Below are 115343 nucleotides of genomic sequence, written 5' to 3'. Positions count from 1 at the left end.
ATAATCGGACATCCTGACTGCTTCTTCCTCAATGACACAATCGTTGAATTCGGGATCGCTGTACCCCCAAGGGGAAACGTCTGTAAGATTGATATAAATCCTTCGCTGCTTGGTCACCCCCATGCTCACCTGACCTAAGACACCAATACCGGAATCATCCACAGCTCTGATATTCCCAGAAATCTGTGAAGGTAAAGGACTGAAAATGGAACCTATATCCTCTGTATTTCGCTTCAAAGTTTCCCAAAATTGAACCGCCGCCGGGTCCAGTGCTTTCTGGGAAATCAGAATACTATATCGCTCCTGAATCCGCTCATCCCCTGTGGGTATTTCGGTGATCGTCTGTCTGAATACCACCTGATTCTGAAATCTCGAACTTGTTTCCAGTAAAATATCAGGATTTTGCTCGCTTTTGAAACAACGCGCAATCTGCTCAGATGCTGTCCTGGTTCTCACATCTTTGATCGAAGCATCATAGATGTAGGTTGTTCTGATTCGGGGACGATAAATCCAAGTTTCCTCAAATGTCCATAAGAAATCATCGGCTATCTCATTGCCTTGGGTATTGACAAAAACCTCCACGCCATCTTCATCCCGGACAAAACCTGCGTCAAGGATTTCCGGAGTCCTGATCGGTCTCATTGGAGTAGATTCAAAACGTTCTCCATCATGAAGTTGAATTTCGAGGGTATAGTTGGCGTCTTCCTGAAGATTCTGAGAAATAAGATAGATTCCGGGTTCAGTTTCTGCAAGTGAATAGGCAGCGCCATTTTCAGAAATTAAGGTAACAAGCGCACCGATCTCCGGACTTGAACTTGTAGCCGAATTGATGGGAACGGTCCGGCTTATTCTTAGTTGACTCTCCAAACCTTCCGTATCAATATAGCCCTCAACTACCAGCACTGAGGTGGCGGACTGCGGATTTTCCGGCTCAAAAGGTTCTCTGCACGCAAACATAACCATGACGCAGGCAGTCAATACGGCAAATCGTAAAAGTGTTGTTTTTAGTCTTGTGCCCTTCATGGTGTAATGTCGAATTTTCGCTTTGAAACCTGAAATTTTCCTGAGTCATCCAAAAATCTAACCCACAGCATATACGTCCCGCTCATACTTGAAGCTTGAATAGTTTCGGTCTCAGAATTTCCCCAAAACAACACAGTCCGATAATCAGGAAATTTACCAAGTACCATTGGCTTGCTAAATTGAGCTTTGTCAAGTTCTATTTTTGGCTGGAGACCGAAGTAGTCAAAAAACCGGGCTGATGGAGCCAAAGGATAAAGACCGAAATTATTTTCGTAACTGGTAAAACTCAGTACCCCGGGATATGTCCTATCGTTGAGGTAAAATTCCCGATTGAGCACCTCAAGTTTGGAAAGGAATTTAGGATTGAAGCCGGAAAGCAGATCCGAATCAAACACGGGCATCGCATCGATCAGAATCAGTGGGTTGGTTTCAAAAACAGACTTGACCGCTTCATTGACCAGTCTAAAGACTTTCTTTTTGTTCTGAGTCCGGACAAATACACTGGGAATATATTCCCGAACTACAGTCTCCACCGTTTCAAACCGGGTATAATCATCCAATAGAAAGGTGTGATCCGCTACAAATCCCGTGACTACTTCCAACGAATCCTGCTCATAGTTTTCGAGGTAATACGCCTCAATGGCTGAGGCCTTTTGCAGGAGATTCAGAAACTCAAGATCGGTCGGTTCGATGGATAAGGTTGGGAATTGAAAGCTTGGGGAAAATTTGGTGTTGATGACCGGTGACACGATTTCGAGGCCTTCCATTTCGGCACCGTCTTCCAGCTGAATGATCAATCGATCCCAATGTGAAAGTCCTCCAGCGTCAAAGAGTATTTGTCCTTTTTCATCCGCCCGATCCGTGAATAGCGCACTTTGGGAACCATGCAGTGAAAGGAAATAGGTCAAAGTGGTATCCGCATTGGGTACTTTGGATTCGACTATATGACCAAAAAGCTCCGGCAAAAGTGACTTTTGAGCCAGCGAAGCATAAACCTCCGAAGACTTGTACTGCTGCTGTTCATCAGGCAAATAAGGATTGAAAATCGAGATTCCCGAAGCTACAAGCTGCTTTTCCTGCTCAAAAGCCAAGGCAAAAGTTTCACCTGCTTTGGGCTTAGGTTTGCTGAGTTTTCCAAAATCAGCGGTGGTAGAAATCTCTCCAGCCCGAGAAGTTGAAGCACCTTCGACTAGTTTTGGGGGAATTTTGGGATTGATCACTGTCACAAACTGCTGGGCGATGCCCAAATCCAGATCCAAATAGGGGCTGATTCGGGTATAGATCCGAAGTAGATAGTGATCGGAGGGTATGGCATCAGACAGTAAAAGGTAATTCAAAGCCATTCCGCTTTCCAATGGCACTTTAGTGTAAGCTACGGAGTTGGAATACCGATCAACTAATTCAGCGTAAAGGACTTTTGAAGGACTGGAATTGGTGCCGGATTTTACCTCCGCCTCAAACCAGATCTTCTCGCCTGCCAGATATAGTGTCTTTGGGATGCTAAATTGGACCGATTCCTTTGGTAAATCCGACTGACGCGCATGGAGTTGTGCTGTCGGGAAATAGGGAAGCAGGAAAAATGATAAAATCGAAAAAAAGCTCATCCCCATTCGTCTTAGCGGATAGCTATCCAAGCTTTGCTTCAGCTGTCTGATATGTTGAAACGTATCCATCAGAATCTGAAATTATAAGTGATAAACGGGATAGGCTCTGCGAAGATCGACAGCTTATAGCCCTGCAATTTTCCCCCCTCGGGAATATAGTACACCGAATAGGGATTATCCCTGCCAAGGATATTGTAGACACCAAATGACCAGGATGCATGAGCGAGCTTTTTGACTTTATGATTACCCTCCAGATTGACCGAAAAATCCAACCGGAAATAGTCCGGAATCCGCACGGAGTTCCGATCTCCAAAGTAGACTCGCTCCGAACCTCCATATTCAAATTTGGCTACAGGCAAGGTTACCGGACGACCGGTACTGTATTTTCCCGCCAGGGTCGTATTCAGTCTCCTACTCAGTTCATAATTCAGGACGATGTTGGCATTATGGGGCTGATCAAAATTACTTGGATACCACTCTGAGCGATTGATTTGCTCTTTGCCTTCGCTTGGATCAGTCTGCAGCAGGGAGCGGCTATAGGTGTAGGCGATCGAGCCGTTCAATTTTCCGGTGGATTTTAAGAGAAAAAGCTCCAATCCATAGGCTCTTCCCTTGGTCACGAGGACATCCTGCTCGATACGGTCATTTAGGACAATGGATGCCCCGGATCGGTAGTCCAGTAAGTTTTGCATCGATCGGTAATAAACCTCAGCCGAAAACTCAATCGTATTGTTTTTTAGGTTTTGAAAATAGCCCAAAGCATATTGTATTCCCCGCTGCGGAGCGATAAATGCATCACTCAGCTTCCAGGTATCGGTCGGGGTGATGACCGAAGAATTGCTCAGCAAATGGATGTTCTGACGCATGGTATTCACTCCGGCTTTGATCGAAGACCAATTGGTCAGCGCATAGCGACCCGAGAGTCGAAACTCCGGACCATGGTACGTCTTGACCAGTTCGCCGGAATTGAAATTTTGCTCACCGGTAATATTTTGAGGCAAATTAGGCTCACCACTCGCATAGACCGGCAAGGTCTGAGGTCCAAAGTATCCGTAAAGATTATAGCGTAATCCTCCCGATACAGTCAATTGATCATTGACCTCAAACTCATCTCCGAAAAAGAGGGAGGTTTCAAGCGCCCTTTCGGAAGCCACTTTGTCAGGTATCACAATACTTTCCGCTCCAAAAGGAGCAATCTCCCCGGGATTCAAATCATACCAAATGGAATGAACTCCGTAGGAGAAAATGTGCTTGTCCCCTTTTTCCTGACGGAATTGCGCTTTGATAAATCGCTGTCGGATATCAAAGTTGTAGCGGTAAGAATTCAGCGGATTATCCTCTCCCTGCACCTGAAAATCGTAGGCATCCTGCCCCACAGAAAATGTAGCTTCCACCTGATCATTGAAATAATGCGTCCAGGACAGCGCATAATTCTGATTGGAGTAGCTGTAAACGGTGTCCGGATCAAACTGAAACTCATCCTGGCTGTAGTATCCTGTCAGTCTGAGGATGTTCTTTTCGTTTAGCTGATGTTCAATCGTCCCATTGAAATCAGCAAAAAATGCCCGGCTGGCTCCCAAGTCCGCACGGTCCTCCAGGTAGTCTAAAAGCCAATCCGAATACGTCATCCTACCCCCGACGATGAAGGTGGTCTTTTCTCCAAGCGGCCCATCGAGACTTAGCCGACTCGTCAATGGCCCGATTCCCCCGGAACCACCTATTTTATCTGTCCTTCCCAATTTCGGCGTGACCTGCAGCACGGAGGATAATCTTCCACCCAAACTGGCTGGAATGCCGGCCTTGTATAACTCCACTCCCTGCACCATATCTGAATTCACAGAAGAGAAAAACCCAAACAAATGAGAAGGATTAAAGAGCGTATTTTGATCGTAAAGAATCAGGTTTTGATCGGCTGCTCCTCCCCGTACATTGAACCCAACACTCGCTTCCCCGGCCGTATTGACCCCCGGCATGGTCAGAATTCCTTTCAAAATGTCCACTTCGCCCATCACTGCCGGCAGTTTGCGTAGTTGCTGCACAGTCAGTGACTGTACTCCCATTTCAGGTCGGGACACATTGGTCAGCGCTCCGGATCTCACCACCACCTCACTGAGCGAAAAGACTCCCTCCCCGATACTCATATTCAGCTCCCCGTCTCCCTGAAGGTCAATCAATCGCTGCTCCGTATAGCCCCCGATATTTTGAACCAAAATGGTCTGATTTCCCTTCGGGATACTCAATTCAAATCGGCCTTCTTTGTCGGTAATAGTCTGAGCTTGACTGAGTTTTTCGTAAACTATCGCCCCCTGGATTGGCTCTCCTTTCTCGAGGCTGATCACCTGACCCCGAATCTTGGCAGTAGTACCCGCCCCACTGGGCACACCGATGACATAGCGTCTGTTTCGTACAAATTCATCCTCATTTCCCAGAGACGCAGTAGATTGATTGCCGGTGGATTGGGAGAAAAATGAATCAGGAAAATCAACGGTCAGTTTTTGACCCTTACTGATGTACACTTCATTGGTTTTGGAAATGGAAAATTTCAAATCGGTATTGAGAAAAATCGAACCCAACACATCTTCCAGTCGATCATTTGTTGCCTGTAGATTGACCGAAATTCCCTCCACATCCGACTCCTTGAAATAAAACCGAAAGGAGGTCTCCTTTTCAGTCAACTCCATAAACCGCACCAAGGATACTCCGGGGAAAAATCCCGTGATCCGGTCGCTCGTCTGCTGCGCAAAAACTACGGATGAAAAAAGGAAAAGCAGAAGAAATAAACACTTGGTAAAAAGCTTCATAGGCAATTTATTTCTCCACGGATTTGGTGACCAGAAATTGAAGGAATCGCTCCGGATTTTGTCTGAAATTCACCCCCGCTGCCCGAAGTTGCTTTTTGGTTTCTTTCGGATTCAAGCCAAGGATGGCAATGGCCTGATTTGCTTTGCTGACGGGATAGAATGTCTCATTTTTCCACAGAAAAAAAGCTACCTTCTCTAAAAAGACCGCATCGTATTGTGACATTTCGCGCAGGGATTTGGTGGATTTATACCGCTTGGCAAGTGCCGTAAATTCCCCGGAACCCAATACTTCATAGATGCCGTTTTGATTGTGGATAAAATCGGAATTTCCGGGTATAAATCGAAAGCTTGATCCATTGGACAGCACAAACCCATCGATCTTCTCGGGCTTGATCAGGATCTTTTGATTGAAAATGGGATGAAAAGTAACCACCTGATCCAGGTAGCTGTCATACAACAGGGGCACCTCCGGGTACACGATTCCGTTGATGGTGAGGGTGCCGTTTTCAAACTGCCTGGAACCAAAATAAGGATTGCCTTGGATGAGACGGGAGGCTTCCGCATATTGCCCACCGGTGATCAATTCCTGAAAATAGGGCAACTGGGCTTGGTACTCTGGAAGGTAAGCTAAATTATCTCCTGCCACCTGTGAATATCCATTGCTCACAAAACTGCATGCGGTGAATAGAAAAAATATTATTTTTTGCATGCCGTAAATTACGATTGAAAACGGTATCCGTTTAGATTTATCCAAAATATCTATGAATGGCATCCTGTTCTTATGAAAGGAAACTTTAACTCATTTCAACACCCATGACTACCCGAAGAAACCTATTAAAAACGTTAGCCCTTGCACCGCTGGCCGCCACCACTGCCCCGGTTTTTGGACAAACTCCTCAGAAAAAAGAAAGCTCCTTTAAGTTTTCCCTGAATACCAGTACGATTCGGGGACAAAAGCTCAGCCTTCCTCAGATCATTGAGCTCTGTGCCAAAACGGGCTACGACGGATTCGAGCCCTGGATGATGGAGATTCAGGCCTATTTGGAAACAGGAAAGTCCGTGGCTTCGCTTAAGAAGCTGGCATCTGATGCCGGAGTGGAGTTTTTTGACTGCATTGGTTTTCCGACATGGATGGCGCAGGATGAGGCCAAAAGCAAGACAGGCTTTGCCCAGATGGAGACCGAAATGGGCATCTTGGCGGACTTGGGCTGCCCACGGGTAGCGGCACCAGCCATTGGGACGGAGGCACCGATTGATCTGCTCCAAGCAGGGGAGAAATACAAAAGACTGCTGGACCTGGGCCGCAAGACCGGTGTGATGCCCCAACTGGAGTTTTGGGGAGCCTTCCCATCCTTCTACCACTTGGGGCAAGCCATGGCAGTAGCTGCGGCGGCGAATGACCAAGACGCCAAGATCCTGGCCGACGTCTATCACCTCTTCCGGGGAGGATCAGGCTTCGAGGGAATGAAGATGCTCGATGGCCATGCGATTGATATCTTTCACATGAATGATTTCCCAACCGAAATCCCGAGAACTGAGCAGCAGGACAAGGACCGGGTATTCCCGGGAGACGGTGGTGCGCCCATGCAGGAACTAGCCGATACCTTAAAATCAAAGGGCAAACCCATCATCCTCTCCCTCGAACTCTTCAATCCAACTTACTATACGATGGATGCGGAGTATGTGGTGAAGACCGGCTTGGAGAAAATGAAAAGGTTTTTTTGATTTTGGTAAGAAAAATTATGAGGGCTTTAAAAAAAGTCCCCTTCTCGGCGTAGTCTAATGTCTTTCGGAGTTGAGGTTCCGTGGACGCTGGGTGTAATTTGTAATTACACCCTAATATCTTTTGGAATTTGTAATTCCCTTTCTCACAAGTTCAACCCCTCACGGGGTTGCCCATTACCAACTTAATTTCCTTTTTCCCTAGGTTGCACCTAGGGCTATTCAGAGGTTCGACCACTCCGTGGTCATTGGTTTCGATTCATGACCATTTAGACCTATTGATGGTTCAAATTCCCGACCCCTGACAAGGGGTCAAACCTCTCAATAGCCGCGGGTGAAACCCGTGGACAAGGCGATTCCCACATGATCTCCCACGACCCCGAAGGGTGTCGAACCTATTTTTTCGGAATCCCGTACAGTTGTCGGGAGTAATTCCATTTTCCTATAAGTTCAACCCTTTCAGGGTTGTCGTCCTCGTTATCGTTTACATTTTTCCCTAGGTTTCACCTAGGGCTATTGAGAAGTTCGATCCTTTCAGGATCGTCATTTTTTTCTCCAATCTTTTCTGATTCCAAATTTCAATTATTTCCAAATCGCCAGAATCACGACCCCTGACAAGGGGTCAAACCTCTCAATAGCCGCGGGTGAAACCCGTGGAAAACGAATGAGCGTGACCATCCCCACGACCCCGAAGGGTGTCGAACCTATCTCCGGATTTAAGATCGTCCCTGCCTACGGAATTTTTCTCCCAACTGCCAATGGAAGGATTGGGCTAAAGCCCGGAAATGTCCTGCCTGATTTTTATCCCTCCGCTAAAGCGGGGGGCAATTCATGGGTTCGAATTCAATCCTTTGAATTGGAATGGTGCCTTCGCCCGGTATTTTTTCTGTCAACTGCCAATGGAAGAATTGGGCTAAAGCCCGGAAATGTCTTGCCTGATTTTTATCCCTCCCGCTAAAGCGGGGGGCAATTCATGGGTTCGAATTCAATCCTATGAATTGGAATGGTGCTTTAGCCCATTCCTGAAAAAGTGAATGATTATTAAGGGGGCTTTAGCCCAAGCCATTTTAACCAGATTATCCGAACAAATCTGAACTCAAATACCGATCTCCCCGGTCACAGGTGATGCAGACGATCAGCCCATCTTCCAGTTCTTTGGAAAGCTCTATTGCGGCATGAAGCGCCCCACCACTGCTCATTCCGGCCAGGATTCCTTCCTCTTTGGCCATGCGGCGGGTCATCTCGGTAGCCTGCTGCTGACTCACATCAATGACGCGATCTACTCTTTCCTTTTCAAAAATAGCGGGCAAAAACTCCGGAGACCATCTTCGGATCCCCGGAATACTCGAACCATCCGTAGGTTGGGTTCCGACAATTTGGATGGCTGGATTTTTCTCTTTCAAATACCTCGACACACCCATGATGGTCCCTGTGGTCCCCATAGCGGAGACAAAATGGGTGACTTTCCCGGCGGTATCCTTCCAGATTTCCGGACCTGTCGTCTTATAATGTGCCAAATAATTGTCCGGATTGCCAAACTGATTGAGCATAAAGTAGCCTTCCTCATCCCGCATCTTTTCTGCCAAAACCCGGGAATATTCGATGGTTTGCGCAGCGGGTGTGAGAATTACTTTCGCTCCGTAAGCCTCCATAGAAAGTACGCGTTCTTTGGTGGAATTGTCAGGCATGATCAGAGTCATGTCCAGTCCAAGGACCTTGGCCACCATCGCCAGAGCGATTCCGGTATTGCCGCTGGTCGCTTCGACCAGCTTGTCTCCGGTCTTGATATCACCCCGATCCAAAGCCGAGCGGATCATTTGGTAAGCTGCCCGATCTTTGACACTGCCACCCGGATTTTGCCCTTCCATTTTGCAAAAAATCCGGACATTAGGATTGGTCGGGATCGCTCCCAATTCTACCAAGGGGGTATTGCCGATCAGTTCAAAGAGTTTCATGATTTTGTATTTGAGGGGTTTTTGACACTTTCTTTACAGGAGGAAGTGCACGATGGGTAAGCCTCATCCGGTGGGGAGAATCCTTATTGGCTCAGGTCGATATCATTTTTGAATACGTAGACTTCCGTCACGGTGCCTTCCTCGTGGTGCATTTGGGTTTGGTAATAAACCTTGGAACCCGGAAGAACCGATTTGGTCAGCCAGACATTTCCACCGATGACGCTGTTTTTACCAATGACAGTTTTTCCGCCAAGAATCGTCGCACCCGCATAGATGATGACATTATCTTCGATGGTGGGATGACGCTTGGTGTCTGCATCGGCTTTGTCCACGCTGAGTGCGCCCAGGGTGACTCCCTGGTAGATTTTGACCTGATTTCCTATCACCGTGGTTTCGCCGATCACGACTCCCGTGCCGTGGTCTATGCAGAAAAACTGTCCTATTTGTGCACCGGGGTGGATGTCGATGCCAGTGCGGCTATGGGCAAATTCGGTGATCATCCGAGGAATCAACTTTATCCCCAATTGCAGCAAAAGATGCGCGATCCGATAGGCCGCAATCGCATAAAATCCCGGATAACTTCGGAGGATCTCTGTACGGGACTTGGCGGCCGGATCTCCTGCAAACATGGCATCCACATCCTGATTGATCCAGTCGAAGACTTGCTCAAGATCGTTGAAGAAACGCTTGGCCAGTTTTTCACCATCGCCGGAATGCAGGTGGATATTGCGGGTCAGTATGCTCGCTAGCTGGGCTTGAAGGTTTTCCAATCTGGATTTGACCTCTTCTTCTTCGCGGATATTCTGGACAGAGTATTCCGGGAAAAGTAATCCCAACAAGTCCTCAAAATAGGTTTGGATTAGCTTAGGCGAAGGGCAGTCGGAGCACTCTTGATGCGCCAGGTGAATTTTTCTGATGAAAGAATCCATGTAGGTTTGAAGATGCAATAATTACAAGACAAAACCCACTCGAATTGCATAAGGTTCAGCATAGTAAGAATTTCTATTGTCGTGAAGTAGATTGTACAAAAAAGTGAAATTAGCTCCTCCTCGTGATCCAAAAGGAGCAAAATACCCTACTCCGACAAAGAGGGCATTGGTCCAAGTCCGCCTGAAGTCCTCCAAAAAGTAATTGTAGGCATTCCAGTTGATTGATTCATATTCTATGTGGGTGAATATATTGGGCAGAATGTTATACCTCCCAAAAACCCTGCCCCCGTAGGAGGTACCTTGTCCACCTTGAAATCGATTGTCATCGTAATACTGAAAAGTACCGCCTAGACCGCCGGATAATTTTGGAGTGATCATCACACCCACAAGTGGTGAGACATCAATCAGGGTGAGTACCCCAAACTCAAAGCCGAAATTTCCACCATAATATAATCGATCTTTGAAAGAAGTCGAGTCTCCATAAATTTCCCGTTGGGCAAAACTCTGATTTGAGACAAAAAAAAGCCCAAAAAGGGCCATAATCATCCACTTACTTTTCCACAATGACATACAGATCCTCGGTTTGTTTTTTCATCAGGTATCGTTCACGGGCAAACTTCTCCAAGAGTTCGGGATTGCTCAAAAGTTCTTCGCGTTCAGCCATGATTTTCACTTTTTTCTCCTGATAAAACTCCTTCTGATCTTCGAGCTGATAGAGTTTTTGACTGAGCCGGAAATGATTTACCAGATTGTTGGAATCAATGAAGGTGATCCAAAAAAGAAAAAGCAGGGTTGCCAATACATAAAAGTTGCTGCTGTATTTGAGAAGTTTTTTCATGATAAAATAGATATCCTGAAAATGTACAAAAATAATGCAAAAAAAAGACAGCCTACCGTAGTAAGCTGTCCAATTGATAGTAGCATCAACTTATTTCAGTCTGCCTTTGAATACCGCAGACTCTCCCAATTGCTCCTCGATGCGTAGCAGCTGATTGTACTTGGCCATACGATCAGATCTGGAAGCGGAACCGGTTTTGATCTGTCCGCAGTTTACAGCCACGGCTAAGTCAGCGATGAAAGAATCCTCGGTTTCTCCGGATCTATGAGACATTACCGCAGTGAACCCTGCCTTATGTGCCAAGCTGATGGCGTTAAGAGTTTCTGTCAAGGTTCCGATCTGATTTACTTTGACTAGAATTGAGTTTGCAGATTTCTCCTCGATTCCTCTTTTGAGGAATTTCACGTTGGTCACAAAAAGATCGTCACCTACGAGCTGAACTTTATCGCCGATTTTGGCATTGAGCATTGCCCATCCGGCCCAGTCTTCTTCTGCGAAGCCATCCTCGATGGAGTCGATTGGGTATTTCTCAGTCAATTCAGTCAAGTATGCCACTTGCTCTTCTCTGGATCTGATTTTACCGGTTGGCCCTTCGAATTTGGTGTAGTCGTATTTTCCGTCTTTGTAAAATTCGGAAGAGGCACAATCCAAAGCGATGGTAACTTCGTCTCCTGCTTTGTATCCTGCTTTTGCAATTGCATCCAGGATGCAGCCCAAGGCTTCTTCTGTACCACCTGAGAAATTTGGAGCGAATCCTCCCTCGTCCCCTACTGCTGTGCTGAGTCCTTTGTCATGAAGGATTTTCTTCAGATTATGAAAAATCTCCGCACCCATTCGGATGGCCTCGGAGAAGCTGGAAGCTCCAATGGGACGAACCATAAACTCCTGAAATGCAATGGGTGCATCGGAGTGTGAGCCACCATTGATGATATTCAACATTGGGACAGGAAGCGTATTGGCATTGACCCCACCAATGTATCTGTAGAGGGGCTGACCCGCCTCCATGGCTGCTGCTTTGGCGACGGCAAGGGAAACTCCCAAAATCGCATTGGCACCTAGCTTGCTTTTGGTAGGAGTACCGTCGAGCCCGATCATGATCTGGTCAATGGTATTTTGCTCAAAAACATCCATCCCGACCAACTCAGGTGCGATGATATCATTGACATTGGCGACGGCTTTGAGGACGCCTTTGCCCAAGTATTTGCTATTGTCTCCGTCTCGGAGTTCTACTGCTTCATTTACTCCGGTGGAAGCGCCACTGGGTACAGCCGCACGGCCAAATGCACCGTTTTCGGTGAAAACATCTACTTCTACGGTTGGATTACCTCTTGAGTCGAGGATTTGTCTTGCATGAATTGATTGAATCAACGTCATAGTTTTAAAAGGTTTATTAGAATTAGTTTTGGTTAATTAGTGCGATAAATTCATCGAAAAGATATCGTGAATCGTGCGGCCCCGGGGAAGATTCGGGGTGATATTGGACAGAAAATGCATGCTTATTTTTCAGCCGAATCCCGGCCACGGTATTGTCATTGAGGTGAACGTGAGTGATTTCGACCTCGGAATTTCTCTCTGTATCCTCACGCACCACATTAAAGCCATGATTTTGGGACGTGATTTCACTATTCCCTGTTATCAGATTCTTGATCGGGTGGTTTAATCCCCGGTGTCCGTGGTGCATTTTGTAGGTTTTGATACCTACAGCTTCTGCCAGTAGTTGGTGTCCCAGGCAAATGCCAAATACAGGCTTACCTGTTTCTAAGATTTCTTTGACGGTATCTACAGCGTACTCCATAACTGCCGGATCTCCAGGCCCATTGGAAAGAAAGAAAGCATCAGGATTCCAGGATTGGATTTCTTGAATCTTGGTTTTAGCAGGGAATACTTTACAATAGACTCCTCGTGAAGCAAGGTTGCGAAGAATGTTTTTCTTTATGCCAAAGTCCAGACAGGCCACTTTGATGGGAGCACTTTCATCGCCAAAGAAATAAGGCTCCTGAGTACATACAGTGGATGAAAGCTCCAAGCCATTCATGTCGGGAACTTTTGCCAGCTCATGCTTGAGGCCTTCCAGATTTCCTTCAAATTCGGAGCTGATAATGGCATTCATCGCTCCTTTTGATCGCAGGTGTCTGACGAGCATTCGGGTATCAATATCAGCAATGCCTGTAATGCCATATTTCACCAAATAATCCTGAAGTGAACCGGACGCGTCCAATCTGGAAAAAATATCAGAGAAACTGTTGACGACTATCCCTGCAACACAAGGATGGTCTGATTCGATTTCTTCAGCATGGACCCCATAATTTCCAATATGGGAAGTGGTGGTCACTACAATCTGTCCGGTATAAGAAGGATCTGTGTAGATTTCCTGATATCCGGTCATACCGGTGTTAAAACAAATTTCGCCGCCATTGGTGCCGGGGTTGCCGATAAGGGAGCCATGGAAAACAGTCCCATCAGCCAGTAGAAGTGTTGCTTTCTGTTTTATCATTTTTTTTAATATTGCCCAAAGTTAACCAAATCTTGGGAAGGAGGATAAGAGGTATGGGTATAAAAAAAGGATTGAACCAGAGTCCAATCCTTTTGATAGTTGAAGATACTTTTCAATTTATTTTTCTTCATTGTCACTTTTAGCTTCCGGAGCACTGGGTGCTTCAGTTTTAGCCTCAACAGCAGGGGCAGCAGTAGCCGCAGCGGTTTCTTTCGCTGCTGAAGTTCCTCTACGGGATCTTCTGGTGGTCTTCTTAGCAGGCTTAGCATCTTTCAGCATCAGCTCATTGTAATCTACCAGCTCAATGATACACATTTCAGCGTTGTCACCCAAACGGAAACCAGTCTTTATAATTCTGGTATATCCACCGGGACGAGTGCCTACTTTTTCGATTACCTCACCGAAAAGCGCCTTGATGGCATCTTTGCTTTTCAGGTAAGAAAATGCAATACGTCTGTTATGTGTAGAATCTTCTTTTGCTCTGGTCACCAGAGGCTCAACAAACTTCTTCAATTCTTTTGCCTTGGCAAGCGTAGTTGAAATACGCTTGTGAAGAATCAGGGAAGTTGCCATGTTGGAAAGCATTGCCTTTCTGTGAGAGGCAGTTCGTCCAAGGTGGTTAAATTTCTTACCGTGTCTCATTTTATATTATTCTTCGTCAAGTTTGTACTTAGAAATATCCATCCCAAAGGTCAGCCCTTTTTCCTGGATCAATTGTTCCAGCTCAGCAAGAGACTTCTTACCGAAGTTTCTGAATTTCATCATATCTGAAATTTCAAGTCTTGCAAGATCGCCGAGTGTTCTTACATCAGCTGCTTTGAGGCAGTTGAATGCACGAACTGAAAGATCTAGATCGCTCAAAGAGGTCTTCAAAAGCTTACGCATGTGAAGGAATTCCTCATCGATAGGCTCAGGTTCTGCAACACCGGTAGAATCAAGGACCATAGTTTGGTCAGAGAAAAGCATAAAGTGCTGGATCAAAATCTTAGCTGATTCCTGAAGTGCTTTCTCAGGATGGATAGAACCATCAGTAGAGACTTCAAGGATCAATTTTTCAAAGTCAGTCTTCTGCTCCACTCGGGTGTTTTCGACACTATACTTCACATTTTTAATTGGAGTGAAGATGGCATCGATAGCAATGTGTCCGAATATCTGCTCTTTTGGTTTGGATTCTTCAGCCGGAAGGTATCCTCTTCCCTTTTCGACAGTGATTTCAATTTCGAAGTTTTTGGTATCGTCAATGTGACAAATAACCAACTCCGGATTGAGTATTTCGAAGGAAGAAGTGAACTTAGCAATGTCCCCTGCAGTGAATACTGACTGATTTTTGATTTCGACAGTGATTTTTCCGTCAAATGCATCGTGCACTTTCTTGAATCTCACCTGCTTCATGTTTAAAATAATATCAGTCACGTCTTCTACCACGCCCTCAATGGATGAGAATTCGTGAACCACTCCCGGGATTTTGATAGAAGTGATGGCGTATCCCTCCAATGAAGAAAGCAAGATTCTTCTCAGGGCGTTACCGATGGTAACTCCATAGCCTTTTTCAAGTGGTTTGAAGGTGAACAAGCCATGAAAGTCATCGGCTTTTTCCATCACCACTTTCTCTGGCATTTGAAATGCTAGTATGGACATATATCTCGTTCTGTTTTTAGCTGAAAATTGTAAAATTACTTAGAGTAAAGTTCGACAATGAGCTGCTCCTTGATATTCTCAGGAATATCATCTCTGCCTGGTACACTGACGAATTTGCCTGTCAAGGAAGCACTATCCCACTCTAACCAAGGATATCTGTTTGTACTTTTTCCTGCTAGGCTGCTGGTGATTGCTTCCAAAGACTTGGAGCGCTCCCGTACGGATACAAGATCACCAGGCTTTAAAGTGTAAGATGGAATGTTAACCACTTCACCGTTTACAAGGATATGCTTGTGTGATACAAGCTGTCTTGCTCCCCGTCGAGTCGGGGCAATTCCCAATCTGAAGACGGTGTTGTCTAAACGAGCTTCAAGGAGCTGTAGGAGGTTTTCACCGGTAATACCTGTTTTTCTGGAAGCGATGTCAAACATCTTTGCAAATTGTCTTTCCAATATGCCGTAGGTGTATTTAGCTTTCTGCTTCTCAGCCAGCTGGACAGCATATTCGGATTGCTTCTTTCTTCTTCCACGACCATGCATTCCTGGAGGGTAGTTTTTCTTTTGAAGCACCTTACTGTGCCCCTCTATTGGTTCTCCAAATTTTCTGGAGATTTTTGCCTTTGGACCTGTATATCTTGCCATTTCGTTAGCTTTTTAAAATTAAACTCTTCTACGCTTAGGAGGACGACAGCCATTGTGTGGCATTGGCGTAACGTCGATAATCGTAGTCACGTCCAATCCTACATTTTGCAATGTTCTGATCGCAGATTCACGACCAGACCCTGGTCCTTTTACGAAAACTTCGATTTTTCTCAAACCTAAGTCGTATGCTACTTGTCCGCAATTTTGAGCGGCCATTTGAGCAGCGTAAGGAGTATTTTTCTTTGAACCTCTGAAACCCATTTTACCGGCAGAAGCCCAAGAGATCACTTGACCTGCATTATTGGTAATTGAGATAATGATATTGTTGAAGGAGGCTCTGATGTGTGCCTGACCAACCGCTTCTACCTTTACAACTCTTTTTTTACCTTTTGCTTTATCGTTTCTTTTCTGAGCCATAATCTAAATCAGGTTTTATTTAGTTGCCTTCTTTTTGTTAGCAACAGTTTTTCGCTTACCCTTCCTTGTTCTGGCGTTGTTTTTAGTGCCTTGACCACGGACAGGAAGTCCTTTTCTGTGTCTCAAACCTCGGTAGCATCCGATGTCCATCAGACGCTTGATGTTAAGTTGGACTTCTGACTTCAGTACACCTTCGGTTCTGAATTCTTCAGCAATAATGTTACGAATAGCGGTAGATTCATCATCATTCCACTCTCCGGCTTTTTTGTCAAAGGAGATACCAGCTTTGGTAAGGATCGCTTTGGCAGCACTTCTACCTATACCAAAGATGTAGGTAAGTCCGATCTCGCCGCGCTTATTGTCCGGTATGTCTACACCTGCAATTCTAGCCATGATTAACCTTGTCTTTGTTTAAACTTAGGATTCTTCTTGTTGATGACAAACAACACTCCTTTTCTTCGGATTAGCTTGCAGTCAACACTTCTCTTTTTGATAGATGCTTTTACTTTCATCTTTTCTGTTTGTTTAAAGTGGTCAGATGGAACCTTGCATACTTAATTGTCCTATTAATCTAAGACCCTTGAGTGATGCTCAATTTCATTTCAGTCTATTTATATCGATATACTATTCTGCCTTTTGTTAAATCATAGGGAGATAATTCCAGCTTGACCTTATCTCCAGGGAGAATTTTGATGTAATTCATCCTCATTTTCCCCGAAATGTGAGCTACCAACTGATGTCCGTTTTCAAGTTCCACTTTAAACATTGCATTGGACAATGCTTCGATAATGGTACCGTCTTGCTCTATTGATGTCTGTTTGGCCATATTAGAATTTAAAGACCTCTTCTATGTATTTATGCGTTGTCAAAACTTCAGTTTTATCTTCCAATATTGCAACCGTATGCTCATAGTGAGCTGAAGGTTTCCGATCTGCAGTTCGGATAGTCCACCCGTCTCTTTCCTGTACAATGTTTCGTGTACCCAGATTGATCATTGGCTCAATTGCAATCACCATCCCTGCCTTAAGCAGGATACCACTTCCTTTTTTTCCATAATTGGGAACTTCAGGTGCTTCATGGAGCTTTTTTCCCAAACCATGCCCGACTAGCTCTCTGACTACGGTGTAGCCCTTTGCTTCGACAAATTTTTGGATTGCAAACCCAATATCACCAATTCGATTTCCAACTACAGCTTGCTCGATTCCTAAATAGAGTGAATCTCGAGTGGCTTTTAATAATGATCTGACAGAAGGGGAAACCTCACCGATAGGATATGTATAAGCGGAATCGCTATGAAAACCTTGGTGAAAGACTCCACAATCTACTGAGATTATATCGCCATCTTTCAATTCATAATCACTTGGAAAACCGTGAACAATTACTTCATTCACCGAAATACAAAGTGAAGCGGGAAAACCATTGTAGCCCTTAAACGAAGGTACTCCATTGTGATCCCTAATAAACTCTTCAGCAACTTTGTCAAGAAAAGAGGTCTTTACCCCTTCTCTGATATGCTTGGCTACTTCACCATGAGCTCTGCCAAGAATATCTGCACTCTTTTTTATCAACTGAACTTCTTCCGAAGTCTTGTATTGAATCATATTAAGCTACTTGGTAATTTGAAGGGTTATTCTTCAGATTACCACTTTTCATCATTCCCTCGTAATGTCTCATCAGCAAGTAACTCTCAATTTGCCTCAACGTATCCATGATCACACCTACCATAATAAGAAGGGAGGTACCACCATAGAACTGAGCAAATTCCCCACCTACACCGGCAATGATAGCCAAAGCAGGAAGAATTGCAACTGCTGCCAAGAGTATTGAGCCGGGCAATGTAATTTTGGAAATTATACCATCGATAAATTCGGAAGTTGGGGCACCAGGCTTAATTCCCGGCACAAACCCACCATTTCGCTTCATGTCTTCCGCAATCTGCTCTGGATTTACAGTAATAGCAGTGTAGAAGAAAGTAAAGATGATAATCAAGGCCGCAAACAATAAATTGTATTGCCAAGAAGTAAAGTCAGAAAATGTAGTTCCGATATAGTTGGCTATATCGCTTTCGCCAGCCCAAATTTGAGCGATCAAAGCGGGAACAAACATCAGTGACTGAGCAAAGATGATCGGCATAACACCGGAAGCATTCACTTTAATAGGAATGTATTGACGCTGACCGCCGTACACTTTACCACCTACTACTTGCTTTGCATATTGAACAGGAATCCTTCTGGTAGCTTCTGTCAAAGCAATAACTCCGACAACCACAAAGAACAGTACCAAAGCTTCAATAATCAAAAGCAACATACCTGAAGTACCTTTTTCAACTCCCTCAGCGATAATGGCTCCCGGGAACCTGGAAATGATACCGATCATGATCAGCATGGATATACCATTTCCGATGCCTTTTTCAGTGATTTTCTCACCTAACCACATACAGAACATTGTTCCTGCGGAGAGCAATACCAAAGAACTGAACATGAAAAGAGAGGTACTGACCATTACTGCCCCTGTAGGGAGAATGGTAGCAGATACGTAACCTATACCTTGTGCGATGGTAATCAAAATGGTAAGGACTCGGGTGATCTGGTTGATTCTTTTTCTTCCAGACTCACCCTCCTTTTGCATTTTCTGAAAATAGGGTACCCCGACAGTCAACAGCTGCAGCACGATGGATGCAGAAATGTAAGGCATGATTCCCAAACCAAAGATGGATGCATTACTGAATGCGCCTCCTAGAAAGGTGTCAATCAATCCAAAAATTCCTTCTGGAGTACCACCTAGCTTGGAAGGATCCACTCCGGGGAGTACGATGAATGAACCTAATCGGAAGATGATCAAGAATCCAATTGTATTGACAATTCTGACTCTCAGATCTTCAATTGAGAAAATGTTCTTAACTGTCGAAATAAACTTTTTCATTTATGAAATCTTGTTTACAGCACCACCTAGCTTTTCGATAGCTTCAACTGCGGAAGCGGAAAACTTGTGGGCAGTCACATCAATTTTGGCTGTAAGTTCTCCACCACCTAAGATCTTGATCTTATCATTCTTAGAAGCAATTCCATGAGAAACCAAAGCATCCATGTTGATTGTAGCCAGATTGAATTGTTCAGCCAAGGTCTGCAAGGTATCCAAATTTACCGGCTTGAATTCAACCCTGTTGAAGGATTTAAAGCCGAATTTTGGAACCCGTCTTTGAAGTGGCATTTGACCCCCTTCAAATCCGATTTTGGACTTATACCCTGAACGGGATTTAGCACCTTTATGACCTCTTGTTGAAGTTCCGCCGCGACCTGAACCGGTACCACGACCAATTCTCTTACGGTTTTTGGTAGAGCCTTCTGACGGAGTTAATGTATTTAGTTTCATAGTTAAGCTTCCTCCACTTTTACAAGGTGGTTAACTTTATTTACCATTCCAGCAATCTGTGGTGTATTTTCAACAACTACAGATTTACTGATCCGACCCAAACCCAGAGCAGTGATTGTTGCTTTCTGATCTTTTGGTCTGTCGATCGTACTTTTCGTTTGTGTGATCTTGATCTTTGCCATGATGATTATCCGTTAAAGACTTTTGCCATTTTCACACTACGCTGCTGTGATACAGCGATTGCATCTCTCAATTGAGTCAAAGCATCAATAGTTGCTTTAACCACGTTGTGTGGGTTTGAGGAACCTTTAGACTTAGCCAATACGTCTGTGACACCGGCACTTTCTAAAACAGCACGCATCGCACCACCGGCAATGACACCGGTACCTGCTGCAGCTGGCTTGATCAATACAAGTCCACCTCCGAATTTACCAATCTGCTCGTGTGGAATCGTGCCTTTCAATACCGGTACCTTGACCAGGTTTTTCTTTGCATCCTCGATGCCTTTAGTGATCGCATCTGTTACTTCATTGGCTTTACCCAAACCGTAACCTACTACACCTTGGCCATCACCTACAACTACGATTGCGGAAAATGAGAATCTTCTACCACCTTTTACCACTTTGGCTACTCGGTTAATAGCTACTACTTTCTCTTTTAATTCTGTATCTGTAGCCCTTATGGGTTTTCTTCTTACTTGAGACATAATGATTAAAATTTAAGGCCTCCTTCTCTGGCGCCTTCAGCCAAAGCTTTCACATTACCATGATACAAGTAGCCGTTTCTATCAAAGACCACTACAGATACACCATTAGCTACTGCTCTTTCGGCTAGTTTTTTACCTACTTCTTTGGATACTCCAAGATTAGTGTTGGCCTTAGCGCCAAGTTCTTTTGAAGAAGCCTGGGCCAAAGTAAGACCTTTAAGGTCATCTATCAATTGCGCGTAAATACCTGTATTACTCTTGAATACAGACAGACGAGGTCTGGAATCAGTACCAGAAATCTTTCTTCTGATACCCTGTTTGATTCTAAGTCTTCTGGAAGTCTTATTAAATGCCATAGCCTATTATTTTTTACCGGCAGTTTTACCAGCCTTACGTCTAACTTGTTCACCAACGAAACGCACACCTTTACCTTTGTATGGTTCCACCTTACGTAGAGATTTGATCTTGGCAGCAACCTGACCGATCAATTCTTTGTCAATACCTTCTAAAGAGATAAATGGGTTTTTACCTTTTGGAGTCTCTGTCTTAATCGAGATTTCATTGGGCATCGCCATGAAAATACTGTGAGAAAAACCTAAGCTAAGCTCGAGTATTTGACCTTGGTTGGAAGCCTTATAACCCACTCCCACTAATTCCAAATCTTTCTTGTAACCTTCAGAGACTCCGATCACCATGTTGTTGATCAAAGATCTGTAAAGGCCGTGCAAAGATTTATGTCTCTTAGACTCGGTAGGTCTAGCAACGATGACTTCGCCACCTTCGACTTTCACTTGAATATCAGGATTAACCTCCTGAGTCAGTGTACCCTTTGGACCTTTAACAGTGACAGTTCCATGAGCTGACACGTCTACAGTAACACCGCTGGGTATATTTATTGGTTTTTTACCTATTCTAGACATGATAGTATATTAATAAACGTAGCAAAGTACTTCGCCTCCGATACCTTCGGTACGTGCTTCTTTGTCAGTCATCACACCTTTGGAGGTGGATACGATTGCGATTCCCAAGCCATTAATGACTCTTGGGAGCTCATCGTGCTTCACATATTTTCTTAAACCTGGGGTACTTACTCTTTCAAGGCTTACGATAGCATTTTGCTTGCTGGTAGGATTGTACTTCAAAGCGATCTTAATGGAGCCCTGAGGACCATTTTGCTCAAACTTATAGTTTTGAATATATCCTTTGTCGTGCAATACTTTCGTAATCTCCTTCTTGATGTTAGATGCAGGTATCTCAACGATTCGGTGAGAAGCCTTGATGGCATTTCTCAACCTGGTCAGATAATCAGCTATTGGATCAGTCATGGTATTTTATAGTCTAGCTACACCCGTTTTGGGCGTGCAAAGTTACGAATTGATTTTTATAATAAAAACTACTGTCGTTATTTTACCAGCTGGACTTTGTAATTCCAGGGATTTTGCCTGCTGAGGCCATTTCTCTGAACGTTACCCTGTTGATACCAAACTTTCTCATGTAGCCTTTTGGACGACCGGTTAGTTTGCAACGATTATGTAATCTTACCGGTGAGGCGTTTTTTGGCAATTTATCAAGCGCTTCGTAATTGCCTGCTGCTTTCAGCTCGGCTCTTTTCTTAGCGTACTTGGCTACCAGATGCTCTCTTTTTCTCTCCCGAGCTTTGATGGATTCTTTTGCCATGATTATTATTCTTTGTTTTTGTTAGAGAACGGCATTCCGAAAGCTTTCAGTAAAGCAAGGCTTTCTTCGTCAGTTTTAGCTGAGGTCACGAATGTGATATCCATACCCGAGATTCTGTTTACCTTATCGATGGAAATCTCAGGGAAGATAATTTGCTCCGTTACACCCAAAGTATAGTTTCCCCTTCCGTCAAATCCCTTGTCAGAAATTCCTTTGAAGTCACGTACACGTGGTAGGGCGACAGTAATCAAGCGATCAAGAAATTCATACATCTTCTCGCCTCTCAACGTAACCTTTGCACCGATTGGCATCCCTTCTCTCAACTTAAAGTTAGACACCGCAATTTTTGACTTGGTAGCCACAGCTCTCTGTCCGGTAATAAGCGTAAGTTCCTCAACACCTTGATCCACTAGCTTCTTATCAGCAACCGCAGCACCGATTCCCTTGTTAAGGACAATCTTGGTCAACTGAGGAACTTGCATGATGGAAGAATATTGGAATTTCTCTTTCAAAGCCGGAACAATATCGCTCAGGTACTTTGATTTCATTCTTGAATTAGCCATTGATCACCTCCCCGGTTTTCTTTGAATACCTAACTAGTTTTCCGTTATCTCCTACTTTACGTCCAGTTCTGGTAGCTTCGCCAGTTTTTGGATCTACGAGCATAAGATTGCTGATATGAAGTGCTGCCTCCTTCTTTTCAATACCTCCTTGAGGCTTTGATGCGGTAGGCTTGACGTGTTTGGTAATCATATTAATTCCTTCCACGAATGCTCTTTTCTTTTCAGTATTTACAGAAAGCACTTTTCCTGTTTTTCCTTTGTCATCACCTGAGATTACTTTTACAGTATCACCGGTTTTGATATGCAGTTTTGTCTGCTTGTTGAATTTTCTTTCCATGATTAAAGTACTTCAGGGGCCAAGGAAATGATTTTCATGAACTGCTTTTCTCTAAGCTCTCTGGCCACGGGTCCGAAGATACGTGTACCTCTTGGCTCGTCGTTGTTGTTAAGCAACACAGCAGCATTATCTTCAAATCGGATGTATGACCCGTCTTTTCTACGGATTTCCTTTTTGGTTCGCACGATAACCGCTTTAGAAACGGTACCTTTTTTCATGTTGCTGGAAGATAGGGCTGACTTTACGGTCACGACTACTTTATCACCGATGGAAGCATAACGCTTGCCAGTTCCTCCCAATACGCGGATAACCAGTACTTCTTTAGCACCTGAATTATCTGCAACGCCTAATCTGGATTCTTGCTGTATCATGATTACTTAGCCCTTTCAATAATTTCAACTAATCTCCAACGCTTGTTTTTGCTCAGCGGACGAGTCTCACTGATTTTCACCAAGTCGCCTGGGTGACACTCATTGTTCTCGTCATGAACCATAAATTTGGTAGTCTTAGCAACAAATTTACCATAGATAGGGTGCTTCACTTTACGTTCCACAGCCACTGTTATGGATTTATCCATTTTGTCGCTTACGACTTTACCAACTCTTTCTTTGCGAAGATTTCTCTCAATCGTAGCCATTTTGTTTTCTGTTAGCTAGTTATTTGGAAGCTAATGCAGTCTTCAATCTTGCGACAAGACGCTTGGCTTCTCTGATTCTGTTAGGATTCTCTATTGGAGAAATCGAATGGGCAAACTTTAGTTTGCTTAGATTCTCCTGCTCAGCGACTACTCGCTCTGCGATCTCACTTGCGGAAAGCGATCTGATTTCTGTGTTCTTCATTGCTTATGATTATTCTGCGTAGTCTCTACGAATAACAAAACTTGTACTTACGGGTAGCTTCTGCTGCGCAAGTCTCAATGCATCTTTAGCAACCTCCAGACTCACGCCTGTAGCTTCGAAAAGTATTGTACCCGGTTTGATAACGGCTACCCAGTATTCCGGAGCACCTTTACCTTTACCCATACGTACCTCTGCGGGCTTTTTAGTGATCGGCTTGTCAGGAAAAATCCTGATCCAAACCTGACCTTCTCTCTTCATGGCTCTTGTCATGGCAATTCTAGCTGCCTCGATCTGGCGAGAAGTAATCCATCCTGGCTCAAGGGATTTGACACCAAAGTTACCAAAAGAGAGTTCTGCCCCTCTTGTAGCAAGACCTTTGACGCGGCCCTTGTGCATTTTTCTAAATTTAGTTCTTTTCGGCTGTAACATGATTTCTCACTTATTCGGTGAAAATAGTTATTTCTTATTTCGGCGTCTTGGACCGTTTTCTCTATCTCCGCGACCACCCTTTGGGTTTGGACCACGATGTGCGCCTTTTGGCTCATTCGCAGCACCTTGGTTTGGAGAAAGGTCTCTCTTTCCGTACACTTCACCTTTGAAGATCCAAACTTTGATTCCGATAATTCCATACACAGTAAGTGCTTCGGAAAGTGCGTAATCAATGTCAGCTCTAAGCGTATGGAGGGGAATTCTGCCTTCTTTGTACATTTCAGATCGAGCCATCTCAGCTCCACCTAATCGACCGGAAAGCTTAACTTTAATTCCTTCTGCTCCCACTCGCATGGATGCTGCAATGGCTTGTTTCATTGCTCTTCTGAAGGAAATTCTAGCCTGAAGCTGCTGTGCAATAGACTCACCAACCAACTTGGCATCCAGTTCAGGACGTTTAATTTCGAAGATATTGATTTGAATATCCTTGTTGGTGATCTTCTTAAGCTCTTCTTTCAGCTTATCTACTTCGGCTCCGCCTTTACCAATCACTACACCCGGTCTGGCGGTATGTATTGTCAAAGTGATTCTTTTAAGCGTACGCTCAATAATTACTTTAGAAATACCTCCTTTGGGGATTCTGGCAAGGACATATTTTCGGATTTGCTGATCTTCGTATAGTTTTTCAGCAAAGTCTTTCCCACCGTACCAGTTGGAATCCCAGCCTTTGACTACACCAAGTCTAAATCCTATTGGGTTAATCTTTTGTCCCATAGTCTTTGTTAATTTGCCTTTTCGTTTGTTTCAACTAAATCAGCGGTAACATCACCTGCAATGAATGCATCAACTACAAGGGTTACATGATTGGATCTTTTGCGGATTCTATGACCGCGTCCCTGAGGAGCTGGTCTTAGCCTCTTGAGTGATCTGCCTTCGTCCACCATAATGGTTTTGATATACAGATCAGCTTCTTCGAGCTTCTCTTCAGGATTTTTTGCCTGCCAGTTGGCCACTGCCGAAAGGAGAAGTTTCTCCAATTTCATCGCTCCATGATTAGGAGTGAATTTCAAAATGCTAAGTGCCATTCCTACTCGCTTACCTCTCACAAGGTCGGCCACAAGACGCATTTTGCGCGGGGATGTAGGGACATTTTTTAATCTTGCTACTGCTTCCATGATTATCTCTTTCCTTTATCTTTTTTAGCTACGTGGCCACGGAAGTTTCTAGTAGGAGCAAATTCACCCAGCTTGTGACCTACCATGTTGTCAGTGACAAACACCGGGATAAATTTATTTCCGTTATGCACTGCGAAGGTATGGCCTACGAAATCCGGGGAAATCATAGATCTTCTTGACCAAGTCTTGATGACAGATTTCTTGCCTGACTCGTTCATGACATCTACTTTCTTCACCAGATGGTGCTCGATATAAGGACCTTTTTTTAATGAACGTGCCATAATTATTTAGATCTTTTGCTGATGATGAACTTGTTTGAATACTTCTTAGGTGATCTGGTTTTCTTTCCTTTGGAAAGAAGTCCTTTTCTTGATCTTGGATGTCCACCAGAAGAACGGCCTTCACCACCACCCATTGGGTGATCGACAGGGTTCATAGCTACACCTCTAGTACGAGGTCTTACACCAAGCCATCTCTTACGACCAGCTTTCCCTAACACCACGTTCATATGATCACCGTTGGAGACAGTACCAACTGTTGCCATACAAGTACCCAAAACGAGTCTCATTTCACCGGACGGAAGTTTTACGGTCACGTATCTCGCATCACGAGCTACAATCTGCGCATATCCTCCGGCACTTCTTGCCATGGCACCACCATTACCTGGCTTCAATTCCACATTGTGTACAATCGTACCCATTGGAATATTTGCCATTGGCATGGCATTGCCCACTTCTGGAGCAACTTGCTCACCGGAAATCACTGTCTGACCTACTGTCAAACCTTCCGGGGCGATAATATAGGCCTTAGCACCGTCTGCGTAATAGAGTAGGGCAAGACGAGCTGTTCGGTTTGGATCGTATTCAATAGCTTTCACTGTCGCAGGTACACCAAACTTGTTTCTTTTGAAGTCTACTATTCTGAGTCTTCTCTTATGACCCCCACCGATGTAGCGGGCAGTCATTTTGCCTGTATTATTTCTTCCGCCTGATTTCTTCAAAGGAGCAAGAAGTGATTTTTCCGGCTTTGACTTGGTAATCTCGTCAAAAGCAGGAGCCACTCTGAATCTTGTCCCTGGAGTTACAGGCTTCAACTTTTTAATTGCCATGATATTGATTCAATTAAATTTCTCCGTAAAAATCAATTACCTCACCGTCAGCTATCTGCACAATTGCTTTTTTGAAAGCATTGGTATAACCAGAGACGATTTTATTCTTGGTGTAGCGCGTCTTATGCTTTGCAGCATAGCGTAGGGTACGAACAGACATCACTTTCACTCCGTATGTTTTCTCTACCGCATTTCTAATCTGGATTTTGTCGGCGGTTTTTTCTACAATAAATCCGTAGACTCCTCTTTCGTTACCAGCAGAAATTTTTTCTGTAATCAAAGGCTGCTTTAGAATATCCATTGTCTTATTTCGATAAAATGGTTTCCAACTTACTTAATGAACCTTCACACAAAACCAATTGGTCAGCATTAAGAACTTGGTAAGTATTTACATCATTTACAGTCACTACTTTCGCTTTTGGAAGGTTTCTGCTGGACAAGAACACATTCTTGTCTTCTGTCGGAAGCACCAATAGGGTCTTCTTATCAGAAAGAGAAAGTCCATTTAGCCAAGCGATATAGTTTTTGGTTTTTGGAGCATCAAATGAAAGATCCTCTACTATTACCAAGCTATTTTCTAACACTTTGTAAGAAAGTGCAGACTTACGAGCCAACTGTTTTACTTTTTTATTGAGTTTGAAAGAGTAGTCTCTCGGTCTAGGACCGAATACTCTACCACCTCCACGAAAAACAGGAGATTTTAAAGATCCAGCACGAGCACCACCGGTACCTTTTTGCTTTTTGATCTTCTTAGTAGAGCCTGCTACTTCGTTTCTTTCTTTTGATTTGTGAGTTCCCTGTCTTTGGTTAGCCAGGTACTGTTTCACGTCCAGGTAGATTGCGTTATCGTTTGGTGCGATCGCGAAAATCTCGTCAGAAAGTGTCACCTTTCTACCTGTATCTTCTCCTTTGTGATTGATTACTGCTAATTCCATGGCTTATTTCTCAAGAATTACAAAAGAGTTCTTTGGGCCAGGTACTGAACCGGAAACCAACAATAGGTTCTGCTCAGGATAGACTTTCAATACTCTTAGGTTGATTACTTTTACTCTGTCACCACCAGTTCTACCGGCCATTCTCATGCCTTTGAATACTCTGGATGGCCAAGAACATGCACCAATGGAACCTGGGTGTCTCCCTCTGTTATGCTGACCGTGAGTTTGTCCACCCACACCGGCAAAACCATGACGCTTCACAACACCCTGGAAGCCTTTACCTTTTGAAGTACCAATGGCATCAACGAAGTCACCTTCCACGAAAACCTCTTTGGCATTCACTGTCTTTCCGAGCTCCACTTGGCCTTCAAACTCGACCCTGAAGTCACGGAATTCAACAACTTTCTGCTTTGGCGTAGTACCGGCCTTTTTAAAATGACCGATTAGTGGCTTAGGAGTGTTTTTCTCCTTACGCTCACCGAATGCCAACTGCACTGCGTTGTACCCGTCTGTTTCAACGTTTTTTACTTGCGTCACTACGCAAGGACCAGCTTCTATTAGCGTGCATGCGACGTTACGTCCATCGGCACTGAAGATGCTAGTCATTCCTACTTTTTTTCCTATAATACCAGACATCTTTATTAAGATAATTTGATAATCCACAAGAGATTACACACTTGGGCCCTTTTAAAGGACTGCAAAGTTACTGAAATATAATTTGGCAACAAATCCCAACTCCAATATTTTCAAACAATTAGAAAAAATGATTTCGTTTGGACGGAATTAGTTCCGACTTGGTGAAAGAAAATTTTAAAATTTGACAGAAAACAAAAGGCCTGCAGGGTATGCAGGCCTTTTTGAATTTTAAACTTAAAGTCCGGTCAGACTTTGATCTCTACATCCACTCCACTTGGAAGCTCGATTTTCATTAGTGCATCCACCGTTTTGGAGGAATTTGAATAGATATCTACCAGCCTTTTATAGGTACACAATTGGTACTGATCTCTTGCCTTCTTATTTACGTGTGGAGATTTCAACACTGTAAATTTTTCCTTTTTAGTAGGCAATGGAATAGGTCCAACTACTACCGCGCCAGTGGCTTTTACAGCCTTCACGATCTTCTCTGATGACTTATCCACCAGGCTGTGATCGTATGATTTTAGTTTTATTCTGATTTTCTGGTTCATTTTCTTGAAGATTAGGCTTTTTCACCTTTTACTTTAGCAATTACTCCTTCGGCGATGTTATTTGGAACGGGCTCATAGTGAGAGAAGGTCAAAGACGCAGTCGCTCTACCAGAGGTGATGGTTCTCAAATCAGTCACATATCCAAACAACTCGGACAAAGGAACATTGGCTTTGACAACAGTAGAGGAACCTTTGGTATCCATACCTTTCATCAAACCTCTTCTTCTGTTCAAGTCACCTGTGATTGGTCCGGTGTATTCATCCGGAGTTACTACGTCCACTGCCATGATCGGCTCCAGCAATTGGGGCTTACACTTTTTAGCAGCTTCTTTGAATCCTATTCTGGCAGCCAATTCGAAGGAAAGTGCATCCGAATCGACATCATGGTAAGAACCATGAAACAATCTCACTTTCATTGATTCGATTGGGTATCCTGCCAAAGGACCATTCTTCATTGCTTCCTGGAAACCCTTCTGGACTGGCTGAATAAATTCTTTTGGAATTACACCACCTACAATTCCATTGATGAAATCTAATCCTGGCTTAATTTCTCCAGTCTCAGGATCCGGATCTCTTGGTCCCAATTCGAATACGATATCAGCAAATTTACCTTTACCACCTGTCTGCTTCTTGTAAACTTCTTTGTGCTCAACTGAACCAAACAAAGCTTCTTTGTAAGCAACCTGAGGAGCTCCTTGGTTGATTTCAACCTTAAATTCACGCTTCAATCGGTCGATGATGATCTCCAGGTGAAGCTCACCCATACCTCTCAGGATAGTCTGACCAGTTTCTTGATCAGTATTCACCTGAAGTGTTGGATCTTCTTCAATCAATTTGGCAATCGCCATACCCAGCTTATCGACATCGGCCTGGGTTTTAGGTTCAATCGCATAGCCGATAACCGGCTCTGGGAACACCATAGACTCCAATACTACCTTGCGCCTTTCGTCGCAAAGGGTATCGCCTGTCTTGATATCTTTAAAACCTACTACTGCTCCAATGTCACCGGCTACCAAACGCTCGATTTGGTTTTGCTTGTTGGCGTGCATTTGGAATACTCGGGAAATACGCTCTTTGTTACCTGAACGGCTATTATAAACATAAGAACCTGATTCAAGTGTGCCTGAATATGCTCTAACGAAGCAGAGGCGACCCACAAACGGGTCAGTGGCAATCTTAAATGCCAAGCCAGTGAATGGCTCTTTTTCGTCAGGATTGATCACAACGTCCTCTTCGGTATCTATGCTTGTAGCAACGATCGCTTCTTTATCCAAAGGAGAAGGAAGCAATTCCATCACCAAGTCAAGCATGGTCTGAACACCTTTGTTTTTGAAAGAAGAACCACATACCATAGGGACAATTTTCATGTCGATGGTAGCTGCTCTAAGTGCTTTCAAAATCTCAGCTTCAGTGATTGAGTTTGGATCTTCAAAGAATTTCTCCATCAAAGACTCATCGTAATCTGCAACTGCCTCCAATAGATGTTCTCTATATTCAGCAACTTCTTCCAGCATATCTTCAGGAATCGGAACTTCTTGGAATGTCATTCCAAAATCATCCTCGTTCCAGACGATTCCCCGGTTGTTGATCAAATCAACTACACCTCGGAATTTATCTTCAGCACCGATCGGAAGCTGTAAAGGAACTGCATAGCTTCCCAGCATTTCTTTTACTTGCTTGCATACTTCCAAAAAGTCAGCGCCAGCACGGTCCATCTTATTGACAAATCCGATACGGGCTACCTTATAATTATCTGCCAATCTCCAGTTGGTCTCAGACTGTGGCTCTACACCATCCACCGCGCTGAACAGGAAAACCAGACCATCTAGAATTCGCAAGGAACGGTTAACTTCAACAGTAAAGTCAACGTGTCCCGGAGTATCTATGATATTAACATTGTATTTGTTATCCCGGTAGTTCCAAAAAACAGTAGTAGCTGCTGAAGTGATGGTAATCCCTCTTTCCTGCTCCTGCGCCATCCAGTCCATGGTAGCCGCACCGTCGTGAACTTCACCGATCTTGTGACTTACCCCTGAGTAAAAAAGGATACGCTCAGTTGTCGTTGTTTTACCTGCATCAATGTGAGCGGCAATACCAATATTTCTGGTGTATTTTAAATCTCTTGCCATTCTTAATTAAAATCTAAAGTGTGAGAATGCTTTGTTAGCCTCAGCCATTCTGTGTGTATCATCTTTTTTCTTAACAGCGGCACCTTCGCCTTTTGCTGCCGCGATGATTTCACCCGCTAATCGGTCCATCATTGTTTTCTCACCTCTTCTACGCGCGTAGTTGATCATCCACTTGATTCCAAGGGACACTTTTCTTTCAGGTCTGACTTCCATAGGAACCTGGAATGTAGCACCACCAACTCTACGACTCTTCACCTCTACGGCAGGAGTAATATTGTTAAGCGCTTTTTTCCAAACTTCAAGACCATTCTCACCTACTTTGGCTTCTACTTTTGCAACTGCATCGTAGAAAATGTTGTAAGCAATACTCTTCTTCCCGTCAAACATCAGACAGTTTACAAACTTGGTCACCAAAGTATCATTGAACTTTGGATCAGGAAGAATATATCTCTTCTTTGGTTTCGCTTTTCTCATTTTTTTTTAGCGTGTTTTATTATTTCTTTTTGCCTTTGACAGGGGCTGCTGGAGCACCTTTGCCAGCTTTAGGTCTTTTAGCACCATACTTAGAGCGACCTTGCTTACGGTCTTTTACTCCGGCTGTATCCAATGCACCTCGGATGATGTGGTATCTTACACCCGGGAGATCCTTTACACGACCTCCTCTGATCAATACGATCGAGTGCTCCTGCAGATTGTGACCTTCACCTGGAATGTAAGCATTCACTTCTTTTCCGTTCGTCAATCTTACCCTTGCCACCTTTCTCATCGCGGAGTTTGGCTTTTTAGGGGTCGTAGTGTATACTCTGGTACAAACACCTCTACGCTGAGGACATGCGTCCAAAGCCCGAGACTTTGATTTGATTTCCAGCGTAGTTCTACCTTTTCTTACTAACTGTTGAATAGTAGGCATTAACTGATGATATTTAGTTTTCCTGTAAACTGTTAAATTTTGGACTGCAAAGGTAAAGAAAGTAATAAGAGTAACAAAATTAAGTAGTTATATTTTATGAGGGAAAATCAAGCCATTCTATTAATTCTAAAGCAGAAGGTCTGTTTTTAAGGTCAGGCTCTAGACAAGCTTCAATTAAAGTACTATAAGGCGCAGGAATATCTTGGACTTTAAAAGTTTGAAAAGAGTAATTTTTAATATTCTCTCTAATTTGTTCAAAAGTAAAAGTATCCCTATGACCAAATGGGTAATCCCCTGTGAAAATCCTAAAAAGCATCACGCCAAAAGACCAAACATCGACTCTTTCATCGATTATTCCTTTCAAATAGCACTCAGGAGCCATAATCTCCGGGGTATAAAATCCTTGCAAAGAAAACTTGCTTGGGATTGGGCGGGCCGTATCTAGATCTCCGAGCTTAACTATCAGCTGATCATGTTCTTTGGCAAGCAAAACATTTGAAAGCTTTAAATCCCCATGGACAAATCCTCGTGAGTGGAGATAGGCCAATCCACTTAGGAGGTCATTGATCATCAGATTGACGAACTCACTATCCACATCTCTCTTGTCCAGGATCTCTCTCAAAGAATAAAATTCGCAAAACTCCAACTCAAGCAAGCACCACTCGTCAGTCCATTGAAAGGAGATTACTTTCATCAGGTTTCTATGGGAAAAAGTCAACATTTTCTGACAAAATTCCCTAGATACAGAATGGGTTTGAGTTAAGTCAATTTTTTTCTGAAAACTTTTCATTTTTTTCGACTAAAAATTTTGAAAAGAAATCTGTTTTTTTTTCCTTTAAAAAACAATCAAAATCAACCAGTTATGAAAAAAACTCAAAATTTCCCCAAAAGTTAGTCCTTGCATTAGGCGCGTCTGCGCTGACGGTAGCTACAGGCTTTGTGATGGCACCTCATAGCCAATCCGAATCTACCAAGTATTCAATCCTTCAGAATTACCAAAATTCGGATATGAAAGAAGTAAGCATTACAAATTGTATTATCGCAGGCACAAGATGCTTCATTATGCCAACTGTTACTATTAAGACATAAGGATACTTATCTTGTGAAAAAAAAACTAAGTCTTCTCCCCACAATTTTAATTCTTGGACTACTTTCTTGTGAAAAAAATACAATTACAAATCAAGAGGCTTGGAAACTTGTACAGGGAGAAGACCTACTTCTAAATTTAGATCATCGCACTGCTCCCAATGAAAATTACTATCAATACGTAGAAAACTTCCATGGATCAGAGTCAATGGTTTTTCATGTCCGTAAAGATCATTCTTTTAAGATATATGACCTACAATCAGGACAGCTAAAAGAGGAGATCAACTATCCTGTCAATGGACCTGGGGCCCTTCCTTCGGTCTATGGCTTTTATATTCACAACGAGGACAGCATTTTTCTCAGCCAACAATATCATTACCGAGTTCTTTTGACTAACGGAAACCTTGAAGTAGTAGATCAGTTGAACCTAATACCTGAAGGAATCAAATTTAATAGCTCCGGTTATTTACCAGAGGAAAGCCATATAGTTCAGTCTACCAATTTTTCAAGCCGTTTTTTACCTTTTATCAATAACGGAAATTTTATTTTTCCAAGTCTTTATGTTGGTTATGCTGATCGAACAGATTATACTATCAAGGGACGCATTTACACAGATTATGACTTAAGCAACAAAGAATTCCATTACAGATTACCCTTCCCAAAGTCTATGCAAGAAAAACTCTGGGGGGGAATGTTAATATTGAATTATGGTTGTTATAACCCCAAAACAAAAAAAATTGTTACCAGTTACTCAGGTTTTGAATACATCTCAGTCACCAGTCCTTCATTTAATGATACAGTCAAATATTTCAAAGCTACTTCTGAAAAATTCCAGGAAATCAGGCCAGCTCCAAAACCCTACGAAGTAGTAGAAGAGGAAATCGATCACTACATGAACGTCCCTACTTTCGGGGGGATCTATTATGATAAGTTCAGAGATGTCTATTATAGAATCGGAAAATTTCCGAAACCTGAAGGGTATGACGGTTTCAAAAGTGACTACCTCGACCCAATGGCCAATCCTAGGGATTGGGCGATTATCGTTTTAGATAAGGATTTTAAAAAACTGACGGAATATACACTCAAACAACCGAAAGACGGGATTTATTTCGAAAATTGTTTTGTAAACAAATATGGATTTTATGTGGCTTACGTGGATTATTCAAAAGAAGACAAATTGGTTTTCAAAGGTTTTGTTTTGGAAGAGAACCAAAATTAAGCTCCTATTTTATGCCATGTTATTTACCCTGATTGCTTGTTCCCAAATAAGGAATGAAGACGAAGAATTAGTTGAATATATAGCAAAAATAACAGCCTCTAAAAGCCCGGAAGGCAACTTTATAATTCTTGCAGACAATGGTTGTTCCGGATGTAGAAAAATAGTCCAACAATATTCTCTCTCTCATCCCCAGGAAGAATTTGAAACAACTTTGATCATTCGAGATATTAAGACTTTGGATATGGTCAAGGATGATTTTTGGGACTTTTCTGGCAAATTATTCATTGATAGCCTCCGAGTTTATGAAAAGACAGATCTAAATCTTCCTCCTGCTATCAGTTTTAGTATACAAAATGGCAAAATTAAGCCTTTACCTCTAGATTTGGACATTTAAAAATTGATAATAATATTCTACAATCTGATACTCTTATATTTTATAGAATCAGGATATCATATTCAAAAAAAGTCCTGTGAGGACATTACACAGGACTTTGCTGATTTATGAAATCTAGTTATATTTTATCAAGCTTCCCCTGGCGTCCCAAAGCTTATGGGGAATTGTGGTGCTCCACCCGATTGGTTGATCTTCCCAAAAGCGGCTTCATATTTTTCAATATTGTCTTTCAATGCCGCAAGCAATCTTTTGGCATGATCCGGGGTCACAATGATTCTGGACTTCACTTTTGCCTTAGGCACTCCAGGCATCAATCGGATAAAATCGATCACGAATTCAGAATTGGAGTGAGCGATCATTGCCAAATTGGAATAAACTCCCTCGGCGACTTCTTCGGATAGCTCTACATTGATCTGCTGATCAGGTCTTTTATTGTCTTCCATATTATTTTAGAATTAAAAAAAGGCCTGTATGATTAGTACAGGCCTTTTGATTGATATACTAATGCTACTAAAGGATAGCTTCGCTTGATCTTTTGGAGGTAGTTCGCTCCATGTTTTCAGAAAGCTTATCGTATTCCTCCTGAGAACCAACGATCAAGTTACGCAATCTACGCTGACCGGTACCTGCTGGGATCAAGTGACCTACGATCACGTTCTCCTTCAAGCCCAATAGCTCATCCCGCTTACCTCTGATCGCTGCTTCGGAAAGCACCTTGGTAGTTTCCTGGAAGGAAGCCGCAGAAATGAATGATTCAGTACCCAAAGAAGCTGCCGTGATACCTTGCAAGGTAGGCTTGGAAACCGCAGTCTCCGCATCTCTTACTTGTACCAGCTTCAGATCTTTACGCTTCAAGCTTGAATTCTCATCTCTCAATCTTCTTGCAGAGATGATCATACCTGGCTTCAAAGTAGAAGAATCCCCGGCATCCATTACCACCTTCTTGTCCAAGATATTGTCATTTTCCTCACGGAACGCCCACTTATCCACGATTTGATTCTGCAGGAACCCTGTATCGCCAGCATCCAGAATTTCTACTTTCTGCATCATTTGGGTTACGATTACCTCGATGTGCTTATCGTTGATCTTCACACCCTGAAGTCTGTAAACTTCCTGGATTTCATTGACCAAATATTCCTGAACAGCAGTTGGTCCTTTGATGGAAAGGATGTCGTTTGGAGTGATAGCTCCGTCAGACAATGGCTCACCCGCACGGATGAAGTCATTTTCCTGAACCAGGATGTGCTTAGAAAGCGATACCATGTATTTCTTGATCACACCATCTTTTGATTCGATGATGATCTCTCTGTTACCACGCTTGATACCACCGTAAGTTACCACACCGTCGATTTCAGATACCACAGCCGGGTTGGATGGGTTTCTGGCTTCGAACAATTCTGTAACCCGTGGAAGACCACCGGTAATATCTCTCGTCTTACCAACAGATCTTGGGATTTTCACCAGGATTTGTCCTGACTTCACTTTTTCACCAGCTTCTACAGCAAGGTGAGCTCCTACCGGGATGTTGTATGACTTAGAATCTTCACCATAGTTTACCACGATGGCAGGGTTCTTTGTTCTATCCTTAGTTTCGATAATTACTTTCTCACGGAAACCAGTCTGATCATCGGCTACTTCCTTGTAGGTAATGCCTTCAACCACTGCTTCGAATTCGATTTTTCCATCAAATTCAGAAAGAATTACCGCGTTGTATGGATCCCAAGAACAAAGGGAATATCCTTTGCTTACCTTTTGTCCGTCCTTCACATTCAACATCGCACCATAAGGAACGTGGTTAGAAACCAACGTTTTTCCGGTTTTGACATCGTTGATCTTGATTTCACCAGAACGTCCCATGACCATGGTCACTGCTTCGCCGTCTTTGTTTGTCGTTTCGATGTATCTCAATTCCTCATCGAATTCGATTACACCATCAAACTTTGCAGGGATGGAAGCATCTACTGCCATGTTGGAAGCTGTACCACCTACGTGGAAGGTTCTCAAGGTAAGCTGAGTACCTGGTTCACCGATTGACTGTGCTGCAATTACACCCACAGATTCACCAGCCTGTACCATATTACCGGTAGCCAAGTTTCTTCCGTAGCATTTTGCACAAGTACCTCTTCGGGTTTCGCAGGTCAATACAGATCTGATTTCTACTTCTTCGATGGCAGATTGATCCACTAGTTTAGCAATGTCATCTCCAATTTCGATACCTGCAGGAATAATCAATTTATCCGTGATCGGATCATATACATCGTGGACAGATACACGACCCAAGATTCTCTCAGAAAGTGGCTCAACGATTTCCTCGTTATCTTTCAAAGGCTGAACAACCAGCCCTCTCAAGGAACCGCAATCCTCTTCGGTCACAATCATATCTTGAGCAACATCCACCAAACGACGGGTCAAATAACCTGCATCGGCAGTTTTCAAGGCTGTATCCGCAAGACCTTTTCTCGCACCGTGAGTTGAGATGAAGTACTCCAATACATCCAGACCTTCTTTGAAGTTAGAAAGGATTGGGTTTTCGATGATTTCACCTACAGAGCCCTGAAGGTTTTTCTGAGGCTTAGCCATCAGACCTCTCATACCACCCAACTGACGGATTTGTTCTCTAGAACCCCGGGCTCCTGAGTGCATCATCATGTAGATGGCATTGAATCCTTGGTTATCCTCCTCCATCTGCTTCATTAGAATATTAGTCAAATGGGAGTTGGTACGAGTCCAGATATCAATAACCTGGTTGTATCGTTCGTTATCCGTGATCAGACCCATGAGGTAGTTGTTCCATACTTGATCTACTTCCTCTTTCGCCTTGGCGATCATCGGAACTTTCTCATCGGGAATAATTACGTCATTCAATCCCATGGATAGACCGCCTTGGTAGGCCATTTGGAATCCTAGTTGCTTGATGTCATCCAAGAATTGTCCGGTACGGGAGATCCCACAAACTTTCACCACCTCAGCGATAATCTCCTGGAGTTTTTTCTTGGTCAAGAGTTCGTTGACATAGCCTACCTCTTCGGGGACGAATTGGTTGAAGATCAGACGACCTGCTACAGTATCGATGATTTTATCAGCGATTACGCCCTGAGCATCTTTCACTTTTACCTTGCACTTGATATTGGCGTGCTTGGAAATTTTGCCTTCATTCAAGGCTATAATTACTTCTTCCAGGCTATAGAAAGTCATGCCCTCACCGGCTATGATTTCGTCAGGGGTTGATTTTTTGCCTTTGGTCACATAATATAATCCTAGAACCATGTCTTGAGAAGGTACCGTGATCGGTGCTCCGTTGGCAGGGTTGAGGATGTTATGTGATGAAAGCATCAAAGTCGAAGCTTCCAAGATTGCCTCATGTCCCAGTGGAACGTGAACCGCCATCTGATCACCGTCAAAATCGGCGTTGAATGCAGTACATACCAATGGGTGTAGTTGGATTGCTTTTCCTTCGATCAATTTTGGTTGGAACGCCTGGATACCCAGTCTGTGAAGCGTTGGAGCACGGTTCAAAAGAACAGGGTGTCCTTTCAATACGTTTTCCAAAATATCCCAAACTACAGGATCTTTACGGTCGACAATTTTCTTGGCAGATTTTACTGTCTTTACAATACCTCTTTCGATCAGTTTTCGGATGATAAACGGCTTGAAAAGCTCTGCTGCCATATTTTTAGGAAGACCGCACTCGTGAAGCTTTAACTCTGGACCTACGACGATCACAGATCGACCGGAGTAATCCACACGCTTACCGAGCAGGTTTTGACGGAAACGACCTTGCTTACCTTTCAACATGTCAGAAAGAGACTTCAAGGCACGGTTTCCATCGGATCTTACCGCATTTACTTTTCTGGAGTTATCAAAAAGTGAATCCACAGCTTCCTGCAACATTCGCTTTTCGTTTCTCAAGATTACTTCCGGAGCTTTGATATCGATCAATCGCTTCAGACGGTTATTTCTGATGATTACTCTTCTATAAAGGTCATTCAAATCGGAAGTCGCAAAACGCCCGCCATCCAAAGGAACCAATGGGCGCAATTCCGGTGGAATCACAGGAACCATACGAACCACCATCCACTCAGGACGATTTTCGATACGAGTTCTTGAATCACGGAATGCTTCTACCACTTTCAGACGCTTCAAAGCTTCAGCTTTACGCTGCTGTGAAGTATCTGTAGCTGCCTGGTGGCGGAGAGAATAAGAAAGATCATCAAGATCCAATCTTGCCAACAACATTTCAAGTGCTTCAGCACCCATTTTGGCAATAAACTTATTCGGATCAGCATCATCAAGGGCATGGTTTTCTTTAGGAAGCTTGTCCATGATGTCCAAGTATTCATCCTCAGTCAAGAAATCCAGGTATTGAACTCCTTCTTCAGCTTTGATACCAGGCTGTACTACAGCGTAACGCTCATAGTAAATAATCTGGTCAAGCTTTTTGGTAGGAAGCCCAAGAAGATATCCAATTTTGTTTGGAAGGGATTTGAAGTACCAGATATGTGCTACAGGAACTACCAATTCGATATGTCCCATGCGCTCACGACGCACTTTTTTCTCTGTCACTTCTACGCCGCAACGGTCGCAGATAATGCCCTTGTATCTGATTCGCTTGTATTTTCCACAATGACATTCCCAGTCCTTCACCGGACCAAAGATTCGCTCACAGAACAATCCGCCCATTTCAGGCTTGTAGGTTCTGTAGTTGATTGTCTCCGGTTGGGTTACTTCACCGTTTGAACTGTCCAGAATAGATTCTGGAGAGGCCAAGCTGATCGTAACTCTGGAAAAATCGTTGTTGAGTTTTTTATTTTTTCTAAACGACATAGTTTTTTGAGATATGTTAAGGGCAATTGCTCGCCCTATGAGCCGAATTAATCTAAGGTGATTTCAAGAGCCAAACCTCTCAACTCATGAACCAATACATTGAATGATTCAGGAATGTTTGGTTTAGGAAGGTTTTCACCCTTCACAATTGCTTCGTAAGCTTTCGCTCTACCGATTACGTCATCAGACTTCACGGTCAGAATCTCTTGGAGAACGTGTGATGCACCGAATGCCTCCAGCGCCCAAACTTCCATTTCTCCAAAACGCTGACCACCAAACTGCGCCTTACCACCCAGCGGCTGCTGAGTAATGAGTGAGTATGGACCGATAGAACGCGCGTGCATCTTGTCATCGACCAAGTGACCCAATTTCAGCATATAGGCTACACCTACTGTTACCGGCTGATCAAATCTGTTACCAGATAGGCCATCGTAGAGGTAAGTTCTGCCATAAGCCGGAACACCCGCAACTTCCAATTCCGCAGATACTTCCTCCAGGGTTGCACCGTCAAAAATCGGAGTTGCATATTTCTTACCCATTCGCTGTCCGGCCCAAGCCAAGACCGTTTCAAAGATCTGCCCGATGTTCATTCGAGAAGGTACCCCAAGTGGATTCAACACGATGTCCATGGGTGTTCCATCCTCTAGGAATGGCATGTCTTCATCTCTTACGATACGAGCAACGATACCTTTATTACCGTGACGACCTGCCATTTTATCACCCACTTTAAGCTTACGCTTTTTAGCGATGTACACTTTAGCAAGCTTCACAATACCGGCAGGCAATTCATCCCCTACTTCAAGTGTAAATCTATCACGCTTGAATAGACCGGAAATTTCGTTTCGCGAATTGGTATAATTTTTCACCAATTTCACAATCAATGAATTGGTATGTGGATCATCAGTCCAGTCATCCAAAATGATGTCTGAAATCAAGTTTGCTTCCTCAGGCACATTGTAGTTAGACTCATCTCTGTAAGGGTTCTTAGTAGGGAAAAGATTGTTCTCAATGTTCTTTAGATTGAACTTGGTGCCTTTGGTGATGATTTCATCTCCAAACTTATGACGAACACCCAGGGAAGTTTTGCCATCTAGGATTGTCGCCAACTTGCTGATCATTCTGGCTCTGATTCCCAATAGGTCCTTCGAATATTTAGCCTTAAGTTTTTCAACTTCAGCTTTGGATTTAGCCCGAACGTCTTTATCCTTTTTAGGTCTGGAGAAAAGCTTGGTTTCGATCACCACCCCATTCAATGAAGGCGATGCCTTCAAGGATGCATCTTTCACGTCACCGGCTTTGTCACCAAAGATCGCTCTCAACAGCTTCTCTTCAGGGGTTGGATCTGTCTCACCTTTAGGAGTGATTTTACCGATGATGATATCACCTTCTTTAACTTCAGCTCCGATTCGGATGATTCCATCCTCATCCAAGTGCTTCACAGCTTCTTCGGATACGTTCGGGATTTCAGAAGTCAATTCTTCTTCACCACGCTTAGTATCACGAACTTCCAATTGGAATTCTTCCACGTGAATGGAAGTAAAGATATCCTCACGAACTACACGCTCAGAAATTACGATCGCATCTTCGAAGTTATATCCTTGCCAAGGCATGTAAGCGACTTTTAGGTTTTTACCCAAAGACAACTCCCCATTGTTGGTAGAATAGCCTTCTACAAGAACCTGACCTTTCAATACTTTTTCCCCCTTCAACACCAATGGCGTAAGGTTGATGGTAGTATCTTGGTTAGTTCTTCTGAACTTAATCAGTTCATAAGTTTTATATTCATTTGTAAAATTCACCAAAAGTTCATCCGAAGTCAGATCATACTTGATGGTGATTTTCTTGGCATCGACATATTCCACAACCCCATTTGCTTCAGCAATGATGAGGGCTCTGGAATCAATGGCAGCTTTTGCTTCCAAGCCGGTACCTACAATTGGAGCTTCAGCCTTCAGCAAAGGAACTGCCTGACGTTGCATGTTAGATCCCATCAAGGCTCTGTTTGCATCATCATGCTCCAAGAATGGAATCAAGGAAGCAGCTACAGATACAATCTGGTTTGGTGCCACATCCATGTAAGTAATTTCACTCGGTTCAAGCACCGGGAAATCTCCTTCGAATCTTGCTTTAACCTTCTCATTGATGAATTTGCCAGCATCATCAAGCGGAGCATTTGCCTGAGCGATGTTATGGTTATCTTCTTCTTCGGCAGTAAGGAACACGATGTCTTCTGCTTTCATTCCTACTTTACCTTCAGCTACTTTTCTGTAAGGAGTCTCCAAGAAGCCCATGGAATTCACTTTTGCATGAACGCAAAGTGAGGAAATCAAACCAATGTTTGGACCTTCGGGAGTTTCGATGGTACACAGACGGCCGTAGTGCGTATAGTGAACGTCACGAACCTCAAAACCTGCCCGTTCTCTGGAAAGACCTCCCGGACCCAAAGCTGAAAGTCTTCTCTTGTGAGTCAACTCCGCCAGGGGGTTAGTCTGGTCCATGAACTGGGAGAGTTGGTTGGTACCAAAGAAGGAGTTGATCACCGATGAAAGTGTACGTGCATTGATCAAATCGACTGGCTTGAAGTCTTCATTGTCCCGCACGTTCATCCGTTCACGGATTGTTCTGGCCATTCTAGCCAAACCAACTCCAAACTGGCTATACAATTGTTCACCAACCGTTCTCACCCGTCTGTTTGACAAGTGATCAATATCATCGACTACAGCCTTGGAGTTGATCAAACCGATCAGGTATTTCACGATGGAAATAATATCCTGCTTGGTCAAAACGATCTTCTCAGGTTCGATATCGAGTCCTAGCTTTTTGTTAATTCTATATCGACCTACTTCGCCCAGATCATAACGCTTGTCTGAGAAGAATAAGCTCTGAATTACTTCACGAGCTGTAGCTTCATCAGGAGCTTCGGTATTTCTAAGCTGACGATAGATAACTTCCACCGCCTCTTTTTCAGAGTTGGAATTATCTTTTTGTAACGTATTATAGATGATTGAGAAATCAGCCACATTCACATCCTCTCTATGGAGAATGATGGATTTGGAACCTGAATCCAAAATCATTTCAATATCTTCTTCGGTTAAAACGGAATCCCGCTCGAGGAGAACTTCATTTCTGTCAATGGACACTACCTCACCGGTATCCTCATCCACGAAATCTTCCACCCAAGTTCTCAACACCCTTGCCGCTAATTTACGACCGCCTACTTTTTTCAATGCAGCCTTTGTTGCAGCTACTTCCTCAGAAAGTCCAAATAGATCCAGAATATCTTTATCAGAGCCATAACCTATAGCTCTTAAAAGTGTGGTAACGGGGAATTTTTTCTTACGGTCAATGTATGCATACATGACATTGTTAATGTCGGTAGCAAATTCAATCCAAGAACCTTTGAAAGGAATAATCCGGGCAGAGTATAACTTGGTTCCATTGGTGTGCTTGCTTTGGGCAAAGAACACTCCCGGAGAACGGTGCAATTGGGAAACAATAACCCGCTCGGCTCCATTGATTACAAAGGATCCTTTCGCGGTCATGTAGGGAAGATTTCCAAGAAACACTTCTTGCTCGATGGTTTCGAAATCCTCATTGTCCTCATCATGGCAAAGCAATCTCAATTTTGCTTTCAGTGGTACAGAATAGGTCAGCCCTCTGTCGATGCACTCATCCACACTGTACTTAGGCGGGTCTACTGCATAGTCGATGAACTCCAAAGTGAAATTTTCTCTGGAATCGCTGATAGGAAAGTTTTCTGCGAAAACTTTGAACAACCCATCAGCCCGTCTCTTTTCTGCGGGAGTATCCAACTGAAAAAAGTCCTTGAAAGACTGCAGTTGAATATCGAGAAAGTCGGGATAGTCTTTGACCACCTTAATGGAGGAGAAACTTTTCCTTTCGGTTTGATTCTTGATAGTCAAGGTAGTGTATAGTTTATGGTGAAATTTAATATCGGAAAGTGACAATAATCACTTGGAATAATGCAATTATTAACCTGAGCATAAACAGGAAAAGACCTGACTGAGAAAGTCAGGTCTTGGGGCTAATTTCGAACCTAGTGGCGCGAAATCAGCAAATTATTTGATCTCTACTTCAGCACCAGCCTCTTCAAGAGACTTTTTCAACGCTTCAGCTTCGTCCTTAGCGATTCCTTCTTTTAGGGCTTTAGGCGCGCTGTCTACAAGATCTTTAGCTTCTTTTAATCCTAGACCGGTCAATTCTTTAACCAATTTCACTACTGCAAGCTTGGAAGCTCCCGCTGCTTTCAGGATTACGTCGAAGGAAGTTTTTTCTTCTTCAACAGCAACCTCACCGGCACTAGTTCCACCACTAGCTACCATTACAGCGCCAGCCGCAGCAGGCTCGATGCCATACTGATCCTTAAGGATGTCTGTTAATTCTTTAACTTCTTTTACAGTCAAGTTTACCAACTGTTCTGCAAGTTGTGTAAGATCTGCCATTGTATTATTTATTTAATTGTTTTTTGAATGATTTGTTAAGATTATTTTGATTCCCGTTCAGCAAGTGTCTTAAGAACTCCAGTAATGTTGTTCTGTCCAGACTGCAATGCAGAAACGAGATTCTTAGCAGGAGACTGAAGTAATCCGATCAGATCACCCAGCAATTCTTGCTTAGACTTGAGGTTAGACAATAATTCAAGGTTGTTCTCGCCCAAAAATACATCTGAATCGATACCTGCACCTTTGAATACCGGTCTAGTCTCTTTTTTACCTTGTTTCTTTCTGAAATCCAGCAATACTTTTGCCGGAAGGTTACTAGTCTCTTTTGAGAAAATAATTCCAGAGAAACCTTTCAATGCACCACCCGCTAATTTTGAGTAGTCTGCATCCAGATTTTCAAGCGCTTTTGCGATCAGTGTATTTTTGTAAACTTTATACTCTACACCTTTTTCGTAACAAGTTCTTCTGAATGCGTTCACTTGTGCCACAGAGAATCCGGAGGCATCAGTGATGTAGAAGAAAGGGTTTTCCTTTAGTTTCTCAGTAAGACTGTCGATTATTACTTTCTTTTCGTCTCTAGTCATGATTAAATACCTTGAATGCTACCCTTGTCTACAGCGATACCCGGAGACATTGTGCTCGACAAATGAATACTTTTGAAATATGTACCTTTAGATGAAGTTGGCTTCAGCTTAGAGATAGTCATGATAAGTTCTTTCACGTTTTCCTCGATTTGCTCGGGAGAGAAAGACACTTTACCAACACCGGCATGGACAATTCCAAACTTATCAACCTTGAAGTCGATTTTACCAGCTTTTACTTCTTTTACCGCTTTAGCCACATCGAGGGTAACTGTTCCTGATTTAGGATTTGGCATCAAGCCACGAGGACCTAATACTCTACCTAACCTACCTACCTTAGCCATTACGTTTGGCATGGTGATAATGACATCAATGTCAGTCCAACCGCCTTCGATTTTGGCTATGTAATCGTCCAAACCTACGTAATCTGCACCTGCTTCAGTTGCTTCTGCTACTTTATCAGGAGTACAAAGCACCAATACTTTGATGTCTTTGCCAGTACCGTGAGGAAGTGCTACTACACCTCTTACCATTTGATCTGCTTTCCTTGGATCAACGCCCAAACGGACGTCTACATCCACGGATGCATCAAACTTAGTCATAGTAATTTCCTTTACCAGTGAAGAAGCTGCCTCCAGGGAGTACACTTGGCTTGCGTCGTACTTAGAAAGAGCTTCTTTTTGCTTTTTTGTTAACTTAGCCATTGTTTTTTATTTATACTTCCCAAGGGGCTTTACCAGATACTGTGATACCCATGCTTCGTGCAGTTCCAGCTACCATTTTCATGGCAGACTCTACTTTGAAAGCATTAAGGTCAGGCATTTTCGTCTCAGCAATCACTTTTACCTGATCCCAGGTAACAGATCCTACTTTCTTTCTATTTGGTTCAGCTGAACCGCCTTTGAGTTTTGCGGCTTCCAACAGCAGATTAGCTGCCGGAGGAGTTTTTACCACGAATTCAAAAGACTTGTCAGAAAAAACCGTAATCAGTACCGGTAGCACAGTACCCATTTTGTCTTGGGTTCGCGCATTGAACTGCTTACAGAACTCCATAATGTTCAAACCCTTGGAACCAAGAGCTGGACCTACTGGAGGCGACGGATTAGCCTGGCCACCTTTCACCTGCAGTTTTACATAACCAGTGATTTCCTTAGCCATTGCTTAGTCTTGTTTTTCTACTTGTATAAAATTTAATTCAACAGGAGTATTTCGGCCGAAGATCTTAACCATAACATTAAGCTTCTTCTTCTCCTCAAATATCTCCTCAATTGTCCCGGTAAATCCACTGAAGGGGCCGTCCATTACTTTTACGGGCTCTCCAACTATAAATGGTGTGTCCTGCTTCTCTGCAAACTCATCAATCTCTTCAACCTTACCTAAAATACGGTTGATTTCTGATTGCCGTAATGGTTCAGGGGTTTTGGAAGCTCCCCCCTGGTTTGATCCAAGAAACCCGATGACACCCGGAATGCTGGTTATTACGTGATTGGCTTCACCATTGGAAAGATCTGCGTTGACTAAAACATAGCCCGGAAAGAAGTTTCTTTCTCGGACACGCTTTTTGCCATTTCGCATTTCATATATTTTCTCAGAAGGAATGAGCACTTCAGGAATAAACTCCTCGATCTTTTGTCTCTGGATTTCATTGTCCAGATAGGTCTTGGTTTTCTTTTCCTGTCCCGCTACTACTCTGAGTACATACCACTTATGTTCAGCCATTCTGTAATGTCAATTAGAATAAATCATAAAACCATGTCATGATGTTCTCAAATCCCAAATCCACCACACCGATAAACAATGCGAAGATGAGTGATGCTACCAACACCAATACGGCACTATTTTGAAGAAATGAATACTTAGGCCAAGTGACCTTGTTTTTCATCTCGTCGTATGACTCCAGGACAAAGTTTTTCAGATTCATAGTCTACTTACTTACTGCACGGGCAGAGAGATTCGAACTCCCATCAACGGTTTTGGAGACCGCTATTCTACCATTGAACTATGCCCGTGTGATTGAACGCTCCGCAAATGGGAATGCAAAATTAGGAATAATGTCTTTAGAAACAAATGCGATCCCAAATTAATTTGGGATCGCATCGTTTACTGGAAAATAAGTAGTATTAGTCTAGAATTTCGGTAACCTGACCGGCACCTACTGTTCTACCACCTTCTCTGATTGCGAATCGAAGACCTTTTTCCAATGCAACTGCATTAAGAAGAGTTACTTCGATGGTAACGTTATCACCTGGCATCACCATTTCAACGTTCTCAGGAAGTTTGATCTCTCCAGTTACGTCAGTAGTTCTAAGGTAAAACTGAGGTCTGTATTTGTTGAAGAATGGAGTATGACGTCCACCTTCTTCTTTTGACAGCACGTAAACTTCTGCTTTGAAGTGAGCGTGTGGCTTCACAGATCCTGGCTTACAGATGATCATTCCTCGCTTGATCTGAGATTTTTCAATACCTCTAAGCAATAGACCAACATTGTCACCAGCTTCACCTCTATCCAGGATTTTACGGAACATCTCCACACCGGTAACTGTAGACTTCAAGCCTTCAGCACCCATACCGATGATATCTACTGGTTCGCCAGAGTTGATTATACCTCTTTCGATTCTACCTGTAGCCACAGTACCACGGCCAGTGATCGAGAATACGTCTTCTACTGGCATCAAGAAGTCTTTGTCAACAAGACGAGCAGGAATCGGAATAAATGTATCTACTGCATTCATCAATTCCAGAACAGTTTCAACCCACTTCTCTTCGCCGTTTAAGGCTCCAAGTGCAGATCCAGCAATTACCGGAATGTTGTCACCGTCAAAATCATAGAATGAAAGAAGTTCTCTGATCTCCATTTCCACAAGCTCAAGAAGCTCAGGATCGTCAACCATGTCAACTTTGTTCATAAACACTACCAGTTGAGGTACACCTACCTGACGAGCCAAAAGGATGTGCTCTCTGGTCTGTGGCATAGGTCCGTCAGTTGCTGCTACTACAAGAATAGCACCGTCCATCTGGGCAGCACCAGTAACCATGTTTTTAACGTAGTCAGCGTGACCAGGACAATCCACGTGTGCGTAGTGTCTGTTTTCAGTTTGATATTCTACGTGGGAAGTATTGATAGTAATACCTCTTTCTTTCTCTTCAGGAGCGTTATCTATTGAAGAGAAATCTCTCAATTCAGAAAGACCTTTTTTAGCCAATACGGTAGTGATGGCGGCAGTCAGGGTTGTTTTGCCATGGTCTACGTGTCCAATCGTACCGATGTTAACGTGCGGCTTGGAACGGTCGAAGGTTGCTTTTGCCATGCGTGAAAATCCTCAGTTTAAGTTTAAAGTTATGTTTAGATAATAATTCTCTGTAATTGAGCCAACGACGGGAATTGAACCCGTGACCCCTTCCTTACCAAGGAAGTACTCTACCCCTGAGCTACGTCGGCTTTTGCCCTTTGATTTCCCGAAGGAAATGAAAGAGCGGGAGACGAGGCTCGAACCCGCGACCTGCAGCTTGGAAGGCTGCCGCTCTACCAACTGAGCTACTCCCGCTTGTAACCGGCGCACCGGATTTTTTAAAGCCCTGCAAAACTAGAAAAAAAATTTCGCATTCGGGCAATCACGTGGGGGAAACAGGATTCGAACCTGTGAAGACATAAGTCAACGGATTTACAGTCCGTCCCAGTTGGCCGCTTTGGTATTCCCCCAACTACGCTAAAATTGGCTGGATTTGACTCCTTGCTATCTTAACGGATGGCAAAATTATAGCCTTTTGTCAAAGTATCAAAGGATGAATCTTAAAATTGATGACTTTTTCACAGCTATTAATTCAATGTTTTAAAAATCAACCGGTTAATTTTTTCAGTTGAGTGTTTCGAGGAAATAATTGTAATAGTTTTTGAGATTTTGATCGGTTTCTCGGGAGGCTACTTCATTTAATTTTTGAATTACTCTTTCATCATCAGCAAATCCCAAGAGCGCTTGAAACGCTCCCATCCGAAGATAACTCTTGGGATCATTCTCCATCAGGCCCATCAACCTATTTATCGCCTGGTCTTTTCCCTCCTCCGGAAATCGTGAAAAATACTCTGCAAAATATCCCAAGAAAAAATAAAGCCCCTCTCCGGAGAGTTGAGCCAATCGATCCATAAACCATTGACCTTTGCCAGTCACTTCCTGTTGTATGTAGTATTCCGCCACCGGTATTGAAATTCTGAAGTTTCCTTCCTTTTCAAAACGCCCTATGATTGCCGGGTCCACGGGGCTTTCGGTTGCACTAACCAATCCCATCAAAGCCGAACTAGCAATTAAATAGGATGAATCATTGGCCAAACGGAGAAATGTTGGCTGATATCTTTCAGGATCCCAAGTTGCCAAAAGATCGAGTGCAGCGGCTCTTACCGTGTTTTTTGGGTCATTTTCAGCCAGTTCATAGACCGTCTCCTCCAATCCATCTACTTGTTCTCTCCATTCCGGATCATTCTGTAGAAAGCCCAAGACATTTTCGCGAACGGACCAAAATGAGTCCTTCAAAGCCATTGGCAAAATTTCCAGAAGTTGGTCTTTAGCTTCTCTTGCAACCAAACTATCCAATGCTTCATATCGGGCGACTCCTAACTTTGATTCCTTAAACTGAATTGCAAATTGATCAGCACTCATTTCCTGGGTTCTTCGAGCCAGGAGATTTTTTCCTTCATCTATATAAACTTGAGTGACTGGAGTTCCATTTTCCAAGGCGAGTTGCTGAAAAGCTTGAGTCATCCTCATTGTTTTGGACTTCCTTATACCGCCTTCATACCAACTTACTTCAATTGGCAGTTGATACAAAGGAGTATTTTCTAAATCCTGAACTTGAAAAGCGGAGATCAGAATATTTTCCGGTTGAGAATAATCTACTTCGAAAAAGAGCTCAGGATGACCTTTGTCCAAAAACCATTGATTGAAAAACCAATTCAAATCCTCTCCGCTTACCTGTTCCAAGGCTAGCCTTAGATCATGAACTTCCACCGATTGAAATGCATGCTTTGTCAGGTATAGTTTCAGCCCTTCGAAAAATGCGGTGTCGCTCAGATGCTTTCTCAACATATGAAGAATGACTCCACCCTTGTTGTAGCTGTGCGAATCAAACATATCTTCTGATTCGACATAATCAAATCGAATCAAATCAACCTGCTTGGTTTCAGATTCGGCAAAATAACCCTCCATTTCTGACACCAACTTCAACGCCGCTTGATCTTCTCCGTACTTATGCTCATTCCAGAGATACTCGCTGTAGTTTGCAAAGGCTTCATTAAGTGTCAAGTTTGCCCAGGATTCTGTGGTGACCAAGTCGCCAAACCACTGGTGAAAAAGCTCATGTGCGATGATGTAATCCCATTCTGAATCGATCGCCTCCCGCTCATTCAATCTCAAATCTTCATAAAATATAGAAGCTGTGGTATTTTCCATCGCTCCCGAGACGAAATCCTGCACCACGATCTGATCATACTTTGGCCAAGGGTAGTTTACTCCCAATTTTTCTTCGAAAAAGCCGATCATTTCCGGCGTGTTTTCAAATACCTTTGCTGCTCCTTTTTCAAAGCCTTTTTCTACATAATATCCAAGCGGAATATCTCGCCACTTCGCCTCCACTTTCCCAAAATCACCGATCGCAATTGCAGCTAAATACGGCGCATGTGGCAAATTCATTTCCCAATAATCCTTCCGAAATCCATTCCCTAGTTGTTCCTGCTTGATCAATTCTCCGTTGCTGATGGAGACCAAGGAATCAGGCACAGTCAATTTGAAAAGATGTGTGTGCCGCTCGTTTGGTTTGTCAATCGTCGGAAACCATTTGCTGTTATGCTCGGTCTCTCCCTGAGTCCAAATCATCGTTGGTTTACCGGGAATGGTGTCCAAAGGATCGATAAAGTATAGGCCTTTGTTATCAGTAATGGCCTCACTTCCTTCTCCGGAGTTCCGTTCTGGAAATGCCGTGTAATTTATTTCAACTTCAAGCGTGTCCTTTGACGTGAACACGCTCGGTAGATAGATTTTGAGCTGTTTTTCATCATAGCGATAATTGAGTTTACGCTGTTCTTCCTCCTGTATGAGATAAATCGCCCCGACCTCAAAGTCTTTGGCATCCAAGACCAACTCGTTTTGTGGGTAAAAATAAGGAACCAATTTCAGCCTCGCCTTTCCGAATACAGCCTGCCTTGCCCAATCAAAGGCCAAATCCAAATCGGTGTGCAACAAATCGAAATCCCGCCTGGCGCTGGCTTTATAGCCTGATATCTTTGCTTCTTTTTCCTGGATCAAGCGCAAAACCCGCCGTTTTTCAACTTCAGCTAAACTATCGGTATCAGTAGAAGGGGTAACTTGTACCCTATCCTGTACAATATTCTTCTCAGATTTACAGGAAGAAGTAATTAAAAGCCCGATTGCAAAACTTAAAATCAAACTGTTCTTCAAAATTTTCTTTGGCTTCAAATTCATTTCGATCATATTTGGAAAATCTCAAGGAGTCCATATCTCCGTTAGATGTATATTCATCCCAAAATAGCAGGAATGTTTTCAGTAATCCTTCAAGACAGCACCCATTCAGTAGAAAAAACAGCCGATTCGATCCATGTCAATCAAAATCCTATCGCTTGGGATTTGAAATGGATAGATGACCGAACCCTACACCTTATCCGAGGACATCAATCGTTGGAAGCAGAAATGCTTTCCTTTGACAGGGAAACTAAAACCATCCAAATTCGACTTGGATACAAAACTGCTACCCTTCAGCTAAAGGATCGTTTCGACCTTTTGCTGGAACAAATGGGTATGAATGCAGTCGGTTCGGGCCTCCTCAAAAACATCAAGGCCCCAATGCCTGGATTGATTCTCGATCTCAAAGTAAAGTCTGGTGATGCAGTCAAGAAAGGGGACGTGGTATTGATCCTGGAAGCGATGAAAATGGAAAACATCATCAAATCTCCCGGAGATGGTGTGGTCAAGGAAGTGAAAGTATCCCTGAAGCAAAGTGTGGAAAAGAATCAGGTTTTGATTCAGTTTTAACAGGTTGGCTATTGTCTCTTTTGCCCTCTGAAAAATATTCTCTGGAGTTTTTTGATTCGCTGTAGCGGATTGGATCGAATCAGTTTTTTCATCAATCCCGGAAAAAACCGGTTTAGCCCGATGGTATATCGCTTTGTTCCGCCGACCACAAACTCTTCTTTTCCTTTTTCCGGGCCTTCCAAAATTCCCCTCGCACGGGTCCAAGGATCCATACCTTCAGCCAAAGCATTCTGCATTTTCCCATTTTGACTTCCGTCACCCCGCAGTCCCGCCACGGTAATATTTGTCCGAACAAATCCCGGAATGACTAGATGGACAACCAATCCAGATCCAAACATCTCTTGCCCGCAAAGAATCAAAATAACCTTGAATGGCATGCTTAGAGGCAGAATAGGTTGCGAGTTTTGGAACTCCGTATTTACCGCTCAGACTGGAGGTCACCACGAGATGAAGGGGCACATTGCTGTCTCTCTTTTTCAATAAGGCTTTGGTGATCGCAACCGGCCCCCAAAAATTAATATCCATGATTCTCCGCTCGACTTCAAGTTTGCTTTCTAACGCCAAGTCTCTGACTGACACTCCTGCATTCAAAAAGACGTAATCCAAGCCATTGAAAATCCGCTATGCGTCTTGCGTTTTGACAAAAAGGGTGGAAAGTAGTTCCACATCGACTGGGAGAACTTGGATTTCCGCGGTTGCCAGGTTTTTTTCTAGTTCATGGAGTTTCGCTTCGCTCCGGGCAGGAATAATGAGTTTAGCTCCCTTTTCTGCTAAAAGTTGCACTAAACCCGCTCCGATTCCTGAAGAAGCGCCGATAATCCACACCCTTTTTTGCGTCCAAAATCCCATAGCATCAAGTCATTAGCTCCACTCAAGTAAGTTACAGTTTTCCATTTTTAGATTTGGCCCTAGCATTGTGAGTTGAAGAAATTATATTTGTCGGATTGCTCAGACTTTTCGGGGTCGATTCGATCACAATTTGACAGCTAAATCCAATTAGATTTCGGGCATTTATCCGGAATAAACTTTAGAAATCAACCTCGTATAAAAAATGAAATACAAGCGCATTCTACTCAAACTCAGTGGAGAAGCCCTGATGGGTGAAAAAAACTACGGCATTGATCCTTCACGTCTTCAGCAATATGCTGATGAAATCAAAAAGGTGAAAGAAATGGGAGTGGAGATAGCGATCGTGATAGGTGGCGGTAATATTTTTAGGGGAGTCCAGGCTGAGAAATCCGGTATCGATCGAGTGCAGGGTGACTACATGGGAATGCTCGCCACGCTGATCAATGCGATGGCTTTACAAAGTGCTTTGGAGCAAAACGGCATGTTTACCCGATTGATGTCTGGCATCAAAATCGAAAGTGTATGTGAGCCATTCATCCGAAGAAGAGCAATTCGCCACTTGGAAAAAGGCAGAATTGTTATTTTTGGTGCCGGAATCGGGAATCCATATTTTACCACAGATTCCACAGCAGCACTACGTGCAATTGAAATTGAAGGTGATGTCGTACTGAAAGGCACCCGGGTAGATGGAGTTTATACAGCTGATCCAGAGAAGGATCCAACTGCCACGAAATATGAGCAAATCACCTTTAGCGAGGTCTATGAGAAAAACCTCAACGTGATGGATATGACGGCCTTTACCCTATGCCAGGAAAACAACCTGCCAATTATCGTTTTTGACATGAACAAGGCCGGTAACCTGAGCAAACTCGTACTTGGAGAACAAATAGGAACATTGATCACTGATAAATCCTGAATTAAATCATGGAAGAAATCGAGTTATTCTTAGACGAAGCAAAAGAACTGATGCAAAAAGCAGTGGATCACACTGCAGCTGAATTGCTAAAAATCCGGGCAGGTAAGGCCATGCCCAATATGCTGGACGGAGTGATGGTGATGTACTATGGCTCACCCACCCCGATCAACCAAGTTGCCTCTGTGACTACTCCGGATGCACGAACTTTGGCTATCAAACCTTTCGAAAGAAACCTGATTCAGGAAATCGAAAAGGGAATCATCAATTCTGACCTTGGACTAGCTCCGCAAAACAACGGTGAATCCATTATGCTGACCATCCCTGCACTGACCGAAGAGCGTCGAATCAATCTCGTGAAACAGTCCAAACAAGAATGCGAATCAGGGAAAATCTCAATCCGAAGTGTCAGAAAAGAGACGAATGAATCGCTTCGAAAACTTCAAAAAGACGGAGCTCCGGAGGACGCCATCAAACGTGCTGAAGATCAGGTACAGAAACTAACCGATCAGTATTCTGCTAAAATCGATGAACTTCTGCTGAAGAAAGAAGCAGATATTATGAAGGTCTGAGTTGGAATAAACCTTCTAAAAAAGCCTTACAAAATCAATTTTGTAAGGCTTTTTTGTGTTTTAACATTAAGGGAATGGAGAAAATTAAGATCCCAATTTAATGCTTAGTTTCAAAAGCATCTATACCCATTTAAATAATTTGTATCGCAAAAGCAGAATCTTAATGACCTTAATTTCTCAATGGTTAAATTTTAAAATGATTAATATTCAATCCTCCAAACCTCCCAACTTTTTCAATCCTCAAAGCTCACATTGATAAAGGTCGCTATCCCAAAGAGTGGCCCACTTCGAAGGTATTTCCCATTTTCGAAAGCAACTCCCAGCTCTAATCTGAAGATTCGGAAGAGATTATCCAAGGAATAACCGATCTCGGTGTAGTGTGGAGAGTTTTCGGTTTTCAGGTAATTGATAAAAATATTTTCCCTCAATCCAGAGAATCGCAGCATTGGCAATTGGGTCAACAGGAATTTCCTAAACTGATAATGCGCAATTCCGGAAATGTAACTGGAATTGGTGCTGTACTTGTAATAATCCATTAACCGGAAATTGGACGCCGGACCAAAATTCGAGAACAGGGTACGATTCCCCCCAAAATGCTTGAAGTCCTGAAAATAGACTTGGTCGTTGTTCAGGAATGTTCCCGCAGTCACATTGAAATCCAATTTCCCACTGACTCCAAAGCGGAAATCATGCTTCAAACCAATTTCCAAAAAATCAAACTTTGAGGCATTTTCGGAAGTAGTTAATTCCGGAAAGGCCTTCTGATACAGGAATGTGATCAATGGTGAGCGCTCGTAGTTCGGAGATTTTCTGCCATCACGAATGGAATAGGTAAGTCTAGGCCTCCACTCTAATGCGGTGTTTAATTTTGCGATTTGATGATTTAGAAAAGCCTCCGGCCCGGCCTCTACATTTTCAGGCCGATTTGACGTGTATTCCCTTTCGGGCCTTTTGTACAGTGAATAATTGGAAGTGTTGAACAATTCCCTTCGCTCGGCAAGGGAAAAACTTACCCGATAGGTAAATCCATAATTGATTCGATGGGCCCAATACCCCCTGATAAAATCCTGCTCATACAACTTCATGTAGTTCCTTCTGACAAGCACAGAATAGGCCGCATTGATTTGCTCCTGAATGGGATCTTCGGTGTTGAACTGATAGATAAATCTTCCTCCTTCCAAACCCCATGTTTGGCCGGATTCAGGCTGGGTATGCGACCATCGGAAATCGACTTTGCCATAAAACCGATCACTTGAGAATCCATAACGGAGCTCGGGTTCAATGTTAAAGCTTTTTCGGACACGGTTGACACTATCTGCCAGCTTCACCTCAGAATATTTTCGATAGTACATTCCCAAGCCTACTTTCCAACCCTCCACCGTATTGAATGACATTTTGGTCCAATTTTGACGGAAGCCAACCGAAACTCCTTTTCCAAAATTATACCGTGATCCGTTCATAAAATCCAGGGGCTTGAATTTACTTCTTGCCTTTTTAGCCACCGAATCCACCTCACTCATTTTGGCTGTCTCCACTACTGCCAAGCTATCGTCCCGCTTGTACCCTTCGATCTCTTTCAGCGTCAGGGGCACGGGCCGGATGCTATCCCAATAGTCCAGGCCCCGCTTTTTGGCAAGGGAATCCACGCTGTAGTGGCGCTCGGAGACCACTCCCTGCTTATCTTCAATCTGCTTTTCTTTGATCGCTTCTTTCTCATATTCATTGATCAGCTTCCGGTATTCTTTGCGGGTTTTGGGTTCTTCAGTAGCCAATTGCTCCAAAGCTGAGATTGACTTATCGAATTTTTTCAAGTCCTGAGGGAGTTCTTGGACCTTTTCATCAATAATCTCCGGCACAGCGACCAAATCCGGATTGAGCGTCACCTCATATTCTCTTGTCGATGCGAGGTATTTGAACTCCCCTTCGAATCCAAAAATCTTCCCGCCAAAGGTGTAAGTATGCGTCAGTGGCATCCAGACATTATCTGCCACCGGAGCATATTGTTGCTTGGCCCCGATCTGAAATCCCAACAGTGAGGTCTTCAAATCCAAGCTGTGTATCGCCCAAAGATCCTCTATGATGTAGACGTATCCTTCAAACACCCGCTCTCCCCGTGACCTTGGAGTCACTTTGATTTTGCTGACCATGACATTCTGATCAAAAAAACTTCCCTCGTACTTGAACTTATAATAATTGAACGCATAGCGGGAAAGCGGAGAAACAATCTCATTGATCTGATCCTGATAAAAGGAAGTTTGGATATATGGGGCCGGAGAAGTGCCCTGATTGTCTCCGTTGGTTCGGATAGAAATGACTTTCTCCTCCACTTTATTTGGTAGTGTAAACGTGACACGGGAAACCGACTCAGAAGTGTAGGCCTCATTGAGCTTCAGCCCCTCCTTTTCCAAGGTTTTTTTCATAAAAAATGGGGCATCAGTCAATTGGCCAGTTCCCTTGAGATAGACCGTCATGGCGTATTGCTGCAATTGGAGCCGATGATACTTAGCCTTGGAAATGGCCTTCCTCATAATGGTCAAAGCCGGATCTTCCGCACCCGCACGAACCTCTATTTCACTTAGATTGTAGACTTGAGACTCCAGGCTAAAGTCCAACTCCACCCATTCTTCACGCACCTCTACCGTTTCCAAGACGGATTTATAGCCCAAATACTGCACGATCACATCGTAAAATCCGGGTTTCAGGCGAAATTCATACAATCCGTTTTCATTGGTCGGCACTCCATCTTCGAGATTTCGGATATAGACCGAAGCATAAGCCAGTGGCTCGCCTTCTACTGTATTTACCTTTCCTCTGATTCCCTGTGCGTATGAAAAGTGGGTCATCCCTAAAAAGCACACGATAACACAAAGAATTGTGGTCCTGATTTCTGATTTCATAAAGTTGGTTTATTCACTCCCGAATATACAGATGCAGAAAGCAAGGGATAGGTTGTCTGAAGGTTTTTAAGATGATTTAGGATAGACTATAGCTTGGTAGATTAATTTTCTGGTATAGAAATAAAAGTAAGGATTGTGGCTTAAACTAAAAGGAACACTAAATAACTAAGGTATCAAAAAGTTAACTCCGGATTGACTCGCTTGTTTTCTTTCATCTTTCAAATAAATCATCCTAAAAGATGACTTCTATAAAAATTTTCAAAATGTTGACTCCAAGCTTTAAACAAAGATTTTGAATTCCGATAAAAATTTTCTTTTTTTTAAAAAAAATTGATTTTTTTAAGTTTTTACAAAAGGAAAACGTTTTCCATTAGTGTCGAATTAATGAAATTAACATTTCATTACGTTTTTGTTAAATTTTGTTTTGTTCTGTTGAAAATAGATTTTTAGAAGCAAGAAACTGGATTTCGTTAATAATTGCAAAATCAAAATTTACAATTCACCTTAGACTCGAAATACAAGTACTCATACCTATTTCGATTTTTAAAAAACAAAAAACCCTATGAGAAATTATTTACCAAAACTCAAGACATTGATGCTTGCGTTTGCACTGACTCTCGGTGCAACACTCGCCGCCAATGCCCAAAGTCGCACCATCTCTGGTACAGTGATGGATGCATCTCTTGGAGATCCCGTTCCGGGTGCCACAGTGATCGTCAAAGGCACCACACGGGGAACTGCAACTGACCTGGACGGAAAGTTCACACTTCCTCTCCAGGCAGAGGACCAAGTGCTCGTGATTTCCTTCGTCGGCTATATGACTCAGGAAGTAGAGATCGGTAACCAGACCAACATCACTGTAAATCTTGAAGAGGATATTCAAAGCCTTGAAGAAGCAGTCGTAATCGGTTATGGTTCGCAGGATAAGAAAGAAATCACTTCAGCCGTAGTCGGTGTCAAGCCGGAAGACTTCAACCGGGGTAACGTCAGCAACCCTGCACAATTGCTTCAAGGTAAAGTAGCAGGTCTATCGATCACTCGTCCAGGAGGTAATCCAAACAACGCCTTTAATATACGACTTAGAGGGCTATCCACGTTCGGAGCTAACTCTTCACCTTTGATCGTATTGGATGGTGTCATCGGTGCTTCGCTTGAAAACGTCGATCCTAATGACATTCAGTCCATCGATGTATTGAAGGATGGATCTGCGGCTGCTATCTATGGAGCAAGAGGTTCTTCAGGTGTGATTCTGATTACCACTACAAAGCAAGGAAGCCGAGAAGGAAGTACTAATGTGACGATCAATTCATTCGCTACGGTAGATCAGGCAACTAACCTGATTCCAATCCTTTCTGCTGAGGAATTTGTAGCAAGAGGTGGTACTGACTTCGGCAGCAATACCGATTGGAGAAATGAACTGATCGATGATGCGCTTTCGTACACCACCAACGCCAGCGTTTCCGGAAGCTTTGGTAACTCAAATTACATGGCATCTGTCAACTACCGGGATAACAACGGTATCGTCAACGGTGTAGGAAATGAAAGACTCAACACAAGAATGAATTTTTCTCAGGGAGCATTGAACAACAGATTGAGATTCAACATCAATTTGTCTTTCACCAATCTCGATTCAGAATCAATTAACGACGCGGCATTTAGATACGCAACGATCTACAATCCTACTGCACCGGTATTTGAAAACACAGAAGACGCTCAAAACAGATTCGGCGGCTATTTCCAACGCGATTTGTTTGACTTCTACAATCCAGTGGCCCTAGCTAATCAGCAAAAGTTTGTAGGCGAAACAAAAACTGCTTTGACTTCTTACAGAGTGGAATATGACATCCTTCCAAATCTGACTGCCACCGCACAATATTCCCAAGACAGAAGAAATACACTTTCTGGCGGATTTTGGTCTTTGCAGGATTTTCAGGTAGGTCTAGGTGCTACTGGCTCTGCCGAAAGAAACACCTTTGACCGTAAGCAGCGAATCTTTGAAACCACGCTGAGATACGAGACTGATCTTTCTGACAAATTGAATATGACCCTATTGGGAGGTGCAGGACTTCAATACACAACCAACCAAGGCTTCAATGCACGAGTAAGACAATACCTGTTTGACTTGGGTTGGAATAACCTGGGAGCCGGTGCCATCCGATTGGGCAACAATACCAACGTTTCATCTTTTGCAAACGAAGATCAATTGAACTCCGTGTTCGGTAGAGCTAACTTCAACTGGGATAATATGATTTTCCTTTCAGCTTCAGTTAGAGCTGAGACCTATTCCGGATTTGGTCCAAACAATCAAACCGGTTATTTCCCTGCATTTTCTATCGGTTCAGATTTCACTCAAATCTTCGATATGGGTGTATTCTCCCAATTTAAGCCAAGAGTTTCCTTCGGTGTCACCGGTAACCTTCCTCCCTCTCCTACCTTGGCCTTGGGTGTGTTTGGCAACGGTAACAGAATCGACTTGGACGGTGATCCATTGACTCAAAATGACATCTTCGTTGGTATCAACCAATTCTCCAACCCAAACAGAGATTTGAAATGGGAAACCAAAGAAGAATTGAACTTTGGTGTTGATTTCGGAATGTTTAATAACAAAGTGACCGGTAGTATCGACTACTACACCAGAAATATTTCCGACTTGCTGTTCAATGTACCGGTTGCTACCGGTGCACCCAATCCATTTGATCCGGGACGTTTCAACACAGCAGGTTCTACCTGGGTAAACTTGGCAAACTTGAGAGCAGCAGGTTTTGAATTTGCAGCAAGTGTCAATCAAATCGGAAAAGGTGCACTGAAGTGGACTCCTACCTTCAACTTTACGATCTATGACAAGACTACCATCGAAAGCTTGTCAGCTGGAGAACTTGGATTTGAGGAATTAAGATTTGCTACCCCGGGATCTCCAGGACAGAACAACAACCAAATCATTTACAACCGAGTGGGTCAAAATCTAGGTGATATTTACGGTCCCAGATTAAACGGATTGACCGAAAATGGTGAGTACATCCTTTCCACTACCGACCCGAATGAATTTGAAAAGTTGGGTAATGGTCTTCCAAAAGGAGAATTCGGATTCACCAACAGCTTCATGTACGGCCAGTGGTCCCTAAACTTCTTCCTAAGAGGTGCATGGGGTCATGATTTGTATAATTCCTACAGAGGCTTCTACGAAAACGCTGATGGAGCTTCCAACACCTGGAACTCCGTAGTGACTGCAAAGACTCCAACCAATCCGTTGGTATCCTCCACTCCTACATTCAACAGTTCTGTAGTAGAGGATGCCTCTTTTATCCGCTTGGATAATGCCGAATTGGGTTACAATTTCAAAACCAATTCTCCAAATTTGAGTTCTTTGAGAGTGTATTTCGCGGCTCAGAACTTATTCACCATCACAAACTACACCGGTGTGGACCCTGAAGTGAGAACAAATGACTCCGAAAATGGAGATGCATTTACCTCTGCACTTTCTCCGGGTATCGAGCGTAGAAATACCTACTTCCAGACTCGTTCATTCACACTGGGTGTAACAGTAAACTTTAAATAACCAATCAAATTCTACAGATATGTTAAAATCTATAAGTAAAATCTGTTTGATGCTCCCATTGGTTTATGCCTTGGGCGCATGTCAGGAGCTTGAGCAAGAAGTGTTGGACGGGGTGACTGCGGATGATATTGCAAACAGCAACAATCCGAATTTGATTAACGTTCTCAAAGCTTCTGCTTATTCTCGAATTGTGGGCTCATGGGGAGGTCACAACAGCATCTGGTCTATTTATGAAATATCATCCGACGAAATGGCAATTCCTCAGAAAGGAGCTGACTGGGAAGATGGTGGTCTTTGGCTAAGAATGCATAGACATACTTGGCAGCCATCAGACGAAGCCTTCAACAACTCTTGGAACTATTGCTATACTGCTGTAGGTGAAATCAACAACCTGTTGATCCAATATCCGGATGTTGTTGCTTTGAATGCTGAGTTGAAAGTGTTGAGAGCCTTGGTTTACCTTTGGTTGATTGACTCATTCGGAAATGTTCCAATCATCGAAGAGACTTCTACCGGTGGAAATCCAACCAATAACTCTCGAGCAGAAGTTTTTGCATTCATCGAAAGCTCAATCAAGGAGAATATCGATTTGTTGCCAAAGGAGGACACCAAGACTACAGTGAATTACTACTCAGCTCAGGCCATGTTGGCTAAGCTTTATTTGAACGCTGAAATCTACACTGGTACTGCTAAGTGGGCTGAAGCAGAAGCTGCGGCAGATGAAGTAATCAACAGTGGAGTTTACTCTCTGTCTTCCAACTTCTTTACCAATTTCTCGGAGCGAAACAATGGATCGACAGAGAACATCCTGACCCTACCTTATGATCAGAATAACGCAGGTGGATTTAACCTTCCTCAGATGACGTTGCACTATTTAAGTCAAAACACTTATAACCTTCAGGAACAACCTTGGAATGGCTATGCGTCTTTGGAAGAATTCTACAATAACTTCGATGACGATGATGTTCGTAAAAATTCCTTCTTGGTAGGCCCTCAATTTGCATCTGACGGAAGCAGATTGAATGATATTTCTGCAGAAGCCGGTGATCCGGATGGACAGCCATTGACCTTCACTCCAGAGATAAATATGCTCGCTCCCAATGCATTTAGACAAGCAGGGGTAAGAGTAGGTAAGTTTGAATTTGCCATGGGTGCTGCTTCCAGTTTAAACAATGATTATCCTTTGATCCGCCTTGGTGACATCATTTTGATCAAAGCTGAAGCAGCTTTCCGTCAGGGAAAAACTGCCGATGCACTTACTGCGATCAATCAGGTAAGAACAAGAGCGGGTATGCCAGCGTATACTTCGCTTACGTTGGATACCATCTTCGAAGAAAGAGGTTTTGAAATGTTTGCCGAAGCTAGCCGTAGAACTGACATGATCCGTTTCGGTAAGTGGAATCAGCCATGGTGGGAAAAAGGACAGTCTGAGCCATTCAGAGCGCTGTTCCCAATTCCTCAACAGGCAATCAATGCTAACCCAAGCTTGGTACAAAATCCGGGTTATTAATAGAATTTAAATTAATTTTGAAAGGAAGTGTGCCTCGGTACACTTCCTTTTTTTTACCCAAAGCCCATGAAGCGAAGAAACACGCTAATCCTTCTGTTTCTTTCCCTTTATTCCTGCAAACAGGAAGAAAAAAATACTGATTCGCTATTCCGTCTATTAACACAGGAACAAACCGGAATCACATTCAGAAACGACCTCACTTACACCGAAAAAGTCAATCCTTATACTTTTCGAAATTTTTACAACGGAGCCGGAGTGGCTTTGGGTGATATCAACAAGGACGGTCTCGTGGATATTTTTCTGGCAGGAAATCAAACCTCCAACCGACTTTACCTCAATCAGGGGAATCTACAATTCAAAGACATTACTGATCAGGCAGGATTAAATTCCAGTGGCTTTTGGTCTACCGGAATCAGCATGGCAGACATCAATGGCGATGGCTTGTTGGATATCTATGTATGCAAATCCGGGCCTCAAGGCGGAAAAAAGCGGCATAACGAGCTTTATATCAATAACGGAGACCTCACATTTACGGAGAAATCCAAGGATTTCGGACTTGCAGAAGAACGCCTCAGTCAGCATGCCGTATTTTTTGATTTTGACAAAGACGGAGATCTGGATATGTATCTCCTCAGCAACTCAGGCCGATCTGTCGGGATTTTTGACCTTCGCGAGGGACAACGGGAGATTCGGGATCCCGATGGGGGAAATAAGCTGTTCAGAAACGACGGTGAAAAATTCACAGACGTATCCGAAGAAGCGGGAATTTATGGAAGTTCAATTGGGTATGGTTTGGGTGTAACCGTCGCCGACCTGAACGATGACAACTGGCCGGATCTGTATGTATCCAATGATTTCTTTGAGCGGGACTACCTCTACCTCAATAATCAAGACGGAACATTTTCAGAGGTTTTGACAGAACTGCTACCTGAGATCAGCATGGGAAGTATGGGGGCCGACATAGCCGATCTGAACAATGACGGTCGACCTGACATTTTTGTAACCGAAATGCTTCCAAATGAGCTCGCACGTGTCAAAACCAAAACTCCATTTGAGGAATGGGACAAGTATCAATCCAGCGTGAAAGCAGGTTACCACCATCAGTTTACCCGGAATACCCTTCAGCGAAATCTTGGCTTCAGACCCGGAACCAAAACCCCGGTTTTCTCCGAAGTCAGCCGGATGGCAGGAGTCGAAGCCACAGACTGGAGCTGGGGAGCCTTGATATTCGACATGGATAACGACGGGAGAAAGGATATTTTCGTCGCAAATGGAATTGTAAAGGACCTCACAGATTTTGACTTTGTAGACTTTTATGTCAACAATCAGGAAAAAGTGAAAGGCTTCAGGGAGGATTCTGTTTTATTGACCAAAATGATCGATGCTTTTCCTTCCAATCCCCAAGCTAACTTCCTATTCAAAAACCTCGGGAACTGGAATTTTGAAAATCTCTCCCAAAGCACAGGATTGGATCAACTTACCTTCAGTACAGGTTCGGCCTATGGCGATCTGGACAACGACGGGGATTTGGATTTGGTCATCAACAACCTTAACGGACCAGTCTTTCTCTACCAAAACACCACCTCCGAAACTAAGCGTGGGAATTACTTAAGCATCGAACTTGGAAGTGCCTTTGGGTCAAAAGTCATGGCTTTTTCAGAAGATCAAACATTCTTTCAGGAATACCAGCCCGTCAAAGGCTACATGTCCTCTGTTGATCCTCGAATTCATTTTGGATTGGGAAAGGCTGAAAAGTTAGACTCTATCCAAATCCTTTGGCCGGATGGTAAAATCCGAACTTTGAAGGAGGTCAGAGCAAATCAGGCTTTAACCCTATCGCCCGAGCCAGATGATAAAATTCAACAATCCATTTCGCAGGTTGAGAATCAGTTGCTCCTTCTTAAGGAAACACAAATTCCTTTCCGCCATCAGGAAAGTGATTTTGTGGACTTTGACCGGGATCGACTGCGTTTTTGGATGATCAGCAATGAAGGCCCAAAAGCTGCCAAAGCAGACGTCAACGGAGATGGCTTGGAGGATCTCTTTATCCCTGGTGCGAAAGGTCAAACTTCCGCGCTATTACTCCAAAGCGCCTCAGGAGAGTTCCGAAACATTCAGCCTGAACTTTTCGAAATCGACGCCATAGCCGAAGACGTAACCGCGCATTTTTTCGATGCAAACGGCGACGGCAAAGCGGATCTTATCGTGGGAAGCGGTGGAATCGAGTTTGGAGATAATTCCGGTAACTATTCTGACAGGCTTTACCTCAATGACGGCCATGGGACTTTCCAAAAATCGCCTCAGGTCTTCTCTCCCACTCCGACTTCGTTTATTTTATCAAGCGATCTAGACAATGACGGGGATCAGGATTTGATCATCGGTTGTCGGGCTGTGCCTTTTGGCTATGGAATCCCTTGTGGACTTCAAATCTGGGAAAACGACGGCAAAGGGAATTTTACAGAAATCACCAGTAGCTTAAATGCTGAGCTTTTACAGCTTGGCATGCTGACTTCAGGAGCATTAGCTGATTTGGATGGAGATGGAAAGGATGAAATCATCATCGCAGGGGAATGGATGCCGATTCGGATTTTTGCTTTCCAAGATGGAAAACTCATCGAAAAAAGTTCTGATTTTGGATTTGAGAAAACCAGAGGATTATGGAATTGTCTATTGGTCGAAGACGTGAATGGAGACGGAAAACCTGATATTCTGGCCGGAAATCACGGATTAAATTCAAGGCTTCGAACCAATCCCAACTCCGAACTCCGAATGATCATCAACGATTATGATCAGAACGGAACGTTGGATCACATTCTATCCAATTACGAAAATTCAAAAAGCATTCCTCTGGTTCTCAAGCCTGCACTTATTCGTCAGATTCCCAGCCTCAGAAAACAGCTACTAACCTATGAATCCTATCAAAACAAATCTTTGGAGGAGCTTTTCCCCCAAGCGATTTGGGCAAATTCCTTAACTTTGCAGGCTGATATGCTGGAAACTAGCCTTTGGATAAATGAGGGTCAAGGGAAGTTTTTACCTGCTGCCCTCCCCATCGAAGTCCAATCCGCCCCGGTCTATTCGATCACTGCACTTGATGGAGATTTAGGAAGCCCTTATTTGATTTTCGGAGGAAACCAAAGTCGCATCAAACCCGAACTTGGTAGCCAAATGGGGAGCTATGGCTGGGTGCTGAAGCCCGAAGGTAAAAATCAATGGATCGCACTCCTACCTCAGGAAAGCGGGTTATTTGTGCCGGGAGAAATCCGTCAAATATTCCAAATCAATATTGAAAACAAACCCAATTTAGTAGTCCTAAGAAACAATGATACGCCACTGGTTTTTGAAATACGTTACTAGTTTATTTCTATTCCCTCTCCTTTTCTCATGCCAGTCGGAATATGAGCAGCTGGAGCGAAAAGAACTCAATTCGGGCAAGCAAGTCAATGACCTGTTTTTTGGTCTGGAGCTTGGAATGGATCGAAAGACTTTCTTTGAAACCTGCTGGGAACTGAATAAGCAAGGGAAACTATCCAATGGACCGACCGAACTTTCGGTTGAATATAAAGCAGAAATGGCATCGGGAAATCCTGCCCGAATGCGCTTTTATCCAAAATTCGAGCAGGACAAAATCTACCTCATGCCTATTGAATTTAGCTATGAGGGTTGGGCCCCATGGAATGAGGAACTGACAGTCGAGAAGCTCCGGGAAGATGTCGTTAAGCTTATGGAAGAGTGGTATGGTCCGGGATTCATCGAAGTCAGCAATGAAGATAAATCCCAAATTGTCTTTGTGAAAATGGACGGAAACCGCAGAATCCGGATTTTCAAAAAGCACATTTCAGCAGTAAGAGTCGAGATCTCGGACCTTCCGGTGGAGAAAAAATTAAAAGAAGGCAAAAATTCATGAGAGTAATACTTCCCTATCTTTTCTTTCTGAGTTTTCTGTTTTCCTGTCAAAAAGACCCAACCAAAGTTCTTACGCTTTATCAGGAAGTGGCAGCCGATACCTCAGGAGTTGACTTTCGCAACGACTTAAGTTTCGATGAGGATTTCAATGTCTTCACTTACCGAAACTACTACAACGGAGGTGGTGTGGCTATCGGAGACATCAATAATGACGGATTTGCCGACCTCTATTTTACCGCCAACTTAGGCCCGAATAAGCTTTACTTAAACAAAGGGGACTTCAAGTTTGAAGACATCACCGAAACTGCCGGAGTGGCCGGAACTCGTGCCTGGAGCACCGGAGTGGCTATGGCGGATGTGAACGGCGATAGCTTTCTGGATATTTACGTCTGCAATTCAGGGGATATTTCCGGAGACAACAAGCAAAACGAGCTCTTTATTAATCAGGGAGATGGTACATTTATCGAAATGGCCGAGGAATATGGCTTGGCCGATCAGGGGTTTTCCACGCATGCCGTATTCTTCGATTATGATAAAGATGGTGATTTGGACGTCTATCTGTTGAACAACTCCTACCAGGCTATTGGAAGCTTTAACAAAATGCAAAACGAGCGTCCAAACAGAGATCCCGTCGGTGGAGACAAACTCTTCCGAAATGATGGCGGAAAATTCACCGATGTGTCAGAAGAAGCCGGAATCTATGGCTCTATCATCGGTTTTGGCTTGGGCATCACCATCGGCGATGTCAATCAGGATACTTGGCCGGATATTTTTATTTCGAATGACTTCTTCGAAAAAGACTACCTCTACCTCAACAATCAGGACGGAACTTTCACGGAATCACTCGAAAGCTCCATGCGATCGATCAGCGCGGCATCCATGGGAGCTGATATTGCAGATATCAATGGTGATGGGTTACTGGATATTTTTGTTACCGATATGCTTCCTGAACCGCAGACCAGACTGAAGCAGGTCACGACTTTTGAAAATTGGGACAAGTTTCAGTTCAACAAGACCCACGGCTACCACTATCAGTTTTCCCGAAACATGCTTCACGTCAACAATGGTGACGGGACTTTCAGTGAAATGGGTCGTCTTGGCAATGTGGAGGCGACTGACTGGAGTTGGGGCGCGCTGATGTTTGACATGGACAATGACGGCATGCGGGACATTTTTGTAGCCAATGGAATTTATCAGGACATCACAGACTTGGATTACCTCAACTTCATCGACGATGAGCAGACCAAAAGCCAAATCATCTCCGAGGGCGGTGTGAATTACAAAGCACTCATTGATCCCATTCCGGTCAATCCCATTCCCAATTATGCTTTTCATAATTTGGGAGAACTGAAATTTGAAAACAAAGCAGAAGCCTTTGGGCTTAGTCAGCCGATCCACTCCAACGGCGCGGCCTATGGAGACTTGGACAATGACGGGAACTTGGATCTGGTAGTCAATAATGTGAATCAACCGGCCCAAATCTTCAAAAACCAAGGAAAAACACTCAATCCCAATAATCATTCGCTTCAGGTTAAACTCATCGGAAAAGGACAAAACACCCAAGCGATCGGTGCGCAAATCCGGATGACCGCGGGAGACCAAATCTTCTATGCCGAGCAAATGCCCAATCGGGGATTTCAATCCTCAGTAGACCCAAAAATTACAATTGGTTTAGGCACACTGGAACAAGTTGATTTAATCCAAATCCTTTGGCCTGACGGCAAATACACCGAACTGAAGGACCAAGTCACGAATCGGCTACTGGAGGTAAAATGGGAGGAAGCAAGCGATCTTCAGGAAGGGAAATCCTTTTTTGAAACCAAAATAGCTCCACAGTTCATTAAGGCAGAAAACTCCAATTTGGAATATATCCATACCGAAAATGCTTTCGTAGACTTTGACCGGGATCGACAGACTTACTTTATGTTTTCCACGGAAGGACCGGCTTTTGCCAAAGCCGACGTGAATGGAGATGGGCTCGATGACCACTTTTTTGGCGGAGCTAAAACATTCCCGGCAAAACTCTTTCTTGGTGATCCTTCGGGAAAATTCAAAGAAAGCCCTCAGGAAGCCTTTTTAGCCGATGCACTTTCAGAAGATACGGATGCCGTTTTCTTTGATGCAGATGGAGATGGAGACCTCGATTTGTTTGTCACTTCCGGTGGCAATGAATCCGGTTTCGGTTCTCCGGATTTGGCAGATCGGCTTTACCTGAATGATGGAAAAGGAAATTTCAACAAAAAAAGTGTACCCGGACTTTCTACCGTTTTCAGCAGCAGCAGTACTGTCAAACTGATCGACATCAATGATGACGGAGCCATGGATCTGTTTGTCGGAGGAAGACTTGTACCCTTTACCTATGGCGCCCCTGCGAGCAGTCAACTCTGGATCAACGATGGCATGGGAAACTTTGCAGAGCAATCGGCCACACTGGCACCAGCACTGAAGGACCTGGGAATGGTGACCGACGCCCAGGTGGTGGATTGGGATGGAAATGGGAAAATGGATCTGGTCGTAGTGGGAGAATGGATGGCTCCGACATTTTTCAAAAACACGGGAGGCAAGTTGGAGAAAACAGAAATGCCAAACCTAGCCAATCTCAAAGGCTGGTACAGAACCATCGAAATCGGTGATTTTAACGGAGATGGATTACCGGATATGGCCTTGGGAAATCATGGATTAAATACCCGATTCAAAGCATCAGCCTCCTCACCGGTGAGTTTGTTTTTAAATGACTTTGACCAAAACGGATCAATTGAGCACATTTTCACGCAAAATGTGGATGGCGTACAGATACCGTACACGCTCAAGCATGAACTGGAAAGACAAGTCCCCGGGATTAAGAAAAAATACATTCGGTACTCGGATTACAACAACAAAGGGCTGAATGACATCTTCCCAAAAGAAATTACCGATCAATCGATTATTCAGGAAGTCAATAGTTTTGAATCGGGTGTATTGATGAATCTCGGAGGAGGAAACTTCGAATGGAAACCATTTCCCCGGTTTGCACAGCGGTCCTGGACTTTTGCCATACAGGTTTTGGACATCAATGAAGACGGAATCCCTGATTTGATTTTGGGTGGAAATCTCGCTCAGGTCAAACCAGAAATCGGAAAGTTTGACGCAAGCTATGGGGACGTCCTGATCGGAAAAGGCGATGGGACATTCACCTTCAGTCCGAATTATCAGAATGGATTGAAGCTTGAGGGCGACGTGCGGGAATTTGCCCTTTTGGGAGAAAAACAGATTCTGGTGGTGAAAAACAGCGCAGCTGCTGAAATTTGGAAGTACTGATGCGTCGAATGAAATTAAAATTCACCTGGATTTTAGGGCTTGGGGTTTTACTTTTTTCCTGCAAAAAAGAAATCTCCACGGATACCCCTCCTTTATTTTCACTTCTCCCGGCTGAAAAAACAGGAATCACCTTTCAAAATCAGCTGACCTCCACCCCAGAAAACAACATCCTCGAATACCTCTACTTCTACAATGGAGGCGGTGTGGCCGCAGGTGACATCAATGGAGACGGATTAGTCGATTTGTACTTCACCGGCAATCAAGTCCCAAACAAACTTTACCTCAACAAGGGGAATTTCCAGTTTGAAGACATTACTGAATCTGCCGGAGTAAGCGGTGACGGCGGCTGGTCCACCGGTGTCACAATGGCTGATGTGAATGGAGATGGATTATTGGATATCTACGTCTGTCAGGTAGGAAATCTGCCTGGAATCGACGGAAAAAATAAACTCTACCTCAATCTCGGGGAGGGGAAGTTTCGGGAGGCAGCGGCTGAATTTGGGCTTGATTTCAGGGGCTACAGCACGCATGCCGTGTTTTTCGATTACGATCGGGATGGAGATTTGGATATGTACCTACTCAATCACAACGTCAAATCACCTGAGGTTTTTGCCAAAGCGGGAGCTCGGGAGAAGATCGATCCTAGTGGGGACAAACTCTTTAAGAATTTGGCCTCAGAGGGTAAAATAGGTTTTGAAGTTGTAACAGAAGAATCCGGAATTTTCTCCAGCATTCTGGGATTTGGTTTGGGAGTCAGCGTGGAAGACTTCAATGGGGACGGCTGGCTCGATATTTATGTTTCCAATGATTTTACCGAAAATGATTACCTGTACCTCAACCTTCAAAATGGCACTTTTCGCGAGGCGCTGAATGAATTCATCTCCAACACGAGTCGCTACAGCATGGGCAATGATGCTGCCGATCTGAATGGGGATGGGTTGCCGGAGATTTTTACCACAGACATGCTCCCAGAAGATCCGGAAATCTGGATGAAATCAGTCGGGGAAGACAAGGCGGAAGTCTATCAGGTCAAGGAACAATTCGGCTATCAGGATCAATATGTGCGGAATCACCTGCAGCTGAATCAGGGAGAGCAAGGCTTTGCAGAAATCGCCCTTTTCGCGGGTGTTCACGCTTCGGACTGGAGTTGGTCACCCCTGATTTTCGACATGGACAATGACGGGTTTGCCGACATTCACGTGACCAACGGGATCGTGAAGCGGCCCAACGACCTGGACTTTATCCAATACAGTCAGGAAGCAGATCCTAATCTCAGCATGGAAGAACTTCGAAAAAGGCAGATTGACATGCTTCCAAGTCTGAAAATCTCGAATTTCGCCTGGAAAAATCAGGGAAATCTACAGTTCAAAAACGAAGCAAAAGCCCTGGGATTGGATCAGGAAAGCTATTCCAATGGTTCCCTTTATGCCGATTTGGACAATGACGGCGATTTGGATTTAGTCATCAACAACTTGGATCAGGAAGCTTTTGTATATCAAAATCAAAGCGAAAAATCCGGGAATAACTTTCTCAGAATCGATTTAAAAGGCGAGGATCAAAATTCGTTTGGAATTGGAGCACAGGTGATCTTTTACTCCCAAAATCGGAAATGGTCACAGCGACTCAGCACCAGTCGGGGCTTCCAGTCGGGCCCTTCCACCACCTTGGTATTTGGATTGGGAAAAACTAAAGGTATTGACTCCATTCAGGTCAACTGGCCCGATGGCAAGGCTGAAATTTTTCCTAAAACATTGACAAATCAACTGATTACACTGTCTCAAAACCAGGGAAAACCAGCAATTTTGAGCGCTTCTGCTTCCTCCGATGAGGTAGCACTTCCATTCATCAACTGGACGCATCAGGAAAAAGATGATGTAGATTTTATCAAACGGGAGTATTTGGCTCCAAAGACTTTTGCCAGAATGGGTCCTGCTTTGGCAGTTGCCGATGTAAATGGGGACGGTTTGGATGACTTCTATGTAGGCGGAGCTAAAGATCAGTCCGGGGCATTTTTCATGCAAAAAGCAGAGGGAACATTTGAAGAAATATCGAATCCCATGTTTGCGCAGTTGGCCAAGGCAGAGGATGTAGTTGCTGAGTTTGCGGATTTCAACGGGGATGGATTTTTAGATTTGTTTGTTGGGAGCGGTGGAAACGAATACGAATCCGGCAATCTGTTCAATTTTGACCGGATCTTCTTTGGTGACGGCGCCGGTAATTTCAGATTTTCGATGAATTCCCTCCCGCCTATCGGCGAAAATACCGCTACCATTGCCATTCATGACGTGGACGGAGATGGAGACTTGGACTTATTTGTGGGTAGCTCAGTCAAAAGTGGAGACTTTGGAGCTAGTCCAAAAAGCAGCTTGTTGATCAATCAGGGAAATGGGCAATTCAAAGACGAAACCGAAGCTTGGTTTGGTCTGAATATCGACCTTGGAATGGTTAACTCCGCCGATTGGGCCGATCTGAATAAGGATGGTAAGGCAGAACTGCTCCTCAGCGGCGATTGGCAGGGCGTTCGGGTTTTTGAGCTTTCCCCGGAAAAGAAATTAAGCGAAATCCAACCAAAAGGGTTGGAATACGGCGCAGGTTGGATCAACACGATCAAAGTCGCCGACATCAACGGAGACGGAAGGATGGATATTTTGACAGGAAATCTTGGGTTAAACAGCAAGCTTAAGGCTTCTAAGGAAAAACCGGTTTGGCTCTATCATCATGACTTTGACGGAAATGCACAGGCCGATCCGGTTATTTTCCACTATATGGGAGAAAAGCTGGTTCCTTTAGCCACTAGAGATGATTTAATCAGACAAATTCCGGGAATTAAGCGAAATCACATCTCCTATCAAGACTACTCCAAAATAAGCACGCCTGCTGACCTTTTCTCAAAGGAAGAAATAGCACAAGCTCGAAAACTTCCTGCATACGAATTCCGATCCGGGGTTTATTTTCAGCAAGGGGATGGGAGTTTTGAATTTGTGCCTTTTCCCGCAGAGGCACAATGGAGTCCAATTTTCACTATTGAAGTGGATAAGGAGTCTGGTAGGATTTACTTAGCTGGCAATTCCTCGGATTTTAGAGTGGATCTTGGCAAGTCCATGAACCTTGAAATTCTGACTTACCAATGGAGTCAATCTGGCTTTATAGAACTTCCAAAAGTTAAAGGTCAGAAAGCTGAAGTCAGAAAGCTGAAATCTGTCAGGACAAAGCGCGGTACTTCAATCCTCGGTGCCCAAAACAATGGTCCGCTGATGTGGATCCAATAAAAACATGAGGCAAATCATTTGCCATTGAATGCCTTATAGTTAGATTTGAAAACTCATGTAAGTTGATAAAACCCAATCGCCCGCCAGGGAAAATCGATCGTCAACTTAAAAATGAAAATTAACTATGCGTACCCTTAAATTAATTTGTCTTACGCTAATTCTAAGCCTTGCCTTTTCGGCATGTCAGGAACCTGTAGATTACAGCAATGCAATCAGCGATGGGCAGTATTTTCACCGTGCACAAAATCGGGTCACAGAAGTCATCATTCATGACATCTTCTCGCCCCCTGTAGCTGTTCGGATTTATTCCTACGCTTCGCTTGCAGCCTATGAGGTAGTCGCCGCTACCGATCCTGCTAATTATGCTTCCTTGATGGGGCAATTGAACGGATCGGAACCGATTCAGATGCCTGTACCGGAAAATGTTTATCCACCTTTGGCAGCCTTAGCGGCCTACTATCAGGTGGGTACTACCCTGATCTTTTCGGAGGAAAAAATGAATGAGCACCGGGATGCTGTTTTTGCTGAATTGCAGGAAAAAGGCATTCCCGAAGAGGTATTTGAAGCTTCGGTCAACTATGGTAGAGAAGTTGCCTCAAAGGTTTTGGCGTATGCCAAGAAAGACAACTACCACGAAAGTAGGTCTTTCCCAAAATACAGCGTAGTCAATCAGCCAGGAACTTGGCAACCTACGCCTCCTGCTTACATGGAGGCCATTGAACCGCATTGGAATAAGATTCGAACCTTTGTACTGGATTCTGCGGCCCAGTTTAAAATTGCACCTCCCCCGCCTTACTCTACTGATCCTTCCTCGGAGTTTTACAAGCTGGCCAAGGAAGTCTACGATGCAAAGCAAAACGCGACCCCCGAAGAAACGGCAATAGCCATGTTTTGGGACTGCAACCCTTACAAAATGAATGTCAAAGGCCATGTAATGTTTGCAGAAAAGAAAATCACGCCCGGTGGACATTGGATGGGAATCGCTTCGATCGCGTCTGCTGCAGCCGGAAAAGACTGGAAAGGTACCGTGGAAGCCTTGGCACTGACGGGAATTTCACTCAATGAAGCCTTTATCGCCTGCTGGGATGAAAAGTACCGAAGCAAACTGATCCGTCCCGAGACCTATATCAACCAATACATCGATGAGGATTGGGTGCCGCTATTGCAGACCCCACCTTTTCCTGAGCATACCTCTGGACACAGTGTCGCGTCTACTGCAGCTGCCTATACACTAACGCAACTTTTCGGAGATGAATTACCGATCGTAGACAGTACAGAAGTTGCCTATGGGCTTCCTATCCGGGAGTTTAAAGGCTTTACCCAAATGGCCCAAGAAGCTGCCATCAGCCGATTCTATGGAGGAATCCACTACATGCCCGCCATCACGGAAGGTAGTAAACAGGGAAAACAGGTCGGAGAATGGATATGGAAGAAGGTATCGACCAAGCCGGATCGGGTAGCGATGTTAGAAAGACGCTAGATAATTGACACAAGATTTTAGACAAGGAAATCTGAAAACTGAAAGAAACAAGAGCCTAGAATCAAGAAACAAGAGAAATCCCGAGGCGGTGGCTTCGGGATTTTTTTTCTCATTTTTCTAACCATTAAGAAGATTAAGAGCATTTAGACCTAAAGCTTAGCGCTTCATTTTGCACTTTTAATTCAACTCATAATGCCTTGAACTGTACAGGAGATTTGATCTCCAAAACTTAATTCTCTTAATTCCCTTAATGGTAAAAACCATTATTCCACATTCAACTCAAATTCCAGTACAAAAACCATAGCTTCAGGATTGGCTAAAATCGCTTTCTCCAAATCTGAACCAGCAAATGCAGGATCTTCCCGGTTCAATTGATCAGTACTTACCAAAGCGACAAACCGGGATCCATTCACTCCGATGACTTTGGGGAATGGTTGATTTTCAAAACTCAGGTCGTTTTTAAGGTTTTCAAAGCGAAATGTGCTTCCCTTCCCTTCGGAGGATAAGGCTAGTTTAGGAGAATCCTGAATAAAATAAAGGAAAATAAACTGCTCAGGGGTGGTTTCAAATATGGAAAAAAATGAGGGCTAGTTTCTCAAGGTTTCACGATATTGATTGAAGCCACTTTGATCCTGGACAAAATTGGTGTTGGTGGGTTTTTTCACCAACTCTCCCTCATATTCCATACCGCTGAATGGCTCAACAACCCCATTATCCACACGGATAATTTCCGGGTTAAATGATGAATTAAAGAGCACGCGAACCTCATTTCCATCCACCAATTTGTGGAAGGGTTTTGGAGGACTCATTAAAAATTCAATAGAATTGGGAAAGTGTGAGGAAATCAACTTTCCCCTTTCATCCACAAAGGCTAAAGTATTATCCTGTCCGCCTCCCGTCAGTCCAACAAAACCCGTTTTTGTCTTGGCAAAGCGTCGAAAGGGAACTTCCAGTTTGATAGGATCAAGTTGTTGAAAAGTGCCCAATAAATAGGAAATAGGAACGATTTTTCGGCCAATTCCATCCAAGATATAGAGAACATCCCCATCCAGCCAAAAATCATTTACGGCACGAACTTCCTGTGGGCTTTTCCCTTCTTAAGCGGAATCTCGAGTGCTTTTCCGGTATTCTTATCAAAGGCATATACAGATTGAGAGAAGGTAAAGTCCCCAAGTAAAATAAGCTCATCCGAAAAATCGATCCGATCCGCTTCAAAGGGAATAAGTATAGGTTCTCCGACTAGTGGTCTGAACTCAACATTCTTAACCAAAGAACTTATCGTGCGATTTTCAGAGGATTCAGGAGGGAATTACTAAGTATGGTTCATTCTTATCATTCGTTTTACAAGAACAAAAAATAGTAAGAATGAATATATTTATAATCCAAAAGGGCTTAAACATAGTATTAAGGCAAATATCTAAAAGATGAAATATCCTCCTTGGCTATTAACCAAGGAGGAAAACAGTTTTAAGGACAAGTGGTAGACTCGCCACAAACACAGCTACAGCTCACACCAGTTCCATTTTGATGACAAACTTAGCGCGATGAACCAGTGAAAATATTACAAATTAGGATTTCAACCTTACAATCGAAACCCCCACACTCCCGTCACCAGCCATTCCTTGAGCTTTAGTATTGGTACTACTGAAAGCAAGCGACCCCAAAAAGGCCAATCCAATTAATACCTTTTTCATGTTTTTAAAGAGTTAGAATTGATTAAAAAGCTTTTGGCCAAAAACGGCTTCATCTTGAAGCTGAAACTAATTTAATAACCTAGTCACAGGGATGCAAGATCTAGTTTAAAAAACTATTTGAAAAATACTTAAACGGCATTTTTTTTTTGAACGGTCACTTTTACACATTCATCTTAATCAACCCTGTCTAAGCAGAAAGTTTGGGGTAAAAAAGCTTTAGTTTTTCTCTATGCTCTCAATTAGGTTGGTATAGGGAACAACCCCTGAGAATCTTTAAATCAATATTTCTTTTTCCCAAAACTCTCCATGGTAAAATCGCTTTCCTGAATGAAATTTATCTTGTTGCGCTGGCACTTGCATTTCGGTTCCTAATGAGCATTTTGCGCCAGCGCAGGGAATGGTGGAAACGCTCAAATCCAGGGGTTAAAACCCCTGGCTATTCCATGTCGCCCATTCAGAGCTTTGTGGTGAAAAAACAAAAAGCTTTAGCTTTTCTCTGTGGTCTCTAAAAAGTTAAATATGAAATCGCAACAAAGGTACTCAGGAAATAATGCCCCTTGAAATCTACTTTTCTCCGTGGCCTCTGTGACAAAAGTTGCGGAAATATCCAAAAGCGGGGCTTCAATAGTTTTGATTTTGGAATATCAAACTTCTTTAAATTTTTTTTGATGACGGCATTATACTTACCCTAAGGAAAACCTTAAATTCATTTTCCAGCAACATTATTTTTAATCAAATTCAATTTGAGAAGGATCCTTCATTTTTAATAATAATAATATCATTTGATCTTCAAATGGTAGATTAAGATCGATAGCATTTTTAAAATTTACACTTGTGTTTTCAATATCTATTAAACTCAGATAATCAGGATCTATAACATTGAAAAAAATACTACCCTTCAAATTGGAGTGTTTGAATAAATTAAAGTTATCAAAATCATTGTATAAAGACTTTGAAGAAATATATTTGTTCAATTCAGGAAAGAAATAATAACACATGCTCAACATTTTATTATTTTCAAAGTGAACATAGTTAAACGATATAACATCCTCCGATATTAATAAATTATCAATGGCAGTAGAAAATGAACTTTCCGAGGAATATTCATGTATTTCATCTACAGACATTAGTTGTTTGGTTAGTGGAAATTGGAACTGTACTAGTATTTTATTTGTTAATAGATTGTCTTCAACAGAGTACTTATAAATCGTATCATTATAGGATTGTATAAAAAGTATTTCTTTATTTGAATCTAGAAAAGATATCCCTCTTGTCTGAGATTTACTGTCTGTCCCTCTTCTTAGGATAGCTGAAAATTCTATTTGACCATTATTCCATATCAACAAATTATCAGTTAAATTCTCTGAATTAAGCACATTATCCTGAGCCGTATATATCAAATATTTCCTATTGTTTATTTTTACAAAATTTTCAAAAAACAAACCAATCCTAAAAGATTCAATAAAATTTAAATCTCTGTCATATGTGATAATCTTTTGTCCCACCTTATCATAGAGCTCTATCCTTTGATTTTTTTGGTCTACGATAAATCTATGGAGATATTGATATTCTTCGGGACCTTCTCCTGATTTACTTAAAAAACCTAATAAATTCCCATCGCTTGAGAATTTAAAAATCGCTCCCATGGATTTGTCCATTATAAAGATCTCATCATCTATAAATTCCAATTGATCAACTCTCGATGGATATAAAGTACCATTTCCTCTAAGCCTTAAGTATTCAACGCTCTCAAAAATGGTCGAAACTTTTAATTTCTCACTACCCAGAGGTACATGTAGTACCTCTGGTGTGAAAGTTGATAATTCATCTTCGTTCTTGTCACAAGAAAAAAAAGAAAGAATTATAAATAAATAAATTAATCTACTCATAAATTATCCTCCAATTGATGGACATGTTGGGGTAACTGGATTATAATTAGCGCATGACACATAATTACAATACCATATTCCACCTGGTTCACAACATTTACCTCTCACTTCAATTACATCTCCATTAGGACATTCCACCTCTCCATAATAATCTCTAGTTTCCCCTCTAGTGTCTGCAAAAGAAGGAAATGCCATAATAATGAATGCTCCTACAATCAGTAATTTTTTCATAGTTTTTAAAGAGTTAGAATTGATTAAAAGCTTTTGGCCAAAAACGGCTTCATTTTGAAGTTGAAACTAAGCTAATGAGCTAGTCATCGAAATGCAAGATCTAGTTTAAATGTTTATTTGTAAAATATTGGGACGTCGTTTTTTTTTTTTTTGATCGGTCAATTTTACGAAATTATCTTAGTCAATCCTGTCAAATGCAGAGGGTTTGCTGTGAAAAGTTTTCGTTTTTCTCTGTGCTCACAATCAGGTTGGTATTGGGAAAAACCCCTTAGAATCTTTAAATCAATGTTTCCCTTTCCCGAAACTCTCCGTTGTAAAATCGCTTTCCTGAATGAAATTTATTGTGTTGCGCTGGCACTTGCATTTCGGTTCCTAATGAGCATTTTGCGCCAGCGCAGGGAATGGTGGAAACGCTCAAATCCAGGGGTTAAAACCCCTGGCTATTACATTTCACCCCTACAGGGCTTTATGGTGAAAAAAGTTTCAAGTGGACAGCCTTAAGTGACGAGTAATCCAGAAAAGCTTTAGCTTTTCCTCCGTGCCCTTGAAAAATGTCATCTGTTTCGGGGATTCCTGAAGTTTAATATCAAGTTCATCCAAGCCTCCATTAATCTTTCTATGCGATCCTCCGCGTGCTTTGCGGTGAAAAAACAAAAAGCTTTAGCTTTTTCTCCGTGCTCTTGAAAAAAGAAACCTGTGCTATGGATGCCTGAAGTTCGTTATCAATTTCACTCAAGCCTACAATTAATCTTCCTTTGCGATGCTTCGCGGTGAAAAACCTCTCAATGTACTCTTTGGTAAAACTTTTTTCTGTAAAAAAGAATTTTACAGATAGAGCTTTTTATCCAAAATATACTCCTCCACCATATCCTGTAGTAAGTACTTGACCGAGTGGCCTGCCTGAATGGATTTGCGGATAAAAAGTCGCCGAGAAATCCAAAAGCAGGGCCTCTATGGTTTTAAAATACCCAGATTCAATAAATTTAAACATTATATGAATAGCTTAGTATTCAAAGACCGCTATACCTGGGTCTTTATCATCAGTTATTGCATAAATTTTTTTTGCTTTTTCATCAACACATATAGACTTAATAGGATAATTGGTGGTGAAATGTGATAATGGTTTCCCCTCCAAACTAAATTCAAAAATAGTTCTCGACATTTCTCCTGAACTCGTAATAGTTGAATTAGTTTTTCCAATATAAACTGCAAAAACGGAATTTTCACCTGTAAAAACATCACTATATCCCATAGGTATAGCTGAATCCACATTCGCTGTTGGCATACCATTACTGTCAAAAACATCATATTTTACTTCATAACTTTTAGGACCATAAATACTTATAGTATTTTCATTTTCCAAATTATTAATTTCCAATAATTCAAAACGAAGCCTTGAATGGCTCAAAATTTTATTATTAAAATTATAATCAATTTGACCTTGATTAAGTCCTAATAATAAATATCCCGTATCTTCATCTACCACTTTTTGACCCGCACCCGCCCAAGGACCAAATGAATCCAGTCTATTCCCGAGGCTATCAAAAATAGCATACTTAAAATTATCTCTTGTTACGTTGGAAATGAATTTATTTTCATCTATTAAGTTTATTGAAAACCCCAAAAACCAATCTTTATCTTGTCTGATATTTCTGACGGCATATTTACTTTTTGAATCTAAATCATATTCGTAAAATATCTTACTGTTTAAATCATAAGCCCAAAAAGAGTTTTCGTCAATCCCCCGATCTAATTCCCAAATCATCGATCTAATTTCTCCAGGCCCTTGACCCTGAACACCTTTACTTTGAATATATTCGAGACCATTTACATCTAATAAATGAAGAAGGTTTTTTGAACCATCAGTTGAAACGATTAAATAGTCGTTTTTCAATAAAATTTTTCTGGGATTTAAAATACTATCATATTGAATTTTTTTTCCTATTAATTCTTTTGATTGATTAAAATCTTCAAACTTCAAATTCAAAGAAACATTAGTATCATTTGATGTTGAACACCCTCCTAAAAAACATAATGAAAGAAAGCAAAGTAATATTATATTTCTCATATTCTAATAAGAGTATTAGGCAGCCAAAAAATAAAATTATTTGGCTGCCATATATAAATATTTGATTAAGGCCTTGTGCAAGTTGGACCTGGAGATTCTATAGAATCACTGTAGGCATTACCGAAGCGATCTTGGCAAAATGCACCTATTTGTAGACAACAAATCTTGTTACCTCCACCATCTCCGCCCGTTTCCAGTGGTGGTGGATCAGTCTGCGCAATTGTCATTGTGTTCGAAAAGGCCATGGCACTAAAAAACGCCAGACCAAAGAATAACTTTCTCATGATATTAAGATGTTAGAATTGATTAAAAGCTTTTGGCCAAAAACTGCTTCATTTTGAAGCTGAAACTAATCTAATGAGCTAGTCCTCGAAATGCAAGATCTAGTCTAAAAATTTATTTGTAAAATACTTGGACGGCGTTTTTTTTTTTTTGAACGGTCACTTTTACGAAATTATATTAATCAATCCTCTCAAATGCAGAAGGTTTGATGTGAAAAGCTTTAGTTTTTCTCTGTGCTCTAAATTAGGTTGGTATTGGGAACAACCCCTGAGAATCTTTAAATCAATATTTCCTTATCCAGACTGGATATGGCCGCAAAATTAATCCTAAGCACAAAACTTAATTTCCTTAATTTCTTAATGGTATAAAACCAACTCTCATGGATAAAGAAATCGGACGAATTTGCTATTTTTTATTTTTACAGATAGAGCTTCTTATCCAAAATATACTCCTCCACCTTATCCGGCAGCAAGTATTTGACCGAGTGTCCTTCCTGAATGGACTTGCGGATAAAAGTTGCGGAAATATCCAGAAGCGGGGCTTCTATGGTTTTGATTTTGGGATGCTCAAATCCCTTAACTTCACCCGGTCGGGGGTAGACAAAGATCTCATAATTGTCCAGGATCGCCTGATGGTTTTTCCACTTCTGGAAATGTGTCAGATTATCCGAACCCAAAAAAAGACAAAACTGATGCTGTGGGTATTGATCACTCAAATACGTGAGCGTGTCGATGGTATAGCTCGGTTTCGGCATCCGAAACTCCACATCGCTGGCCCGGAAGTAGAAATGATCTGCAATTGCCAGCTCGACCATTCGCAGCCGGTCAAACTCGTGGATCAGGGATTGTTGCTTTTTGAAGGGATTTTGGGGACTGACCACAAACCAAACCTCGTCCAAGTCCGTGCGGTCGTACAGCACATTGGCAATGATCAGGTGCCCGACGTGGATCGGATTGAAGCTTCCGAAGTACAGCCCGATCTTCATTTTACTTCGCCAAAAAATCCGAAACCAAGGTAACTGCCTCCTGAGAAGATCGCTCAAAGTCATCGTTGAGGATGCTGATATCAAACTGAGGCTCAAACTTTGCCTCAAACTCAGCCTTGTAGAGTCTTCTGGAAAGGGATTCCTCGGATTCTGTTCCCCGATCATGCAGTCTGGTTTTCAGCACCTCCAGTGAGGGTACTTTCACAAAAATGGCCAGGGCTTGAGGTCCAAAGTATTTTTTGAGTGCCAGTCCACCTTTGACATCCACATCAAAAATGACAGCTTTTCCGTTGTCCCAGATGCGTTGGACTTCTTCTTTGAGGGTTCCGTAAAAATTTCCTTCATAGACTTCTTCCCATTCTACGAAGGCATCATCGTCTATTTTCTTTTTGAATTCATCAATGCTTAAAAAGTAGTAATCCCGCCCGTGTACTTCATGTCTTCCTCTTTTGTCCCGGGTACAGGCCGAGATGGAGAAACCCAAATTGGGTATGTGTTGGATCAAGTGCTTGACTAAAGAAGTCTTTCCTGATCCGGATGGGGCGGAGAAAATTATTGCTTTACCTTGGGTTTTGCTCATTTGCTTTCCTGAATCATCTGGCGGATGGAATTAGCCAGTTCCGTGGGTACAGGTTGTTTGGTGCATTTGGTTTTGAGCATTTCCCGAATAGCCTGCTCCAAGTGATAGTGCTCAAAGCAAGGCTGGCATTTGGCCAACTTCTCTTTCATCTGCTCTTTGCCGGTTTCGCCCATTTCTCCGTCGAGAATGCTTTCCAGCAATTGAAAACATTTGCTGACATCACTGCACTGAAGCTTTCGCTCTCCGGATGCTTGATCGTTTATTTCCATAAGTAATCGTTTTAACCCTCCTCTTCTTCGTCCGTATTATACCCCATTGACTGGGCGTATCCTTTCAATTGTTCTTTCAACAAGTTCCTGGCGCGATGCAGCCTGGATCTCACCGTCCCGATGGGTATATCGAGAATCTTTGCCATCTCTTCGTAAGTAAATCCCTCTAAATCTGCCAGAATAATCACCGTTCGGAAATCTACCGCCAATGCATTCAGTGCGTTGGAGATCTCGTCACCGAGCATATCTTTGACCGATTCTGCCCGGAGATCGGAAGTACTTTGGTAGTCAACATCATCCGAGTTGTAGAAAGTTTCCACCTCTTGATAATCTACCTTTGCAGGTTGCTTACTTTTCTTTCGGTATTCATTGATAAAGCTGTTTTTCAGGATTCTGAAAAGCCAGGCTTTGGCATTGGTCCCTTGCTCAAAGGAATTGATAAACCGAAAAGCCTTCATGTAAGTATCCTGCACAAGATCCTTGGCATCGTCCTCATCGAAGGTGAGCCGAAAAGCAAAATTGTACATGGAATCTATGTGCGGCATAAATTCCCCATCAAAGATGGACGTTTTCTCTTCCTGAGAATATTTTCTGCGCTGTACTTCAGACATAAGGCTCAAAAGTAATGAATGCCTAATTTATAACCTGAAATTAAACCGAAAGTCGGGCGAATTAATTTATTTTGTTGCTGAAATCGCTCCCGAATCAGAGCAAAACTCCCCACCAACACACCTAGTCTTTATGTTTTTCTTTAGGCTGCTGTCCTATTTGCCACTTTCGGTTTTGTATCTTTTTTCGGATTTGATCTATTTGGTCGCCCGTTTTTTGATCAGCTACCGCAAAAAGGTAATTGACGAAAACCTGAAGTTTGCATTTCCGGAGAAATCAGAAGAAGAACGAAAGAAAATCCGAAACAAATTCTACCGCAACTTCACAGATGCCTTTTTCGCCGAGACGATCAAAATGCTGACCATTTCCGAAAAAGAACTCCGGCAGCGATTTCAGGTTATCAATCAGGAAATGATCGATGCGGAAGTCAATAAAGGCAAAAGTGCCCTGATGATGGCAGGTCACGTCTTCAACTGGGAAATGGCGATTTTGGGCGTGGCGCTCAATACTCAAGTGACTTCAGAAACGGTTTACCTGAAATTGAATAATCCCTTTTTCAACAAACTGATGCTCGCCATCCGGACACATTTCGGTGGAGTGATGACCGAGAAACGGGAGTTTCGCAAAAGCATGATTACCATGCGAAGTCAGCCTAGAATCGTACATTTGGCAGCGGACCAACGGCCTCCCCGTTCGGAAAAGCGCTATCAGCGGGATTTTCTCAACCGACCGGCTTATTTCTTCGAAGGAGGAGAGTTTATGGCCAAAAAGATGGAGCTCCCGGTTTTCTTTGGCACCATGACCAAATTAAAACGCGGACATTACCGTTTTGAAATCGCTAAACTTGCCGAGCCTCCCTACGATTCCCATGAGTCGCACAGCATCACGGATGAGTTTTGCCGCAGGCTGGAAGAAAACATCCGAAACCAACCTGACCTATATCTCTGGAGTCATAAGCGGTGGAAGGTGTAGTGAATTGAAAGATTTGAAAATTGAAAAATTGGAAAATTTGCCCGAGGACTCAGGTTGTAAGGTTATAAAGTTGGAAAGTGTTAAGGTTCTAAGGTTGAAAGGTTGTGCAGCCGTAACTCCCAAATTCACAAATCCTCAACTTGAGTTTTACATCAACAAGTTGGATGAGCTTGTAAATCGTACTTCTGAAACTTATGCTGAGGGCAGTCGAAGCTTCGTACTTTAAAAAATCACAAGAAAACGCTAGACTGAGATCTTATCTCTTGATACTAAAATCTAGCTACTAGATACTAAAAAATGGATTACCTCAAAGAACTGAACCCCCCACAAATACAGGCAGTACAACATACCGACGGACCGGTGATGATCATTGCAGGTGCAGGTTCGGGCAAAACCCGGGTGCTGACCTACCGCATTGCGCACCTGATCTACGCCAAGGGTGTTGATCCCTTCAATATCCTTTCGCTGACTTTTACCAATAAAGCCGCTGCCGAAATGAAGCATCGGATCGAGACGCTTGTCGGTCTGGAAGCCAGAAATACCTGGATGGGTACTTTTCACTCCATTTTTGCAAAAATACTACGAGTCGAATCCGGCAAAATCGGCTACCCTTCCAACTTCACGATTTACGATACCGACGACTCCAAGTCATTGATTCGCACACTGGTCAAGGAAATGCGGATTGACGACAAAGTATACAAACCAAACGTGGTGCTTTCCCGTATCTCCGGTGCCAAAAACCGACTGATTTCATGGAAGGCTTATCAGGATGACCCCTATGTCAAAGCCGATGACGAAGCTGCGATGAAACCCCGAATGGGCGAACTCTATCAACGCTATCAGGAGCGACTCTTCAAGGCAGGAGCGATGGATTTTGACGATTTACTCTTCAATACCAATGTGCTTTTCAGAGATCATTTGGACGTATTGAACAAATACCAGCAGCGCTTCAAATACGTGATGGTGGACGAGTTTCAGGATACGAATATATCCCAATACCTCATCACCAAAAAACTCGCAGCGGTCCACCAAAACATTTGTGTCGTCGGGGATGACGCACAAAGTATCTATGCTTTTCGCGGAGCGGATATCCAAAATATCCTAAACTTCGAGAAGGACTATCCGGATCTTTTTGTGGTCAAACTGGAACAAAACTACCGCTCTACCAAGACCATCGTCGAGGCAGCAAACTCCATCATCGAAAAAAACAAAGCTCAACTCAAAAAGCTCGTCTGGACTTCAAATCCTGAGGGCGATTTGATCGAATTGATCAAAGCGACATCAGACGGAGAGGAAGGACGGATCGTCGCCAACACAATTTTTGAGGAGAAAAACAATAAAAAGCTCAACAACAGCGACTTTGCGATTCTCTATCGAACCAACTCCCAGTCGAGATCGATGGAAGAAGCGCTGCGCAAGATGAACCTGACCTACAAAATCGTGGGAGGACTTTCATTTTACCAGCGAAAGGAAATCAAGGATCTGATGGCTTACATGCGCTTCACGGTGAACCCGGTGGATGAGGAGGCGTTCAAGCGGGTGATCAATTATCCAAAGCGGGGGATCGGCGATACTTCGGTGGAGAAAATTCTGGTTTCAGCTTATGACCACGACATTCCGCTCTGGGAGGTGGTAAAAAATGCGCACAGTTTTCTGCCCGGAAGAGCCGTAAGTTCGGTGGATGATTTTGCCACCATGATCAAAGCTTTCCAGATTGAAGTGGAGCGAAAGGACGCATTTGAGGCCGCCAGTAGCATTGCCAAGCAAAGTGGACTTTTGCGCGAACTCTATGAGGACAAAACCATCGAAGGACTCAACCGCTACGAAAACGTCCAGGAATTGCTCAATGCGATCAAGGAATACGTGGATAATCCCGAGAATGAGGATAAAAGTTTGGGTTCTTTTCTCCAGGAAATAGCCTTACTTACGGACAACGATCAAGACAAGGATAAAACCGATGCCATCACGCTGATGACCATTCACTCCAGCAAAGGATTGGAATTTAAGCAGGTTTTTGTGGTCGGTATGGAGGAGGATCTTTTCCCTTCCCAGATGATGATGCAAAGTCGGGAAGACCTCGAGGAAGAGCGCCGTCTCTTCTATGTCGCGACCACCCGGGCGATGGAAAAATTATACTTAACCTACGCGCTTTCACGTTACAGATTTGGACGATTGCTCAACTGCGAACCGAGCAGATTCCTGGAAGAAGTGGATCCACGGATGATCAAAGTAAACAAGCGGATGTCATCCAAAGACATGCCGGGAGCACTTCGGAAGGAAGGTTTACCGGGAGCCAGTGGTTTCATTGGAATCAAAAAACAACCGGAATCCCGACAGCCCTCCCAGCTTAAAATCCACACCCCTTCACCTGATTTCAAGCCCTCCAACACCAATAGCCTCAAGGCGGATCAACTGGTGGAGCATCCGAAATTTGGATTTGGAAAGGTACAAAAAATTGAAACAGAAGGACTTAATAAAAAAGCAACGATACAATTTGAGCATTTTGGGGAGAAAACATTATTGCTTAGCTTTGCCAAGCTTAGAATCATAGACTAATCACCTGCTTCCCTGTCCTTTGGTGGTTTTTTGTTACCTTTTGTATGGCGATAACCAGGAAGCAACATGAAGCACACCGAACCTGAAAACAACGACTTATTTTGAAAGAATACGGCAAAAACATTCAACGCCTGGTAGATCACGTCACCGCGATAGAAGACCGTGACAAGCGCACTCAAAGTGCCTACACTGTCGTCGAAATCATCAAACAGCTCAATCCAACCTGGAAGCAGGAGAATGATCAGAAGCTTTGGGACGACATCTACATCATGTCTAATTTCAAGCTTGACGTGGACGCACCTTTCCCAATTCCTGAAAAGGAGCTGCTGGGTAAAAAACCTCAGCCAATCGGATATCCGAAGGGTGAAATCAAGTTCAAACACTACGGAAGAAACATTGAGAAGCTCATTGAACAAGCCATCCAAATAAATAACGACGAGGAACAAGAAGCCGCAATCATCTACATCGGTCAGTTGATGCGCTCGTTCCATTCTACCTGGAACAGGGACAATTTCGACGACGGCATCATCCTGGATGACATCAAGACCCTATCAAAAGGTAAACTTCACATTGATTTGGAGAAAGTACGGGAAAATGCACTTTTTGAGTCCAATACCCGAAGAGACTTCAAAATCCAGCACATCGAAGCTGAACCTCAGAAGAAGAAGTTCAACCATCCAAAAAAAGCCAGAAACAATGGCCACAACAACAAAAAGCGTAGAAATTAATGGCATCATTCCGAGTCACTGGTGGCACCCAACTAAAAGGTGAAATCACCCCTCAGGGTGCAAAAAACGAGGCACTCCAGATTCTTTGCGCTGTACTATTAACTCCAGAAAAAGTCACCGTCAACAAAGTTCCCAACATCCGCGACGCAAACAAACTTATCGAATTGCTCGCAGACATGGGCGTAAAGGTCCGGCAGCTCGGCCCGGAAACGTACTCTTTTCAGGCAGATGAAGTCAATTTGGATTATTTGGAAACAGAAGACTTCCTTGCCAAAGCCTCTGCGCTTCGTGGTTCGGTGATGATCCTTGGCCCCCTGTTGGGACGTTTCGGAAAAGGCAAACTTTCCAAACCCGGAGGAGATAAAATCGGCCGCCGCAGGATGGATACGCACTTTTTTGGCTTTCAAAAACTCGGGGCTGAATTCCATTACGACGCAAAGAATGAGATTTTCCATATTGATGGAAAAAATCTCAAAGGCACTTACATGCTTCTCGACGAAGCATCTGTCACAGGCACAGCCAATATTGTGATGGCGGCAGTTTTAGCCGAAGGCAAAACCACCATCTATAATGCCGCTTGCGAGCCTTACCTTCAGCAACTATGTGACCTGCTCAACCGAATGGGCGCAAAAATCACCGGAGTAGGTTCAAATTTGCTCACAATCGAAGGTGTAAAACAACTTGGAGGTACCGATCATACGATGCTTCCTGATATGATTGAAATTGGTTCATTCATCGGAATGGCGGCTATGACTCAGTCGGAGATCACGATCAAGGACTGCCAAATCCACCGTTTGGGGATCATTCCGGAGACATTCAAGCGGATGGGTATTCATCTGGAATTTCGGGGAGACGACATCTTCATTCCTGCTCAAAAACATTACGAGATTGAAACTTTTATCGACGGATCTATATTGACTGTGGCTGATCAGATTTGGCCTGGATTCACTCCGGATTTACTTTCGATCATTTTAGTAACAGCCACCCAGGCCAAAGGAACCGTCTTGGTGCACCAGAAAATGTTCGAATCACGACTTTTCTTCGTGGATAAATTAATCGATATGGGGGCACAGATTATCCTTTGTGATCCTCACCGTGCTACTGTAATCGGATTGGATAGAAAATATCCCCTTCGTGGAATCCGCATGACATCTCCGGATATTCGTGCCGGTGTTGCTTTATTGATCGCTGCGATGTCTGCCCATGGTATATCCATGATCGATAACATTGAACAAATCGATCGGGGGTATCAAAACATCGATGTGCGCCTCAATGCCCTCGGGGCCAAAATTGAGCGAATTGCATAATGAAATTGAGAGCCAAAAGCTCTCAATCTATTTTTTAAATTAGTCTGCTTTTAGGGTATGAAAAAGCAGACTGGAAATTCGCATAGATAAAATAAGAAAGAAAAAGGCTGGTTTTCAGAACTTCTTTTCCCAATTATCTAATCCATTTTGCCCTTTTCTACATTTTTTTGGTAACTTCTTGGCCAAATAGCTCAACCCTTAATAACCTATGACCAAGAAAAAACTACGTAGCCAGGAATGGTACGGCCGGACAGGGAAAGATGGTTTTATTTACCGATCCTGGATGAAAAATCAAGGATTACCCCATCATCTTTTTGAAGGAGAAAAGCCAGTAATTGGAATTTGCAATACCTGGTCCGAACTCACTCCCTGCAACGCCCATTTCAGAGATTTGGCAGAAGCCTTAAAGCGGGGAATCTGGGAGGCTGGTGGTTTTCCACTGGAGTTTCCGGTAATGTCCCTCGGTGAATGTTCCATCAAACCTACCGCGATGCTTTTCCGGAATCTCGCATCCATGGATGTGGAAGAAAGTATCCGCGCCAATCCGATGGACGGCGTCGTGCTGATGTGCGGTTGCGATAAAACTACGCCTTCCTTGGTGATGGGTGCCGCCTCAGTGGATATTCCTGCCATGGTGCTTTCAAGCGGCCCCATGCTGGTGGGAAGGTTTAAAGGAAAGAAAATCGGCACCTCAGACATCTGGAGATTTGCAGAAGACTTCAAGCTTGGGAAGCTTTCTCAGGAGGAATTTATTGAAGCGGAAGCGGCAATGTCCCGATCTGTTGGTCATTGTGCACCAATGGGCACAGCCTCTACCATGGCAGCAATGGTAGAGGCCTTAGGCCTCGCATTACCGGACAATGCCACGATTCCGGCGGCAGATTCAAGAAGAAAGGTACTGGCTCACATGACTGGAATGCGAATCGTGGAGTTGGTCAAAGAAGACATCAAAATGAGTCAGATCTTGACCCGAAATGCCTTCGAAAACGCAATCATGGTCAATGCAGCAGTGGGTGGATCTACTAATTTTATCCTTCATCTTACTGCGATAGCAAAACGAATCGGAGTTGAACTCGATTTGACAGATTTCGATTATTTCTCATCAAAAATCCCTTTGATTGCCAACGTTCAGCCTTCGGGAGAGTATTGGGTAGAAGATCTCTTCTATGCCGGAGGACTTCCAGCTGTAATGCGTGAAATCGAAAAACACCTCCACCGGGACGCACTTACAGTCAATGGTAAAACCATCGGGGAGAACATTGCAAAAGCAGAATGCTGGGATCGAAATCTGATCGGAACACTCGATAATCCAATCAAACCGGAATCCGGAATCGCAGTGCTGAAAGGCAATCTTTGCCCAAATGGAGCCGTACTAAAACCTTCTGCAGCAACTCCAAACCTGCTGGTCCATACCGGAAGAGCGGTAGTTTTTGAAAATATCGATGATTACAAGGCAAAAGTGGATGACCCCAATCTTGATATCGATGAGACCTGCGTGATGGTCATGAAAAATGTCGGTCCCAAAGGCTATCCTGGGATGCCTGAAGTAGGAAATATGGGGCTGCCAAAAAAACTACTCGAACAAGGCGTAAAGGACATGGTTAGGATCTCGGACGGCAGAATGAGCGGAACTGGTTTCGGTACCGTAGTGCTGCACGTTTCCCCGGAATCTGCCATCGGCGGACCTTTGGCCTTTGTTCAAAATGGTGATATGATTTCCTTGGATGTCCCAAACCGAACCTTAAATCTTCTCATCTCTGAGGAAGAGTTCGAAAAACGAAGAATCGGATTCATCCCTACCCAACTCCCTTATGAGCGAGGTTATGTGAATCTTTTCTTGGATAAAGTGAATCAAGCCCACGAAGGAGTGGATTTTGACTTTCTCCAGGGAAGTTCAGGTTCAGAAGTGAAAAGAGATTCGCATTAGAAAATCAGACCGGGCAGGTTTTAAAAACCTGCCCGGTCTTTAAGTTAAAAAAATGAAACCCCAAAAAGTAGCCATCATCACAGGAGCAGGTCAGGGAATTGGATTGGAGATTGCGAGGAAGCTGCTGAATACCGGATCACAGGTGATCCTGAACGACAAAGAAGTTGGTTTGACCGATGAGGCTGTGGCTTCCCTTTTGCAAATGGGGAAAGGAAGGGTACTGGGTTGTTCCGGCGATTCTTCATCTCTGGAAGTGATTTCTGAGATGGTCGAATTGGCAATGCATCATTTTGGCCAACTGGATCAAGTGGTCGCCAATGCCGGGATTACACTTTTTGGCAATTTTCTGGATTATTCACTTGAGGATTTTAATGAAGTAATGCGGGTAAATCAGATGGGTACGTTTTTTCTGACGCAGGCAGCTGCCCGGGTAATGAAAGATCAGGAAAGCGGTGGCTCAATTTTGCTCACTTCTTCTGTTACAGCACATCAAAGTCATCAAAACCTCGCTGCCTATGCAATGAGCAAGGCAGCGATTGAAATGCTTGCCAAAAATTTGGTTTTGGAGCTAGCTCCTTTTGGTATCCGCATCAACACCATTGCACCGGGCGCTACGCTAACCAAGCGAACTACCTCCGATCCGGAATACGTCAAAATCTGGTCAAAACTCACCCCATTAGGTCGCCCTGCTTTCACTTCAGACATTGCTGAAGCAGCAGCATTTCTTCTCTCCGATGCTGCAAGCCATATCACCGGCCAGACACTCATTGTAGATGGAGGTTGGACCGCAATAAGCCCGTCACCTTATGCATGAAAATCAGCTAATCACAAAAGATTTAAAGCTCGTCTTGAAATCACCTCCACCCTGGAAACTCAATGGGGAAGCAATCATTCTTATTTTCAAATTCAAAAAAGATTGGATTGAAAAATTCGGTTTGCTTCCCAAACACCTCAAAGGAAGATTTAAGGGAGGTTTAGGATATGTCATGTTGATCAAATACGAGAAATCTCCTGTCGGACCTTACCATGAACTCTTGTTTTTACCGGGGAAATTTCGGAAATCAAAAAAACAGGCTATAACAAAGATCTATGTAGATACATTGGCTAGTGCCCAAAATGGACGAACCAACTGGGGAATACCAAAAGAAACCCTCCCTTTCATTTGGAAAAAAGAGAAAAACAGAGACATCATCCAATTAAAATCCGATAATCAAGTAATCTTTTCAACAGAAATCACGCATGGTGGAATTTCATTCCCTGTTTCAACTTCATTTTTGCCCATCAATCTTTGTCAGACTTGGAACAAAGTAAAATACAATACCAAACCCACAGGATTTGGATGGGGCAAATTAGCTAAAGTGCAAAACCTGGATTTAAACCCGGATTTTTTTCCGGACATTCAAAAAATCAAACCTTTACTGGCGATCAGGATAAATCCTTTTCAAATCAATTTCCCAGAACCGACTTTTGAGGATGAAATCAATTGAAAAATACGATTACTGCTTCAGCCTTGCGCTAAGTTTAACAACCTTTGAATAATTTCTTATCTTTCGTTATCCTGCCTTCTAAAAATTTGATGCAAAAAAATCTCAATTTTGGGTAGCTAAACAAACCAAAGAAAGTTCAGTTAGACTTTTATACACCATCCTTTCCCCATGAAAAACCTCTTATTCTTACTTTCCTTTATCTGGATAATCAGCTCCTGTGAGCAAAAATCCGAAATACCAGACACGCTTCCTTTCAAAGTTGCCAAAGCTTATGGATTTGAGAATTTTGATCAAGTCAATTCCATCTCCTACACCTGGAATGTTCAGCGTGACTCGGTCAACGTGTTTTCCAGAGACTGGAAATGGAACATCAAGGACAGCACAGTCTATTATTCCGGTCCGGATACCACGTTTACCTATAGCCTGACGGCTGATTCGCTACCCAAGCAGGACGGAGCCTTTATCAATGACAAATATTGGGCAATGATGCCATTTCAGCTGGCATGGGATTCAGGCTATACTTATGAGACGGAAGAAAACACGAGTTCTCCCATAAAAGGCATAAAATCCACCAAACTGACGATCATTTACCAATCTGGCGAACCCGCAGCTCCAGGAATGGGATACACTCCCGGAGATGCATATGACCTCTATTTGGATGAAAATCTAATGATCGTCGAGTGGGTTTTCAGAAGAGGAAATGGTACAGAGGGTCGTCCCACGACTTGGGAAACTATCGAAACTCACGGCCCGCTCAAATTTGCGACTGAGCATTTCAATGCTGAAGGAAATCGAACCCTTTGGATTTCGAATATAAAAGTCGAGTAATGGTTAGGTAGAATTGTCCTCAATTTAAATCTTAAAAAATGCCGTAAGTGAGCCCGCTTACGGCATTTTTTATGTTAGCTCAAAGACTTTGACCTATATTACGCAACCAAAAACAACCATTCAGGCAGATGACAGAACAGCCCCAAACTACCCGACGCGAATTTATCCATAAAGCAGGAGTCCTCATTGGAGCAGGGATAATGGTAAACCCTTTATCGGGATATTCATTCACTGAAAAAAAGACTTGGACAGTGGGAGAAATCATTGACTCGTTCCTCTCACAGGTTCCCAATGCGCCCTTTGCCCAAACGGTGGACACTATCAAAATCGGATCCAGAGACACGGTAGTGACTGGGGTGGTAACGACCATGTTCACATCAATGGAAATCATCAAAAAAGCAATCGATCTGAAAGCCAATCTGATCATTCCCCACGAACCCACTTTTTTCTCCGGGCAAGATGAGACAGATTATTTGCAAAATGATCCGGTTTTTCGCGCCAAATATGACTTGATGGCAGCACATGCCATTACACTTTGGAGGAATCATGATTACGTCCACCGGATGCAAGACGACGGAGTGCGGGTCGGAGTCGTGGGAGATTTAGGTTGGAAGGAGTATTACACGCCTGGAAGTCGGATTTTGAACATTCCGAAAACAGATCTCAGGGGACTGATCAATCATATTAAAGCAAAATTGGGCGTTCCTGCGATGCGATATGTGGGTGACTTGAGTCAAATATGCTCAAAAGTTCTCTTGCTTCCGGGGGCTGTCGGTGGCCGCCTTCAGCTTACCCAAATCATGGAGCATCGCCCGGATGTATTGGTATGTGGGGAATCCAATGAATGGGAAACTCCTGAATATGTGCGGGCAGCAAATGAGATCGGAATGAAGCTATCCATGATCGAAATTGGCCATTCGGCCAGTGAGGAAGGCGGTTCTGAGTTTATAAAAAATTGGCTGAATGAAAATATGCCCGGACTTCCGGTTTACCATATTCCTTCAGGAAATTCTCTTCAAATTTTTTAAAAAAAAGTGGGCTGATTATAAAATCAACCCACCCTATGACATTATTCAAAATGTTTAGATTTAAGAATTGTCCTTTTCAAAGGTCTCATCCACATTGATTTTGAATTTTTGCCATGCTTGCTCGATATCACTGGTAGTCTTATTGACTGCCTCTTTGATGTCGGCCCAAGTGTTCTCGGTAGCATTTTCAACATCATCAAGCGCACGCTCGACTGCTGTTTTCTCATTCTTCAATTCAGCTTCCATCTCTTCAATTTCCAGCTTCATCTCTGCGTTGGCCTCTTCTTTTTTGGCTTCCAGCTCCATAATCTTTTTATCGATTTCAAGCTCCAACTCCTGGAGTTCTGCTCGGAGTTCTACCTTTTCCCGATCAAAATCTGATTCGATTTGAACCAGTTCCTGATCTCGGTTTTCAGCTTTATTACTTTCACTACAAGACATCATTAGAAATCCCGCCGCCAGAAAACCTGCCATTGCAATTACTTTGATTTTCATTTTAGATAAGTTTAGAGGTTGAATAGTTTGATTTCAAGAGTATTAAAGTTTGTTGATTTCGTCCTTGACGGTATCAATGGAACCACCCAGTTTTCGCTGCAAGCGACCAAGAAGCTCATCTTCTTTGCCTTCTTCATACAAAAGATCATCATCCGTCAGGTCAGCATACTTTTGCTTCAGTTTTCCTTTTATCTCATTCCAGGAACCCTTGATTTGAAGTTTTGTGTCAGTTTTCATCTTTTATTTGGTTTAGGTTAATTAAAAATATTCTACACTCAAAGTTTCAATCTCAATGCCACAACACCTAAATCTTAATTCTGAGCAAATAGAAGGATTATTGCCAAAATGGCTTGTGGAAAAAACTTCCAAATTGTGTGGTTTTAGGCCAGAAGTGTGCAATTTTTTCCCTTTCTCCAGAAAAAATCAATCCGATAGTTCTTCAAAAAAAGGCAGGAAACTGCCCGAAGGACAATTTCCTGCTCAATGAAATTAAAAACTCTTCTATAAAGTGTTATAAACTCCAGGTATTCCCCACCTCCGAAACCGGAATACAGCCTTTGAATTCTCCCGGGATCGGATCGTAGCTCAGGACATTTTTACCGATTCCTTCAGAAGTAAAATAGGCCCAAAGTACTGTTGATTTCAGGCTTCGATAGAATCCTACTGGCTCTTTTGGGCCCACTGCTGTCCCCCATACATTTTTGGGAAATTTGGGTGACTTCGCTTCATGAGCTTGAAAGCATTTGGTTTTATCCTCAGGACTAAGGTCTGCAAATACTTTCCCGTAGGCAGCTTTACAATCCGCATTGAACTTGTCAATCTCGGTTATCACATTTTTTTGACCTGCTTCATCGTAAGTCTTAGCGTAGATGGAGTCGATGAAAATATCAGCTTTTACATCCAGGCCACCGGGAGTTTCGGTTTTTGGCAAAAGGAAATCCACAAAAGCGGTAATGAATCGCGCCTGATCTTCTGCCAAAAACTGAGGAGTCCAAGTCAGTCGATCTTGCTTGGCACAAGCCTGCAAAAGGCTCAGCATGGTCGGTGCTGCTATTGCCGAACCGGCAAACAGTGCGGATTTTCTGAGTGCGTCTCGTCTATTCATGGCTTAGAGATTTGATTTTTTGAGTTCGGAAACAGCGTGATTGGCAGCTCTGGCAGTAAGTGCCATATAGGTCAATGATGGATTTACACAGGAAGATGAAGTCATACAAGCACCATCGGTCACAAATACATTTTTGCAATCATGGACTTGGTTAGTCCCATTCAACACCGATGTATTTGGATCACGTCCCATTCGGGCGGTGCCCATTTCGTGAATACCATAGCCCATTTCGTGCTTATTGTCAAAATCCATGATATTCTGCACTCCTGCTCGCTCCAGCATTTCCTTGGCATCTACCCGGATTTGAGCATTCATGGCCAATTCATTTTCTCCCCATTCCGCATCAATGGAAAGGGTTGGCTGCCCCCACTTGTCCAAGACATCTTTATTCAGATACACTTTATTTTCGTGATAGGGAAGGCATTCTGCAAAACCCGTAATGAAGAATTCCCAAGGTCCCGGTTTCATCAGTCCATCCTTGAAGTCTCCTCCAAAACCTTCCTGATTAGAGCCTGCTCCCCAACCTGCGCGACCTCCACTGCCTTGAAATCCAAAACCTCGAACAAACTTGTCCGACTTGGTATTTTCATCCAGATTGACATAGCGTGGGATATATATTCCGTTTGGACGGCGTCCTTTATAGTATTGATCATCAAAACCCTCCACGGTACCCATGGCACCGATGCGATAGGTATGATCCATCAGGTTATGACCTAATTCACCGGAGTCATTTCCTAGGCCATTTGGGAATCTGTTAGAAGTGGAGTTAAGCAAAATCTGTGTAGTGCTTAGCGTGGAAGCATTGACAAAGACGATTTTGGCTTTGTAAACGATCTCCTCCCCTGTCTCTGAATCGATGATTCTGACACCTGAGGCTTTTCCTTTTTGTTCATCATAGACAATGGACTGAACGATGGAAAAAGGACGGATCGTCATATTTCCCGTAGCATGAGCTGCCGGTAAGGTCACCGCATTGGAACTGAAATAAGCTCCATACGGACAACCTCGGTCACAGCGGTTTCGGAACCGACATTTCCCTCGTCCATTCAGCGGTTCGGTCAGGTGAGCCACCCGGCCAATAATCATATTTCTTCCTTTGAATTCCTTTTCTATTCGCTCCTTGACATGCTTTTCCACACAGTTGAGCTCCATAGGAGGTAAAAAATGGCTATCTGGAAGATGTGGAAGACCTAATGCCTCGCCGCTGATACCGGCAAACTTCTCCACATGGGTGTACCATGATTCCAGGTCCTTGTATCGAATCGGCCAGTCTACCCCATGCCCGTCTTTGGCATTGGCCTCAAAGTCCAAGTCCGACCAACGATAGCATTGCTTGCCCCAAAGGAGGGATCGACCTCCCATTTGGTGCGCTCGAACCCAGAGAAAGGGCTTGACTTCCGTGTAAGGATTTTCGACATCATTGGCGTGAAAATGCTCGTTCATTTCGCCGATAAAACCAGATCGACCGCCTTTTGGGTGTCTAGCTTTCTGCTCGGGAGTAAGTCCTCCGCGGAGGTCAGTATCCCAAGGGTCGAGGTTCATGGTAGGATAGTCTACGACATGCTCCACGATACGTCCCCGCTCTAAGACGAGAGTTTTGAGCCCGGCTTCGCAAAGTTCCTTTGCCGCCCAGCCTCCGCTGATTCCCGAACCGATGACGATGGCATCATAGGTCAGGCTTTTGTCTGCATCAATATTAAAATTGGCCATTACAATAGGTTTATTAGAGGATCAATAATAGCCAAAATTTTGATTAAATGGGGATTTTGGAAGCTTTTCCAAAGTTTGAATCTTGGGAAAAGCTTCCGTCTCAAATTGATTCTTAATAAACTTACTACAAGCACAAACATGAATTGACATTCTTGCCCAGATAAATCAGTTATGTTTTGAAACCTAGTTAAAAACTATATTTATGCGTTTCATAATTCATTTTCAGCTTTGTAAATAAATTATTAAAATATTTTTAACAATTAGTTTGTTTTTTTTTTTTGCGACTCCTATATTGCTAGTGATCTTATTGGCCAAGTGATCAGGGAAACCGAAATCCGCCCACACAAAGGGATTTTTTAACCAATAAATTCTTTATCAAAATGAAAAAGGTAAAATTGTTTGTCTTAAGTGCCTCAATTTTGGGGATGACAGCTTTTGGAGTTTCGTATTTCGGAGCTAGTGAGGCTGAAGCACAATCAAACGCGAGTTCAGGTTACTGCACTTGGAATGGGAAGGATTGTTTCGACCCACTATCAACCAATTATTGTATTTGCGAGACTATTGCAGATGAATAGTATTTCTTAAAGAGTCCATCCTTGGTGGACTCTTTTCTCTTTTTCCTAAATTAATAAAATAGAATGAAAGCATTAAAGGCCTTTATTTTCTGTATTTCAATTTTCTCCTGTTCGCCAAAAGAAGAAAAAATTCAACTTTCTCTAACAGTCCTTGATTCAATTAAAATTCCATTGGATTCGACAATTAACCCAAATGGGACCACGTTTCAATACATAAATTCAGACTCAGGTGAGTATTTAGCCCTTCAAAATAAAGCAGTTCACGCTATTGAAATATTTAATCTTGAATTCGGCATTCATGCCAAAAGAATAAAACTTCAGAAAGATGGACCTAACCGTTCTGGAGAAGTAAATGGATTTCGGTTATTTTCTAATGATTCGTTGTTAGTTGCCTCCTATCCACAAAAACTGATGCTGTTCAATTTTGAAGGATTAAAAACAAGTGAATTCCCAGTCAAAGACAGCCAAAACGATGTGAATTACATTTCGTCGACCAGCGAAATCCCCTTTTTATTTGATGGAAAAAAAGTATTTGGCGCACAACCATTTTTTCGGAATTTCTTTGATATGTCTGCTTCGGATCTTGGTAAATACAGTCATATCTATCAACTGGATATGGAATCTGTTAACCCAGAAGCTGAATGGCTGCCCATCTCCAATCCTGAGGATACTTGGAAGGAAGGGAAAAAAGTGTCCAAATTCACTTGGACAGATAGAGGAGACAGTATTTTGGTTTCTCCGTACAACGATCACCGAATCTGGGTGATTTCCAAGAAAAGCGGAGAACTACTTAACCGATTGGAAGTGAAAGCGCCTTTGGTAAATCAATTTCATATAATCAAAGGGCTTCCATCTGGGGACCAGGGCATCATTGAAGAACTTGAATCAGACCGATATGAACTTCTTCTTTATGATCAATTTCGAGCTGTATTTTACCGGTTTTATTTTGTAGGTATCGATGTCAACGACTTTGAAGTTCATTATCGGGAATTGTATTCAAATCGACCCAAAATTGGGTTATTGGTTTTAGACACCAATCTGAAAATTATAGGAAACCATCTTTTTGACACGCACCAAATCGAACCCTGGAATTACTTTGTAGGCCGTAAAGGACTCTACGTCTCCACCAACAATCCCAACAGGGACGATTTCGATGAGAACTACCTGAGGTATGATATTATCCGCTTTGAAGGATTGGAGTATGAGGATTAGTTTGGTTGCATCCTTTTTAATTTTGCTGGGACTGATTGCCTGTAAGCCGAAGGGCAAAAGTGAGATAGCGGAAATTTTGGGTATTGAAGAGCCAAAGGACTGGATCCTGGTCATCCATCCCGAAGGGTGTAAAACCTGCTTGGAAAGCTTGTATAATGACTTGGCATCCTTAACTCCAGATACCGATGCGGCAATCGTAATCCTGGCCAAAAACTCGAAAAACCTGAGGATGATTCCTTTAATTGAAAACTCACCCATTCCTCTTTATCTGGATGAAAACAAGATCTTAATCGAAAAAGGGATTCTGGAACTTCAAGATCAAATTTTACTATTCAAGGATGGTGGTATGAAAAAATTCGATATTCTAAATTATGAAAGCGCTTTGGTCGAAATAATATGAAAAGATGTTCCTAGGATATATTCTAGAATTGGAAACTGGAAAAATATGGAATCCGATTCCAGATTTTTCCAGTTTTTAACAATGTACTCGGTTAAAACTCCATTTCCGAAAGAGGTTTGTGGCAAGAAAAAGTCCAGCTCCGATAACAATCGGAGGAGAAGGAGGACAGCACAAAAAAACCTTAAAACTCCGAAGTAAAATGAAACTCGATATCGGGATAGTTTTCCTGAACCATTTGCAGCCAGGATTTTGACTCGGCCATAAAGACCAGCTTGTCGTCCTTGTCCCGGGCGATGAAACGGTTCTTGGAGCGAACAAACTCATCCAGTTGCTTTTTGTCCTTGCTGCTGATCCAGCAGGCCTTGTAGAGGTTCATTGGCTGAAACTCCACCGTGGCGTTGTATTCATTCTTCAGTCGAAATTGAATCACCTCAAACTGAAGTTGACCGACTGTACCTACCACTTTTCTCGAACCGATATCAAAAGTAAAAAGCTGCGCCACCCCTTCTTCCATTAGCTGTTTGAGACCTTTTTCCAACTGCTTGGTTTTCATGGCGTCTTTGTTCACCACTTCCCGGAAAATCTCCGGTGAAAAGCTCGGGATTCCGGTGAACACCATGTTTTCCCCATCAGTAAGTGTATCCCCGATCTTGAGATTGCCGGTATCGTAGAGTCCGACGATGTCTCCCGGGAATGCCTCATCGATGATTTCCTTGTCCTGCGCCATAAACTGCGTGACGTTAGAAAACCGAAGCGGCTTAGGTCCGCGAACGTGGTTATAAGGCTTATTTCGCTCAAATTTACCCGAGCAGATTCGGAGGAAAGCAATCCGGTTCCGGTGATTCGGATCCATGTTTGCGTGAATCTTGAAGATGAAACCTGAAAAATTGGGTTCTTCGGGCTTCACTACACGCACATCCGTTTCCCTGCTCTTGGGAGCAGGGGCAATTTTAATAAACGTATCGAGCATTTCATTTACACCGAAGTTATTCACCGCAGATCCAAAGAAAACAGGAGCTACTTTACCAGTCAGATAAGCTTCTGTGTCCAACTCAGGATACACGCCCTCGATCAATTCCACATCCTCTCGAAGTTTGCCGGCGAAGTTAGGCCCGATCAATTTCTCCAACTCAGGATCATTGACATCTTCAAATTTCTGACGGACATCACTCAGCTTTCGCTGCGAAGGCGTGAAAAGGTTCAAGTTATGGTCAAAAAGATTATATACTCCTTTGAAGCTTTTGCCCATGCCGATAGGCCAAGAGAGGGGATGACACTCGATATTCAGCTTTTGCTCCACTTCTTCCAGCAGCTCGTAGGGATCCCGACCTTCACGGTCCAGCTTATTGATAAAGCAGATCACTGGCGTATTGCGCATACGGCAGACCTCCATCAGCTTTTCAGTCTGGATCTCGACGCCTTTGACACAGTCAATGACCATGATTACCGAATCGACAGCAGTCAAAGTCCGATAGGTATCCTCTGCAAAATCCTGGTGACCCGGCGTATCAAGTAGGTTGATTTTGATGTCTTTGTATTCGAAGCCCATGACCGAAGTCGCAACAGAGATCCCCCTTTGCTTCTCGATTTCCATCCAGTCAGACTTGGTCGCAGTGTCGATTTTGTTGGATTTGACCGCTCCGGCAGTCTGAATCGCACCTCCAAAAAGCAGTAATTTCTCAGTCAGGGTGGTTTTTCCGGCATCGGGGTGGGCAATAATGGCAAAGGTTCGTCTCTTCTGGATCTCTTCTTTCAGCGTCATGGATATTGAATTTCAGGGTGCAAAGGTAATTAAAAATGCCTTTAGGGCATTCTTTATTACGAAGTACGATTGACGAAATACGAATCAAAACCAATGATACGCGATTAGGAATATTTAAAACCCAGAGCCCGTATTTCGTATTTCTTCCTTGGTATCTAAATCAATACTCCAAAATCCCTTCTGTAATAAACTGAGAAGCGTCTTCCAGATTGCCCAAAAGCATAATTCGAAAGGTCGTCCCCTTTCCGATTTCAGAATTTTTGACAAAAATCCTTCCTCCATGGTACCCCTCTACAATTCGCTTTGCCAAAGTTAGACCCAAACCCCAACCCCGCTGCCGGGTGGAAAACCCGGGATTGAAAACTTTATTGAAGTTTTTCCTTTCAATCCCCTTTCCCGTATCAGAGATATCAATGATGACGTATTTATCGCTGTCCTGCAATATATCTATGGTCAGCGAGCCTTTACCTTTCATCGCATCCACCGCATTTTTGCAGATGTTTTCGATCACCCACTCAAATAGCGGCTTGTTCATCATCGCATCCAGATCCTTGGTATCGGAATGGATCTGCATATCGACTTTGGTGGAAATTCGGGGCCGAAGGTAATTGATCGTCTCTTCGATGACTTCATAGAGATTCTCAGCTTGGATTACCGGTTTGCTTCCGATACTGCTGAATCGCTCGGTTACCATTCGCAGTTTGACCACATCTTTGTCCATTTCCTGAATGATTTCCTTATTTTCCTCCCAGACAGGAGAATTACGAAGATAATCGATCCAGGCCATCAGGGAAGCGATAGGAGTCCCTAGCTGATGGGCAGTCTCTTTTGTCAAACCCGCCCAAACCCGATTTTGCTCGGAGATTTTACTTTGGTTGAAAAGTGCAAAAGCAAGAATCCCAAAGACAAAAATGACCGCCAACTGGACATAAGGATAATATTTAAGACTAGTCAGAAGCTCCGAATTTCTGTAAAAAACCCGGATATCTGCCTCTTGCAAATAAATTGGCTCATATACCTGCTGCATTTCCAGAAGCTCGCGTTCCAGTATTCTGATCGAATCCTGACCGTCGGCATTTTTTTTAAATTTGATGTTGCGAAATTCGATCGGATCACCTTGAGAATCGACCATGATGATCGGAATGGAGTAATTCTGCTGAATGATTTCCTGGTTGATAAAGGTGAGATTTTCCGAAGTGGTGGCTGCATATTCCAATGCTGAGGAAAGAAGCTGAATCTGACGATTTTCGCGCGCTCTCAATTCATCTACAAGCAAATTGGTATACCAAATGGAACCTGAGCCAATCAAAACAGATACAAAAAAAACCAGCCACTTGACTTGCTTTTTATTTTTGTAAAAGTCGATGGACGTAAGGTCTTGGAATGTGTTTTTCATTCAGGATTTAAGCAGTGTCAAGAATATAAACTCCCGAGCGTCATTGAAAGTATAAGTGGGCAATAGATTTTATCAGTGACCTTTTTCGGCCATTTTAGCGTTTACATAGTGGAATCAACATTGAAAAATTAGTGATTATTGTGAAATCTAGCATGATATCAAGGTACAATCCTTAGTATTATTTCAAATCATGTGACATTCTATTTAACCTTTAAAAATCAAATTATAAACATATGAAAACAAATGACATCGGATTAGAAATCAAAGAATCCAAAACTCTTGTAAAGATGCTCAATGAGCTCCTTGCCAATTATCAGATTTACTACCAAAACCTTAGAAACTTCCACTGGAATGTGTCAGGTCCTAATTTCTTCGAGCTTCATGCAAAATTCGAGGAGCTTTACACAGTAGCCAACGTCAACGTGGACAGTGTGGCGGAACGAATCCTGACTTTGGGCGCCAGACCATTTTCTTCCTATGAAGAGTACATCGAAAACTCCGGAATCAAAGAAGCTAAAAATGTGCATGAGGCTAAAAAAATGGTAGAAATCATCCGTGAAAATCTCAACGAATTGTTAACCTTGGAGCGGAAATCCCTGGAAGCTGCAAATGAACACGGCGATGAAGGCACAGTATCGCTCCTGAGTGATTACATTACCGAGAAAGAAAAAGTAGTGTGGATGCTATCTGCCTATCTGAAATAAAAAAACTTAAAATCCCGGAAGTGTTATAACTGTCCGGGATTTTTTTATTGGCTGCTTTTAAGCCACTTCCACATCATTTTGTAGGATGGCTTGGTTCCGTGCATTAATATTCCGATTCGGTAAATTTTACCTGCAAGCCAAGTGGTAAACAAAAATCCTCCAATCAATAATCCCATCGATAGGGCCAATTCCCAAAATGGCACGCCATAACTGATTCGCCCCATCATCGCAATGGGCGAGGTCAATGGAATAATCGAAAGCCAAAATGAAACTGTGCTGGTAGGGTCCTGAAGCACAAAAACAAAAAGTCCCATATAAGCCACGATCAAAGGAATCGTCACAGGAAGCATGAATTGCTGAGCATCTGATGGGGAATCCACCGCTGAACCGATCGCTGCAAACAACGCTCCATAGAGTAAATACCCTCCTAAGAAATAGATGATAAAACTACCGACTAGTGCGGCGAAATCTATCCCACCGATTACCAAAAGCATATCTGCCAATTCACTTGAATCCGGACTTGCTTGTGCTAATTCAGGATTTGCCATCTCCATGGCCTGCTGCTGAGGCATTGGCATACCGAGAACACCCATTACTACCGAAGAAAGGGTACCAATAAGCACCACCCATATCAAAAACTGAGTAAGCCCCACGGCTCCAATTCCGACTATTTTCCCCAGCATGAGCTGGAAGGGTTTCAGCGAGGAAACCAGAATTTCTACAATACGTGTGGATTTCTCTTCGATCACACCCTGCATGATCTGATTGCCGTACACAAAAATGAAAATGTAGATCAGAATTCCTGACAAAAATCCCAAGGCGTAATTTACAGTCGCATTATTGATTTTTTCTTCTCCTTGCTCACCCAAGGTAATTGACTGGATTGAGACGTCGCTGCGAATCTCACGAAGTACTTTGGGGTCTATTCCCTGATCGTATAGCTTTTGATCTTCAATTTTGCGCTTTAGGGATCCTTCCAGGTACCCCATCAAGCTCATACTTGGATTTTCAAGTCCATAATATTGGATACCTGCGGGGTTCTTAAGATCAATTTTGGGGATGTGCAAAAACCCATATCGATTACCATCCTGGACCATTTTCTTGGCAGCATCCAAATCTACCCCAGAGGATGTAAATGCATATTGTTCTGAGCTTTCTATGAAGAAAAGATCTGTCTCATCGATCACTTCGATGATCCGCAGGGACTGATTCCCCTTTTCTTCCATGGCAATCCATACAAAAACTCCCATAATTGCGGGAAAAATAAGTGGAGTCAAAAGGGTAGCAATCAGGAACGATTTCTTTTTGACACGGGCCAAATATTCCCGCTGAATGACCAATAGTATTTTATTCATCTGCTGCAGATTGAACTTGGTGAATAAAAATTTCCTCAATACTCGGGGTTTGCTCTCGAAAAGTCATAACCTCTCCAAAATCCATCATTTCGGATAATAACTCATTGGGGGATTTTCCCGCCAAGGGCAACGTAAATTCCCAAGTATCATCTGATCGCTTGGGTGTCCACTCCACAGGCAAGGCTTTTTTAAGCTGACTTAGGACGATTTGAAAAACCTCAGGGCGAAAGCTGCGCTTTATCTCCTTTACAGTCCCATCCAGGATTTTTCTGGACTTATTGATCATGGCCAAATGGTCACAGAGCAATTCCACAGACTCCATTCGATGGGTGCTGAGGATGACGGTAGTCCCTTTATGTTTTAACTCTAAAATTTCATTTTTGATGATCTCAGCATTCACCGGATCAAAGCCGGAAAAAGGTTCATCTAGAATCAAAAGCGATGGGCGATGAACCACTGTTGCGATAAACTGAACTTTCTGAGCCATACCTTTGGAAAGGTCTTCGATTTTCTTGTCTCTCCAGCTGTCGATCTCCAGCTTGTCAAGCCAGCTTTTGATTTGAATCTTTGCTTCGCTCTCGCTCAAGCCTTTCAATCTTGAAAAATAGATCAGCTGATCCCATACTTTCATTTTTTTATACAGGCCTCTTTCCTCAGGTAAATACCCGATTTTTCTGATATCCTCAGGTGAAAGCTTATTCCCATCCAACTCTACCGTACCGCTATCCTGCTCAATTATTTGATTGACGATTCGTAGTAGTGTTGTTTTACCAGCACCATTGGGGCCCAAAAGGCCAAAGACCACCCCTTTTGGCACCAAAAGATCCACATCTGTGAGGGCACGGTGATTTTCGTATGACTTATTTAAACCGGAGATTTGAAGCATTTTCGATTCTATTCGACTGTAACCGAGCCAACGCCCACATCCAAAATCAACTCTAAAAGCTTTGGATCCGAAGGTTTGTATCCTTTGGTCACGTAAGTTTCTTTGTCAATTGATCTAAGATACTTTGGGAATACTGTTCGGCACAGGGGGTTTTTTACCATTCTGATTTTCACAGGATTGGATTCAGGTGGTAGTTTGAGGTGTATGCTTCCTCCACTCACAGCTGCAATTACCTGACAGGAACTGGCTAGCCCATCACTGTAATTCAGGTCAATTTTACCATAGCTCACTTCGATAATTACAATTTTTGCATTGGCAAAATTCGCTTTTTGGACCTCTACAGTTCCCATATTAAGTGTGACCAGGAGCGTGTCCATTTCCACCTGATTGGGGATATTGGCACCATAGTACACTTTGACATCCGAGCTGGCGCTTTTGATTTTGAGCTGTGAAACAGGAATCTGCGAAAGGTCAAATTCAGCTTTCCCCACGCCCAGGTTGAAGTCGAGATCATATAAAAAATTGGAGCCAAGACCCAAATCCCACGTATGGTCAAAATTTGAATTATCAGAAAAAAGCTTGGAAGTGATGCTTTTTCCAAGGTTGTCAGACTCCACATTTTTATGCACAAGGCTGACATCCAAAAAATTATTATGGATGGAATAGTTAAAATCCGGAAGGATATTTGACTTCAATAAATGCCCATGAATATAAATCGGATCCGAGGTAATCATCCGCTTGAGTTGGGTCAAGCTTTTGTAAGAGGAAAAATTCAGATAGACGAGCTCGAATCCTTTTCGTTCGGTGACCTTGTATTCTCTTACAAATTGTGCTTGACCGGGAATGGCCTCCACCATAATCCAAAATAAAAGCAGACACAGTTTTTTAAGCATACGGATAGGTTACGCCGGTCGGTTGAAAAGGTTTTTAAAAATATAAAAAAAGCCGGAATCACTCCCGGCTTTCCATTTTCTAGAAAAATTCCTTCATTTTATCAAAGAAAGATTTGTCTTGCTTTCCTGGATTAGGCTTGAAATTTTCAGAACCCCTGAGGGATTCTAGAGTTTGGCGTTCTTCCTTGGAGAGCTCTGTAGGTGTCCAGACATTGACCATGATCAGTTGGTCACCTCGATGGTATCCGTTGATATCTTTGATGCCTTTCCCTTTTAAGCGAAGCATTTTTCCGCTTTGAGTTCCCGGTTCTATTTTAATTTTTACTTTACCGTCTATAGTAGGCACCTCCAAGAATGCACCAAGAGCCGCGTCTATAAAGGAAACATGCAGATCATAGATTACATTATTCCCTTCACGCTGGAGGACATTTTCCTCAGATTCTTCAATTACAATCAACAGGTCACCGGGAATACCGCCGGGAATTTCATTTCCTTTTCCCGACATACTGAGTTGCATGCCTTCCCCTACACCACCTGGAATATTGATGGAGATTATTTCCTCTTTGACAATCAATCCACGAGAATCTGCTTCGGGGGGTTTTTTATCGACAATTTGACCACTTCCTCCGCATACCGCACAAGTGCTTGCGGATACCATCTGACCAAGCATCGTATTCACTACTTTCTTTACCTGACCGGTTCCTTGGCAGGTGCCGCAGGACTTAAATGAGACTCCGGCAGCTACGACGTGTCTTTTGACTTTTATTTTTTTCTCAACTCCATTTGCGATCTCCTGCAAATTGAGTTTTAATTTCACTCTGAGGTTAGTCCCTTTTTTGGTTCGTCTACCTCCGCCGCCACCGAAAAAGGAACCGAATCCTCCGCCGCCGCCAAAAATATCACCGAATTGGGAGAAAATATCTTCCATATTCATCCCTGCTCCGCTATATCCACCATTTCCACCTAAACCTTGGTGGCCAAATTGGTCGTAGCGAGCCTTTTTTTCGGCATTGCTCAGCACTTCATAGGCTTCAGCTGCTTCTTTGAACTTTTCTTCTGCTTGAGGATTATCCGGGTTTTTATCCGGGTGGTACTGAATCGCCAATTTGCGATACGCCTTTTTTATCTCATCCGCACTTGCAGATTTGGATACTCCAAGTACTTCGTAATAGTCTCTTTTTGCCATGATTTTTATGCTCCTGTTACCACCTTTGCATACCTCACCACTTTATCTCCCAAGGTGTATCCTTTTTCGATCACATCGATGACCATACCTTTCAACTCTTCGGAAGGTGCCGGAACCTGCGTAATTGCTTCCTGAGTATCAGGATCAAACGGTTTCCCTGTCAATTCATCCATTACTTTCAATCCTTTGGACTCCAGTATTTTGACTAGTTTGATGAAAATCAACTGATTCCCTTCTCTGATTTTAATGGGATCGGTTTCTGATTCGGAAGCTTTAGATGCTCTTTCAAAATCATCAACCACCGGAATCAGATCTCTGAGAACATCCTCGGAGGCCGTTTTGATCAGATCAATTCGCTCTTTTGCAGATCTTTTTCGGAAATTTTCAAAATCAGAGTAAAGTCTGAGGTATTTATCTTTCAACTCAGCGATTTCAGCTTCAAATTTAGATTCTTCGATTTCAGCTTCTAAATTTACTTCCGTCTCATTTTGAGGTGTATCTTCTATAATTTGCTCTTCTGATTGCTGATTTACTTCTTGATCTAGTTGTTCTTTTTTTTTCATGGAAATAGCCAATAGTTGGATAAACGGGAAATATCAATGTCTTTGCCAGACCGCTTTTTCTGACAAAGTGACATTTGTCAAGAATGAATTGCCTGCCAGATCAGGTCTTTAAGTTTGTCGAGGTTAAATTGACTGACGGAAGAGATGAAAACATAGGGGAGATCTTTAGGCACTTCCTCTTCCATTTCCTTCATCAGATCCACATCCAGCATATCCGCTTTGGAGATTGCCAAAATTCGCTTCTTGTCGAGCAATTCAGGATTGTATTTCTCTAACTCTCCGAGTAAAATCCGATACTGTACCTCGATACTTGGAGCATCGGCCGGAATCATGAAAAGTAAAATGGAATTTCGCTCAATATGTCTCAAAAATCGAATTCCTAGCCCTTTCCCTTCAGCGGCTCCTTCGATGATTCCAGGAATATCAGCCATTACAAATGACTTATCATCCCGGTAACTCACCACCCCCAAGTTGGGGACCAAAGTGGTAAACGGATAATCCCCGATTTCTGGACGTGCCGCCGAAATAGAGGAAAGAAGTGTTGATTTTCCTGCATTCGGAAATCCTACCAGCCCCACATCAGCTAGAAGTTTAAGCTCTAATATTATCCACTCTTCAATTCCCGGCTCACCCGGCTGGGCAAAGTGTGGGGCTTGATTGGTTGCAGTTTTGAAATGATCATTTCCCAAGCCCCCCCGACCTCCGGGAGTCAAAATTACCTGCTGTCCATCTTCTGTAATTTCAAACCGTTTTTCTCCTGTCTCTGCGTCTTTGGCTACCGTGCCAAGCGGCACGTCGAGAATGATGTCCTTTCCGTCTGCACCGGTTCTTTTTCCTCCTTCGCCACCTTTTCCGGAGTCTGCGATTACGTGTTTCTTATATTTAAGGTGGAGCAAGGTCCAATGTTGCGAATTCCCGCGAAGGATAATATGCCCTCCCCGACCGCCGTCTCCACCATCAGGCCCGCCTTTTGGCACGTGTTTCTCACGTCTGAAGTGAACAGAACCTGCCCCTCCCGCACCGGAACGGGAGCAGAATTTCACGTAATCTATAAAGTTGGAATCCGCCATTTTCTAAGAATGAAAAAGGCTAAGCCCGAAAGCTTAGCCAAGTCTTTGTGTCGCAAAATTAAGGATTTGCAATGAATCAATAGCTATCAATAGTGGCTGAAATCTGCTGAAAGATCTCATTGATCTCTCCCACTCCATTGATTTTCTTTAATTTACCCTGCTGTTCGTAGTATTTGGCTACAGGTAGCGTCTCATCCAAATAGACTTTTATTCGGGTATTGATTTTCTCTTCGTTTTGATCATCAGCCCGGTTGGATGTCTTTCCTCTTTCGATGATTCTCTTTTTGAGAACTTCCTGTGGCACATCTAGGGCAATCATGCCTGATATGGACATGCCGTTATTTTCCAACATTTTATCCAAAGCTTCCGCCTGTGCGGTAGTTCTCGGGAAGCCATCGAAAATGAATCCTTTGGAATCTGCGGAATTACTTATTTTTTCTTCCACCATTCGGATTACCACTTCGTCCGGTACCAAGTGACCCTCGTCCATATATTTTTTGGCAAGGTTTCCAAGGTCTGTACCTTCTCCCAGATGCTTTCTGAAAAGATCACCGGTAGAAAGGTGTGTCAGTCCATATTTAGAAATAAGCTTTTCACTTTGGGTGCCTTTACCCGCACCCGGAGGACCAAATAACACAATATTCAGCATTCCAGAAGTCGTTTTTAAGTTGTACTGAGTTGATAGAGATCAGGTAGATTCCGTCCCAATCCATCGTAATCCAAGCCATAGCCGACGACAAATTTATCGGGAATTTCAAAACCCACATAATCTAAACTGTAATTAAACTGGAAAGCTGCCTTCTTAAATAAAAGTGTAACGATCGAAAGTCGCTTGGGATTGTGCTTTGAGAGCTCAGAAAGAAGGTAATTCATACTAATTCCCGTATCCACGATATCTTCTACAATGAGCACATTTTTTCCTTCCAAATCTGCAGAAAGCCCAAGGAGGGACTTTACTTTTCCTGTTGTTTGTGTCCCTTGGTAGGATGAAATCTTGATAAACTCACAACGAACGGCAAGATCAAGCTGTCTAACCAGGTCTGCCATCACAATAAAAGACCCATTCAAAACCCCCAAAAGGATTAATTCTTCGCCTTGAAAATTGAAAGTTATTTCATTTGCCAAAACTTTTAGTCTACTTTTTATCTGTTCCCCTGAAATGAATAATTCAAAAGGCAGGTCCCCAACATTAATTTTTTCCATTTTGGATTTTAAAGCTCTTTTAAAAGAAATCGGTACATCCTGATCATGGAATCGAGATCAGCAAGTGAGACTTTTTCATCAGGAGTGTGGACATGGTCTTCCGCCGCTCCGATAAAACACCAATCGATGGCATAAGGGGAAAACTGAACCTCCCTACCGTCACTCCCGCCGTGAGCTTCGACTTCTACCTGAAAAGGAATTCCACTTTTTTCAGCCAAGTCAATGATCTTGTCCATGAAAACTCTCCTCGGGATAAATTTATCGCGAATGGATATGACTACCCCATTATGATGCTGAACTCCCTCAGTTATCCACGTAATGTCAGAAATCAGCGCTTGTCTGATCGGGGCATTTTCTTGGATAAATTTCAATAAAAAGGGCATGCTTCCTCCCCCATGTTCTTCATAGGTAGAGAATATAACCCACCCATTATCAATAGTTTCACACAATTTTAATGCATTGTAAATACCCAGTCGATTATCCAAATATGCCGCTTGAATATATTCATCGTCCAGTCTAATAGTTTGTTCGAAAGACAATCTTGTTCCGGCCTCTATCCCTCTCGGAAAGTCGTGAAAGCAGGAATCTTCGTCTCCCAGAACTTTACAGGAGATCTCTCCTTTATTATCTTTCCCCACTAATTTGGTCCCTGCAATAATTTCCGGACCACCCACGGCTACAAGTTGATTTTGGTACCTAGTCATGAAGCCAATGGTGTCCAAATGAGCAAAAACCGCTGTTTTTGGGATTCCAAATTTCAACAGTACACAATCATGAAACTCTTCACCGGAAAAAATTACAGGTTGAACTTTCCATCCCAATGACCGTTTAGTTACATAATTGACAATAAATGCCGATATTTCTGCTTCATCACCCGAAACGCTGCGTTTATTTAATAAATCAAACAATAATTTCATTTTGGCATTAATTGTGTTGTTAATATTTTGTCAAAAATTAAAAATTCTTATAAATTTTGAATCCCAGATTGCTAATTAAATAAATCATCTAGATTTGCAGTAAATTAAAAGTTTATAAATTTGTAATCACATCTATCAATCACTTAAAATTTGAACAAAAATTTTTTGTCATGAAAAAATTTATACTCTCATCCCTTATGGCCGGTGCCTTAGCTTTAACAGCTAACGCTCAGGAATTCAACAAATGGTCCCTTGAGGCCACAGGTGGTTTTAACAAACCAATGGCTCCTCTGACGGGCGGCTATCTATCTCCGACTTTGAATATTGGACACGTGGACTTCGGTGTACGTTACATGTTCAATGAGAAATTTGGATTAAAACTTGATTATGGTTTTGGTTCAGTTAAGGAAGTAGATGGAGAAAGCCCATCATTCGACACCAAATACAACAGACTAAATCTTCAGGGTGTTGCCAACATTGGCAGAATCATGAATTTTGAATCGTTTAGTAGATCTTTTGGTCTATTAATGCACGGTGGAGCAGGTATTGGCTTAGTTGATCCACAGGAAAACACCTTTAATGATTTCAATGACGATGTGTATACCCTGATTTTTGGTATAACTCCACAATTGAAATTAAGTGAGAAGATATCTCTTGTAGGAGATATTTCTACCATCCTGAATGGTCGCCAGACAGTTACCTGGGACGGTGCTACAGCAATCAGACCTGATATCAGCAATGGATTTTATGGAGCAAACGGAACTTGGTGGACAGGTACCATTGGTCTTAACTTCTATCTTGGAAAGGCAGAACAACACGCTGATTGGTACATTGCTGCCGACAAATATGCAACCAAGGAAGAATTGGCTACACAAATCAATGGCATCAAAGACATGCTGAAAGATTCTGATGGCGATGGTGTTCCTGATTATTTGGATAAAGAACCTAATACACCAGCAGGTGCAAGAGTAAACTCTTCAGGAAATACGCTCGATTCTGATGGTGATGGCACTCCAGATCACTTGGATAACTGTCCATTCCAACCAGGTCCTGCTTCTACAAACGGATGTCCGGTTGAAGAAGAAGTGGTTGAGGAAGTTGATTATTTAAGAAAAGCGATCAACGACGGCTATGTTAATGTCTACTATGCTTTTGACAGTGATAAGCCACTTGGTTACTCTGTAAGTGCAGCACAATATGTGTCAAACTTCCTGAAGAGAAATCCAGGTGTAAGTGTGGAAGTGAAAGGATATGCTGATGAGTTGGGTCCTGATGACTACAACATGGAGCTTTCAGAAAGAAGAGCGAAAGCCGTCTACGATCTGTTGATTTCTTCAGGTATCGATGCCTCCAGACTTTCTTACAAAGGATACGGAGAAGATACTTCAGTAGACAAAGCTTCAGCTGATGCGCGACAAATGGCAAGAAGAGCTAGCTTCGAAATCAAATAAAACGTTTTAAAAACATCAAAAGCCCGATCTCGATCGGGCTTTTTTTTTGGACTTTATTTTGCATTGCCAGGTTTTTTCCCTCAATATTGACCTATTAATCGCCCTAATTACCCATGATAAAACAAGTTGTCCTCATTCTCCTACTAGGAATAGGAGCCAATTCCTATGCCCAATCTGAATTTAACAACTGGTCAATCGAAATTAATGGAGGGTTTAATAAACCGATGGGGCCTTTAACTCCGGGATATCTTTCCCCAACTCTCAATTTGGGACATTTAGATATAGGTGGGCGTCACATGATTAATGAATACGTGGGACTAAAGGGCAATTTAGGATTTGGAACTTTCCGTGAAGCAAAAGATGTAAGTCCAGACTTCACCTCCAATTATTTAACCCTTACAGCTGAAGGAGTAGGCAATTTCGGCAGAATGTTAAACTTTGAATCATTCACCAAAAAAATTGGCTTGTTAGGACATCTCGGTGCAGGGGGCGGAAGAATTTCTTATCAAGAACCGGCAATTTACTTCCGGGAGCCGGAGTATTATTACATTATCACCTCCGGTCTTACTACTTTATATAGCCTAACTGATAGAGTTTCCATTTCAGGAGATATTTCGGTAATGGTAAATGGTCGCCAAACTTTTACTTTTGATGGGAATGCATTTAATACAATCGATCAACCAAACCCACCGTTTAATCCTTTTGTCCATGCTACAGGTACCTGGTGGACTGGGACAGTAGGCTTAAATTTCTACTTAGGAAAATCAGAAAAGCACGCCGACTGGTATCTTAAACCGGATAAATATGTCGCAAAGTCTGAATTGAATGAGGCAATTAACGGAATTAAGGACATGCTCAAAGATTCAGACGGAGATGGTATTCCTGATTATTTAGACAAAGAATCGAACACCCCTGTCGGTGCAAGAGTAGATACATTTGGAACAACAATCGATTCAGATGGTGATGGCATTCCGGATCATCTGGATCAATGTCCCTTTCAGCCGGGACCATCGGCCACAAACGGCTGTCCCGCTGTATCCGAAAAAACCGCAGAAGTTGATTTCTTGAAAAAAGCTATAAACGACGGTTACGTAAATCTATATTTTGGATTTGACAGTGATAAACCCCTCAGCTACTCAATTAGTGCTGCCCACTATGTGTCCAACTTCCTAAAAAGAAATCCAGGCGTAAGTCTCGAGGTAAAGGGATACGCGGATGAATTGGGCCTTGACGATTACAATTTTAAACTTTCCGAAAGACGAGCAAAAGCAGTTTACGATCTTCTGATTTCAAGCGGAATTGAAAGATCACGACTTTCTTACAAAGGATATGGTGAAGACACCTCGGTAGACAAATCCTCCCAGAATGCTCGTCAATTTGCAAGAAGGACAAGTTTCGAAGTCAAATAAGTTTAAATCCAGCCCAATTTCACTAATTGGGCTTTTTTTATATATTTTCGTCATGTTTATTTTAGAAGAATTCAATTCAATCGGAAACCAATTTATAGCTGAACTTCGGGATGTTGCTGTACAGGGAGACCGATTGCGTTTTCGTAAAAACCTGGAGCGAATTGGAGAGATTCTGGCCTACGAAATATCAAAATCATTACCTTATCTCCCCAAGGAGATCCAAACACCTTTAGCAAAAACAAAAGCAAATATTCCCTCAGTAAATCCTGTGATTTTTGCGGTTTTACGAGCCGGCCTTCCTTTCTATCAAGGATTTTTGAATTTCTTTGACAAAGCTGAAAGTGGATTTATCGGCGCATTTAGAGAGGAAGGACCAGGAGAAATAAAAATCCATCTTGGATATCATGCCAGCCCCAGTTTGGAAGGAAAAACTCTGATTTTGACAGATCCGATGTTGGCAACAGGAAAATCTTTTATCCGATCCATTGAAAGTATACTCACTCATGGAAGGCCTGAAATAATCCATATTGCAGCTATCATTGCCTCCCCGGATGGAATCAAGTATATCAAAGATCACCTCAAAATCCCCCACCAATTATGGATTGGTGCTGTCGATGAATCCTTAAATGAAAAATCCTATATAGTTCCGGGATTGGGAGATGCGGGAGATTTGGCTTTTGGCGAAAAACTCTGATCCGTATGACAGCTTATTTTTTAGTGGCTTTGGGCTTGGTGATTCTTCTCCTTGGAGGAAAATTTTTAGTGGATGGAGCTTCTTCCATAGCCTTAAAATTGGGGATGAGTACCGGCTTGATTGGCCTGACTGTCGTTGCTTTTGGAACTTCGGCACCAGAGCTTTTAGTCAGTATAAATGCCTCTCTCAAAGGAAGTAGTGATATTTCAATCGGAAATGTAGTCGGTTCAAATATCTCCAATATTGCCTTGGTGCTGGGTTTGAGTGGTATTCTTTATCCGATCTTGATTCGAAAGAACCACATTAGATTTGATTATGTCATGATGCTTTTGTTTACGGTTCTTTTTTATCTCATCGCCTTAGATTACCTCATTTCATTTTGGGAAGGAGTTTTTCTATTTGTGATTTTGGTGACTTTCAACGTTTATTTATTTAGAAATCTTGGGAAAGGAATTATTGAAAACCAGGAAGAAGTAAATGAAGAATTAGCGCAGGTAAAAAATTACACCTGGCCTACATCGGTGGGGCTATTTCTCCTAGGAGTCCTTGGACTGTATTTTGGATCAGACCTTTTAGTTGAAAATGCAGTGTTAATATCAAGAGAATTTGGAGTCTCGGAAAGAGTCATAGGGGTGACAATTATCGCAATTGGTACCAGTCTCCCTGAACTTAGCACCTCCATAATAGCCGCTTACTCAAAACGTACTGACCTTGCACTGGGAAATATCCTGGGAAGTAACATCATCAATATTCTCTCAATCATTGGATTGACCGCGATGATTAACCCCATTATGGTTTCCGATGCATTTATTACGTTCGATTTCCTCTGGATGATTGGGATTTCATTATTGCTTTTTCCTCTCATGCGAACCAAAATGAGAATTACCAAGGTGGAAGGCTCCATACTCCTTTTGAGTTATTTCGCATATTTGTATTTCCTGTTATGAGCGAGTCTCTGATCACATTCTTCAGTATCTATTTCCTCTGCCTGTTCAAATTTATTGCAGGACCTGTTTTGGGTGCCGCAGCGGGGTATGGGTTTTGGCTGACCATGCTTGTCACGGTTTCAGGAATGATGTCCAGTGTGTTCTTTTTTACATTTGTGGGAGAAAAAATAAAAAAAACGTTAGCCCTGCGCTTTAACCGGAAACGCACTGTTTTTAGCAGAAAATCGAGAGCCATTGTAACCCTTTGGAAAAAATATGGCGAAATAGGCATTGCATTCGCCACTCCACTTTTTCTTACACCGATTGGAGGAACTTTGATTTTGGTTTCCTTTGGGACCAAAAAGCAAAAGATCTTTTTTTACATGTTTTGGAGTGCAATAATTTGGTCTTCCATTTTTAGCCTGAGCATTGAGCAGATCCTCAGAATTCCATTTTTTGATCGGTTACTCGGGTAAGTTTTTTGATCCAATAGTTAAGGTTTTTGATTATGCCACCCTGCCTCAACCAGGCTCGATTCATGTGTTTATAATTTTTTTTTGGCGGCCACATGGAATCTCGCAAGGTTTACAATCATTCGAGTGTGTGACTTTTTAGTCATGCTCGATTTCATCTGTTTATAATTTGTTTTTCAAAGGTCAGATGGAATCTCGCATGGTTTATAATCATCCCAGTGTGTGACGATCTTCGT

At 42.9% G+C, this 115343-nt stretch carries 115 protein-coding genes, 4 tRNA genes and 1 pseudogene (1 of these 120 cut by a window edge); 31 read left to right on the top strand and 89 right to left on the bottom strand.

Annotated elements, in window-relative coordinates:
• The 4 genes in view from C4S61_RS03405 to C4S61_RS03390 are tightly spaced (at most 7 nt apart) and all read right to left on the bottom strand, a layout consistent with a single transcriptional unit that may run on beyond the window.
• On the bottom strand, nucleotides 1-1023 hold the 5' portion of the coding sequence (locus C4S61_RS03405) for a DUF4249 domain-containing protein (RefSeq protein WP_103923385.1). 150 nt of this gene lie to the left of the window's left edge; the window shows 1023 of its 1173 coding nt (coding positions 1-1023); its start codon is at nucleotides 1021-1023; its stop codon lies beyond the left edge, outside the window.
• Nucleotides 1020-2696, bottom strand: a complete 1677-nt coding sequence (locus tag C4S61_RS03400) for a hypothetical protein (RefSeq protein WP_103923384.1) — start codon at nucleotides 2694-2696, stop codon at nucleotides 1020-1022. Before C4S61_RS03400 ends, C4S61_RS03405 begins: the two co-directional genes overlap by 4 nt.
• Entirely contained in the window at nucleotides 2696-5428 is a 2733-nt protein-coding gene (locus C4S61_RS03395) for a TonB-dependent receptor (protein ID WP_103923383.1), read from the bottom strand. The genes C4S61_RS03400 and C4S61_RS03395 overlap by 1 nt, the downstream gene beginning before the upstream one ends.
• 7 nt (nucleotides 5429-5435) lie before the next feature.
• Nucleotides 5436-6137 carry a hypothetical protein gene (locus tag C4S61_RS03390; RefSeq protein ID WP_103923382.1) on the bottom strand — a complete coding sequence of 234 codons (702 nt, stop codon included), beginning with the start codon at nucleotides 6135-6137 and terminating at the stop codon, nucleotides 5436-5438.
• 104 nt (nucleotides 6138-6241) lie between these two features.
• On the opposite strand from C4S61_RS03390, the gene C4S61_RS03385 reads away from it, so the two are divergent.
• Both C4S61_RS03385 and C4S61_RS03380 read left to right on the top strand, forming a co-directional pair.
• Nucleotides 6242-7153, top strand: coding sequence for a sugar phosphate isomerase/epimerase family protein (locus tag C4S61_RS03385; RefSeq protein ID WP_103923381.1), 912 nt, complete (start codon nucleotides 6242-6244; stop codon nucleotides 7151-7153).
• Between the two features lie 661 nt (nucleotides 7154-7814).
• On the top strand, nucleotides 7815-8108 hold the full coding sequence (locus C4S61_RS03380; protein WP_103923380.1) for a hypothetical protein: 294 nt from the start codon (nucleotides 7815-7817) through the stop codon (nucleotides 8106-8108).
• A gap of 118 nt (nucleotides 8109-8226) precedes the next feature.
• Here the strand turns inward: C4S61_RS03380 and cysM are convergent, their stop codons facing one another.
• The 40 genes from cysM to C4S61_RS03180 form a co-directional block, all read right to left on the bottom strand.
• Nucleotides 8227-9105: a cysteine synthase CysM gene (gene cysM / locus C4S61_RS03375; RefSeq protein ID WP_103923379.1), complete on the bottom strand. Its 879-nt coding sequence runs from the start codon at nucleotides 9103-9105 to the stop codon at nucleotides 8227-8229.
• A gap of 83 nt (nucleotides 9106-9188) precedes the next feature.
• A complete protein-coding gene (locus tag C4S61_RS03370) occupies nucleotides 9189-10034 on the bottom strand; it encodes a serine O-acetyltransferase (RefSeq protein WP_103923378.1) in 846 nt (281 codons plus the stop codon).
• Nucleotides 10035-10055: 21 nt separating this feature from the next.
• Nucleotides 10056-10604: a hypothetical protein gene (locus tag C4S61_RS03365; RefSeq protein WP_103923377.1), complete on the bottom strand. Its 549-nt coding sequence runs from the start codon at nucleotides 10602-10604 to the stop codon at nucleotides 10056-10058.
• Entirely contained in the window at nucleotides 10585-10872 is a 288-nt protein-coding gene (locus C4S61_RS03360) for an FtsB family cell division protein (RefSeq protein WP_103923376.1), read from the bottom strand. The genes C4S61_RS03365 and C4S61_RS03360 overlap by 20 nt, the downstream gene beginning before the upstream one ends.
• A gap of 90 nt (nucleotides 10873-10962) precedes the next feature.
• Nucleotides 10963-12246: a phosphopyruvate hydratase gene (gene eno, locus C4S61_RS03355; RefSeq protein ID WP_103923375.1), complete on the bottom strand. Its 1284-nt coding sequence runs from the start codon at nucleotides 12244-12246 to the stop codon at nucleotides 10963-10965.
• Nucleotides 12247-12268: 22 nt separating this feature from the next.
• Nucleotides 12269-13366, bottom strand: a complete 1098-nt coding sequence (carA, locus tag C4S61_RS03350; protein ID WP_103923374.1) for a glutamine-hydrolyzing carbamoyl-phosphate synthase small subunit — start codon at nucleotides 13364-13366, stop codon at nucleotides 12269-12271.
• Between the two features lie 117 nt (nucleotides 13367-13483).
• The gene (rplQ, locus tag C4S61_RS03345) at nucleotides 13484-14008 is read right to left on the bottom strand and encodes a 50S ribosomal protein L17 (protein WP_103923373.1); all 525 of its coding nucleotides are present in this window, start codon (nucleotides 14006-14008) and stop codon (nucleotides 13484-13486) included.
• A 6-nt stretch (nucleotides 14009-14014) separates the two neighbouring features.
• Nucleotides 14015-15004: a DNA-directed RNA polymerase subunit alpha gene (locus tag C4S61_RS03340; protein ID WP_103923372.1), complete on the bottom strand. Its 990-nt coding sequence runs from the start codon at nucleotides 15002-15004 to the stop codon at nucleotides 14015-14017.
• Between the two features lie 35 nt (nucleotides 15005-15039).
• Nucleotides 15040-15645, bottom strand: a complete 606-nt coding sequence (gene rpsD, locus C4S61_RS03335) for a 30S ribosomal protein S4 (protein ID WP_103923371.1) — start codon at nucleotides 15643-15645, stop codon at nucleotides 15040-15042.
• Nucleotides 15646-15663: 18 nt separating this feature from the next.
• Complete coding sequence (gene rpsK / locus C4S61_RS03330) at nucleotides 15664-16062, bottom strand: 30S ribosomal protein S11 (RefSeq protein WP_092731260.1); 399 nt, start codon at nucleotides 16060-16062, stop codon at nucleotides 15664-15666.
• Nucleotides 16063-16077: 15 nt separating this feature from the next.
• Nucleotides 16078-16455 carry a 30S ribosomal protein S13 gene (gene rpsM / locus C4S61_RS03325; protein WP_103923370.1) on the bottom strand — a complete coding sequence of 126 codons (378 nt, stop codon included), beginning with the start codon at nucleotides 16453-16455 and terminating at the stop codon, nucleotides 16078-16080.
• A gap of 2 nt (nucleotides 16456-16457) precedes the next feature.
• Nucleotides 16458-16574, bottom strand: a complete 117-nt coding sequence (gene rpmJ / locus C4S61_RS03320; protein ID WP_103923369.1) for a 50S ribosomal protein L36 — start codon at nucleotides 16572-16574, stop codon at nucleotides 16458-16460.
• A 95-nt stretch (nucleotides 16575-16669) separates the two neighbouring features.
• Complete coding sequence (gene infA / locus C4S61_RS03315; protein ID WP_103923368.1) at nucleotides 16670-16888, bottom strand: translation initiation factor IF-1; 219 nt, start codon at nucleotides 16886-16888, stop codon at nucleotides 16670-16672.
• A gap of 1 nt (nucleotide 16889) precedes the next feature.
• Nucleotides 16890-17663 carry a type I methionyl aminopeptidase gene (gene map / locus C4S61_RS03310; protein ID WP_103923367.1) on the bottom strand — a complete coding sequence of 258 codons (774 nt, stop codon included), beginning with the start codon at nucleotides 17661-17663 and terminating at the stop codon, nucleotides 16890-16892.
• 1 nt (nucleotide 17664) lies between these two features.
• Complete coding sequence (secY, locus tag C4S61_RS03305) at nucleotides 17665-18984, bottom strand: preprotein translocase subunit SecY (protein WP_103923366.1); 1320 nt, start codon at nucleotides 18982-18984, stop codon at nucleotides 17665-17667.
• Nucleotides 18985-19434: a 50S ribosomal protein L15 gene (gene rplO / locus C4S61_RS03300; RefSeq protein ID WP_103923365.1), complete on the bottom strand. Its 450-nt coding sequence runs from the start codon at nucleotides 19432-19434 to the stop codon at nucleotides 18985-18987. It lies immediately after the preceding gene.
• 2 nt (nucleotides 19435-19436) lie between these two features.
• Nucleotides 19437-19616: a 50S ribosomal protein L30 gene (gene rpmD / locus C4S61_RS03295; protein WP_086500303.1), complete on the bottom strand. Its 180-nt coding sequence runs from the start codon at nucleotides 19614-19616 to the stop codon at nucleotides 19437-19439.
• A gap of 5 nt (nucleotides 19617-19621) precedes the next feature.
• A complete protein-coding gene (gene rpsE, locus C4S61_RS03290) occupies nucleotides 19622-20140 on the bottom strand; it encodes a 30S ribosomal protein S5 (protein ID WP_103923364.1) in 519 nt (172 codons plus the stop codon).
• Between the two features lie 5 nt (nucleotides 20141-20145).
• Nucleotides 20146-20496: a 50S ribosomal protein L18 gene (gene rplR / locus C4S61_RS03285; protein ID WP_103923363.1), complete on the bottom strand. Its 351-nt coding sequence runs from the start codon at nucleotides 20494-20496 to the stop codon at nucleotides 20146-20148.
• 6 nt (nucleotides 20497-20502) lie between these two features.
• Nucleotides 20503-21060, bottom strand: coding sequence for a 50S ribosomal protein L6 (gene rplF / locus C4S61_RS03280; protein ID WP_103923362.1), 558 nt, complete (start codon nucleotides 21058-21060; stop codon nucleotides 20503-20505).
• A gap of 9 nt (nucleotides 21061-21069) precedes the next feature.
• Nucleotides 21070-21465, bottom strand: coding sequence for a 30S ribosomal protein S8 (gene rpsH, locus C4S61_RS03275; RefSeq protein ID WP_103923361.1), 396 nt, complete (start codon nucleotides 21463-21465; stop codon nucleotides 21070-21072).
• Between the two features lie 82 nt (nucleotides 21466-21547).
• The gene (gene rpsN / locus C4S61_RS03270) at nucleotides 21548-21817 is read right to left on the bottom strand and encodes a 30S ribosomal protein S14 (protein WP_103923360.1); all 270 of its coding nucleotides are present in this window, start codon (nucleotides 21815-21817) and stop codon (nucleotides 21548-21550) included.
• A 5-nt stretch (nucleotides 21818-21822) separates the two neighbouring features.
• On the bottom strand, nucleotides 21823-22380 hold the full coding sequence (rplE, locus tag C4S61_RS03265; protein WP_103923359.1) for a 50S ribosomal protein L5: 558 nt from the start codon (nucleotides 22378-22380) through the stop codon (nucleotides 21823-21825).
• Nucleotides 22373-22717, bottom strand: coding sequence for a 50S ribosomal protein L24 (gene rplX, locus C4S61_RS03260; protein WP_103923358.1), 345 nt, complete (start codon nucleotides 22715-22717; stop codon nucleotides 22373-22375). The genes rplE and rplX overlap by 8 nt, the downstream gene beginning before the upstream one ends.
• A gap of 2 nt (nucleotides 22718-22719) precedes the next feature.
• Complete coding sequence (rplN, locus tag C4S61_RS03255; protein WP_026966248.1) at nucleotides 22720-23088, bottom strand: 50S ribosomal protein L14; 369 nt, start codon at nucleotides 23086-23088, stop codon at nucleotides 22720-22722.
• A gap of 2 nt (nucleotides 23089-23090) precedes the next feature.
• On the bottom strand, nucleotides 23091-23354 hold the full coding sequence (gene rpsQ, locus C4S61_RS03250; protein WP_103923357.1) for a 30S ribosomal protein S17: 264 nt from the start codon (nucleotides 23352-23354) through the stop codon (nucleotides 23091-23093).
• A 19-nt stretch (nucleotides 23355-23373) separates the two neighbouring features.
• On the bottom strand, nucleotides 23374-23556 hold the full coding sequence (gene rpmC / locus C4S61_RS03245; protein ID WP_103923356.1) for a 50S ribosomal protein L29: 183 nt from the start codon (nucleotides 23554-23556) through the stop codon (nucleotides 23374-23376).
• Nucleotides 23557-23565: 9 nt separating this feature from the next.
• The gene (gene rplP, locus C4S61_RS03240; RefSeq protein ID WP_103923355.1) at nucleotides 23566-23985 is read right to left on the bottom strand and encodes a 50S ribosomal protein L16; all 420 of its coding nucleotides are present in this window, start codon (nucleotides 23983-23985) and stop codon (nucleotides 23566-23568) included.
• 27 nt (nucleotides 23986-24012) lie between these two features.
• Entirely contained in the window at nucleotides 24013-24759 is a 747-nt protein-coding gene (rpsC, locus tag C4S61_RS03235) for a 30S ribosomal protein S3 (RefSeq protein WP_103923354.1), read from the bottom strand.
• A gap of 8 nt (nucleotides 24760-24767) precedes the next feature.
• A complete protein-coding gene (rplV, locus tag C4S61_RS03230) occupies nucleotides 24768-25160 on the bottom strand; it encodes a 50S ribosomal protein L22 (RefSeq protein WP_103923353.1) in 393 nt (130 codons plus the stop codon).
• 2 nt (nucleotides 25161-25162) lie between these two features.
• Nucleotides 25163-25441 (bottom strand): 30S ribosomal protein S19, encoded by a 279-nt coding sequence (rpsS, locus tag C4S61_RS03225; RefSeq protein ID WP_103923352.1) that lies wholly within the window; start codon nucleotides 25439-25441, stop codon nucleotides 25163-25165.
• A gap of 2 nt (nucleotides 25442-25443) precedes the next feature.
• On the bottom strand, nucleotides 25444-26268 hold the full coding sequence (gene rplB / locus C4S61_RS03220) for a 50S ribosomal protein L2 (protein ID WP_103923351.1): 825 nt from the start codon (nucleotides 26266-26268) through the stop codon (nucleotides 25444-25446).
• A gap of 13 nt (nucleotides 26269-26281) precedes the next feature.
• A complete protein-coding gene (gene rplW, locus C4S61_RS03215) occupies nucleotides 26282-26569 on the bottom strand; it encodes a 50S ribosomal protein L23 (RefSeq protein WP_103923350.1) in 288 nt (95 codons plus the stop codon).
• A gap of 4 nt (nucleotides 26570-26573) precedes the next feature.
• Nucleotides 26574-27203, bottom strand: coding sequence for a 50S ribosomal protein L4 (gene rplD / locus C4S61_RS03210; RefSeq protein ID WP_103923349.1), 630 nt, complete (start codon nucleotides 27201-27203; stop codon nucleotides 26574-26576).
• A 3-nt stretch (nucleotides 27204-27206) separates the two neighbouring features.
• Nucleotides 27207-27839, bottom strand: coding sequence for a 50S ribosomal protein L3 (gene rplC / locus C4S61_RS03205; protein ID WP_092731282.1), 633 nt, complete (start codon nucleotides 27837-27839; stop codon nucleotides 27207-27209).
• Nucleotides 27840-28084: 245 nt separating this feature from the next.
• Nucleotides 28085-28390: a 30S ribosomal protein S10 gene (gene rpsJ / locus C4S61_RS03200; protein ID WP_024284766.1), complete on the bottom strand. Its 306-nt coding sequence runs from the start codon at nucleotides 28388-28390 to the stop codon at nucleotides 28085-28087.
• Nucleotides 28391-28401: 11 nt separating this feature from the next.
• Entirely contained in the window at nucleotides 28402-30519 is a 2118-nt protein-coding gene (gene fusA / locus C4S61_RS03195) for an elongation factor G (protein WP_103923348.1), read from the bottom strand.
• Nucleotides 30520-30525: 6 nt separating this feature from the next.
• A complete protein-coding gene (rpsG, locus tag C4S61_RS03190; RefSeq protein ID WP_092731221.1) occupies nucleotides 30526-30993 on the bottom strand; it encodes a 30S ribosomal protein S7 in 468 nt (155 codons plus the stop codon).
• Nucleotides 30994-31012: 19 nt separating this feature from the next.
• Nucleotides 31013-31429, bottom strand: coding sequence for a 30S ribosomal protein S12 (gene rpsL / locus C4S61_RS03185; RefSeq protein WP_026966261.1), 417 nt, complete (start codon nucleotides 31427-31429; stop codon nucleotides 31013-31015).
• A gap of 94 nt (nucleotides 31430-31523) precedes the next feature.
• The gene (locus C4S61_RS03180) at nucleotides 31524-32219 is read right to left on the bottom strand and encodes a protein kinase domain-containing protein (RefSeq protein WP_103923347.1); all 696 of its coding nucleotides are present in this window, start codon (nucleotides 32217-32219) and stop codon (nucleotides 31524-31526) included.
• A gap of 312 nt (nucleotides 32220-32531) precedes the next feature.
• Between C4S61_RS03180 and C4S61_RS03175 the strand changes: the two genes are divergently transcribed.
• Nucleotides 32532-33734 carry a DUF4221 family protein gene (locus C4S61_RS03175; RefSeq protein ID WP_160111198.1) on the top strand — a complete coding sequence of 401 codons (1203 nt, stop codon included), beginning with the start codon at nucleotides 32532-32534 and terminating at the stop codon, nucleotides 33732-33734.
• A 16-nt stretch (nucleotides 33735-33750) separates the two neighbouring features.
• Nucleotides 33751-34128: a hypothetical protein gene (locus tag C4S61_RS03170; protein WP_146064334.1), complete on the top strand. Its 378-nt coding sequence runs from the start codon at nucleotides 33751-33753 to the stop codon at nucleotides 34126-34128.
• A 128-nt stretch (nucleotides 34129-34256) separates the two neighbouring features.
• Here the strand turns inward: C4S61_RS03170 and C4S61_RS03165 are convergent, their stop codons facing one another.
• From C4S61_RS03165 to C4S61_RS03095, 15 genes are all read right to left on the bottom strand, one after another.
• Nucleotides 34257-34571 carry a DUF3467 domain-containing protein gene (locus C4S61_RS03165; protein WP_103923344.1) on the bottom strand — a complete coding sequence of 105 codons (315 nt, stop codon included), beginning with the start codon at nucleotides 34569-34571 and terminating at the stop codon, nucleotides 34257-34259.
• A 67-nt stretch (nucleotides 34572-34638) separates the two neighbouring features.
• Complete coding sequence (gene rpoC / locus C4S61_RS03160) at nucleotides 34639-38952, bottom strand: DNA-directed RNA polymerase subunit beta' (RefSeq protein ID WP_103923343.1); 4314 nt, start codon at nucleotides 38950-38952, stop codon at nucleotides 34639-34641.
• Between the two features lie 47 nt (nucleotides 38953-38999).
• Nucleotides 39000-42875, bottom strand: coding sequence for a DNA-directed RNA polymerase subunit beta (rpoB, locus tag C4S61_RS03155; RefSeq protein WP_103923342.1), 3876 nt, complete (start codon nucleotides 42873-42875; stop codon nucleotides 39000-39002).
• A 156-nt stretch (nucleotides 42876-43031) separates the two neighbouring features.
• The gene (rplL, locus tag C4S61_RS03150) at nucleotides 43032-43415 is read right to left on the bottom strand and encodes a 50S ribosomal protein L7/L12 (protein ID WP_103923341.1); all 384 of its coding nucleotides are present in this window, start codon (nucleotides 43413-43415) and stop codon (nucleotides 43032-43034) included.
• Nucleotides 43416-43456: 41 nt separating this feature from the next.
• A complete protein-coding gene (gene rplJ, locus C4S61_RS03145; protein WP_103923340.1) occupies nucleotides 43457-43999 on the bottom strand; it encodes a 50S ribosomal protein L10 in 543 nt (180 codons plus the stop codon).
• 2 nt (nucleotides 44000-44001) lie between these two features.
• A complete protein-coding gene (gene rplA, locus C4S61_RS03140) occupies nucleotides 44002-44700 on the bottom strand; it encodes a 50S ribosomal protein L1 (RefSeq protein WP_103923339.1) in 699 nt (232 codons plus the stop codon).
• A 10-nt stretch (nucleotides 44701-44710) separates the two neighbouring features.
• Nucleotides 44711-45154 (bottom strand): 50S ribosomal protein L11, encoded by a 444-nt coding sequence (gene rplK / locus C4S61_RS03135; protein ID WP_103923338.1) that lies wholly within the window; start codon nucleotides 45152-45154, stop codon nucleotides 44711-44713.
• A gap of 3 nt (nucleotides 45155-45157) precedes the next feature.
• On the bottom strand, nucleotides 45158-45715 hold the full coding sequence (nusG, locus tag C4S61_RS03130) for a transcription termination/antitermination protein NusG (protein WP_103923337.1): 558 nt from the start codon (nucleotides 45713-45715) through the stop codon (nucleotides 45158-45160).
• 13 nt (nucleotides 45716-45728) lie between these two features.
• Nucleotides 45729-45917 (bottom strand): preprotein translocase subunit SecE, encoded by a 189-nt coding sequence (gene secE, locus C4S61_RS03125; RefSeq protein WP_008203051.1) that lies wholly within the window; start codon nucleotides 45915-45917, stop codon nucleotides 45729-45731.
• A gap of 17 nt (nucleotides 45918-45934) precedes the next feature.
• Nucleotides 45935-46005, bottom strand: a tRNA-Trp gene (locus C4S61_RS03120).
• A gap of 111 nt (nucleotides 46006-46116) precedes the next feature.
• Nucleotides 46117-47304, bottom strand: a complete 1188-nt coding sequence (tuf, locus tag C4S61_RS03115) for an elongation factor Tu (RefSeq protein WP_103923336.1) — start codon at nucleotides 47302-47304, stop codon at nucleotides 46117-46119.
• Nucleotides 47305-47363: 59 nt separating this feature from the next.
• A tRNA-Thr gene (locus C4S61_RS03110) sits at nucleotides 47364-47435 on the bottom strand.
• A 33-nt stretch (nucleotides 47436-47468) separates the two neighbouring features.
• Nucleotides 47469-47541, bottom strand: a tRNA-Gly gene (locus C4S61_RS03105).
• 72 nt (nucleotides 47542-47613) lie between these two features.
• Nucleotides 47614-47696, bottom strand: a tRNA-Tyr gene (locus C4S61_RS03100).
• Nucleotides 47697-47850: 154 nt separating this feature from the next.
• The gene (locus tag C4S61_RS03095) at nucleotides 47851-50466 is read right to left on the bottom strand and encodes a M1 family metallopeptidase (protein WP_103923451.1); all 2616 of its coding nucleotides are present in this window, start codon (nucleotides 50464-50466) and stop codon (nucleotides 47851-47853) included.
• 72 nt (nucleotides 50467-50538) lie between these two features.
• On the opposite strand from C4S61_RS03095, the gene C4S61_RS03090 reads away from it, so the two are divergent.
• A complete protein-coding gene (locus tag C4S61_RS03090; protein ID WP_103923335.1) occupies nucleotides 50539-51033 on the top strand; it encodes an acetyl-CoA carboxylase biotin carboxyl carrier protein subunit in 495 nt (164 codons plus the stop codon).
• An 8-nt stretch (nucleotides 51034-51041) separates the two neighbouring features.
• Here C4S61_RS03090 and C4S61_RS03085 read toward each other — a convergent pair whose 3' ends face one another.
• Both C4S61_RS03085 and C4S61_RS22240 read right to left on the bottom strand, forming a co-directional pair.
• Nucleotides 51042-51308: a hypothetical protein gene (locus C4S61_RS03085; RefSeq protein WP_146064333.1), complete on the bottom strand. Its 267-nt coding sequence runs from the start codon at nucleotides 51306-51308 to the stop codon at nucleotides 51042-51044.
• Nucleotides 51289-51882 (bottom strand): annotated as a pseudogene (locus C4S61_RS22240) (SDR family NAD(P)-dependent oxidoreductase). Before C4S61_RS22240 ends, C4S61_RS03085 begins: the two are co-directional and overlap by 20 nt.
• Before the next feature lie 202 nt (nucleotides 51883-52084).
• On the opposite strand from C4S61_RS22240, the gene pyrH reads away from it, so the two are divergent.
• Entirely contained in the window at nucleotides 52085-52798 is a 714-nt protein-coding gene (gene pyrH, locus C4S61_RS03070; RefSeq protein ID WP_103923331.1) for a UMP kinase, read from the top strand.
• A gap of 8 nt (nucleotides 52799-52806) precedes the next feature.
• A complete protein-coding gene (frr, locus tag C4S61_RS03065; RefSeq protein ID WP_103923330.1) occupies nucleotides 52807-53367 on the top strand; it encodes a ribosome recycling factor in 561 nt (186 codons plus the stop codon).
• Nucleotides 53368-53600: 233 nt separating this feature from the next.
• Here the strand turns inward: frr and C4S61_RS03060 are convergent, their stop codons facing one another.
• Nucleotides 53601-56264, bottom strand: a complete 2664-nt coding sequence (locus tag C4S61_RS03060; RefSeq protein WP_103923329.1) for a DUF5686 and carboxypeptidase regulatory-like domain-containing protein — start codon at nucleotides 56262-56264, stop codon at nucleotides 53601-53603.
• Between the two features lie 562 nt (nucleotides 56265-56826).
• On the opposite strand from C4S61_RS03060, the gene C4S61_RS03055 reads away from it, so the two are divergent.
• The 7 genes from C4S61_RS03055 to C4S61_RS03025 all read left to right on the top strand — a co-directional run bounded on the left by C4S61_RS03055 (nucleotide 56827) and on the right by C4S61_RS03025 (nucleotide 73282).
• Complete coding sequence (locus C4S61_RS03055) at nucleotides 56827-59820, top strand: SusC/RagA family TonB-linked outer membrane protein (RefSeq protein ID WP_103923328.1); 2994 nt, start codon at nucleotides 56827-56829, stop codon at nucleotides 59818-59820.
• A 19-nt stretch (nucleotides 59821-59839) separates the two neighbouring features.
• Complete coding sequence (locus C4S61_RS03050) at nucleotides 59840-61330, top strand: RagB/SusD family nutrient uptake outer membrane protein (RefSeq protein WP_103923327.1); 1491 nt, start codon at nucleotides 59840-59842, stop codon at nucleotides 61328-61330.
• A 66-nt stretch (nucleotides 61331-61396) separates the two neighbouring features.
• Entirely contained in the window at nucleotides 61397-64687 is a 3291-nt protein-coding gene (locus C4S61_RS03045; RefSeq protein ID WP_103923326.1) for a VCBS repeat-containing protein, read from the top strand.
• Nucleotides 64671-65237, top strand: coding sequence for a hypothetical protein (locus tag C4S61_RS03040; protein ID WP_235009778.1), 567 nt, complete (start codon nucleotides 64671-64673; stop codon nucleotides 65235-65237). The genes C4S61_RS03045 and C4S61_RS03040 overlap by 17 nt, the downstream gene beginning before the upstream one ends.
• The gene (locus C4S61_RS03035; protein WP_103923324.1) at nucleotides 65234-68533 is read left to right on the top strand and encodes a VCBS repeat-containing protein; all 3300 of its coding nucleotides are present in this window, start codon (nucleotides 65234-65236) and stop codon (nucleotides 68531-68533) included. The genes C4S61_RS03040 and C4S61_RS03035 overlap by 4 nt, the downstream gene beginning before the upstream one ends.
• Before the next feature lie 8 nt (nucleotides 68534-68541).
• Complete coding sequence (locus tag C4S61_RS03030) at nucleotides 68542-71802, top strand: VCBS repeat-containing protein (protein ID WP_103923450.1); 3261 nt, start codon at nucleotides 68542-68544, stop codon at nucleotides 71800-71802.
• Nucleotides 71803-71926: 124 nt separating this feature from the next.
• Nucleotides 71927-73282, top strand: coding sequence for a vanadium-dependent haloperoxidase (locus tag C4S61_RS03025; RefSeq protein WP_103923323.1), 1356 nt, complete (start codon nucleotides 71927-71929; stop codon nucleotides 73280-73282).
• A 263-nt stretch (nucleotides 73283-73545) separates the two neighbouring features.
• Here C4S61_RS03025 and C4S61_RS21770 read toward each other — a convergent pair whose 3' ends face one another.
• The 12 genes from C4S61_RS21770 to C4S61_RS02965 form a co-directional block, all read right to left on the bottom strand.
• Nucleotides 73546-73695, bottom strand: coding sequence for a hypothetical protein (locus C4S61_RS21770; protein ID WP_160111196.1), 150 nt, complete (start codon nucleotides 73693-73695; stop codon nucleotides 73546-73548).
• A 174-nt stretch (nucleotides 73696-73869) separates the two neighbouring features.
• Nucleotides 73870-74334 carry a hypothetical protein gene (locus C4S61_RS03020; protein ID WP_235009784.1) on the bottom strand — a complete coding sequence of 155 codons (465 nt, stop codon included), beginning with the start codon at nucleotides 74332-74334 and terminating at the stop codon, nucleotides 73870-73872.
• 11 nt (nucleotides 74335-74345) lie between these two features.
• Nucleotides 74346-74552 (bottom strand): hypothetical protein, encoded by a 207-nt coding sequence (locus C4S61_RS03015; protein WP_103923321.1) that lies wholly within the window; start codon nucleotides 74550-74552, stop codon nucleotides 74346-74348.
• Nucleotides 74553-74850: 298 nt separating this feature from the next.
• Nucleotides 74851-74976, bottom strand: coding sequence for a hypothetical protein (locus C4S61_RS22475; protein WP_262495001.1), 126 nt, complete (start codon nucleotides 74974-74976; stop codon nucleotides 74851-74853).
• 728 nt (nucleotides 74977-75704) lie between these two features.
• Nucleotides 75705-76865 (bottom strand): 6-bladed beta-propeller, encoded by a 1161-nt coding sequence (locus C4S61_RS03010; protein ID WP_103923320.1) that lies wholly within the window; start codon nucleotides 76863-76865, stop codon nucleotides 75705-75707.
• A 3-nt stretch (nucleotides 76866-76868) separates the two neighbouring features.
• Nucleotides 76869-77096: a hypothetical protein gene (locus C4S61_RS03005; RefSeq protein WP_103923319.1), complete on the bottom strand. Its 228-nt coding sequence runs from the start codon at nucleotides 77094-77096 to the stop codon at nucleotides 76869-76871.
• A gap of 841 nt (nucleotides 77097-77937) precedes the next feature.
• Nucleotides 77938-78087: a hypothetical protein gene (locus C4S61_RS02995; protein WP_200820532.1), complete on the bottom strand. Its 150-nt coding sequence runs from the start codon at nucleotides 78085-78087 to the stop codon at nucleotides 77938-77940.
• A 12-nt stretch (nucleotides 78088-78099) separates the two neighbouring features.
• Complete coding sequence (locus C4S61_RS02990) at nucleotides 78100-79164, bottom strand: BF3164 family lipoprotein (RefSeq protein WP_103923317.1); 1065 nt, start codon at nucleotides 79162-79164, stop codon at nucleotides 78100-78102.
• Between the two features lie 700 nt (nucleotides 79165-79864).
• Entirely contained in the window at nucleotides 79865-80431 is a 567-nt protein-coding gene (nadD, locus tag C4S61_RS02980; protein ID WP_103923315.1) for a nicotinate (nicotinamide) nucleotide adenylyltransferase, read from the bottom strand.
• Between the two features lies 1 nt (nucleotide 80432).
• Complete coding sequence (gene gmk, locus C4S61_RS02975) at nucleotides 80433-81011, bottom strand: guanylate kinase (RefSeq protein ID WP_103923314.1); 579 nt, start codon at nucleotides 81009-81011, stop codon at nucleotides 80433-80435.
• On the bottom strand, nucleotides 81008-81280 hold the full coding sequence (locus tag C4S61_RS02970; RefSeq protein WP_103923313.1) for a mycothiol system anti-sigma-R factor: 273 nt from the start codon (nucleotides 81278-81280) through the stop codon (nucleotides 81008-81010). Before C4S61_RS02970 ends, gmk begins: the two co-directional genes overlap by 4 nt.
• Nucleotides 81281-81291: 11 nt before the next feature.
• Nucleotides 81292-81891 carry a sigma-70 family RNA polymerase sigma factor gene (locus C4S61_RS02965; RefSeq protein WP_103923312.1) on the bottom strand — a complete coding sequence of 200 codons (600 nt, stop codon included), beginning with the start codon at nucleotides 81889-81891 and terminating at the stop codon, nucleotides 81292-81294.
• 130 nt (nucleotides 81892-82021) lie between these two features.
• On the opposite strand from C4S61_RS02965, the gene C4S61_RS02960 reads away from it, so the two are divergent.
• The 9 genes from C4S61_RS02960 (at nucleotide 82022) to C4S61_RS02915 (ending at nucleotide 92722) form a co-directional block, all read left to right on the top strand.
• Nucleotides 82022-82861, top strand: a complete 840-nt coding sequence (locus tag C4S61_RS02960; protein WP_103923311.1) for a lysophospholipid acyltransferase family protein — start codon at nucleotides 82022-82024, stop codon at nucleotides 82859-82861.
• 297 nt (nucleotides 82862-83158) lie between these two features.
• Nucleotides 83159-85417, top strand: a complete 2259-nt coding sequence (locus tag C4S61_RS02950; protein ID WP_103923309.1) for an ATP-dependent helicase — start codon at nucleotides 83159-83161, stop codon at nucleotides 85415-85417.
• Between the two features lie 101 nt (nucleotides 85418-85518).
• A complete protein-coding gene (locus C4S61_RS02945) occupies nucleotides 85519-86145 on the top strand; it encodes a DUF4290 domain-containing protein (RefSeq protein WP_103923308.1) in 627 nt (208 codons plus the stop codon).
• A complete protein-coding gene (gene murA, locus C4S61_RS02940; RefSeq protein WP_103923307.1) occupies nucleotides 86145-87452 on the top strand; it encodes a UDP-N-acetylglucosamine 1-carboxyvinyltransferase in 1308 nt (435 codons plus the stop codon). The genes C4S61_RS02945 and murA overlap by 1 nt, the downstream gene beginning before the upstream one ends.
• Before the next feature lie 208 nt (nucleotides 87453-87660).
• Complete coding sequence (locus tag C4S61_RS02935; protein ID WP_103923306.1) at nucleotides 87661-89379, top strand: IlvD/Edd family dehydratase; 1719 nt, start codon at nucleotides 87661-87663, stop codon at nucleotides 89377-89379.
• 52 nt (nucleotides 89380-89431) lie between these two features.
• Nucleotides 89432-90193 carry an SDR family NAD(P)-dependent oxidoreductase gene (locus C4S61_RS02930; RefSeq protein WP_103923305.1) on the top strand — a complete coding sequence of 254 codons (762 nt, stop codon included), beginning with the start codon at nucleotides 89432-89434 and terminating at the stop codon, nucleotides 90191-90193.
• Nucleotides 90186-90866, top strand: a complete 681-nt coding sequence (locus tag C4S61_RS02925; protein ID WP_103923304.1) for an acetoacetate decarboxylase family protein — start codon at nucleotides 90186-90188, stop codon at nucleotides 90864-90866. Before C4S61_RS02930 ends, C4S61_RS02925 begins: the two co-directional genes overlap by 8 nt.
• A 168-nt stretch (nucleotides 90867-91034) precedes the next feature.
• Nucleotides 91035-91694: a hypothetical protein gene (locus tag C4S61_RS02920; RefSeq protein ID WP_103923303.1), complete on the top strand. Its 660-nt coding sequence runs from the start codon at nucleotides 91035-91037 to the stop codon at nucleotides 91692-91694.
• A 128-nt stretch (nucleotides 91695-91822) separates the two neighbouring features.
• A complete protein-coding gene (locus tag C4S61_RS02915; RefSeq protein ID WP_235009776.1) occupies nucleotides 91823-92722 on the top strand; it encodes a Nif3-like dinuclear metal center hexameric protein in 900 nt (299 codons plus the stop codon).
• A 60-nt stretch (nucleotides 92723-92782) separates the two neighbouring features.
• Here C4S61_RS02915 and C4S61_RS02910 read toward each other — a convergent pair whose 3' ends face one another.
• The 4 genes from C4S61_RS02910 to C4S61_RS02890 all read right to left on the bottom strand — a co-directional run bounded on the left by C4S61_RS02910 (nucleotide 92783) and on the right by C4S61_RS02890 (nucleotide 96032).
• Entirely contained in the window at nucleotides 92783-93217 is a 435-nt protein-coding gene (locus tag C4S61_RS02910) for a sll1863 family stress response protein (protein WP_103923302.1), read from the bottom strand.
• Nucleotides 93218-93259: 42 nt separating this feature from the next.
• The gene (locus C4S61_RS02905) at nucleotides 93260-93454 is read right to left on the bottom strand and encodes a CsbD family protein (protein WP_103923301.1); all 195 of its coding nucleotides are present in this window, start codon (nucleotides 93452-93454) and stop codon (nucleotides 93260-93262) included.
• A 274-nt stretch (nucleotides 93455-93728) separates the two neighbouring features.
• A complete protein-coding gene (locus C4S61_RS02895; protein WP_103923299.1) occupies nucleotides 93729-94322 on the bottom strand; it encodes a gluconate 2-dehydrogenase subunit 3 family protein in 594 nt (197 codons plus the stop codon).
• Between the two features lie 3 nt (nucleotides 94323-94325).
• A complete protein-coding gene (locus tag C4S61_RS02890) occupies nucleotides 94326-96032 on the bottom strand; it encodes a GMC oxidoreductase (protein ID WP_103923298.1) in 1707 nt (568 codons plus the stop codon).
• Between the two features lie 638 nt (nucleotides 96033-96670).
• On the opposite strand from C4S61_RS02890, the gene C4S61_RS02885 reads away from it, so the two are divergent.
• Nucleotides 96671-97819, top strand: coding sequence for a DUF4221 family protein (locus tag C4S61_RS02885; protein ID WP_103923297.1), 1149 nt, complete (start codon nucleotides 96671-96673; stop codon nucleotides 97817-97819).
• Nucleotides 97779-98219, top strand: a complete 441-nt coding sequence (locus C4S61_RS02880; protein WP_146064332.1) for a hypothetical protein — start codon at nucleotides 97779-97781, stop codon at nucleotides 98217-98219. The genes C4S61_RS02885 and C4S61_RS02880 overlap by 41 nt, the downstream gene beginning before the upstream one ends.
• Before the next feature lie 181 nt (nucleotides 98220-98400).
• Here C4S61_RS02880 and C4S61_RS02875 read toward each other — a convergent pair whose 3' ends face one another.
• Both C4S61_RS02875 and C4S61_RS02870 read right to left on the bottom strand, forming a co-directional pair.
• A complete protein-coding gene (locus C4S61_RS02875; RefSeq protein ID WP_103923295.1) occupies nucleotides 98401-99981 on the bottom strand; it encodes a peptide chain release factor 3 in 1581 nt (526 codons plus the stop codon).
• Between the two features lie 160 nt (nucleotides 99982-100141).
• On the bottom strand, nucleotides 100142-101377 hold the full coding sequence (locus C4S61_RS02870; protein WP_103923294.1) for a sensor histidine kinase: 1236 nt from the start codon (nucleotides 101375-101377) through the stop codon (nucleotides 100142-100144).
• A 233-nt stretch (nucleotides 101378-101610) separates the two neighbouring features.
• On the opposite strand from C4S61_RS02870, the gene C4S61_RS02865 reads away from it, so the two are divergent.
• Nucleotides 101611-102081, top strand: a complete 471-nt coding sequence (locus C4S61_RS02865) for a Dps family protein (protein ID WP_103923293.1) — start codon at nucleotides 101611-101613, stop codon at nucleotides 102079-102081.
• Between the two features lie 44 nt (nucleotides 102082-102125).
• Here C4S61_RS02865 and C4S61_RS02860 read toward each other — a convergent pair whose 3' ends face one another.
• The 9 genes from C4S61_RS02860 to C4S61_RS02820 form a co-directional block, all read right to left on the bottom strand.
• A complete protein-coding gene (locus tag C4S61_RS02860) occupies nucleotides 102126-103436 on the bottom strand; it encodes an ABC transporter permease (protein WP_103923292.1) in 1311 nt (436 codons plus the stop codon).
• Nucleotides 103429-104322 (bottom strand): ABC transporter ATP-binding protein, encoded by an 894-nt coding sequence (locus C4S61_RS02855; RefSeq protein ID WP_103923291.1) that lies wholly within the window; start codon nucleotides 104320-104322, stop codon nucleotides 103429-103431. Before C4S61_RS02855 ends, C4S61_RS02860 begins: the two co-directional genes overlap by 8 nt.
• An 8-nt stretch (nucleotides 104323-104330) precedes the next feature.
• A complete protein-coding gene (locus tag C4S61_RS02850) occupies nucleotides 104331-105215 on the bottom strand; it encodes a hypothetical protein (protein WP_235009774.1) in 885 nt (294 codons plus the stop codon).
• A gap of 79 nt (nucleotides 105216-105294) precedes the next feature.
• The gene (gene dnaJ, locus C4S61_RS02845) at nucleotides 105295-106401 is read right to left on the bottom strand and encodes a molecular chaperone DnaJ (RefSeq protein ID WP_103923290.1); all 1107 of its coding nucleotides are present in this window, start codon (nucleotides 106399-106401) and stop codon (nucleotides 105295-105297) included.
• A 5-nt stretch (nucleotides 106402-106406) separates the two neighbouring features.
• Nucleotides 106407-106964, bottom strand: coding sequence for a nucleotide exchange factor GrpE (locus C4S61_RS02840; RefSeq protein ID WP_103923289.1), 558 nt, complete (start codon nucleotides 106962-106964; stop codon nucleotides 106407-106409).
• Nucleotides 106965-107041: 77 nt separating this feature from the next.
• Nucleotides 107042-108034 carry a GTPase ObgE gene (obgE, locus tag C4S61_RS02835; protein ID WP_103923288.1) on the bottom strand — a complete coding sequence of 331 codons (993 nt, stop codon included), beginning with the start codon at nucleotides 108032-108034 and terminating at the stop codon, nucleotides 107042-107044.
• Nucleotides 108035-108110: 76 nt separating this feature from the next.
• Complete coding sequence (locus tag C4S61_RS02830) at nucleotides 108111-108683, bottom strand: adenylate kinase (protein ID WP_103923287.1); 573 nt, start codon at nucleotides 108681-108683, stop codon at nucleotides 108111-108113.
• A 14-nt stretch (nucleotides 108684-108697) separates the two neighbouring features.
• Nucleotides 108698-109237 carry a hypoxanthine phosphoribosyltransferase gene (gene hpt, locus C4S61_RS02825; protein WP_103923286.1) on the bottom strand — a complete coding sequence of 180 codons (540 nt, stop codon included), beginning with the start codon at nucleotides 109235-109237 and terminating at the stop codon, nucleotides 108698-108700.
• Nucleotides 109238-109245: 8 nt separating this feature from the next.
• A complete protein-coding gene (locus tag C4S61_RS02820; RefSeq protein ID WP_103923285.1) occupies nucleotides 109246-110154 on the bottom strand; it encodes a zinc-binding metallopeptidase family protein in 909 nt (302 codons plus the stop codon).
• A gap of 170 nt (nucleotides 110155-110324) precedes the next feature.
• Between C4S61_RS02820 and C4S61_RS02815 the strand changes: the two genes are divergently transcribed.
• From C4S61_RS02815 to C4S61_RS02795, 5 genes are all read left to right on the top strand, one after another.
• The gene (locus tag C4S61_RS02815; RefSeq protein ID WP_103923284.1) at nucleotides 110325-111605 is read left to right on the top strand and encodes an OmpA family protein; all 1281 of its coding nucleotides are present in this window, start codon (nucleotides 110325-110327) and stop codon (nucleotides 111603-111605) included.
• A 113-nt stretch (nucleotides 111606-111718) separates the two neighbouring features.
• Nucleotides 111719-113014, top strand: coding sequence for an OmpA family protein (locus C4S61_RS02810; RefSeq protein ID WP_103923283.1), 1296 nt, complete (start codon nucleotides 111719-111721; stop codon nucleotides 113012-113014).
• 52 nt (nucleotides 113015-113066) lie between these two features.
• Complete coding sequence (gene upp, locus C4S61_RS02805) at nucleotides 113067-113708, top strand: uracil phosphoribosyltransferase (protein WP_103923282.1); 642 nt, start codon at nucleotides 113067-113069, stop codon at nucleotides 113706-113708.
• Between the two features lie 5 nt (nucleotides 113709-113713).
• A complete protein-coding gene (locus tag C4S61_RS02800; protein ID WP_103923281.1) occupies nucleotides 113714-114655 on the top strand; it encodes a calcium/sodium antiporter in 942 nt (313 codons plus the stop codon).
• On the top strand, nucleotides 114652-115110 hold the full coding sequence (locus tag C4S61_RS02795; protein WP_103923280.1) for a hypothetical protein: 459 nt from the start codon (nucleotides 114652-114654) through the stop codon (nucleotides 115108-115110). The genes C4S61_RS02800 and C4S61_RS02795 overlap by 4 nt, the downstream gene beginning before the upstream one ends.
• Nucleotides 115111-115343: the final 233 nt, after the last annotated feature.

The organism is Algoriphagus boritolerans DSM 17298 = JCM 18970, from assembly GCF_900108085.1.
Lineage (GTDB): Bacteria > Bacteroidota > Bacteroidia > Cytophagales > Cyclobacteriaceae > Algoriphagus > Algoriphagus boritolerans.
The sequence above is the reverse complement of the archived record's forward strand: the minus strand, read 5'-3'. Positions and strand labels throughout refer to the sequence as shown.

Excerpts from the sequence above, each read along its gene's own strand:
- C4S61_RS03400 (WP_103923384.1), bottom strand. The coding sequence starts at position 2,696 with ATGGATACGTTTCAACATATCAGACAGCTGAAGCAAAGCTTGGATAGC.
- C4S61_RS03395 (WP_103923383.1), bottom strand. The coding sequence starts at position 5,428 with ATGAAGCTTTTTACCAAGTGTTTATTTCTTCTGCTTTTCCTTTTTTCA.
- C4S61_RS03390 (WP_103923382.1), bottom strand. The coding sequence starts at position 6,137 with ATGCAAAAAATAATATTTTTTCTATTCACCGCATGCAGTTTTGTGAGC.
- C4S61_RS03385 (WP_103923381.1), top strand. The coding sequence starts at position 6,242 with ATGACTACCCGAAGAAACCTATTAAAAACGTTAGCCCTTGCACCGCTG.
- C4S61_RS03380 (WP_103923380.1), top strand. The coding sequence starts at position 7,815 with ATGAGCGTGACCATCCCCACGACCCCGAAGGGTGTCGAACCTATCTCC.
- cysM (WP_103923379.1), bottom strand. The coding sequence starts at position 9,105 with ATGAAACTCTTTGAACTGATCGGCAATACCCCCTTGGTAGAATTGGGA.
- C4S61_RS03370 (WP_103923378.1), bottom strand. The coding sequence starts at position 10,034 with ATGGATTCTTTCATCAGAAAAATTCACCTGGCGCATCAAGAGTGCTCC.
- C4S61_RS03365 (WP_103923377.1), bottom strand. The coding sequence starts at position 10,604 with ATGTCATTGTGGAAAAGTAAGTGGATGATTATGGCCCTTTTTGGGCTT.
- C4S61_RS03360 (WP_103923376.1), bottom strand. The coding sequence starts at position 10,872 with ATGAAAAAACTTCTCAAATACAGCAGCAACTTTTATGTATTGGCAACC.
- eno (WP_103923375.1), bottom strand. The coding sequence starts at position 12,246 with ATGACGTTGATTCAATCAATTCATGCAAGACAAATCCTCGACTCAAGA.
- carA (WP_103923374.1), bottom strand. The coding sequence starts at position 13,366 with ATGATAAAACAGAAAGCAACACTTCTACTGGCTGATGGGACTGTTTTC.
- rplQ (WP_103923373.1), bottom strand. The coding sequence starts at position 14,008 with ATGAGACACGGTAAGAAATTTAACCACCTTGGACGAACTGCCTCTCAC.
- C4S61_RS03340 (WP_103923372.1), bottom strand. The coding sequence starts at position 15,004 with ATGTCCATACTAGCATTTCAAATGCCAGAGAAAGTGGTGATGGAAAAA.
- rpsD (WP_103923371.1), bottom strand. The coding sequence starts at position 15,645 with ATGGCAAGATATACAGGTCCAAAGGCAAAAATCTCCAGAAAATTTGGA.
- rpsK (WP_092731260.1), bottom strand. The coding sequence starts at position 16,062 with ATGGCTCAGAAAAGAAACGATAAAGCAAAAGGTAAAAAAAGAGTTGTA.
- rpsM (WP_103923370.1), bottom strand. The coding sequence starts at position 16,455 with ATGGCTAGAATTGCAGGTGTAGACATACCGGACAATAAGCGCGGCGAG.
- rpmJ (WP_103923369.1), bottom strand. The coding sequence starts at position 16,574 with ATGAAAGTAAAAGCATCTATCAAAAAGAGAAGTGTTGACTGCAAGCTA.
- infA (WP_103923368.1), bottom strand. The coding sequence starts at position 16,888 with ATGGCCAAACAGACATCAATAGAGCAAGACGGTACCATTATCGAAGCA.
- map (WP_103923367.1), bottom strand. The coding sequence starts at position 17,663 with ATGATTCAATACAAGACTTCGGAAGAAGTTCAGTTGATAAAAAAGAGT.
- secY (WP_103923366.1), bottom strand. The coding sequence starts at position 18,984 with ATGAAAAAGTTTATTTCGACAGTTAAGAACATTTTCTCAATTGAAGAT.
- rplO (WP_103923365.1), bottom strand. The coding sequence starts at position 19,434 with ATGAAACTAAATACATTAACTCCGTCAGAAGGCTCTACCAAAAACCGT.
- rpmD (WP_086500303.1), bottom strand. The coding sequence starts at position 19,616 with ATGGCAAAGATCAAGATCACACAAACGAAAAGTACGATCGACAGACCA.
- rpsE (WP_103923364.1), bottom strand. The coding sequence starts at position 20,140 with ATGTCTCAAGTAAGAAGAAAACCCATAAGGGCTACAGATACAGAATTA.
- rplR (WP_103923363.1), bottom strand. The coding sequence starts at position 20,496 with ATGGCATTTAATAAGACTTCCAGAAGACTTAGAATCAAACAGGGTATC.
- rplF (WP_103923362.1), bottom strand. The coding sequence starts at position 21,060 with ATGTCTAGAATAGGTAAAAAACCAATAAATATACCCAGCGGTGTTACT.
- rpsH (WP_103923361.1), bottom strand. The coding sequence starts at position 21,465 with ATGACTGATCCAATAGCTGATTATCTGACCAGGTTGAGAAATGCCATC.
- rpsN (WP_103923360.1), bottom strand. The coding sequence starts at position 21,817 with ATGGCAAAAGAATCCATCAAAGCTCGGGAGAGAAAAAGAGAGCATCTG.
- rplE (WP_103923359.1), bottom strand. The coding sequence starts at position 22,380 with ATGGCTAATTCAAGAATGAAATCAAAGTACCTGAGCGATATTGTTCCG.
- rplX (WP_103923358.1), bottom strand. The coding sequence starts at position 22,717 with ATGGAAAGAAAATTCAACAAGCAGACAAAACTGCATATCAAAACCGGT.
- rplN (WP_026966248.1), bottom strand. The coding sequence starts at position 23,088 with ATGATACAGCAAGAATCCAGATTAGGCGTTGCAGATAATTCAGGTGCT.
- rpsQ (WP_103923357.1), bottom strand. The coding sequence starts at position 23,354 with ATGGCTACGATTGAGAGAAATCTTCGCAAAGAAAGAGTTGGTAAAGTC.
- rpmC (WP_103923356.1), bottom strand. The coding sequence starts at position 23,556 with ATGAAGAACACAGAAATCAGATCGCTTTCCGCAAGTGAGATCGCAGAG.
- rplP (WP_103923355.1), bottom strand. The coding sequence starts at position 23,985 with ATGTTACAGCCGAAAAGAACTAAATTTAGAAAAATGCACAAGGGCCGC.
- rpsC (WP_103923354.1), bottom strand. The coding sequence starts at position 24,759 with ATGGGACAAAAGATTAACCCAATAGGATTTAGACTTGGTGTAGTCAAA.
- rplV (WP_103923353.1), bottom strand. The coding sequence starts at position 25,160 with ATGGAAGCAGTAGCAAGATTAAAAAATGTCCCTACATCCCCGCGCAAA.
- rpsS (WP_103923352.1), bottom strand. The coding sequence starts at position 25,441 with ATGGCACGTTCATTAAAAAAAGGTCCTTATATCGAGCACCATCTGGTG.
- rplB (WP_103923351.1), bottom strand. The coding sequence starts at position 26,268 with ATGGCAATTAAAAAGTTGAAGCCTGTAACTCCAGGGACAAGATTCAGA.
- rplW (WP_103923350.1), bottom strand. The coding sequence starts at position 26,569 with ATGGATATTCTAAAGCAGCCTTTGATTACAGAAAAAATTTCTGCTGGT.
- rplD (WP_103923349.1), bottom strand. The coding sequence starts at position 27,203 with ATGGAATTAGCAGTAATCAATCACAAAGGAGAAGATACAGGTAGAAAG.
- rplC (WP_092731282.1), bottom strand. The coding sequence starts at position 27,839 with ATGTCTGGTATTATAGGAAAAAAAGTAGGAATGACTAGCATCTTCAGT.
- rpsJ (WP_024284766.1), bottom strand. The coding sequence starts at position 28,390 with ATGAACCAGAAAATCAGAATAAAACTAAAATCATACGATCACAGCCTG.
- fusA (WP_103923348.1), bottom strand. The coding sequence starts at position 30,519 with ATGGCAAGAGATTTAAAATACACCAGAAATATTGGTATTGCCGCTCAC.
- rpsG (WP_092731221.1), bottom strand. The coding sequence starts at position 30,993 with ATGAGAAAAGCGAAACCAAAGAAGAGATATATTCTTCCTGATCCAAAG.
- rpsL (WP_026966261.1), bottom strand. The coding sequence starts at position 31,429 with ATGCCTACTATTCAACAGTTAGTAAGAAAAGGTAGAACTACGCTGGAA.
- C4S61_RS03180 (WP_103923347.1), bottom strand. The coding sequence starts at position 32,219 with ATGAAAAGTTTTCAGAAAAAAATTGACTTAACTCAAACCCATTCTGTA.
- C4S61_RS03170 (WP_146064334.1), top strand. The coding sequence starts at position 33,751 with ATGTTATTTACCCTGATTGCTTGTTCCCAAATAAGGAATGAAGACGAA.
- C4S61_RS03165 (WP_103923344.1), bottom strand. The coding sequence starts at position 34,571 with ATGGAAGACAATAAAAGACCTGATCAGCAGATCAATGTAGAGCTATCC.
- rpoC (WP_103923343.1), bottom strand. The coding sequence starts at position 38,952 with ATGTCGTTTAGAAAAAATAAAAAACTCAACAACGATTTTTCCAGAGTT.
- rplL (WP_103923341.1), bottom strand. The coding sequence starts at position 43,415 with ATGGCAGATCTTACACAACTTGCAGAACAGTTGGTAAACTTGACTGTA.
- rplJ (WP_103923340.1), bottom strand. The coding sequence starts at position 43,999 with ATGACTAGAGACGAAAAGAAAGTAATAATCGACAGTCTTACTGAGAAA.
- rplA (WP_103923339.1), bottom strand. The coding sequence starts at position 44,700 with ATGGCTAAGTTAACAAAAAAGCAAAAAGAAGCTCTTTCTAAGTACGAC.
- rplK (WP_103923338.1), bottom strand. The coding sequence starts at position 45,154 with ATGGCTAAGGAAATCACTGGTTATGTAAAACTGCAGGTGAAAGGTGGC.
- nusG (WP_103923337.1), bottom strand. The coding sequence starts at position 45,715 with ATGGCTGAACATAAGTGGTATGTACTCAGAGTAGTAGCGGGACAGGAA.
- secE (WP_008203051.1), bottom strand. The coding sequence starts at position 45,917 with ATGAATCTGAAAAACTTTGTCCTGGAGTCATACGACGAGATGAAAAAC.
- tuf (WP_103923336.1), bottom strand. The coding sequence starts at position 47,304 with ATGGCAAAAGCAACCTTCGACCGTTCCAAGCCGCACGTTAACATCGGT.
- C4S61_RS03095 (WP_103923451.1), bottom strand. The coding sequence starts at position 50,466 with ATGAATTTGAAGCCAAAGAAAATTTTGAAGAACAGTTTGATTTTAAGT.
- C4S61_RS03090 (WP_103923335.1), top strand. The coding sequence starts at position 50,539 with ATGTTTTCAGTAATCCTTCAAGACAGCACCCATTCAGTAGAAAAAACA.
- pyrH (WP_103923331.1), top strand. The coding sequence starts at position 52,085 with ATGAAATACAAGCGCATTCTACTCAAACTCAGTGGAGAAGCCCTGATG.
- frr (WP_103923330.1), top strand. The coding sequence starts at position 52,807 with ATGGAAGAAATCGAGTTATTCTTAGACGAAGCAAAAGAACTGATGCAA.
- C4S61_RS03060 (WP_103923329.1), bottom strand. The coding sequence starts at position 56,264 with ATGAAATCAGAAATCAGGACCACAATTCTTTGTGTTATCGTGTGCTTT.
- C4S61_RS03055 (WP_103923328.1), top strand. The coding sequence starts at position 56,827 with ATGAGAAATTATTTACCAAAACTCAAGACATTGATGCTTGCGTTTGCA.
- C4S61_RS03050 (WP_103923327.1), top strand. The coding sequence starts at position 59,840 with ATGTTAAAATCTATAAGTAAAATCTGTTTGATGCTCCCATTGGTTTAT.
- C4S61_RS03045 (WP_103923326.1), top strand. The coding sequence starts at position 61,397 with ATGAAGCGAAGAAACACGCTAATCCTTCTGTTTCTTTCCCTTTATTCC.
- C4S61_RS03035 (WP_103923324.1), top strand. The coding sequence starts at position 65,234 with ATGAGAGTAATACTTCCCTATCTTTTCTTTCTGAGTTTTCTGTTTTCC.
- C4S61_RS03030 (WP_103923450.1), top strand. The coding sequence starts at position 68,542 with ATGAAATTAAAATTCACCTGGATTTTAGGGCTTGGGGTTTTACTTTTT.
- C4S61_RS03025 (WP_103923323.1), top strand. The coding sequence starts at position 71,927 with ATGCGTACCCTTAAATTAATTTGTCTTACGCTAATTCTAAGCCTTGCC.
- C4S61_RS22475 (WP_262495001.1), bottom strand. The coding sequence starts at position 74,976 with ATGAAAAAGGTATTAATTGGATTGGCCTTTTTGGGGTCGCTTGCTTTC.
- C4S61_RS03010 (WP_103923320.1), bottom strand. The coding sequence starts at position 76,865 with ATGAGTAGATTAATTTATTTATTTATAATTCTTTCTTTTTTTTCTTGT.
- C4S61_RS03005 (WP_103923319.1), bottom strand. The coding sequence starts at position 77,096 with ATGAAAAAATTACTGATTGTAGGAGCATTCATTATTATGGCATTTCCT.
- C4S61_RS02995 (WP_200820532.1), bottom strand. The coding sequence starts at position 78,087 with ATGTTTAAATTTATTGAATCTGGGTATTTTAAAACCATAGAGGCCCTG.
- C4S61_RS02990 (WP_103923317.1), bottom strand. The coding sequence starts at position 79,164 with ATGAGAAATATAATATTACTTTGCTTTCTTTCATTATGTTTTTTAGGA.
- nadD (WP_103923315.1), bottom strand. The coding sequence starts at position 80,431 with ATGAAGATCGGGCTGTACTTCGGAAGCTTCAATCCGATCCACGTCGGG.
- gmk (WP_103923314.1), bottom strand. The coding sequence starts at position 81,011 with ATGAGCAAAACCCAAGGTAAAGCAATAATTTTCTCCGCCCCATCCGGA.
- C4S61_RS02970 (WP_103923313.1), bottom strand. The coding sequence starts at position 81,280 with ATGGAAATAAACGATCAAGCATCCGGAGAGCGAAAGCTTCAGTGCAGT.
- C4S61_RS02965 (WP_103923312.1), bottom strand. The coding sequence starts at position 81,891 with ATGTCTGAAGTACAGCGCAGAAAATATTCTCAGGAAGAGAAAACGTCC.
- C4S61_RS02960 (WP_103923311.1), top strand. The coding sequence starts at position 82,022 with ATGTTTTTCTTTAGGCTGCTGTCCTATTTGCCACTTTCGGTTTTGTAT.
- C4S61_RS02950 (WP_103923309.1), top strand. The coding sequence starts at position 83,159 with ATGGATTACCTCAAAGAACTGAACCCCCCACAAATACAGGCAGTACAA.
- murA (WP_103923307.1), top strand. The coding sequence starts at position 86,145 with ATGGCATCATTCCGAGTCACTGGTGGCACCCAACTAAAAGGTGAAATC.
- C4S61_RS02935 (WP_103923306.1), top strand. The coding sequence starts at position 87,661 with ATGACCAAGAAAAAACTACGTAGCCAGGAATGGTACGGCCGGACAGGG.
- C4S61_RS02930 (WP_103923305.1), top strand. The coding sequence starts at position 89,432 with ATGAAACCCCAAAAAGTAGCCATCATCACAGGAGCAGGTCAGGGAATT.
- C4S61_RS02925 (WP_103923304.1), top strand. The coding sequence starts at position 90,186 with ATGCATGAAAATCAGCTAATCACAAAAGATTTAAAGCTCGTCTTGAAA.
- C4S61_RS02920 (WP_103923303.1), top strand. The coding sequence starts at position 91,035 with ATGAAAAACCTCTTATTCTTACTTTCCTTTATCTGGATAATCAGCTCC.
- C4S61_RS02915 (WP_235009776.1), top strand. The coding sequence starts at position 91,823 with ATGACAGAACAGCCCCAAACTACCCGACGCGAATTTATCCATAAAGCA.
- C4S61_RS02910 (WP_103923302.1), bottom strand. The coding sequence starts at position 93,217 with ATGAAAATCAAAGTAATTGCAATGGCAGGTTTTCTGGCGGCGGGATTT.
- C4S61_RS02905 (WP_103923301.1), bottom strand. The coding sequence starts at position 93,454 with ATGAAAACTGACACAAAACTTCAAATCAAGGGTTCCTGGAATGAGATA.
- C4S61_RS02895 (WP_103923299.1), bottom strand. The coding sequence starts at position 94,322 with ATGAATAGACGAGACGCACTCAGAAAATCCGCACTGTTTGCCGGTTCG.
- C4S61_RS02890 (WP_103923298.1), bottom strand. The coding sequence starts at position 96,032 with ATGGCCAATTTTAATATTGATGCAGACAAAAGCCTGACCTATGATGCC.
- C4S61_RS02885 (WP_103923297.1), top strand. The coding sequence starts at position 96,671 with ATGAAAGCATTAAAGGCCTTTATTTTCTGTATTTCAATTTTCTCCTGT.
- C4S61_RS02880 (WP_146064332.1), top strand. The coding sequence starts at position 97,779 with ATGATATTATCCGCTTTGAAGGATTGGAGTATGAGGATTAGTTTGGTT.
- C4S61_RS02875 (WP_103923295.1), bottom strand. The coding sequence starts at position 99,981 with ATGACGCTGAAAGAAGAGATCCAGAAGAGACGAACCTTTGCCATTATT.
- C4S61_RS02870 (WP_103923294.1), bottom strand. The coding sequence starts at position 101,377 with ATGAAAAACACATTCCAAGACCTTACGTCCATCGACTTTTACAAAAAT.
- C4S61_RS02865 (WP_103923293.1), top strand. The coding sequence starts at position 101,611 with ATGAAAACAAATGACATCGGATTAGAAATCAAAGAATCCAAAACTCTT.
- C4S61_RS02860 (WP_103923292.1), bottom strand. The coding sequence starts at position 103,436 with ATGAATAAAATACTATTGGTCATTCAGCGGGAATATTTGGCCCGTGTC.
- C4S61_RS02855 (WP_103923291.1), bottom strand. The coding sequence starts at position 104,322 with ATGCTTCAAATCTCCGGTTTAAATAAGTCATACGAAAATCACCGTGCC.
- C4S61_RS02850 (WP_235009774.1), bottom strand. The coding sequence starts at position 105,215 with ATGCTTAAAAAACTGTGTCTGCTTTTATTTTGGATTATGGTGGAGGCC.
- dnaJ (WP_103923290.1), bottom strand. The coding sequence starts at position 106,401 with ATGGCAAAAAGAGACTATTACGAAGTACTTGGAGTATCCAAATCTGCA.
- C4S61_RS02840 (WP_103923289.1), bottom strand. The coding sequence starts at position 106,964 with ATGAAAAAAAAAGAACAACTAGATCAAGAAGTAAATCAGCAATCAGAA.
- obgE (WP_103923288.1), bottom strand. The coding sequence starts at position 108,034 with ATGGCGGATTCCAACTTTATAGATTACGTGAAATTCTGCTCCCGTTCC.
- C4S61_RS02830 (WP_103923287.1), bottom strand. The coding sequence starts at position 108,683 with ATGCTGAATATTGTGTTATTTGGTCCTCCGGGTGCGGGTAAAGGCACC.
- hpt (WP_103923286.1), bottom strand. The coding sequence starts at position 109,237 with ATGGAAAAAATTAATGTTGGGGACCTGCCTTTTGAATTATTCATTTCA.
- C4S61_RS02820 (WP_103923285.1), bottom strand. The coding sequence starts at position 110,154 with ATGAAATTATTGTTTGATTTATTAAATAAACGCAGCGTTTCGGGTGAT.
- C4S61_RS02815 (WP_103923284.1), top strand. The coding sequence starts at position 110,325 with ATGAAAAAATTTATACTCTCATCCCTTATGGCCGGTGCCTTAGCTTTA.
- C4S61_RS02810 (WP_103923283.1), top strand. The coding sequence starts at position 111,719 with ATGATAAAACAAGTTGTCCTCATTCTCCTACTAGGAATAGGAGCCAAT.
- upp (WP_103923282.1), top strand. The coding sequence starts at position 113,067 with ATGTTTATTTTAGAAGAATTCAATTCAATCGGAAACCAATTTATAGCT.
- C4S61_RS02800 (WP_103923281.1), top strand. The coding sequence starts at position 113,714 with ATGACAGCTTATTTTTTAGTGGCTTTGGGCTTGGTGATTCTTCTCCTT.
- C4S61_RS02795 (WP_103923280.1), top strand. The coding sequence starts at position 114,652 with ATGAGCGAGTCTCTGATCACATTCTTCAGTATCTATTTCCTCTGCCTG.